102 protein-coding genes and 1 pseudogene (1 of these 103 cut by a window edge) are annotated in these 113,691 nt (G+C 70.0%); 55 read left to right on the top strand and 48 right to left on the bottom strand.

Features of this window, described 5'->3' with window-relative positions; all coding sequences use genetic code 11:
* The first annotated feature begins 15 nt into the window (after window positions 1-15).
* Entirely contained in the window at window positions 16-489 is a 474-nt protein-coding gene (locus tag V2J63_RS05005) for a hypothetical protein (protein ID WP_331229904.1), read from the top strand.
* Here V2J63_RS05005 and V2J63_RS05010 read toward each other — a convergent pair.
* A complete protein-coding gene (locus tag V2J63_RS05010) occupies window positions 473-685 on the bottom strand; it encodes a PspC domain-containing protein (RefSeq protein ID WP_331229905.1) in 213 nt (70 codons plus the stop codon). The genes V2J63_RS05005 and V2J63_RS05010 overlap by 17 nt on opposite strands.
* Window positions 686-966: 281 nt before the next feature.
* Here V2J63_RS05010 and recQ point away from each other — a divergent pair, with 281 nt between their 5' ends.
* Together recQ and V2J63_RS05020 are read left to right on the top strand one after the other, a co-directional pair.
* Entirely contained in the window at window positions 967-2,931 is a 1,965-nt protein-coding gene (recQ, locus tag V2J63_RS05015; protein ID WP_434056281.1) for a DNA helicase RecQ, read from the top strand.
* A gap of 87 nt (window positions 2,932-3,018) precedes the next feature.
* Window positions 3,019-3,813 carry an aminoglycoside phosphotransferase family protein gene (locus tag V2J63_RS05020; protein WP_331229906.1) on the top strand — a complete coding sequence of 265 codons (795 nt, stop codon included), beginning with the start codon at window positions 3,019-3,021 and terminating at the stop codon, window positions 3,811-3,813.
* Window positions 3,814-3,944: 131 nt separating this feature from the next.
* On the opposite strand, the gene V2J63_RS05025 is transcribed toward V2J63_RS05020, so the two are convergent.
* The 3 genes from V2J63_RS05025 to V2J63_RS05035 form a co-directional block, all read right to left on the bottom strand.
* Entirely contained in the window at window positions 3,945-4,706 is a 762-nt protein-coding gene (locus V2J63_RS05025; protein ID WP_331229907.1) for a deoxyribonuclease IV, read from the bottom strand.
* A gap of 191 nt (window positions 4,707-4,897) precedes the next feature.
* Complete coding sequence (locus tag V2J63_RS05030) at window positions 4,898-5,701, bottom strand: MBL fold metallo-hydrolase (RefSeq protein WP_331229908.1); 804 nt, start codon at window positions 5,699-5,701, stop codon at window positions 4,898-4,900.
* Window positions 5,702-5,875: 174 nt separating this feature from the next.
* Window positions 5,876-7,021 (bottom strand): YeiH family protein, encoded by a 1,146-nt coding sequence (locus tag V2J63_RS05035; RefSeq protein WP_331229909.1) that lies wholly within the window; start codon window positions 7,019-7,021, stop codon window positions 5,876-5,878.
* 311 nt (window positions 7,022-7,332) lie between these two features.
* Between V2J63_RS05035 and V2J63_RS05040 the strand changes: the two genes are divergently transcribed.
* The 9 genes from V2J63_RS05040 to V2J63_RS05080 all read left to right on the top strand — a co-directional run bounded on the left by V2J63_RS05040 (window position 7,333) and on the right by V2J63_RS05080 (window position 17,811).
* Window positions 7,333-9,072 (top strand): pyruvate dehydrogenase, encoded by a 1,740-nt coding sequence (locus V2J63_RS05040; protein WP_331229910.1) that lies wholly within the window; start codon window positions 7,333-7,335, stop codon window positions 9,070-9,072.
* A 421-nt stretch (window positions 9,073-9,493) separates the two neighbouring features.
* Window positions 9,494-11,653 (top strand): TRAP transporter permease, encoded by a 2,160-nt coding sequence (locus V2J63_RS05045; RefSeq protein WP_331229911.1) that lies wholly within the window; start codon window positions 9,494-9,496, stop codon window positions 11,651-11,653.
* Window position 11,654: 1 nt separating this feature from the next.
* A complete protein-coding gene (locus V2J63_RS05050; protein ID WP_331229912.1) occupies window positions 11,655-12,842 on the top strand; it encodes an FAD-dependent oxidoreductase in 1,188 nt (395 codons plus the stop codon).
* 44 nt (window positions 12,843-12,886) lie between these two features.
* Complete coding sequence (locus tag V2J63_RS05055; protein ID WP_331229913.1) at window positions 12,887-13,504, top strand: GntR family transcriptional regulator; 618 nt, start codon at window positions 12,887-12,889, stop codon at window positions 13,502-13,504.
* Window positions 13,505-13,541: 37 nt separating this feature from the next.
* Window positions 13,542-14,330, top strand: a complete 789-nt coding sequence (locus tag V2J63_RS05060; RefSeq protein ID WP_331229914.1) for a carbon-nitrogen family hydrolase — start codon at window positions 13,542-13,544, stop codon at window positions 14,328-14,330.
* A 43-nt stretch (window positions 14,331-14,373) separates the two neighbouring features.
* Window positions 14,374-15,057 carry a DUF2848 family protein gene (locus V2J63_RS05065; protein WP_331229915.1) on the top strand — a complete coding sequence of 228 codons (684 nt, stop codon included), beginning with the start codon at window positions 14,374-14,376 and terminating at the stop codon, window positions 15,055-15,057.
* Window positions 15,044-15,436: a cupin domain-containing protein gene (locus V2J63_RS05070; RefSeq protein ID WP_331229916.1), complete on the top strand. Its 393-nt coding sequence runs from the start codon at window positions 15,044-15,046 to the stop codon at window positions 15,434-15,436. The genes V2J63_RS05065 and V2J63_RS05070 overlap by 14 nt, the downstream gene beginning before the upstream one ends.
* A gap of 1 nt (window position 15,437) precedes the next feature.
* Window positions 15,438-16,508, top strand: coding sequence for a TAXI family TRAP transporter solute-binding subunit (locus tag V2J63_RS05075; RefSeq protein ID WP_331229917.1), 1,071 nt, complete (start codon window positions 15,438-15,440; stop codon window positions 16,506-16,508).
* A gap of 157 nt (window positions 16,509-16,665) precedes the next feature.
* A complete protein-coding gene (locus tag V2J63_RS05080) occupies window positions 16,666-17,811 on the top strand; it encodes an MFS transporter (RefSeq protein WP_331229918.1) in 1,146 nt (381 codons plus the stop codon).
* Between the two features lie 187 nt (window positions 17,812-17,998).
* Here the strand turns inward: V2J63_RS05080 and V2J63_RS05085 are convergent, their stop codons facing one another.
* From V2J63_RS05085 to V2J63_RS05095, 3 genes are all read right to left on the bottom strand, one after another.
* Window positions 17,999-20,560 carry a hypothetical protein gene (locus tag V2J63_RS05085; protein WP_331229919.1) on the bottom strand — a complete coding sequence of 854 codons (2,562 nt, stop codon included), beginning with the start codon at window positions 20,558-20,560 and terminating at the stop codon, window positions 17,999-18,001.
* 161 nt (window positions 20,561-20,721) lie between these two features.
* A complete protein-coding gene (ppgK, locus tag V2J63_RS05090) occupies window positions 20,722-21,486 on the bottom strand; it encodes a polyphosphate--glucose phosphotransferase (protein WP_331229920.1) in 765 nt (254 codons plus the stop codon).
* 124 nt (window positions 21,487-21,610) lie between these two features.
* Window positions 21,611-22,093 carry a VOC family protein gene (locus V2J63_RS05095; protein ID WP_331229921.1) on the bottom strand — a complete coding sequence of 161 codons (483 nt, stop codon included), beginning with the start codon at window positions 22,091-22,093 and terminating at the stop codon, window positions 21,611-21,613.
* A 172-nt stretch (window positions 22,094-22,265) separates the two neighbouring features.
* On the opposite strand from V2J63_RS05095, the gene V2J63_RS05100 reads away from it, so the two are divergent.
* The 5 genes from V2J63_RS05100 (at window position 22,266) to V2J63_RS05120 (ending at window position 26,234) form a co-directional block, all read left to right on the top strand.
* Window positions 22,266-23,126: an AraC family transcriptional regulator gene (locus V2J63_RS05100; protein WP_331229922.1), complete on the top strand. Its 861-nt coding sequence runs from the start codon at window positions 22,266-22,268 to the stop codon at window positions 23,124-23,126.
* A 95-nt stretch (window positions 23,127-23,221) separates the two neighbouring features.
* Window positions 23,222-23,629, top strand: coding sequence for a YciI family protein (locus V2J63_RS05105; protein ID WP_331229923.1), 408 nt, complete (start codon window positions 23,222-23,224; stop codon window positions 23,627-23,629).
* A gap of 7 nt (window positions 23,630-23,636) precedes the next feature.
* Entirely contained in the window at window positions 23,637-24,782 is a 1,146-nt protein-coding gene (locus tag V2J63_RS05110) for an RNA polymerase sigma factor (protein WP_331229924.1), read from the top strand.
* A 112-nt stretch (window positions 24,783-24,894) separates the two neighbouring features.
* Entirely contained in the window at window positions 24,895-25,212 is a 318-nt protein-coding gene (locus V2J63_RS05115; protein WP_331229925.1) for an ArsR/SmtB family transcription factor, read from the top strand.
* Window positions 25,213-25,229: 17 nt separating this feature from the next.
* Window positions 25,230-26,234, top strand: a complete 1,005-nt coding sequence (locus tag V2J63_RS05120; protein WP_331229926.1) for an SRPBCC family protein — start codon at window positions 25,230-25,232, stop codon at window positions 26,232-26,234.
* A 16-nt stretch (window positions 26,235-26,250) separates the two neighbouring features.
* Here the strand turns inward: V2J63_RS05120 and map are convergent, their stop codons facing one another.
* A complete protein-coding gene (map, locus tag V2J63_RS05125) occupies window positions 26,251-27,123 on the bottom strand; it encodes a type I methionyl aminopeptidase (RefSeq protein WP_331229927.1) in 873 nt (290 codons plus the stop codon).
* Between the two features lie 39 nt (window positions 27,124-27,162).
* On the opposite strand from map, the gene V2J63_RS05130 reads away from it, so the two are divergent.
* Window positions 27,163-27,348, top strand: a complete 186-nt coding sequence (locus V2J63_RS05130; RefSeq protein ID WP_331229928.1) for an SPOR domain-containing protein — start codon at window positions 27,163-27,165, stop codon at window positions 27,346-27,348.
* A gap of 20 nt (window positions 27,349-27,368) precedes the next feature.
* Here V2J63_RS05130 and V2J63_RS05135 read toward each other — a convergent pair whose 3' ends face one another.
* Window positions 27,369-27,923, bottom strand: a complete 555-nt coding sequence (locus V2J63_RS05135; RefSeq protein ID WP_331229929.1) for an SRPBCC family protein — start codon at window positions 27,921-27,923, stop codon at window positions 27,369-27,371.
* Window positions 27,924-28,028: 105 nt separating this feature from the next.
* Between V2J63_RS05135 and V2J63_RS05140 the strand changes: the two genes are divergently transcribed.
* Window positions 28,029-29,084 carry a phosphotransferase gene (locus V2J63_RS05140; RefSeq protein WP_331229930.1) on the top strand — a complete coding sequence of 352 codons (1,056 nt, stop codon included), beginning with the start codon at window positions 28,029-28,031 and terminating at the stop codon, window positions 29,082-29,084.
* Between the two features lie 386 nt (window positions 29,085-29,470).
* Here the strand turns inward: V2J63_RS05140 and V2J63_RS05145 are convergent, their stop codons facing one another.
* Window positions 29,471-30,268 (bottom strand): 8-oxoguanine DNA glycosylase OGG fold protein, encoded by a 798-nt coding sequence (locus tag V2J63_RS05145; protein WP_331229931.1) that lies wholly within the window; start codon window positions 30,266-30,268, stop codon window positions 29,471-29,473.
* Between the two features lie 400 nt (window positions 30,269-30,668).
* Here V2J63_RS05145 and V2J63_RS05150 point away from each other — a divergent pair, with 400 nt between their 5' ends.
* Both V2J63_RS05150 and V2J63_RS05155 read left to right on the top strand, forming a co-directional pair.
* On the top strand, window positions 30,669-31,763 hold the full coding sequence (locus V2J63_RS05150) for an endonuclease NucS domain-containing protein (protein WP_331229932.1): 1,095 nt from the start codon (window positions 30,669-30,671) through the stop codon (window positions 31,761-31,763).
* A 130-nt stretch (window positions 31,764-31,893) separates the two neighbouring features.
* On the top strand, window positions 31,894-32,262 hold the full coding sequence (locus V2J63_RS05155) for a hypothetical protein (protein WP_331229933.1): 369 nt from the start codon (window positions 31,894-31,896) through the stop codon (window positions 32,260-32,262).
* Window positions 32,263-32,367: 105 nt separating this feature from the next.
* Here the strand turns inward: V2J63_RS05155 and V2J63_RS05160 are convergent, their stop codons facing one another.
* From V2J63_RS05160 to V2J63_RS05185, 6 genes are all read right to left on the bottom strand, one after another.
* Entirely contained in the window at window positions 32,368-32,772 is a 405-nt protein-coding gene (locus V2J63_RS05160; protein ID WP_331229934.1) for an HIT family protein, read from the bottom strand.
* Between the two features lie 32 nt (window positions 32,773-32,804).
* The gene (locus V2J63_RS05165) at window positions 32,805-33,350 is read right to left on the bottom strand and encodes a uracil-DNA glycosylase family protein (protein WP_331229935.1); all 546 of its coding nucleotides are present in this window, start codon (window positions 33,348-33,350) and stop codon (window positions 32,805-32,807) included.
* A 4-nt stretch (window positions 33,351-33,354) separates the two neighbouring features.
* Window positions 33,355-34,305, bottom strand: coding sequence for a 3-methyl-2-oxobutanoate hydroxymethyltransferase (panB, locus tag V2J63_RS05170; RefSeq protein WP_331229936.1), 951 nt, complete (start codon window positions 34,303-34,305; stop codon window positions 33,355-33,357).
* 248 nt (window positions 34,306-34,553) lie between these two features.
* A complete protein-coding gene (locus V2J63_RS05175; RefSeq protein WP_331229937.1) occupies window positions 34,554-37,664 on the bottom strand; it encodes a DEAD/DEAH box helicase in 3,111 nt (1,036 codons plus the stop codon).
* 646 nt (window positions 37,665-38,310) lie between these two features.
* The gene (locus tag V2J63_RS05180; protein WP_331229938.1) at window positions 38,311-40,065 is read right to left on the bottom strand and encodes a DNA/RNA helicase domain-containing protein; all 1,755 of its coding nucleotides are present in this window, start codon (window positions 40,063-40,065) and stop codon (window positions 38,311-38,313) included.
* Window positions 40,034-40,351, bottom strand: a complete 318-nt coding sequence (locus tag V2J63_RS05185; protein ID WP_331229939.1) for a nucleotide pyrophosphohydrolase — start codon at window positions 40,349-40,351, stop codon at window positions 40,034-40,036. The genes V2J63_RS05180 and V2J63_RS05185 overlap by 32 nt, the downstream gene beginning before the upstream one ends.
* 1,178 nt (window positions 40,352-41,529) lie before the next feature.
* On the opposite strand from V2J63_RS05185, the gene V2J63_RS05190 reads away from it, so the two are divergent.
* From V2J63_RS05190 to V2J63_RS05200, 3 genes are read left to right on the top strand one after another with little or no spacing between them, the layout of a single operon-like run.
* Window positions 41,530-42,756 carry a toxic anion resistance protein gene (locus V2J63_RS05190; protein ID WP_331229940.1) on the top strand — a complete coding sequence of 409 codons (1,227 nt, stop codon included), beginning with the start codon at window positions 41,530-41,532 and terminating at the stop codon, window positions 42,754-42,756.
* A gap of 2 nt (window positions 42,757-42,758) precedes the next feature.
* A complete protein-coding gene (locus V2J63_RS05195; RefSeq protein WP_331229941.1) occupies window positions 42,759-43,547 on the top strand; it encodes a hypothetical protein in 789 nt (262 codons plus the stop codon).
* Window positions 43,548-43,600: 53 nt separating this feature from the next.
* A complete protein-coding gene (locus tag V2J63_RS05200; RefSeq protein ID WP_331229942.1) occupies window positions 43,601-44,863 on the top strand; it encodes a serine hydrolase domain-containing protein in 1,263 nt (420 codons plus the stop codon).
* A 16-nt stretch (window positions 44,864-44,879) separates the two neighbouring features.
* On the opposite strand, the gene V2J63_RS05205 is transcribed toward V2J63_RS05200, so the two are convergent.
* The 4 genes from V2J63_RS05205 to V2J63_RS05220 all read right to left on the bottom strand — a co-directional run bounded on the left by V2J63_RS05205 (window position 44,880) and on the right by V2J63_RS05220 (window position 50,607).
* Window positions 44,880-47,375, bottom strand: a complete 2,496-nt coding sequence (locus V2J63_RS05205; RefSeq protein WP_331229943.1) for an AAA family ATPase — start codon at window positions 47,373-47,375, stop codon at window positions 44,880-44,882.
* Window positions 47,376-47,441: 66 nt separating this feature from the next.
* Window positions 47,442-48,293 carry a carbohydrate ABC transporter permease gene (locus V2J63_RS05210; RefSeq protein WP_331229944.1) on the bottom strand — a complete coding sequence of 284 codons (852 nt, stop codon included), beginning with the start codon at window positions 48,291-48,293 and terminating at the stop codon, window positions 47,442-47,444.
* Window positions 48,290-49,123: a carbohydrate ABC transporter permease gene (locus V2J63_RS05215; RefSeq protein WP_331229945.1), complete on the bottom strand. Its 834-nt coding sequence runs from the start codon at window positions 49,121-49,123 to the stop codon at window positions 48,290-48,292. The genes V2J63_RS05210 and V2J63_RS05215 overlap by 4 nt, the downstream gene beginning before the upstream one ends.
* Window positions 49,124-49,293: 170 nt before the next feature.
* Entirely contained in the window at window positions 49,294-50,607 is a 1,314-nt protein-coding gene (locus tag V2J63_RS05220) for an ABC transporter substrate-binding protein (RefSeq protein WP_331229946.1), read from the bottom strand.
* A 461-nt stretch (window positions 50,608-51,068) separates the two neighbouring features.
* Here V2J63_RS05220 and V2J63_RS05225 point away from each other — a divergent pair, with 461 nt between their 5' ends.
* Complete coding sequence (locus tag V2J63_RS05225; RefSeq protein WP_331229947.1) at window positions 51,069-51,440, top strand: DUF1622 domain-containing protein; 372 nt, start codon at window positions 51,069-51,071, stop codon at window positions 51,438-51,440.
* A complete protein-coding gene (locus V2J63_RS05230; protein ID WP_331229948.1) occupies window positions 51,437-51,739 on the top strand; it encodes a hypothetical protein in 303 nt (100 codons plus the stop codon). Before V2J63_RS05225 ends, V2J63_RS05230 begins: the two co-directional genes overlap by 4 nt.
* A 33-nt stretch (window positions 51,740-51,772) precedes the next feature.
* On the opposite strand, the gene V2J63_RS05235 is transcribed toward V2J63_RS05230, so the two are convergent.
* The gene (locus V2J63_RS05235) at window positions 51,773-52,624 is read right to left on the bottom strand and encodes a sulfurtransferase (RefSeq protein ID WP_331229949.1); all 852 of its coding nucleotides are present in this window, start codon (window positions 52,622-52,624) and stop codon (window positions 51,773-51,775) included.
* Window positions 52,625-52,908: 284 nt separating this feature from the next.
* The gene (locus V2J63_RS05240) at window positions 52,909-54,879 is read right to left on the bottom strand and encodes an NHL domain-containing thioredoxin family protein (protein ID WP_331229950.1); all 1,971 of its coding nucleotides are present in this window, start codon (window positions 54,877-54,879) and stop codon (window positions 52,909-52,911) included.
* A gap of 271 nt (window positions 54,880-55,150) precedes the next feature.
* On the opposite strand from V2J63_RS05240, the gene V2J63_RS05245 reads away from it, so the two are divergent.
* Complete coding sequence (locus V2J63_RS05245; RefSeq protein ID WP_331229951.1) at window positions 55,151-56,680, top strand: OLD family protein; 1,530 nt, start codon at window positions 55,151-55,153, stop codon at window positions 56,678-56,680.
* 173 nt (window positions 56,681-56,853) lie between these two features.
* Here V2J63_RS05245 and V2J63_RS05250 read toward each other — a convergent pair whose 3' ends face one another.
* Complete coding sequence (locus V2J63_RS05250; protein ID WP_331229952.1) at window positions 56,854-57,222, bottom strand: hypothetical protein; 369 nt, start codon at window positions 57,220-57,222, stop codon at window positions 56,854-56,856.
* A 712-nt stretch (window positions 57,223-57,934) separates the two neighbouring features.
* Here V2J63_RS05250 and V2J63_RS05255 point away from each other — a divergent pair.
* The 3 genes from V2J63_RS05255 to V2J63_RS05265 all read left to right on the top strand — a co-directional run bounded on the left by V2J63_RS05255 (window position 57,935) and on the right by V2J63_RS05265 (window position 60,181).
* The gene (locus tag V2J63_RS05255; RefSeq protein ID WP_331229953.1) at window positions 57,935-58,642 is read left to right on the top strand and encodes a hypothetical protein; all 708 of its coding nucleotides are present in this window, start codon (window positions 57,935-57,937) and stop codon (window positions 58,640-58,642) included.
* A 360-nt stretch (window positions 58,643-59,002) separates the two neighbouring features.
* On the top strand, window positions 59,003-59,788 hold the full coding sequence (locus V2J63_RS05260; RefSeq protein WP_331229954.1) for a hypothetical protein: 786 nt from the start codon (window positions 59,003-59,005) through the stop codon (window positions 59,786-59,788).
* 180 nt (window positions 59,789-59,968) lie between these two features.
* A complete protein-coding gene (locus V2J63_RS05265) occupies window positions 59,969-60,181 on the top strand; it encodes a hypothetical protein (RefSeq protein WP_331229955.1) in 213 nt (70 codons plus the stop codon).
* A gap of 530 nt (window positions 60,182-60,711) precedes the next feature.
* Here V2J63_RS05265 and V2J63_RS05270 read toward each other — a convergent pair.
* The 6 genes from V2J63_RS05270 to V2J63_RS05295 form a co-directional block, all read right to left on the bottom strand.
* Window positions 60,712-61,446, bottom strand: a complete 735-nt coding sequence (locus V2J63_RS05270; protein ID WP_331229956.1) for a hypothetical protein — start codon at window positions 61,444-61,446, stop codon at window positions 60,712-60,714.
* A gap of 672 nt (window positions 61,447-62,118) precedes the next feature.
* On the bottom strand, window positions 62,119-62,889 hold the full coding sequence (locus tag V2J63_RS05275; RefSeq protein ID WP_331229957.1) for a hypothetical protein: 771 nt from the start codon (window positions 62,887-62,889) through the stop codon (window positions 62,119-62,121).
* Window positions 62,890-63,489: 600 nt separating this feature from the next.
* On the bottom strand, window positions 63,490-63,852 hold the full coding sequence (locus V2J63_RS05280) for a hypothetical protein (RefSeq protein WP_331229958.1): 363 nt from the start codon (window positions 63,850-63,852) through the stop codon (window positions 63,490-63,492).
* Between the two features lie 93 nt (window positions 63,853-63,945).
* On the bottom strand, window positions 63,946-64,689 hold the full coding sequence (locus V2J63_RS05285) for a hypothetical protein (protein ID WP_331229959.1): 744 nt from the start codon (window positions 64,687-64,689) through the stop codon (window positions 63,946-63,948).
* Window positions 64,690-65,395: 706 nt separating this feature from the next.
* Window positions 65,396-66,748: a hypothetical protein gene (locus tag V2J63_RS05290; protein WP_331229960.1), complete on the bottom strand. Its 1,353-nt coding sequence runs from the start codon at window positions 66,746-66,748 to the stop codon at window positions 65,396-65,398.
* A gap of 1,127 nt (window positions 66,749-67,875) precedes the next feature.
* Window positions 67,876-68,229: a 4Fe-4S dicluster domain-containing protein gene (locus V2J63_RS05295; protein WP_331229961.1), complete on the bottom strand. Its 354-nt coding sequence runs from the start codon at window positions 68,227-68,229 to the stop codon at window positions 67,876-67,878.
* A 153-nt stretch (window positions 68,230-68,382) separates the two neighbouring features.
* On the opposite strand from V2J63_RS05295, the gene V2J63_RS05300 reads away from it, so the two are divergent.
* Window positions 68,383-68,661, top strand: a complete 279-nt coding sequence (locus V2J63_RS05300; RefSeq protein ID WP_331229962.1) for a hypothetical protein — start codon at window positions 68,383-68,385, stop codon at window positions 68,659-68,661.
* A gap of 59 nt (window positions 68,662-68,720) precedes the next feature.
* Here the strand turns inward: V2J63_RS05300 and V2J63_RS05305 are convergent, their stop codons facing one another.
* The 5 genes and pseudogenes from V2J63_RS05305 to V2J63_RS05325 all read right to left on the bottom strand — a co-directional run bounded on the left by V2J63_RS05305 (window position 68,721) and on the right by V2J63_RS05325 (window position 71,341).
* Window positions 68,721-69,008 (bottom strand): putative quinol monooxygenase, encoded by a 288-nt coding sequence (locus tag V2J63_RS05305; protein WP_331229963.1) that lies wholly within the window; start codon window positions 69,006-69,008, stop codon window positions 68,721-68,723.
* Window positions 69,009-69,229: 221 nt separating this feature from the next.
* The gene (locus tag V2J63_RS05310) at window positions 69,230-69,466 is read right to left on the bottom strand and encodes a hypothetical protein (protein WP_331229964.1); all 237 of its coding nucleotides are present in this window, start codon (window positions 69,464-69,466) and stop codon (window positions 69,230-69,232) included.
* 71 nt (window positions 69,467-69,537) lie between these two features.
* Complete coding sequence (locus V2J63_RS05315) at window positions 69,538-69,996, bottom strand: SRPBCC family protein (RefSeq protein ID WP_331229965.1); 459 nt, start codon at window positions 69,994-69,996, stop codon at window positions 69,538-69,540.
* Window positions 69,997-70,178: 182 nt separating this feature from the next.
* Window positions 70,179-70,694 (bottom strand): annotated as a pseudogene (locus V2J63_RS05320) (IS30 family transposase).
* Window positions 70,688-71,341, bottom strand: coding sequence for a helix-turn-helix domain-containing protein (locus tag V2J63_RS05325; RefSeq protein WP_331229966.1), 654 nt, complete (start codon window positions 71,339-71,341; stop codon window positions 70,688-70,690). Before V2J63_RS05325 ends, V2J63_RS05320 begins: the two are co-directional and overlap by 7 nt.
* A gap of 350 nt (window positions 71,342-71,691) precedes the next feature.
* On the opposite strand from V2J63_RS05325, the gene V2J63_RS05330 reads away from it, so the two are divergent.
* Together V2J63_RS05330 and V2J63_RS05335 are read left to right on the top strand one after the other, a co-directional pair.
* The gene (locus V2J63_RS05330; RefSeq protein WP_331229967.1) at window positions 71,692-72,312 is read left to right on the top strand and encodes a TetR/AcrR family transcriptional regulator; all 621 of its coding nucleotides are present in this window, start codon (window positions 71,692-71,694) and stop codon (window positions 72,310-72,312) included.
* Window positions 72,309-73,547 carry an FAD-dependent monooxygenase gene (locus V2J63_RS05335; RefSeq protein ID WP_331229968.1) on the top strand — a complete coding sequence of 413 codons (1,239 nt, stop codon included), beginning with the start codon at window positions 72,309-72,311 and terminating at the stop codon, window positions 73,545-73,547. The genes V2J63_RS05330 and V2J63_RS05335 overlap by 4 nt, the downstream gene beginning before the upstream one ends.
* Window positions 73,548-73,691: 144 nt before the next feature.
* Here the strand turns inward: V2J63_RS05335 and V2J63_RS05340 are convergent, their stop codons facing one another.
* Together V2J63_RS05340 and V2J63_RS05345 are read right to left on the bottom strand one after the other, a co-directional pair.
* Complete coding sequence (locus V2J63_RS05340; protein ID WP_331229969.1) at window positions 73,692-74,252, bottom strand: DEAD/DEAH box helicase family protein; 561 nt, start codon at window positions 74,250-74,252, stop codon at window positions 73,692-73,694.
* Window positions 74,253-74,760: 508 nt separating this feature from the next.
* Window positions 74,761-75,138, bottom strand: a complete 378-nt coding sequence (locus V2J63_RS05345) for an HNH endonuclease (RefSeq protein ID WP_491062216.1) — start codon at window positions 75,136-75,138, stop codon at window positions 74,761-74,763.
* 176 nt (window positions 75,139-75,314) lie between these two features.
* Between V2J63_RS05345 and V2J63_RS05350 the strand changes: the two genes are divergently transcribed.
* Window positions 75,315-75,626, top strand: coding sequence for an MTH1187 family thiamine-binding protein (locus V2J63_RS05350; protein WP_331229971.1), 312 nt, complete (start codon window positions 75,315-75,317; stop codon window positions 75,624-75,626).
* 44 nt (window positions 75,627-75,670) lie between these two features.
* The gene (locus V2J63_RS05355) at window positions 75,671-76,282 is read left to right on the top strand and encodes a class I SAM-dependent methyltransferase (RefSeq protein ID WP_331229972.1); all 612 of its coding nucleotides are present in this window, start codon (window positions 75,671-75,673) and stop codon (window positions 76,280-76,282) included.
* Window positions 76,283-76,325: 43 nt separating this feature from the next.
* Here the strand turns inward: V2J63_RS05355 and V2J63_RS05360 are convergent, their stop codons facing one another.
* Both V2J63_RS05360 and V2J63_RS05365 read right to left on the bottom strand, forming a co-directional pair.
* The gene (locus V2J63_RS05360) at window positions 76,326-76,799 is read right to left on the bottom strand and encodes a hypothetical protein (RefSeq protein ID WP_331229973.1); all 474 of its coding nucleotides are present in this window, start codon (window positions 76,797-76,799) and stop codon (window positions 76,326-76,328) included.
* 203 nt (window positions 76,800-77,002) lie between these two features.
* Window positions 77,003-78,520 carry an MDR family MFS transporter gene (locus tag V2J63_RS05365; RefSeq protein ID WP_331229974.1) on the bottom strand — a complete coding sequence of 506 codons (1,518 nt, stop codon included), beginning with the start codon at window positions 78,518-78,520 and terminating at the stop codon, window positions 77,003-77,005.
* 583 nt (window positions 78,521-79,103) lie between these two features.
* Here V2J63_RS05365 and V2J63_RS05370 point away from each other — a divergent pair.
* From V2J63_RS05370 to V2J63_RS05400, 7 genes are all read left to right on the top strand, one after another.
* Window positions 79,104-80,336 (top strand): MFS transporter, encoded by a 1,233-nt coding sequence (locus tag V2J63_RS05370; protein ID WP_331229975.1) that lies wholly within the window; start codon window positions 79,104-79,106, stop codon window positions 80,334-80,336.
* A 225-nt stretch (window positions 80,337-80,561) separates the two neighbouring features.
* Window positions 80,562-83,546 carry a glycoside hydrolase family 9 protein gene (locus V2J63_RS05375; RefSeq protein ID WP_331229976.1) on the top strand — a complete coding sequence of 995 codons (2,985 nt, stop codon included), beginning with the start codon at window positions 80,562-80,564 and terminating at the stop codon, window positions 83,544-83,546.
* Window positions 83,547-83,915: 369 nt separating this feature from the next.
* Complete coding sequence (locus tag V2J63_RS05380) at window positions 83,916-85,043, top strand: hypothetical protein (protein WP_331229977.1); 1,128 nt, start codon at window positions 83,916-83,918, stop codon at window positions 85,041-85,043.
* Between the two features lie 17 nt (window positions 85,044-85,060).
* Window positions 85,061-85,300 (top strand): hypothetical protein, encoded by a 240-nt coding sequence (locus V2J63_RS05385; protein ID WP_331229978.1) that lies wholly within the window; start codon window positions 85,061-85,063, stop codon window positions 85,298-85,300.
* Between the two features lie 251 nt (window positions 85,301-85,551).
* Window positions 85,552-85,833 (top strand): isoamylase early set domain-containing protein, encoded by a 282-nt coding sequence (locus V2J63_RS05390; protein ID WP_331229979.1) that lies wholly within the window; start codon window positions 85,552-85,554, stop codon window positions 85,831-85,833.
* A 190-nt stretch (window positions 85,834-86,023) separates the two neighbouring features.
* Window positions 86,024-86,710, top strand: coding sequence for a dienelactone hydrolase family protein (locus tag V2J63_RS05395; protein ID WP_331229980.1), 687 nt, complete (start codon window positions 86,024-86,026; stop codon window positions 86,708-86,710).
* Between the two features lie 141 nt (window positions 86,711-86,851).
* The gene (locus V2J63_RS05400) at window positions 86,852-87,547 is read left to right on the top strand and encodes a DUF998 domain-containing protein (protein WP_331229981.1); all 696 of its coding nucleotides are present in this window, start codon (window positions 86,852-86,854) and stop codon (window positions 87,545-87,547) included.
* A gap of 103 nt (window positions 87,548-87,650) precedes the next feature.
* On the opposite strand, the gene V2J63_RS05405 is transcribed toward V2J63_RS05400, so the two are convergent.
* Window positions 87,651-88,835, bottom strand: coding sequence for a winged helix DNA-binding domain-containing protein (locus tag V2J63_RS05405; RefSeq protein WP_331229982.1), 1,185 nt, complete (start codon window positions 88,833-88,835; stop codon window positions 87,651-87,653).
* 277 nt (window positions 88,836-89,112) lie between these two features.
* On the opposite strand from V2J63_RS05405, the gene V2J63_RS05410 reads away from it, so the two are divergent.
* The 4 genes from V2J63_RS05410 to V2J63_RS05425 all read left to right on the top strand — a co-directional run bounded on the left by V2J63_RS05410 (window position 89,113) and on the right by V2J63_RS05425 (window position 92,760).
* On the top strand, window positions 89,113-89,601 hold the full coding sequence (locus V2J63_RS05410) for a hypothetical protein (protein ID WP_331229983.1): 489 nt from the start codon (window positions 89,113-89,115) through the stop codon (window positions 89,599-89,601).
* 144 nt (window positions 89,602-89,745) lie between these two features.
* Window positions 89,746-90,450, top strand: coding sequence for an NAD-dependent deacylase (locus V2J63_RS05415; RefSeq protein WP_331229984.1), 705 nt, complete (start codon window positions 89,746-89,748; stop codon window positions 90,448-90,450).
* A 168-nt stretch (window positions 90,451-90,618) separates the two neighbouring features.
* Window positions 90,619-91,653, top strand: a complete 1,035-nt coding sequence (locus tag V2J63_RS05420) for an NAD(P)-dependent alcohol dehydrogenase (RefSeq protein WP_331229985.1) — start codon at window positions 90,619-90,621, stop codon at window positions 91,651-91,653.
* A gap of 156 nt (window positions 91,654-91,809) precedes the next feature.
* Window positions 91,810-92,760 carry a TIGR03557 family F420-dependent LLM class oxidoreductase gene (locus V2J63_RS05425; protein WP_331229986.1) on the top strand — a complete coding sequence of 317 codons (951 nt, stop codon included), beginning with the start codon at window positions 91,810-91,812 and terminating at the stop codon, window positions 92,758-92,760.
* Here V2J63_RS05425 and V2J63_RS05430 read toward each other — a convergent pair.
* The 3 genes from V2J63_RS05430 to V2J63_RS05440 all read right to left on the bottom strand — a co-directional run bounded on the left by V2J63_RS05430 (window position 92,741) and on the right by V2J63_RS05440 (window position 94,180).
* Window positions 92,741-93,370: a hypothetical protein gene (locus V2J63_RS05430; RefSeq protein WP_331229987.1), complete on the bottom strand. Its 630-nt coding sequence runs from the start codon at window positions 93,368-93,370 to the stop codon at window positions 92,741-92,743. The two genes, V2J63_RS05425 and V2J63_RS05430, sit on opposite strands and share 20 nt — an antisense overlap.
* 19 nt (window positions 93,371-93,389) lie before the next feature.
* Complete coding sequence (locus tag V2J63_RS05435) at window positions 93,390-93,845, bottom strand: methylglyoxal synthase (RefSeq protein ID WP_331229988.1); 456 nt, start codon at window positions 93,843-93,845, stop codon at window positions 93,390-93,392.
* A gap of 104 nt (window positions 93,846-93,949) precedes the next feature.
* Window positions 93,950-94,180: a hypothetical protein gene (locus tag V2J63_RS05440; protein ID WP_331229989.1), complete on the bottom strand. Its 231-nt coding sequence runs from the start codon at window positions 94,178-94,180 to the stop codon at window positions 93,950-93,952.
* Between the two features lie 129 nt (window positions 94,181-94,309).
* Here V2J63_RS05440 and V2J63_RS05445 point away from each other — a divergent pair, with 129 nt between their 5' ends.
* Complete coding sequence (locus V2J63_RS05445) at window positions 94,310-95,497, top strand: DUF429 domain-containing protein (RefSeq protein WP_331229990.1); 1,188 nt, start codon at window positions 94,310-94,312, stop codon at window positions 95,495-95,497.
* Between the two features lie 98 nt (window positions 95,498-95,595).
* On the opposite strand, the gene V2J63_RS05450 is transcribed toward V2J63_RS05445, so the two are convergent.
* Genes V2J63_RS05450 through V2J63_RS05470 form a run of 5 tightly spaced genes read right to left on the bottom strand, consistent with a single transcriptional unit; the run spans window position 95,596 to window position 99,296 of the window.
* Window positions 95,596-96,111 (bottom strand): mycothiol transferase, encoded by a 516-nt coding sequence (locus tag V2J63_RS05450; RefSeq protein ID WP_331229991.1) that lies wholly within the window; start codon window positions 96,109-96,111, stop codon window positions 95,596-95,598.
* Between the two features lies 1 nt (window position 96,112).
* Entirely contained in the window at window positions 96,113-97,063 is a 951-nt protein-coding gene (locus V2J63_RS05455) for an ABC transporter substrate-binding protein (RefSeq protein WP_331229992.1), read from the bottom strand.
* Window positions 97,064-97,072: 9 nt separating this feature from the next.
* The gene (locus V2J63_RS05460; RefSeq protein WP_331229993.1) at window positions 97,073-97,768 is read right to left on the bottom strand and encodes an ABC transporter permease; all 696 of its coding nucleotides are present in this window, start codon (window positions 97,766-97,768) and stop codon (window positions 97,073-97,075) included.
* Window positions 97,765-98,448 (bottom strand): ABC transporter permease, encoded by a 684-nt coding sequence (locus tag V2J63_RS05465; RefSeq protein ID WP_331229994.1) that lies wholly within the window; start codon window positions 98,446-98,448, stop codon window positions 97,765-97,767. The genes V2J63_RS05460 and V2J63_RS05465 overlap by 4 nt, the downstream gene beginning before the upstream one ends.
* Complete coding sequence (locus V2J63_RS05470) at window positions 98,448-99,296, bottom strand: ABC transporter ATP-binding protein (RefSeq protein WP_331229995.1); 849 nt, start codon at window positions 99,294-99,296, stop codon at window positions 98,448-98,450. The genes V2J63_RS05465 and V2J63_RS05470 overlap by 1 nt, the downstream gene beginning before the upstream one ends.
* Before the next feature lie 73 nt (window positions 99,297-99,369).
* Between V2J63_RS05470 and V2J63_RS05475 the strand changes: the two genes are divergently transcribed.
* Both V2J63_RS05475 and V2J63_RS05480 read left to right on the top strand, forming a co-directional pair.
* Window positions 99,370-100,827, top strand: a complete 1,458-nt coding sequence (locus V2J63_RS05475) for a dihydrolipoyl dehydrogenase family protein (RefSeq protein ID WP_331229996.1) — start codon at window positions 99,370-99,372, stop codon at window positions 100,825-100,827.
* A gap of 93 nt (window positions 100,828-100,920) precedes the next feature.
* Window positions 100,921-101,412, top strand: a complete 492-nt coding sequence (locus tag V2J63_RS05480; RefSeq protein ID WP_331229997.1) for a beta-class carbonic anhydrase — start codon at window positions 100,921-100,923, stop codon at window positions 101,410-101,412.
* 69 nt (window positions 101,413-101,481) lie between these two features.
* Here the strand turns inward: V2J63_RS05480 and V2J63_RS05485 are convergent, their stop codons facing one another.
* Window positions 101,482-101,655, bottom strand: coding sequence for a hypothetical protein (locus V2J63_RS05485; RefSeq protein ID WP_331229998.1), 174 nt, complete (start codon window positions 101,653-101,655; stop codon window positions 101,482-101,484).
* Between the two features lie 367 nt (window positions 101,656-102,022).
* On the opposite strand from V2J63_RS05485, the gene V2J63_RS05490 reads away from it, so the two are divergent.
* The 6 genes from V2J63_RS05490 to V2J63_RS05515 all read left to right on the top strand — a co-directional run.
* On the top strand, window positions 102,023-102,583 hold the full coding sequence (locus V2J63_RS05490; protein ID WP_331229999.1) for a hypothetical protein: 561 nt from the start codon (window positions 102,023-102,025) through the stop codon (window positions 102,581-102,583).
* A gap of 470 nt (window positions 102,584-103,053) precedes the next feature.
* On the top strand, window positions 103,054-103,692 hold the full coding sequence (locus tag V2J63_RS05495) for a hypothetical protein (RefSeq protein WP_331230000.1): 639 nt from the start codon (window positions 103,054-103,056) through the stop codon (window positions 103,690-103,692).
* A gap of 130 nt (window positions 103,693-103,822) precedes the next feature.
* Entirely contained in the window at window positions 103,823-104,926 is a 1,104-nt protein-coding gene (locus tag V2J63_RS05500) for a COG1470 family protein (protein WP_331230001.1), read from the top strand.
* A complete protein-coding gene (locus V2J63_RS05505) occupies window positions 104,923-105,354 on the top strand; it encodes a hypothetical protein (protein ID WP_331230002.1) in 432 nt (143 codons plus the stop codon). The genes V2J63_RS05500 and V2J63_RS05505 overlap by 4 nt, the downstream gene beginning before the upstream one ends.
* A gap of 587 nt (window positions 105,355-105,941) precedes the next feature.
* Entirely contained in the window at window positions 105,942-110,249 is a 4,308-nt protein-coding gene (locus V2J63_RS05510) for a family 43 glycosylhydrolase (RefSeq protein ID WP_331230003.1), read from the top strand.
* Window positions 110,250-110,420: 171 nt separating this feature from the next.
* Window positions 110,421-113,691, top strand: the 5' portion of a protein-coding gene (locus V2J63_RS05515; RefSeq protein WP_331230004.1) for a LamG-like jellyroll fold domain-containing protein. It continues 239 nt past the right edge of the window; only the first 3,271 of its 3,510 coding nucleotides appear in the window; it begins with the start codon at window positions 110,421-110,423; the stop codon falls past the right edge of the window.

Raw genomic sequence — 113,691 nt, forward strand, 5'->3', positions numbered from 1 at the left:
ACGAGGGAGCAGACCATGACCGACACCCAGCTCCGGCTCCGGATCGACGACGCCGAGGACCTCGACGCCGCCCACGCGGCCGCGGAGGCCGAACCCGGGATCAGCGTCAGCGAGGAGTTCCCGCCGCCGTCGGGGGGCATCGAGGCACAGGTGGAGCCGGTGACGGCGGTGCTCATCGCCGCCGGCGTCGCGGCCCTGGCGAAGTTCGTCCTCGACTGGTGGGAGAAGCGCAAGGGCGGCCTCGTCATCGACCAGCGCGAGGGCGCCGAGGACGAGATCCACCGCGACCGGGACGTCCCGTGGGGCTACGTGATCGTGTTCCCCGAGGACGGCGGCGAGGTGAGGATCGAGACGGTCGACATGCCCAAGGACGCCATCCACCAGCTGCTCGAGACCGTCATCGGCGGCGCGTTCACGACCGTGACCGACCTCGCCGACGCCGCGAAGAAGGCCGTCGGCGCGGACAAGGTGACTACTCAGACGGCATGAGGATCCACAGGATCGGGTAGATGAGGAGCTGGCTGCCCGGCACGACCATGAGGAGCAGGACGAAGAGGATCCTCGTCACCCACGGTCCGAGCCCGAAGCGTCGCGCCAGTCCCGCGCACACCCCACCGAGGACGCGTCCGTGGCGCGGGCGGACGAGCCCGCGGGTGGCGAAGCCGGTGTGGATGCTGCTGGTCATGGTCGTGCTCCTTCGTCGTCGGTAGGACCAGCATCGAACCCACGCGCGCCCCGCACATCGGGGGATCCCCCTGATTCCCACCCTGATCCGTGCACGCCCGAGGTCCCTGCACGACGCCTCCCAAATGGTGCTCCTGGGGTTTCTGAGGCGTCGTCACCGCCACAGGAGTGGACACGAGCACCACGTGGGGGATCTTCTGCGCGAGGCGCCGCCGGGAGCGCCCGAGGCGGGCGGCTGGTGGCACTGTCCCGGGCGTCACCGGATCGACCTAGGCTGGCGAGGTGACTGACACGTGGACCGAGCCGGAGCCCGACTGGGGCGAGCCCCCGCCGGAGGACCTGAGCCCGTGGGACCTCCACGACCCGGAGATCGCCGCGGCCTTCGCCACCGACGGCGGCGCCGCGGCCCCGCTCGCGGCGGTGCAGGCAGCGCGCGCCTCCACGTCGTCGCCGCTCGAGGCCCTCACGAGCATCTGGGGCTACGACGCCTTCCGCGGTGAGCAGGCCGAGATCATCGAGACCGTCGCCCGCGGCGACGACGCGCTCGTCCTCATGCCGACCGGCGGCGGGAAGAGCCTGTGCTACCAGATCCCTGCGCTCGTCCGGGAGGGCACGGGCGTCGTCATCAGCCCCCTCATCGCCCTCATGCACGACCAGGTCGACGCACTCGAGCAGCTCGGCGTGAGGGCCGCGTTCCTCAACTCCACCCAGTCGACGGATGAGCGCCGCGACGTCGAGCGCCGGCTCCTCGCCGGCGAGCTCGACCTGCTCTACCTCGCGCCGGAGCGCCTGCCCGTCGCCGCCGGCCTCCTCGACCGCGCCCGCATCGCGCTCTTCGCCATCGACGAGGCGCACTGCGTGGCCCAGTGGGGCCACGACTTCCGGCCGGACTACCTCGGCCTGACGATCCTCCACGAGCGCTGGCCCGACGTCCCGCGCGTCGCCCTCACCGCGACCGCGACGGCGGAGACCCGCGAGGAGATCGTCCGCAACCTCGACCTCACCGGCGCCCGGGTCTTCGTCTCGAGCTTTGACCGGCCCAACATCCAGTACCGGATCGCCCCCAAGCAGGACGCCAAGGGCCAGCTCCTCCAGATCATCGAGAACGAGCACCCGGGCGAGGCCGGCATCGTCTACTGCCTCAGCCGCGCGTCGGTCGAGAAGACGGCCGAGTGGCTCGCCGGCAAGGGCGTCACCGCGCTCCCGTACCACGCGGGTCTGCCGGCCCAGACGCGCTCACGCAACCAGGCCCGGTTCCTGCGCGAGGACGGCGTCGTCATGGTCGCCACGATCGCGTTCGGCATGGGCATCGACAAGCCGGACGTCCGCTTCGTCGCCCACCTCGACCTGCCGAAGAGCGTCGAGGGCTACTACCAGGAGACCGGTCGCGCCGGCCGCGACGGCCTGCCCTCGACGGCGTGGCTCGCCTACGGCCTGCAGGACGTCGTCCAGCAGCGGCGGATGATCGCCGACGGCGAGGGGGACCGGCACCGCAAGCGCGCCCAGTCCCTCCACCTCGACGCCATGCTCGCGCTGTGCGAGACGGTCCAGTGCCGCCGCCAGCAGCTCCTCGGCTACTTCGGCGAGCCGAGCGGGCGGTGCGGGAACTGCGACACGTGCCTCAACCCGCCTGAGGACTTCGACGGCACGGTCCCGGCGCAGAAGCTCATGTCGACGATCCTGCGGCTCCAGCGCGAGCGTGGTCAGCAGTTCGGCGCCGGTCACCTCGTCGACATCCTCCTCGGCCGTGAGACGGAGCGGACGCTGCGGTCCCGGCACTCCGAGCTCAGCACGTTCGGCATCGGCACCGAGCTCGGTGACCAGGAGTGGCGCGGCGTCGTCCGGCAGCTGCTCGCCCAGGGGTTGCTCGAGGTGCAGGGGGAGTACGGCGTCCTCGCGCTCACCGAGGCCGCCGGCGCGGTGCTGCGCGGCGAGCGGGAGGTCCGGCTGCGCCGCGAGCCCGAGAGGGTGCGCGCCGCCCGCAAGCCCCGCGGCAGCAAGGCCGCGCCGGTCGACCTCGACGAGCCGCAGCAGGACCTCTTCCAGCGGCTGCGTGCCTGGCGCGCCGGCGTCGCCAAGGAGCAGGGCGTGCCCGCCTACGTCGTGTTCAACGACGCCACGCTCGCCGCCATCGCGCAGGCACGGCCCGGGTCGACGGCGGACCTGCGCGGCATCTCCGGGGTCGGCGACGCGAAGCTCGAGCGCTACGGGGCGGCCGTCCTCGAGGTGGTCGACGCTCCGGACTGAGGGGCAGCGTGGGGACGGCGGGCCGGTCTCGCCGGCCCCGCTCGGCGGAGCGGGGCCGACCGCGTCGAGGGGGCGTAACCTCACGGCATGGATGCGCCGTCCGGCGGAGATCGCGGCTGGGAGGGGGTCCCGGACGCCGCCGTCGAGGTCGCGCCGGGCGCGCAGCCGATCGGGCAGGGGCGTACCGCGCTGGTCTATGAGCTCGGGGACGGAACGGTGCTCCGGCGCTACCGCAACGCCGGGGCGGACGCGCGGCTCGAGGCGGCCGTGATGGAGCACGTGCGCCGGCACGGCATCCCCGTGCCCCGAGTCCACCGTGCGTCCGGGCGCGACATCGTCATGGAGCGAGTCGACGGCCCGACGATGCTCGCCGACATCCTCGAGCGCCCCGTACGGATCCGCGAGCACGCCGGCGTCATGGCGCAGCTGCATCGACGTCTGGACGGCGTACCGCCGCACCCGGGGCTCCCGGTGGTTCCCGGGGAGCCGGCGCGGCTGCTCCACTGCGACCTCCACCCGGGGAACATCATCCTCACCCCGTCGGGGCCGGTGCTCATCGACTGGTCGGAGGCGCGGTCGGGCCCGGCGGCCGTCGACGTCGCCGCGACATGGATCGTCGTGGCATGCCTCGAGCACCCGGACCCGACGGTCAACGCGTTGCTCGTGCCCGTCCGGGCGGCTCTGCTGGAGGCGTTTCTCGGCGCCGTCGACGACCGGGACGCCGCGGCGCGCATCCTGCCGGACGTCGCGCGGGCGCGGATGGCCGACCCGGCGACGACGCCGCAGGAGCAGGAACGCCTGGCTGTTCTCGCGGCGGGGACGACCGACGTGGGGAACGTCGCCGGAGGTGCGCCGGGCGGCGGTCCTCGGTTCGAGGCCTGAACCGAGGCACGCTGTCCGATCTGCGCCACACTCGTCACCGGTGTGACTGATGTGGCGCGATTATCGCCACACCAGTCCGATGAGTCACGAGTGTGGCGCGTTCGCGCCGGAGTCGGCCCGGCGCCCGGCCGTCAGCCGGCGAGCGCGGCGCGGAGGAACGCGATGTCCTCCGCCTGCCGCTCGCCCGGCGTCTCGACGAGCGCGTCGCAGCCCGCCTCGCGGACGACGTGCGCGAGGAGCTCCGGCGGGATCGTGCCGGTGGCGAAGTTCGCGTGCCGGTCGCGGTTCGAGCCGGCCTCGTCGCGGGAGCTGTTCGTGTGGACGAGGTCGATGCGTCCGGTGATGGCGCGGACGTCATCGACGACGGTCTCGAGGTCGAGCCCGGCCGCCCATGCGTGGCACGTGTCGAGGCAGAACCCGACGCCGAACTCGCCGACGGCGTCCCACAGCATGGCGAGCCGGTCGAGGGTGCGCGCGCACGCGTTCTCCCCGCCGGCGGTGTTCTCGATGAGGACCGGGACGGGGAAGGTCGCGCGCTCGAACATCTTGCGCCAGTTCGCCATCCCGGCCGCGACGTCCTCACCGGCCCCGACGTGACCGCCGTGGACGATGAGCCCCCGCCCGCCGAGCGCGGCGGCGGCCGCCGCGTGCTCGGTCACCATCTTGCGGCTCGGGATGCGGATCTTGTTGTTCGTCGAGGCGACGTTGACGAGGTACGGCGCGTGGGCGTAGACGCCGAGCCCCGACGCCACGAGCGCGTCTGCGTCCTCGCGCGGCCGCGGCTTCTTCCAGCCCTGCGGGTCGGCGAGGAAGAACTGGACGATCTCCGCGTCCACCGCCTGCCCGGCCGCTACGGGGTCGTCATCACGGACGTGTGCACCGATCTGTCCCATGGGACGAGCCTAAGCGGACCGACCACCGGTGGCGCAGGTCCGGATGCTGCGGCGAGATGCATCCGGCGTCTCCGGCGTCTCCGGTGTCTCCGGTTCCTCCGGCGTCTCCGGTGTGCGCGAGAGCGAGCGTGCCCGGCGGCCGGTCGCGTGGCCGGCAGCCGGACCCACGGAAACGAGAGCGTGCCACCGGTTCAGCAGCCGAAGTGGCGGCGCTGGCGCTCGTGCTCGGCGTGGACCCACTCGTCGGCCAGGCGAGGATCCGCTGAGGGGTGGCCCTCCTGCAGGTCGTCGAGGTAGCGGCGGTCGGCGTCGATCCGCACAAGCGCCTCGGCCCGGGTGGCCACGCGCCCGTGCCCAGGGATGACGAGCTCGACCCCGCCCTCGTCGAGCAGCATCGCGATCGCGTCGAGGGACTCGCCATAGTGGGAGAGCGCGACGGCGTCGTCGAGGTCGAGGAGCGGCACCTCGCGGTCGGAAACCATGTCGCCGACGAGCAGTGCCCGATGGTCCGGGAGGTGGAGCGCCGCGTGGCCCACCGAGTGACCGGGGAGCGCCACGGGGACGGCCGAAGGACCTACCCACGGGAGCGTGACCTCGTCGGCCGGGACCCGCGTCAGGTCTCCGGCGCCGGACAGGTCCTCGCCGGGTAGCGCGTGTGAGAGCTGCTCCGCGAGCTCAGCGGCATGGCTCACCGCCCAGGCCGCGGCCTCCGGCATCGCCCAGTGCGGCACACCGGGGAACGCCACGGTGCCGAGGACGTGGTCCCAGTGCGGGTGCGTGCTGAAACCGGCGACGACCCGCCAGCCGCGCCGCTCGATCTCCGCAGCGAGCGCGCCGCGCTCGGCGGCGGTCAGCGCCGGGTCGACGACGAGGCAGTCGCCGGCGTCACCGACGACGACGGTCGACGTCGTCTCCCACCGCTCGGCGGTCGCGACCCAGACGCCGGGCGTGACTTCTTGCAAGGGACGCCGCATGCGCTGAGCCGGTGCTGTCATGGGCCCATCGTGCCGCGACGTCGGCCGGTTCGCGCCGGGCTCGCACGGGCGACCGGGAAGCACGGCCGGTTCACGCCGCGCGCGAAGAAGCGGCGGGGGAGCGCCGCCGGTTCGCGCCGGGCTCGCACAGGCGGCTGGGAAGCACCGCCCTTGCCCGAGGCAGCGCACCCGGCGTCACGTGAGGAGCAGGATCCCGGCGAGGCTGACGATTGCCGCGACGAGGGTCGAGAGTGCGCCGAGCGCGACCGCCCGGCCGCCGGTGCGTCGCAGCGTCGCGAGGTGGACGCCGGTGCCGAGCCCGAACATCGCCGCGGTGAGGAGGAACCGGGTGACGACCTCGACCGGGTCGAGCACCGCGTCCGGCACGACGCCGAGGCTGCGCACCGCCACCATCGCGAGGAAGCCCACGACGAACAGCGGCACGAGCGGTGGCAGCTTCACGGCGTCGTCGGCCGGCTTTGCTGCGGCGGTGCCGTCCACCGAAAGGGCAGCGCCGTCCGCGCTGGCCGCCGGAGCTGCACCCGCGACCGAGCCCGCGCCACCAGTGCGGGCATCGCCACCGCGCGCACCGCCGTCGCCCGCGCCGGCGGTGCGCGCGTTGTTGACCTCCGCGATTCGCTTGGCGCGCCGGCGCTCCGTCACCCCGACGACGGCGACCATCGGCGCGAGCAGCACCACCCGGCCGAGCTTGACGACGACGGCGACGGTCAGTGCGGCCGCCGAGACCGCCGACGCCGCGGCCACGACCTGCGCGACCTCGTGCACGGACGAGCCGATCCACACGCCCATCTGGTGGTCGTCCAGCCCGACGAGACCCTGCGCGAGCGGCATGAGGAAAAGCGCGAGCGCGCCGAACAGGGTCACCATGGCGATCGCCGTCGCGACGTCGTCCTCGCTCGTCTCGTCCTCGGGGACCACCGCACTCATGGCGGCGACGGCGGAGGCGCCGCAGATGGCGAAGCCGGTGGCGATGAGCAGCGATGTCGTCCGGCTCGTGCCGACCTTCGTGCCGAGCCACCGCGTCGCGAGGAACGTGATGACCACCGTCGCGACGATCGTCACGAGCTCGCCCACCCGGAGCGCGAGCACCTCACCGATGGAGAGCTGCAGCCCGAGCAGGACGACGCCGGCGCGCAGCAAGCGCTTCGTCGACCACTGGGTGCCGGGGCGGACGGGCGGGCGGAGCAGCCCGGCGTTGCGGACGACGACGCCGAGCACGATCGCGACGATGAGTGGCGAGACCACGGGGACCAGCTGCGCGAGGCCGAGGCAGGCGAGCGCCACGGCGGCCACGAGCGCGAGCCCCGGGAGTCGGTCCACCCAGACCTGGCCGTGGCTGCTGGAGGGGGCGCCTGGCCGCGGCGTCGGCCCTGGCTGGTGCGAAGTCACAGCGGAACTCTGCCTTTCGTCCCCCCGCTTCGCCCAACCGATGGGGCAAGGGGTGTGCCCTGCCGTGGCGTGGTCTGCCTTGGATGGGCATTTCTGCGTGATCACGACGGGGGAGAGGAGTGCGTGATCGTGCAGTTCTGCATGATCACGACGGGGTGTGCGGGAGCACCCTCGACCTGCGCCGCCGCGACCCCCGGGAGAGGATCGAAGGAGCCCCACTCGCACCCGCCCAAGGAGCAGCCGTGAGCCTGTCCGTCGCCGAGCACCTCGTCCGCCAGCTCGTCTCCGCCGGCGTCGAACGGATCTACGGCATCGTCGGAGATTCGCTCAACCCGGTCGTCGACGCCGTCCGCCGCATGCCCGGCATCGAGTGGGTGCACGTGCGCCACGAGGAGGCTGCCGCGTTCGCCGCCGCCGGTGAGGCCGCGATGACCGGCAAGCTCACCGCCTGCGCCGGGTCGTGCGGCCCCGGGAACCTCCACCTCATCAACGGCCTCTACGACGCCAACCGCTCCCGCCTGCCCGTCCTCGCCATCGCCTCGCACATCTCCACCGGCGAGATCGGCACGCAGTTCTTCCAGGAGACCCACCCGGACCGGCTCTTCGTCGAGGCGTCGGTCTACTCGGACATGATCTCCAGCCCCGACCAGCTGCCCCGGATGACCCGCACGGCCATCCGGCACGCCATCGCCGGCCCGGGCGTCGCCGTCCTCACCCTGCCGGGCGACGTCGCGGACATGGAGGTGAAGAACGAGGGCCCCGCGCTCGTCACTCCGCCGCGGCCGGGGCGGGTCGTCCCCAACGACCAGGACGTCGCCGCGCTCGCAGACGCGATCAACTCGGCGAAGAAGGTGACGTTCTTCGTCGGAGCCGGTGCGGTGGGCGCGCACGACGACGTCCTCGCCGTCGCCGACCTCGCCGCGGCGCCCGTCGGGCACTCGCTGCGCGGCAAGGAGGTCATCCAGTACGACAACCCGTTCGACGTCGGGATGTCCGGCCTCCTCGGGTACGGCGCGTGCCAGGAGGCGATGGAGTCCGCCGACCTTCTCGTGCTCGTCGGCACCGACTTCCCGTACACGAACTTCCTCCCCGCGGACGTGCCGACGGCGCAGATCGACATCAATCCGAGCAACATGGGCCGTCGCACCCGCCTCGACCTGCCCGTCCACGGCGACGTCGGCGAGACGATGCGGGCACTCCTGCCGCTGGTGACGCGCAAGAAGAACCGTAAGTTCCTCGACAGCATGGTGAAGAAGCACGACGACCTCATGCACAAGGTGGTCGGCGCATACACGCGCAACGTCGAGAAGACCAAGCCCATCCACCCCGAGTACGCCGCCGTCCTGCTCGACGAGGCGGCCGCCGCCGACGCCGTCTTCACCGTCGACACCGGCATGAACAACGTGTGGGCGGCGCGCTACCTCACCCCGAACGGCCGACGGCGGGTCATCGGCTCGTTCCTCCACGGCTCCATGGCCAACGCCCTGCCGCACGCGATCGGTGCCGCGTTCGCCGACCGGAGCCGGCAGGTCATCGCCCTCTCCGGCGACGGCGGGCTCTCGATGCTCCTCGGTGAGCTCATCACGCTGCGTGCCAACGACCTGCCGGTCAAGGTGGTCGTGTTCAACAACGGCTCGCTCGGGATGATCGACCTGGAGATGATCGTCGAGGGCCTTCCGCCGTACGCCACGGACACGGCCGCGGTGGACTACCGCAACGTGGCGCTCGCGCTCGGGATCCCGGCCGTGCGGGTCGAGGACCCGAAGGACCTGCGCAAGGCGTTCACGGATGGGCTCGCCCGCAGCGGCCCGGCGCTCATCGAGGTCATGACCGACCCCAACGCCCTCTCCATCCCGCCGATGATCACGTTCGGCCAGATCCGCGGCTTCACGACGTCGATGACGAAGCAGATCTTCGGCGGCGGCATGGGCGAGGTCATGGCGATGGCTCGCTCGAACCTGCGGAACATCCCGCGGCCGTAGGGGCGCCGCAGCAGCGGCGCACCGGCGGAACGACGATGCGGACCGGCTCCCACGGACTTTTGTGCGCCCGCCACGTGGGACGAGGAGGACGTCGAGAACACCATCGAGGTCGAGGGCACCGTCAAGCCGTCGGTCGGCGTGGCGGCCGCGATCGCGGCGGTGCTGCTCCTCGCCGGGGCGTACGTCGTCACCCGCCGACGGCGCCATCTCGGGTAGCCCTGAGCGTGCCGATGGCCGGTCTCCCGCGGGGGAGGCCGGCCATCGGCGCGTCGTGAGGGTCTGTCGTCCCGTCAACGCTCGGCACGCCACGGGACTTGCGCGCGCACGACCACTTGCCTCGTGACTCTTGACACGCTTGTACACCGCCGAAATACTCGTTGTATACAAGCGGTGTACAGACCGACGTGGGAGCAGTGGAGCGATGACGAGCACGAGTGGCTACCGGCAGTTCCTCAAGCCCATCGCGCTCATCGCGATCGCGTGGTCCTGCTTCCAGCTCTACGCCGCCGCGCAGGGCGCCCCGCACGCGATGCTCTTCCGCCCGCTGCACGTCGTCTTCGGCATCGCCCTCGTCTTCGCCATCCACCCCGCGCGCAAGGCCTACCTCCGGCGGGCGAGCAGCGTCTCGGACGAGGACCTGCCCGACGAGCTCCCGGCCGGCGAGCGAGCACCGCGGTGGCTGACGTGGATGGACGGCGTGCTCGTCGTGCTGGCCATCGGCATCGGCGCCTACTACGTCGCGAACTCGCAGCGCATCTCCGAGCGGGTGACGTTCATCGACGAGGTCACCGCGGCCGACCGCGTCGTCGGTCTCGTCCTCATCGTCCTCGTGCTGGAGGCGTGCCGACGCGTCGTCGGCCTGAGCCTGTCGATCGTCGCCGTCGTCTTCCTCGCCTACCAGCTGTGGGGCGACCAGCTCACCGGGCTCCTGCGCCATCGCGGGCTGACGTTCGAGCGGTTCGTCGACCTCCAGCTCCTCTCGCCGCAGGGCCTCTTCGGGGTACCGGTCGGCGTGTCTGCGGACTACGTCTTCTACTTCATCCTCTTCGCCGCCTTCCTCGAGATCTCCGGCGGCGGCAAGCTCTTCATCGACCTCGCGCTGGCCATCACCGGCCGGGCGCGCGGCGGACCGGCCAAGGCGGCGATGGTGGGCTCGGCGCTCATGGGCTCGATCAACGGCTCCGCGGTGGCCAACGTCGTCGGGACGGGCGTCTTCACCATCCCGCTCATGAAGCGCACGGGCTACAAGCCGCGCTTCGCCGCGGCCGTCGAGGCGATGGCCTCCACCGGCGGCCAGGTGCTGCCACCGGTCATGGGCGCGGGGGCGTTCATCATGGCCCAGATGATCGGTTGGGACTACCGCGCCGTGGCCCTCGCCGCCCTCATCCCGGCCCTGCTGTACTTCGTCGCCGGGTACTTCATGGTGGACAAGGAGGCGCAGCGGGAGAACCTGCGGCCCATCGCGCCGGAGGACCGCACGCGCGTGCGGGACGTGGTCGGGCGCCTGCACCTGCTGCTCCCGCTCGGGTACCTCGTCTACATGATCCTCTCGGGCCGCTCGCTCATGTCCGCGGCGTTCCAGGCGATCGTGCTCGTCGTCCTCATCAGCTTCCTGCGCCGCGTGACCTGGCTGACCCCGGCGACGATCCTCAAGGCCTTGCAGATCGGCGCCCAGCGCGCGGTCAACGTCGCCCTGCCCACGGCGGTGGCGGGCATCATCGTCGGCGTCATCATCCAGACCAACCTCGGCCTGCGCTTCACCGAGCTCGTCCTCGTCCTCTCCGGCGGCCAGCTCCTCCTCGCGCTCATCTTCACGATGATCGGCTCGATCGTGCTGGGCCTGGGCATGCCGACGACGTCGGCCTACATCATGGCCGCGGTCCTCCTCACCCCGCCGCTCATCGAGCTGGGCCTTCCCCCGATCGCCGCGCACCTCTTCGTCTTCTACTTCGCCTGCATGTCGATGCTCACCCCGCCGGTCGCCCTCGCGGCGTTCGCGGCGGCAGGTATCGCCGGCAGCCCCCTGCACCAGACCGGCCTGACGGCGTTCCGCATCAGCATCGCCGCGTACCTCATCCCGTTCGCCTTCGCGCTGTCCCCGGCCCTGCTCCTGGAGGAGGGGGTCGGCCGCGCGGTGTGGTTCGGGGTGACCGCTCTCCTGGGCACCTACGCACTGGCGGCGGCGATCATCGGCTACCAGAGCGGGATCCTCTCGATGTGGCAGCGGGCCCTGTTCTTCGCCGTCTCGGCCGTGCTCATCTACCCGGGCGAGCTCGTGAGCGGCATCGCCGTCGCCCTGCTCGTCGCGCTCCTCCTCGCCTTCCGGGCGACCGCCGGCCGCCGGCCGGCCTCCGCCGCCGAGGCGGACCCGCCCGACGACGGGTCACCCGCGGACGACGACGCCACCGGCCGCCCCTCCGCCGACGAGCCCGCCGCCCGCGCCGCCACCGGTGCGACCTCGCTCGGGCGGGCGCGCCCGCGCGGCCACCGGGGCCGGTCGGGCGCGGCCGACGACGACCCCACCGGCCGACAGACCGACAGCAAACCGCTCGGGCTCGCCTCGAGCAGCAAGGAGAAGTGACGTGGCAGCAGAACCGCGGACGCAGGTCCTCATCGCGGGCGCCGGACCGGTCGGCATGACCGCCGCCCTCATGCTCGCCCGCCGGGGCGTCAGCGTGACCGTCCTCGAGGGCGGCTCGGACCTCAGCTCGGAGTCGCGGGCCTCCACCTTCCACCCGCCCACGCTCGAGATGCTCGACGAGCTCGGCCTCGCGGACGACCTGCGCGCCGTGGGGCTCGACGTCCCCGCCTTCCAGCACCGCGACCGCCAGGAAGGCCTCGTGGCGGAGTTCGACCTCAGCACCCTCGCGGGGGAGACGCGGTTCCCGTTCCGAGTCCAGTGCGAGCAGAGCAAGCTCACCCGGATCATCCTCGAGAAGGTCCGGGACCTCGCGAACGTCGACGTCCTCTTCGACGCCCGCGTCGAGTCGGTGAGCCAGGACGACGACGCCGTGCGCGTCCACCTCGCCGACGGGCGCGTCCTGGCCGGGGACTACCTCATCGGTGCCGACGGTGCGAGCAGCGCGGTGCGCCGCTCGCTCGGCGTCAGCTTCGAGGGGGAGACCTACCCCGAGCGGTACGTCGTCATCTCGACGAAGGAGGACATCAAGGCCTGGATCCCGGACATCTCCTACGTCAACTACATCTCCGACCCCGCCGAGTGGCTGGTGCTCCTGCGCACCCCCGAGCACTGGCGCGCGATGTTCCCCGTGCGGGAGGGCATGAGCGACGCGGAGGCCGTCGCCCCCGAGAACGTCCAGCGGCTCATGAACACCATCGGGAACCGGCCCGAGGGGTGGCCGATCCTCCACACCACGGTCTACCGCGTGCACCAACGGGTGGCCGGGACGTACCGCGTGGGCCGGGCCTTCCTCGCCGGGGACGCCGCCCACATCAACAACCCGCTCGGCGGGCTCGGCATGAACAGCGGCATCCACGACGCCTACCTCCTCGCCGGGCTCCTCGCCGACCGGATCGCCGGTCGCGCGGACGACGCCGCGCTCGACACCTACGACGAGCACCGGCGTGAGGTCAGCCGCACGTACGTCGCCGTCGAGACCGACAAGAACTGGCGCCGGATCCGGGAGCGTGACGAGGAGCAGCGCCAGCGGCACTTCGCCGAGCTCCGTGCGATCGCGGCAGACCCGGAGCTGCACCGCGAGCACGTCCGCAAGACCTGCATGGTGGCGGAAGTGGCCAGGGCCAGATGAACGACTCTCGGCGTCAGGCGAGGTCTGAGGAGGGAGGGCTCCCGGTGGGGGTGCGGACCGAGACCTACGAGTGGATCAAGACCCACATCGCGACGCTGCCGCGCGACAAGGGCGTCTTCCTCACCGAGGCCGAGGTTGCCAAGGCCGCGGGCGCCTCGCGCACCCCGGTCCGGGAGGCGTTCATGCGGCTGCAGTCCGAGGGACTCATCGAGCGGATCCCGCGGCGTGGCGCCTTCGTCCCGCCGCTGCCGGACTCGGAGATCCGGACCGTCATGGAGGCCCGCCGGATGATCGAGCTCTGGAGCGTCGAGCAGATCATCGCCGACGGCTCCCGGATCTCCGTCGACGAGCTCGAGGCCCTCCTGCAGCAGCAGGCCTCGATGTGGTCGGACTCGCTCGCGTTCGTCGAGATCGACCGCGAGTTCCACTCCCGGATCGTGGCCGCCGCCGGCAACAGCGTCGTCGACCACTTCTACGGCGAGCTCCGCGACCGCCAGCTGCGGATGGGGGTCTACGCGGTCAGCTCCACCGAGGACCGCGCCGCCCGGGTGGTCGACGAGCACCGGCAGATCCTCGAGTCGCTCCGCGCCGCGGACCTGCCGGCGGCGCGGACCGCGACGGCGGACCACCTGCTCAACACCCTCGAGGCGATGCTGCGGTGAGCCCCGCGCCGCCCGCCACGACCAAGAAGGAGACATCATGAGAGTCGGACTGGTCCAGGTCGCCAGCCCTGACGGGGAGGACCCGGACGCCCGCCGCCGGCGCGTGGCCGAGATGATCCGCTCGGCGCCGCCGTGCGACCTGTACGTCCTGCCCGAGCTGTGGGCCGCTGGCTACTTCTCCTTCGAGCAGTACACCGAGCGCGCCGAGAGCCTCGACGGCCCCACCGTCAGCCTCCTCGCCGAGGTCGCCCGCGAGCGCCGTGCCCACATCCACGCCGGCAGCGTGCTCGAGGAAGTCCCCGGCGGCCGGCTGCGGAACACGGCCGTCCTGCTCGACCCCGACGGACACGTCGTCAGCACGTACTCCAAGATCCACGTCTTCGGCTACCGCTCGGCCGAGGCCACCTTGCTCGAGCCGGGGGAGTCGCTCACCACCGTCGAGACCCCCCTCGGCCGGCTCGCCTCGACGACGTGCTACGACCTCCGCTTCCCGGGCCTGTGGCAGCGGCTGTCCGACCTCGGGGCCGAGACGACCGTCGTGCCGGCCGCCTGGCCGCGGGAGCGGCTCGAGCACTGGCGGCTCTTCGTCAGCGTGCGCGCCGTCGAGCACCAGATGTTCGTCATCGCGTGCAACGCCGTCGGCGAGCAGCACGGCACCGTCCTCGGCGGGCACAGCCGCGTCGTCGACCCGTGGGGCACGGTCCTGCTCGAGCTCGGCGAGGACGAGGAGGTCGGCGTCTGCGAGATCGATCCCGGCCAGGTCGCCGCCGTCCGGCGCGAGTTCCCCGTCCTGGGCGACCGGCTGCCGTCCTACGACGCCCTATGAGCATCGCCGCCTCCCTATGAGCACCGCCAAGGAGAAAGAACGCATGGAACACGTCGAGCTCGACCGCGCGCGGCTGCAGTCCGCCAGCACACGGGTGGTCGTCGCCGGCTACACCGCCCGCGACGAGGCGCAGGTGCGCCACCACATCGAGGAGCTGGCGCGGATCGGCGTCGCGCCCCCGGCCAACGTCCCCGAGTACTACCCGATGCCCCCGGGGTCGGTCGTCTTCGGCGACGAGGTCGTCGTCGAGGGGGAGCGGACCTCGGGCGAGGTGGAGCCCGTCCTCGTCCGGCTCGACGGCGAGATCTACCTCGCCGTGGGCAGCGACCACACGGACCGCGAGCACGAGGCGGTCTCCGTCGCGGAGTCGAAGGCGCGCTGCCCCAAGCCGCTGAGCACGAGCGCGCTGCGCCTCGCGCCGGGCGAGCTGGACGAGGTCTGGGACGTCGTCGAGCTCGTCGCCACGGTCGACGGCGCCGCGTACCAGGCCGGCTCCGCGCACGCGCTGCGGCCCCTCACCGAGACCCTGCGCCTCCTCGAGGAGCGGACCGGCCTGTCCCCGCACGAGGACCTCGTGCTCTTCGGCGGCACCGTCGCGCTCGTGAGCGGTGAGTTCGTCTACGGCGAGCGGTGGCACCTCGGCCTCCGCACGCCCGACCAGACCCTGACGCTCGACTACCGCACGGTCGTGCGCACTACGGAAGGAGCGACCAGTGCCCAAGGATGAGCTCGAGTTCTTCCCGACGGAGACCGTCGGATGGACGCCGTGCGAGGGCAAGGTGCCCGAGCTGACCGAACGGATCCTCACCCACGGGGACCGGCCCGGCGTCGTCTCGCGGATCCTGCGGTTCGCGCCCGGCACCGACACCTCGGCCAACGGCCCCCTCCGGCACGACTTCTGGGAGGAGGTCTACATCCTCGAGGGCTCGCTCACGGACCTGCGTCTCGGGCAGACCTTCACCGCGGGCAGCTTCGCCTGCCGGCCGCCCGGCATGGAGCACGGGCCGTGGACGAGCGAGGAAGGGTGCCTGACCTTCGAGGTCCGGTACGACGACGCCCCGGCACCGGCCGGCGCGGCGCACACGACGCACGAGGAGAGTGAGTGACATGCGCATGAAGCGGCACACGAGGACCCGGTCCGCAGCCATCGCTGCCGCCGGTGCAACCTGCCTGCTCCTGGCGGCCTGCGGCGGCGGTGAAACCGGCGGCGACGACGCCAGCGCGGGCGCGACGGACGGCGGCGCCGACGCCGGGCCCACGGACCTCACCTTCGCCTCCCTCGACCAGGGGTCGGCCTGGTACAACTACGCCGTCAGCATCGGGCAGATGGTCGAGCCCGAGCTCGGCGAGGGCTCCGTCGTCGAGGTGCTCACCTACGCCGGGTCCATCGGCAACCCCGAGCTCGTCTCCACCGGTGAGGCGGACCTCGCGACGTCCTTCAGCGCCGTGACCGCCTGGGCCGTCAACGGCGAGGAGGGCACCCCGTTCGAGGGAGAGCCGATGGACAACCTGCGGGTGCTCGTCGGCGGCCTCGACCAGTACTACTTCGGCCCCATCACCCCGGCGAGCTCCGGCATCGACTCGATCCGCGACGCCGTCGACGAGGAGATGGCCCTCGACCTCGTCAGCCAGCCGCGCGCGTCCCTGGGCGACGCGGGCACCCAGCTCGTCCTGCGCGCCTACGGCGCCTCCGTCGACGACGTGACCGGCTGGGGCGGCAGCTTCGAGCCCACGAGCACCGACGTGGCCACCAACGCGATCCGCGACGGCAACGCGGACCTGTGGATCCAGGCGATCACCGAGGGGCACCCGAACATCACCGAGCTCGCCGAGACCTCGGACATCAAGATCCTGCCCATCGACGACGAGGCGATCGAAGCGCTCCAGCCCCTCGGGCTCGAGGCGGCGACGCTCCCCGGCGGCACGTTCCGCGGCCAGGACGAGGACGTCCAGCTCATCGGGTTCACCACCACCCTCATCGCCTCGGACGAGATGTCCGAGGAGGTGGCCTACCAGATCACGAAGACGGTCGTGGAGGGCGCCGAGCAGCTCGTGAGTGCCAACGCCAGCATGTCCGCCTTCGACCCGGCGACCGCCTGGACCGAGGAGAGCACCGGTGGCGTGCAGCTCCACCCCGGCGCGGAGCGGTACTACCGCGAGGCCGGCCTCATGGACTGACGCAGCCCGTCGGGGGGGGGGGGGGGGGGGGGGGGGGGGGGGGGGGGGGGGAGGGGGGGAGAGGGGGGGAGGGGGGGAGGGGGGTCGGGGCGCGGGCACCGGGGGCTCCCCGGTGCCCGCGCCCTACCGCGTTGCGCACGAACGGACGAGGGGACGCGTGAAGAAGGACCGCCGGACGCTGGCCGGGGCGTACGCGACGACGTCCCTCGGCGTCTCCAGCGTCTCGCTCCTGGCTCCCGTCCTGCCCGAGCTCGCGGCCCGGTACGGCGTCGAGGCGGAGTCGATGGCCGTGTTCCAGATGGCCGTCATGCTCCCCGGCATCGTCACCGCCCTCCTCATGGGTCGGCTGGGCGCCCGCGGGCATCTCCGGGGAGCTCTCGCAGTGTCCTTGCTCGTCTTCGGCGTGGCCGGGGCGAGCCTCGCGCTCGTGGAGTCCTTCCCCGCGGCGGCGCTCCTGCGCGTCGTCCAGGGTGCCGGTGGGGGAGGGCTCGTCGCGGCCTCGTTCATGCTCATCGGCACCGTCGCCGAGCCGAGGCGGCTGCGCGCCGTCGGCCACAACGCCGCGATCGTCAGCACGATGATGGTGCTGCAGCCGTTGCTCGGTGCGGGGCTCGGCGCCCTCAGCGCCGCCGCGCCCTTCGGCTTCTACGGGCTCGCCATCGTCGCGGCCGTCCTCGTGCCGCGCACCGTGCCTGCTGCGGCACGGGTGGCGTCCCCGGTCAGGGTGGGACGCTCCGGCCCGCCCCGCGAGGTCCGCGCGGCCCTCGTCATGACCGTGGTGCTCAACGTGCTTGTGTTCGGCTGGTTGCTCCTGCTGACTCCGCTCATCCTCGACGACGCGGGCGTGGACCTCGGGTGGCGCGGCTGGGCGCTGGCGGCGCAGTCAGCGATCGCGACGGTGGCGACGTTCGCGACGGCGCGGTGGCGGAACCGACGCCGCTTCGACGCGCTCCTGGTCGGCGGCTGGGCGGCGGCGGCCTCCCTGCTCGCGGTCGCCGCAGCGGGTCCCGCGGCACTGACGGCGGTCGTCCTCGTCCTCGCCGGTGTCTTCTACGGCGTGCTCAACCCGACGCTCGTCGCTCGGATCTCGCCCGTCGACGGCGGCCGCTGGCTCGGGTGGTGGCAGAGCGCGGCGCGGCTGGGGCAGGTGCTCGGCCCGCTCCTGGCCGGCGCGCTCTACGGGGCGCTGACGCCGGGGCCGGTCCTGCTCGTGGGCGCCGTGGCGGCGGGGGCGGCGCTGCTCGCGGTGCGGCGCCCGCGTCCGCCTGATGGCGGCGTCGCGCTCGAGCACCGGACGCTGTAGAGCCGCGTACCACGGGCGGCGGGGGTGCTCCTGAACCCGCCGGCCGTGCCGCCGGACCAGAAGTGCAGAGCGCCCAGGACCTACTCTTCCGGGCCGTCGTCGCTCGTCCCGCCGAGGAGCACGCGCGTCATGGCGTTACGGGTGTCGAGCAGCCCCGGCGGTGCGAGCAGCGGCGCGTGGCTGCCCGTCATCCGCGCCGGATGAGCGAGCGGTCGTCGAAGTGCATGAGGTCCTTGGCGCCCCTGTACATGCCGCCCCAGGTGAGCCCGGCGTCGGTGAGCGCCTTGACCAGCCGTTCGTCGAGGTCCATGACCCCCTGCTTGCGCGGATCGCGCCCGGCGGTGAGATCGCCCTTGCCTTTGAGGGCGCGGTCCTTCTTCTGCTGGCCCACCCACCAGTCCAGCGATCGCATCTTCCGCGGCACGCTGGGGTTCAGCGAGATCATCTCGCCGATCTGGAACTCCAACGTGGGGACGTCCATGTTGAGGTAGGTGATGACGTCCTCGGAGGCGTTGTTCGTCAGGAGCCACTGCTCCATGACGCCCCGGCCCTCAGGCGGTGGCGCGGTGACGGCGAACGCCGTCCCGCGCATGAGCAGCGTCGCGCGTTCGATCATGTCCGGCACGGCGCGGCCGTTGAGTCCCACGAACGGGTTGCCGGAGTAGTTGATGTCCACCGCCAGCCCGTAGCAGTGCAAGCTCGGACGCTCGCCGCCGCTTGCTGCCTTCGGCGGGCGAAGACCCCCGAGGCCGTGCACGCCGATCGCATCGGCGAGCTCGACGCCGGACAGCCCCGAGAGCTCCGGCAGTGCGGCGATGGCAGCCCCGGCGGTGTCGAGCTTGGCGAGCATGGTCGAGTGCACGCCCCCGACGGCGCTGCCGCTGCTGGGACGGATGGGCAGGCCGAGGAACGTGGCTCCAGGATCGTGCCCGGCGAACCACTCCTCGACGCTCTTCTTCGTCTGCGCCCGGATGTCGTCCGCCATGGACTTGCGGGCGGACGTCTCCCCGCCCGCCTTCGCCTGCGACACGGCGCGTCTGACCTTGCGCTCCTTCTCCGCGTCCGTGAGGTCCGCGCCCGGCGTGTACCGCGCGATGAGCGGGACGACGAGCTCCTTCTTCAGCCGCATCCACTCCTTGATGAGCGGCTTGTCGGACTTCTTGGCGGGGTCCAGGAGCCGGCCCGCCTGGTCCGGGTGGCGCAGCGCGTAGACCATCTGGGTGAGCGCGTCGGCGTCCCGAACACCGCCCAGGACGAGGCGCTTGACCATCGCCCGTTCGAGCGGCAGCCCGTAGGTGACGTCCCGCAGCACGCCGAGGCCACCCGTGGCCGTCTTCGCCACTCCCGTCGCGAACGTAGCGGCGCCCTCGACGACGGCGGTGGCCGCGGAGCCGACGTCGTCCCACCAGTCGCGCTGGACCGTCGGCGGCGTCCGGCCGACGGCGCCTGCTTGCCCCGGTGGTCCGAGGGCACCGGCCGCCGTGGTGGTGGCCCGGTTGCCCGCACCGGCGGCGACCGTCGCGAGCACCAGCCGCTGCACACCGGGGGCCGCGGCACCAGCCGGTGCGGGCGCCGGTTTCCGCGGCGGACCGAGGAACACCTCCCGGATGGCCGAGGCGTGGGCCTCGAGCTCGACCTTGCGGTCCGGGTCACGCACAGCGGAGTCGGACCGGTACTGCTCACCCACCTCCATCGTGAGGACCGCGATCCCTTTGGACGGGCCCCACTGCCCGAGCGAGCGTCCCTTCGCGTTCTCGCGGGCGATCTGCGCGGCGGACTTCTTCGGGTCCTGGCCCGGGTAGAGGCTCGACCACGCCGTGCCGTCCTTGTTCCCGGGCACCTTCGCGCCGCCCGCCTCGGCGTGCTTGGCGGTGTCGACGGCGAGCGCGTGTGCCTCGGACGCGAGCGCTGAGGCGCCGGTGGACGGGTGCGGGTCGGCGAAGATCCCCGCTGAGGAGAGCGTCTTGTGCGCGTGGATGGACAGCACCCGAGTCGGCGAGAAGGCGTTGACGAGCGCGAGCAGGGCGATCGTGCCGGGCTCCATGATGCGTCCGCGCGCGTCGACCGGGTTCGCCAGGTCGAGGTCGTCGCCGAGATCCGGCAGCTGCCGGTTGGGGTCGACCTGCCCCGGGGTGACCCGGCCCGGGTCGCGCGCGGCGTTCCTCACCTCCCGGTACTTCTTCAGCGTGACGCTGCCCTGCTCGGCGGCGAGCTTCTTGTCCCAGGCGGCGCGCGAGGCGACGTTGTGGGGGAACAGCCTCGGGACGACGACGACGGTGAAGTAGGGCCGGTGGACGGCGAGCTGGTCGAGGAGCCGCTCGGCCACCTCGACGCCGGACTGCTCCGAGCCGTGGACCCCCGCCACGACCAGCGCCACCTCGTCGATCTCGCCGGGGACGAGATGAGCGCGGATCGGCTGCCCGGCGCTGTCGACGCCGACCGGCATGCCGAAGGGGCCGCTGAGGAGCCCCTTGAGGCCGAGCAGTGCGAGCGCGAGCTGGAACCCGCGCAGCCCCCACGACAGCACCGTGGAGACGCCCGCCTGCTGCTGCGCGCGGTCGAGGTCCTCGCCGCGCTGGACGCTGTGCATCCCGTGCTGGAGCGGCCGTCCAGCGGACCGTGCCGCGGACGCCGGAGCGAGCACACGGGTGACGCCGGCATTGCCGAGCCCCGCTGGCTCGACCGCGCCGACGACCCGTTCTCGGCGCACCGGCGCGGAGGCGTGCTGGTGCGGAAGTCGCACGACCACGTGGCCACGCTACGTCCCCCGACGGTGACCGTTCAGGGCGCCGGGGCTGCTCCGCGGGCAGCGAAACCGGCGCCATCGGGAAGCGAGAGCCGGGACGGTCGCCGTGCTTGGCTGCTTGGGAGGGCCCCCGAGGTCACGCGGAGGGGAGGGGCAGCACCCGCTCAGCGGTGGCCGCGGGCGGCCAGGGCGGCCGCGCCGACGATCCCCGCCTGGTTCCGGAGCGCCGCCGGGATGATGGGCGTGTTGAGCTCGAGCAGCGGCAGGAACTTGTCGTGCTTCTTGCTCACGCCGCCGCCGACGACGATGAGGTCGGGGGAGAAGAGCATCTCGACCGTCTCGAAGTACGTCTGCAGCCGCTTGGCCCACTTCTCCCAGCTGAGGTCCTCACGCTCGCGCGCGGAGTCGGCGGCGCGGCTCTCGGCGTCTTGCCCGTCGATCTCGAGGTGGCCGAGCTCGGTGTTCGGCACCAGCGTGCCGTTGACGATGAGCGCGGAGCCGATCCCCGTCCCGAGCGTCATGACGAGGACCGTGCCCTCGACGTCCTTCGCCGCGCCGTAGAGCGTCTCGGCGTACCCCGCGGCGTCCGCGTCGTTGACGGCGATGACGCTGCGGCCCGTCGTCGTCGACATGAGCTCGGAGACGTCGACACCCTGCCACGACTGGTCGAGGTTGGCGATGAACGGGACGACGCCGTGGCGGATCGGCGCAGGGAACGTCAGCCCGACGGGCACGGACTCGTCGAGCTCGAAGGAGTCGATGATCTCCTTGCAGATGGCGGCGACGGCCTCGGGCGTCGACTTCTCCGGCGTCGGGATCCGCAGCCGCTCGGCAGCGAACTCGCCGGCGTCAAGGTCGACCGGCGCGCCCTTGATCCCCGACCCGCCGATGTCGATGCCGAAGGCGCGGGACGTGGTGGCACTGGGCATCGGATCCTCCGGGCGGACGACGACGGTGGCGGGCTACCGGCCGGACCCGCGGGAGCGGGGTGGCCGGGCTCGAGACTACCGACCGTCCGGCCGCTCCCGCGCCTCAGGACGTGGAGCTCCTACCTCAGGACTCCGCGGCCATCGACTCCTTCCACGCGTCGAGGTTCCGCTGCACCTCCTCGTCGGTGCGCAGCGACGTGCGCGTCATGATCGACCAGCGCACGCCGTACGGGTCCTGGATCGAGGCGAAGCGGTCGCCGGTCACGTCGAAGTCCGAAGCCTCCTCACGCACCCGCGCCCCACGCTCCCGGGCGCGCGCCAGTGTGGCGTCGACGTCGGGCACGTAGATCGCGAGGCTGAAGGTGGCGTCGTCGCTCGCGGGGTCGCTGGCGATCGCGTTGAACGCGGGGTTGGGGTCCATGACCGTCATCCGGCCGGTGCCGACGTCGAGCTCGCAGTGCCAGACCGCGCCGTCGGGGCCGTCCATCCGCGAGACGACGCGGGCGCCGAAGACGGCGGCGTAGAAGTCGAGCGCCTCGCGAGCGGGGAAGACGACGACGAGCGGGGAGAGGGTCGTGTAGCCGGCGGGCATGTAGGGGGTGTCCATGTCGTCCAGCATCCCTAGAGTCGGTGGCGTGGCGCTTGCACATTCGCGACAACGTCCGGGTACGCCGCGGTCGCCCTCCGCGCCCGGACCGTTCGGCGCGCTGACGCCTGGGCGTGCGCCGGAGTCGGCCGGCCCGCGAGAGTCGCCCGCCTCACCGGAACCGCCCGCCCCGATGGAACCGCCCGGCCGAGACGGCGCCGTCCTCTGGCCGGCGGCCGGACGCGAGGTGTACGCGAGCGAGCGCCTCGCCCTGCCCGAGCCGCTCGACCTCGTCGCGGCGCACTACTGGTCGGTGACGTGGCGCCGACCCGCCGCCGCGCCGTTCCGCCAGCAGGTGCTCAGCCACCCCGTCACCCACCTCACGGTCGAGGCCGCCGACGGCGGACGGCTCCACGGCGTGCGCGTGCCAGCCGCGCTCGTCCACGGGGTCGTCACGCGGGTGTTCACGGTCGACCTGCCCGTCGCCGGGCGGGTGGCTGGGCTGGCGTTCCACCCCGGCGGGATGGCCGCGCTCCTCGACGTCGACGTCCGCGAGCTCACCAACCGGGTCGTGCCAGCGGAGGCGGTCTTCGGGGAGGGGGTGGGTGTCCTCGCCACCCGCGTCCTCGCCGAGCCCGACGACGGCGCCCGCCGCGACCTCCTCGCCGCCGACCTCGCCGGGCGCCTCGCGCCCCACCGGGAACGGATCCTCGCCGACGACGGCTACCGCACGGTGCGCGAGGCGATCGCGCTCATGCGCTCGCGCGAGCAGGTGGCGCTGGCGCCGGTCGCCGAGCGCCTCCACGTCTCCGGGCGCACACTGCAGCGGCTGTTCGCCCGGTACGTCGGTGCCTCGCCCCTGTGGGTCCTGCGCCGGTACCGACTACAGGACGCGGTCGCCGCGCTCGACGCCGGCGAGGGAACGGACCTCGCCGGCCTTGCGACGGCGCTTGGGTTCGCCGACCACGCCCACTTCACGCGAGCGTTCACCGCCGTCGTCGGGGTGCCCCCGTCGCAGTACCGGCGGGGGCCGGCCGTCATCGCGGCAAGGTGAGCCTCCCGCCGTCGTCGATGTCGAGAATGGGCGTTCGGCTCCGTCCCTGGAGTGAACGCGGCCACAATGGCCGTCTCGCACCCGAGGAGAGAACGATGGCCAAGTACCTGCTGCTCAAGCACTACCGCGGCGCGCCGGAGCCGGTCAACAACGTCACGATGGACCAGTGGTCGCCGGAGGAGGTCTCGGCGCACATGCAGTACATGTCCGACTTCGCCGACCGGCTCGTGGGTACCGGCGAGTTCGTCGACGGGCAGGCGCTCTCGCCCGAGGGCACCTTCGTCCGCTACGACGGCGAGGGCCGGCCGCCCGTGACCGACGGCCCGTTCGCGGAGACCAAGGACCTCATCGCCGGCTGGATGATCATCGACGTCGAGAGCTACGAGCGGGCGCTCGAGCTCGCGGGGGAGCTCTCCGCGGCTCCGGGCGCTGGCGGGAAGCCGATCCACGAGTGGCTCGAGGTGCGCCCGTTCCTCACGGGGCCGCCGACCGTCACGGAGTGAGCCACCGGTGGACGAGGCCCTGCTCCGCACACTCACCCCAGGGGTGATCGGGGTCCTCGTCCGCCGCGGCGCCGACTTCGCGGCGGCCGAGGATGCGGTGCAAGAGAGCCTGCTCGAGGCCGTGCGCGTGTGGCCGGCCACCCCTCCGCGCGATCCCAAGGGGTGGCTGGTCGCCGTTGCCTGGCGCAAGTTCCTCGACTCGACCCGCGCCGAGGCCTCCCGGCGTCGCCGTGAGGTCCGCGTCGAGCTCGAGCCCCCGCCAGGCCGTGCCGAGGCGGTCGACGACACCCTCCAGCTGTACTTCTTGTGCGCCCATCCGTCGCTCACACCCGCCTCCGCCGTCGCGCTCACGCTCCGCGCGGTCGGCGGGCTCACGACGCGGCAGATCGCCCAGGCCTACCTCGTCCCCGAGGCGACGATGGCCCAGCGCATCAGCCGCGCCAAGCGGACGGTGGCCGACGTGCGCTTCGACCAGCCCGGTGACGTGGCCACCGTGCTGCGCGTCCTCTACCTCGTCTTCAACGAGGGGTACTCCGGGGACGTCGACCTCGCCGCCGAGGCGATCCGGCTGACGCGCCAGCTGGTGGCGCTGGTGGACCACCCGGAGGTGGCGGGCCTGCTCGCCCTCATGCTGCTCCACCACGCGCGGCGGCCCGCGCGGACCCGACCTGACGGCCAGCTCGTGACGCTGGCCGAGCAGGATCGCACCCGCTGGGACACGGCGCTCATCGTCGAAGGGGTCGACGTGCTCCAACGGGCCCTCGCCCGTGACCGGCTCGGGGAGTTCCAGGTGCAGGCCGCGATCGCGGCGCTGCACGCCGACGCACCGACGGCGGAGGAGACCGACTGGGTGCAGATCGTCGAGTGGTACGACGAGCTGGTCCGGCTCACCGACAGCCCGGTGGCCCGCCTCAACCGTGCCGTCGCGGTCGGCGAGGCCGACGGCGCGCGGGCAGGTCTGGCGGCGTTGGCGGGGCTCGACCCGTCGCTGCCCCGCTACGCGGCCGTCGCCGCCTACCTCCACGAGCGAAGCGGTGACCAGGCCACGGCCGCCCGGCTCTACGCCGAGGCTGCCGGCCGGGCGACCAACGTCGCCGAGCGCGACCACCTCACACAGCAGGCCGCGCGTCTCAACGCAGCCTTACGAGGGTGAGCCGGAAAGCCGAGCCGGCCGGCGAAGAATGCCACGGGTGGACCCTTGACGGCCGGGATCTGCGCGCATAACGTACAACCACATGGTTGCACGTAGTGGTCAGGGGCTCGCGATGAGCGACGACGAGATCGACCGGATCTTCCGGGCGCTCGCCGACGCGACTCGGCGTGACATCGTCCGTCGCACTCTCAGCGGGGAGGCGACGGTCTCGCAGCTGGCCGCTTCGTACGACATGTCGTTCGCGGCGGTGCAGAAGCACATCGCCGTGCTGGAAGGGGCCGGCCTCGTGACGAAGCATCCGCAGGGACGTGAGCGCCTCGTGCGCGGGAACCCCGACACGCTCCGCCGGGCTCAGGCCCTGCTCGAGCAGTACGAAGACATTTGGCGCGGCCGCATCGAGCGGCTCGACGCACTCCTCACCGAGGAATGACCAGAAAGGTGCTCGTCATGCCCATCACCTCCGTCGAGAAGGACCTCGACGCCCTGACCATGACCGTCGTCGCCGACTTCCCCGTGCCGGTGCGCCGGCTCTGGGACGCCTACGCCGACCCCCGCCAGCTCGAGAAGTTCTGGGGCCCGGAAGACTGGCCGGCGACCTTCACCCGCCACGACATGGCCCCCGGCGGGCGCTCCAACTACTACATGTCCGGCCCCGACGGGAAGCGCTCCGGCGGCTACTGGGAGTTCCTCGCCGTCGAGCCGGGCCGCTCCTTCGAGGTGCGCGACGGCTTCGCCGGCACCGACGGAACCCCCAACCCGGAGCTGCCGTCGATGCGGATGGTCTACACGTTCGAGGAGACCGACGGCGGTTCCCGCGTCGTCACGACCACCTCCTTCAACTCCCTCGACGAGCTCGAGAAGCTGCTCGGGATGGGGATGGAGGAGGGGCTGAAGTCGGCGATGAGCCAGATCGACGACGTCGTCGCAGACCTCACCTCGTTCGCCGCCGGTCGGGCGGTGGACGCCCAGCTCATCGGCGACACCCAGGTGCGTATCAGCCGGGTGATCCGCGGGTCCGTCCAGCAGGTGTGGGACGCCCACCACGAGCCCGAGATCGTGCGGCGCTGGATGCTCGGGCCCGACGGCTGGACCATGCCCGTGTGCGAGGTCGGGACGGCCGTGGGTCAGACGCACCGCAGCGAGTGGCAGCAGGAGGACGGCGAGGGCCGGTTCGGGTTCACCGGCGAGGTCCTCGAGTTCGAGCCGCCGTACCGCGAGGTCTCGACGGAGCGGATGATCGACACGGACGGCCCGAGCACCGTCAACGAGGTGACCCTGACTCCTGTCGAGGGCGGCACGCTGCTGACCCTGGTCGTCACGTACCCGGACGCGGAGACGCGGGAGACGGTCCTGGCCACCGGCATGACCGACGGCATGGAGGCCAGCTACGCGCGGCTGGAGTCCGAGGTGTTCGGCAAGCAGAGCGCGGTGCCGCAGGGCGCCGGCAGCTGAGCCGAGGTTCGCGACATCACGGCAGGGTGAGGATCTCCGCGCCGTCGTCGGTGACGAGGAGGGTGTGCTCGAACTGGGCCGAGCGGGAGCGGTCCTTCGTCAGGACGGTCCAGTCGTCGTCCCACATCGTCCACTCGGCGGTGCCGAGGGTGAGCATCGGCTCGATCGTGAAGACCATGCCGGCCTCGATGATCTCGTTGTGCTCGGGCGCCGCGTCGTAGTGGGGGACGATGAGGCCGGTGTGGAAGGCCTCACCGACGCCGTGGCCGGTGAACTCGCGGACCACGCCGTAGCCGAAGCGCTTGGCGTAGGACTCGATGACGCGGCCAATGATGTTGAGCTCGCGCCCGGGCTTGACGGCCTTGATGGCCCGCTCGAGCGAGATGCGGGTGCGCTCGACGAGCAGGCGCGAGGCCTCGTCGACGTCGCCGACGAGGAACGTCGCGTTGTTGTCCCCGTGGACGCCGTCGAGGTAGGCGGTCACGTCGACGTTGACGATGTCCCCGTCGGCGAGGACGGTCGAGTCCGGGATGCCGTGGCAGATGACCTCGTTGACCGACGTGCACAGCGACTTCGGGAAGTGCCGGTAGCCCAGCGTCGAGGGGTAGGCGCCGTTGGCGACGATGAAGTCGTGGCCGATGCGGTCCAGCTCGTCGGTGGTGACGCCGGGGCGGACCGCGCGGCCCACGAGCTCGAGGGCCTGGGCGGCGAGCTTCGACGCCCGGCGGATGCGCGCGATCGTGTCGGCGTCCTTGACCTCGCTGCCCGTGAACGGCGCCGGCGCCTCCTTGTCCACGTACTCCGGCCGCGGGATCGACTCCGGGACGGGCAGGCGGGGGGAGATGGTGCCGGGGGTGAGGGTGCCGAGCGGGGCGGTGGCGACGAACATAGGGTCGAGTCTACGGACCACCGAGTGAGGGAGCCCCGCATGACCAACCGGCCCGAGTACTACTTCAACCTCAACACGCGCCAGGTCGAGGAGGGCAAGATCAGCGGCGCCGACGACCGGATGGGCCCCTACCCCACCCGCGAGGCCGCCGAGGCCGCGCTCCTTGGCGCCGAGGCGCGCAACGACCAGTGGGACGAGGAGGACAAGGCCTGGGAGCGCGGGTAGGCCGACGGCGGCGTCCCGCGTCACCCATCCCGTGACGGTCCACGCGCCGCGAGTGCGGCGAGGACCCTGAGCTGTTTGCGCATCATGAGCACGTCACCCCAGGCGAGCAACCAGCGCCGTAGGCTCGGAAGGACCCGGCCGATCGGTGGCGCCCACATCGCGGCGATGAGCCTCGCGCCTGTGCCCGCTGGCACCACCTCGTAGGTGAGGACGATGTCGCCGAAGGCCCGCGTCGGCCACCCCCGCTTCATCCGCAGCGTGACCGACCGGCCGGGGACGAAGGCGGTGAGGTTGAAGATCGTCATGAACGCCTGACCGGCCTCGAGCTCGATCAGCGACGGGTCGGCGACGCGCGGGCTCCGGCGCCCGAAGTTGTCGATGAGGTCGTAGCTGTACGGGGCGCGCCGCAGCTGGCACAGCCACAGGAAGCAGGCGGCCGGTGGTGCCGCGATCGAGACGGCCCGCACGAGGCGGACCGCGCCGTCGTCAGCCAGGCCATCGCAGGCGTAGGCCGCCGCGGCCTCGTCGTCCGTGGCACCCGACACCCACGGGAGACCACGACGTCGCGTGTCCACGAACCGCATCCGAACGCCTTCCCACGAGGCCGACGGCGCCGGCGGCCGTGCACCGGTGCTCATCGCCGACGCTAGCCCGTCACGTCACGAACTACCCTCGTGCCGGTGACGCGACATCAGTGGACGCCCGACCGGGTGGTCGACGCAGAGCTTGCCGCCGCGGTCGTCACTGATCAGTTCCCCGACCTCGCTGGCCTGCCCGTCCGCCGGTTCGGTGAGGGATGGGACAACGTCCTGTACGCAGTCGGTGACGAGTGGCTGTTCCGGTTCATCCACCGCTCCGTCGCATTGCCAGGCGCGCGCCGGGAGCTCGCGGTCCTCACAGAGCTGGCCGACTCGCTTCCGCTTCCCATCCCGCACCCCATCCATATCGGCACGCCGACGGCGGAGGTCCCGTGGCCCTTTTGGGGCACCCGGGCCATTCCGGGCGTCGAGCTCGCTGAGGCAGGGCTCGACGACGACGCGCGGGTCGGCGTCGCGCGGTCGATGGGTAAGTTCCTGCGGGCGTTGCACGCGCCAGAGCTAGCCGTGTCGGTAGCGGCAGCCGCCGAGGCCGCGGGTGCGCCGCTGCCGGTCGATCCGATGAGGCGCGCGGACCCCCGCCACACCGCAGCGCAGGCCCGCGAGACGCTCGCGCGGCTGGCAGCCGCGGGCGTTGGGGTGGGTGTCTCGATCGACGCCGACGCCGACGCCGACGCGGACGCCGACGTACGTGCTGACCGAGCGGCCGCCTCGGGCTCCGGTGGGTTCGTCGACGGCGCGTCCTCCGTCTCGGCGCTGCCCTACGAGGCGCTCGAGAACCTGCTCACGACGGCGGAGGCCGTCGGCGCGCCGACCGGCGGGCCCGTCCTCGTCCACGGCGACCTGCACGTGCGGCACGTCCTCGTGGCGCCAGCGGGGGAGGCCACCGGGGTGGTCGACTGGGGCGATACCGCGCTCGGCGACCCGGCGGTTGACCTCATGCTCGTCTACGCCGCGTTCGCCGGCGATGCTCGAGCGGCGTTCTTCGACGCCTACGGTGAGGTCGCCGCCGCCACAGCGCTTCGCGCCCGTGCTCTCACCGTCCGAGTGAGCACGTTGCTGCTCGAGTACGCCCTCGCCGAGCACTACGCGACGCTGGCTGCCGAGTCGTTGTCAAGCCTGCGTCGCGTAGTCACCTGACGGAGTGAACCCGGGTCAGCCCTTCGCGACGCAGTGCTTGCACCGCGGGTGACCGCCCGTGCCGCTCCGCCTGTTCTCGGCGGGAATTTGCTGCCCGGACAGACAGTCTTCGTGGTCGCGGTAGACGTCCGGATCGGACCGATTTATCCAGTGGTACGCGCCAACCTCTATCTCTGCTCCTAAGGTAAGTCCGGCTCCGAGGGGTCGGAACCGGCACATCGCCAAGGTATGATCGCCCGCCGACATTGACGCCGAAGATCGTCAGACGAGTTCAGGTGGCGACGTGCCAAGTAGAGAGCTGGTGTGAAGGGCTGTAGTCGCTTTGTACAGTGCCGCAGCCGGCTCCCTCGTTCCCCGCTTCGGGACTGCTTACCCCCGCGTGACCTTCAGCCTCGGCGAGTCGCAAGCCGGAAAATCTCGGTCTCGACTTCAACGCGGGAAAGGTCGTATGGCTGGCCCCACGCTCTGAGGAGGTCCAGGTACTGAGAGTAGTCGGGAGTCTTGTTGAGGCGGAGGCTGACCCTCGCATGACGCGCAATCCAGTCCCGAACGCGCATGTCGAACACCGGCGCAGCGTTATGGTCGATAGCGCTGTCCACCGCCGACGCAAAGTAGAGCCACTTGGTAAAGAACGACGGACCAAGGTGCTTGATGCGCGCCTCGTTGTTCATGACCCGGAACCCGGCGAGAGGCCCTTCGGTTCGTGCAGCGGCAGCGCCCTCCTCGAGGTGCTGGGCGACGGAGGCGAGGACGGGGTACTTGCCGGCGCTCCTCGTTCCGTTGCCAGTGAGCACCCACCGGCTACGTAGCGGGCCCCGCCCGGACGTGCCGTAGCCCCACACCATGGCGGGAACGAATGCGGCGAAGGTTCGCCCACCGTCGAGCTCTCTGAGCACTGCCTGCCGTACGACGTCACGATCGATGCGGTCCGGCAGCGACTTCAATGCGGCGATGACCTCCGGTCGGTCCTGCATCTGCCGTATCCAGGCGGATGGCTTCCACATGAATGCGCTCTGCGGCGCCGGACGCTCGAGTGCTTGTCGCAAGTGGTCGGGGACGCGAGTGATTTTCATACTTCGGAGACTAGCGACGGCGGCGCCGTCCCATCCGCAGTTCGTGGCGCTGAGACCGGCCGCTGCCCGCTCTTCCGAGCGTTGCGCGGCGGGTCGCCAAGACGCTGCCATCTCGAGCGAAAGGACGCGAGCACCCCTTCAGCGGCGTGGGCGCCGACCGCAAGGCGGTCCTTGCCCACGAGAACCTGCACGTGCGCCACGGCCGTGTACCGAATTTTCGAGCGGCGACGCCGTCGCTGACACCGAGCACCAGGCTCGAAGCCCGGACCAGCCGTGTGTCCGAGCGCTAGCCTGGCGAGGTGCCCGGCGACGTCACGCCAAAGCAGCTCGCGACCGAACTAGGTCTCAGGGCTCGTACCGTCCGCGAATGGCTGCGGGCTCAAGGGTGGCAGTCCGTCCCTTACAAACGCTTGGAAGCTCACAGCGAGCCAGGCTGAGCTGGTGCGCAGGCACTTCCGCGACGCACGTAGCCGTTGACGACTGATTACCATTTTGGAGGAGGGGTGACTCTGTGCCGGTAGAGATGGGCATGTGGCGGATGGATGGCGCCAGACCGCGGCGGTTGGCCGCCTCTCCTCTCCCTACCGAGGCCGCTCTCGAGGACTTCCTCGAGGCGGACCCGTCGCTGCTCGGAGACAGGCTCTTGGTCATCGGTAGGCAAGTGAGGACCCCGCACGGCCACTACATCGACCTGCTCGCGATGGACGCAGAGGGCAACCTGCGCGTGCTCGAGCTGAAGCGGGAACGGACGCCGAGGGATGTCGTCGCGCAGATCCTTGACTACGGGTCTTGGGTCAGTGACCTCGACAGAGACACCATCATCGAAATCGCCAACGATCGACTGCCTGTCCCCTTCGAGACGGCATTTGCGGACGTCTTCGGTTCACCGCCGCCTGACGAGCTCAACACGGAGCTGCAGCTCACCATCGTCGCAACCGACCTGGACGCCAGTTCGGAACGGATCGTCACGTACCTACGGACATTCGGTGTACCGATCAACGCCGTGTTCTTTTCCCACGTCGAGGACGAGGGGCGCCGCTACCTGGCGCGCTCTTGGCTCGTCGCGGGAGACGTGCCGGTCACGGGTGGTGCGGGCAAGAAGAGGAGCAAGCGAGCGGAGTGGAATGGCCGCGACTGGTTCGTCTCCTTCGGCGATAGCGACGTACGCGCTTGGGAGGACGCTCGCCGGTACAACTTCGTGTCAGCTGGCGGTGACCCGTGGTACTCGCGGACGTTGCGGGCGCTACCCGTCGGCGCGCGAGTGTTTGTGCACATCCCGAAGCGCGGGTACGTCGGGGTCGGCATCACCACTGGCGAGGCGCAGCGGTTCGACGTCGCTGAGGTTGACGCGGACAGCCGCTCCGTCCGTCTCGCTGATCAGCCGCTGAGGGCCACGTATAGACACGTCGGGGCCGACGAAGCTGTCACTGATGACAACGCGGAGTACGTCGTCCCCGTCCGGTGGTCGACGACCGCGCCGAAGGAAGACGCCTTCTGGACGAAGGGCATGTTCGCCAACCAGAACAGCGCGTGCAAGCTCCGGCAGGAGTTCACCCTCGAAGGGTTGGTCAGCCACTTTGGCCTTGCCGAGGACGGCGGTGACTAGCGCGAACTCCCGGTTGCGATCGGAAGAGCAGCGTCGTCATCGCGCTTCTGCTCTGAGCATGGGTTGCTCGGGTCATGGGGGTTCGCGCGTTCTCCGACTTCCTACCGCTGACCTCATGCAGACTGTCGTCATGGACAGCCTTCGCGTCGCCGTCGATGAGGACGTGGTGATCGAATTTCGGCCGGGCGCGACCGTTCGGGTGACGCCACACATGCATCAGGCCCTGAGCCGGATGCGAGCAGTGTTGATCGCCACGGCTCGAGCACGCGCGACGACGTCATACGGATCGCTCATGGAAGCAACAGGGAAGCCGTATCTGCCGCAGGGCCTCGGTCGTGTGCTGGATGTTCTGACGATGGACTGCGCACGTCGTGGTGAGCCGTCGCTCGCCGCGCTCGTCGTCCGGCGTGCTGAGCGTGAGGTGGGCGACGGCTTCACCGGCGACGCCGGTGCTGAGCGAGCGGCCTGCTGGCAGCACTGGAGCACCGAGAGATCGTGAGCGCCAAAGACATCTCGCTTGTTGGGGACGGCGGCGTGACCGTGAGGCTTCCGAGATAGGCCGTCCCATCGATATGCGCGGTGACTTTGCGTGACGACGCTACTTTCATGTCGCCGTAGCGATGCGCTGTGCGTACTCGCCCGCCTCGCCGTCGGTGTACTTGTGCCGCGGCCAGAAAAAGCCGCGCAGGCCGTCGCCCTTGGTGCGGGGGACGACGTGAGCGTGCAGGTGGGGCACGCTCTGGCTGACGACGTTGTTCATCGCGACGAACGTGCCCTGTGCGCCGAGCGCGACGGGCACAGCGGCCGCGACCCTCTGCACCGCCGCGAAGAACGGCTCGACCGCTGCGGCGGGCAGGTCAGGGAGTGTGACCACGTGCAGCCGTGGGATGACCAGGACATGTCCCTTGAATACGGGCCTCGTGTCGAGGAAGGCGACGACGTCGTCAGTCTCGAGCACGACGTGCGCGGCCTCCTCGCCCGCGACGATCTCGCAGAAGATGCAACTCATTCCGACGAGTCTGGTGGACTCAGGCCGGGATCTCAGGCGCTGAGGTACTCGGCGAGCTCACCCATCGCAACGGCGACTCGCTCGCGGGCGTCGTAGGGGCCGGGCATGCGGAACACGACGCTGCCGGATGCGGCTCGCCGTCGTTGGATCCCGGGCTTGTCGGAATCGCCGAGGATGGCCTGCGCCGCCGGCTTGAACATGCAGATGACGAGCGGCACCTGGTGCCGGGACAACTCCATCTCGAGCACCTGCCGACCGTGCGCGAGCTCGGCTGCGCTGAGCTCGGCGGCCCGGCCGGTAGGGCGCCTCACCACGTCAGTGAACGCAATCCCGGCGCTCAACGCCTCGTCGTCGTCATAGCCGCCCTGATGCGCAGGAAGCAGCCCGACGGCGCGGAGTCGTGCCAGGGCGGTGCGCCCGTTCCGTCCCTGGTAGTAGTGCCCGGCCTCGACGCCACACGGTGGCTGGTTGAGACCGACGATCGCGGCGCGCGGTTGAGCCGGCCAGAGGTCGGCCAGCGTGACGATCTCCTCGCCCATCCAATCCACGACCGTCTGATGTCCGGTCAAGGCACTCATGTTCCTACTCCTCGTACGAGTGCTCCGGCCCGGGAAATCCGCGCTCGCGCACCGCGTGCGCGTACGACCGTGCGGCGGTGTACAACGCCGCGCCGACCTCACCGAAGTGCGGCGCGAAACGCGGCGACCATGACGTCATGCCCGCCATGTCCGTCCACACGAGCACCTGTCCATCGCACTGGGCGCCAGCTCCGATGCCGATAGTCGGGATCCGCAGGATCTCCGTGACACGAGCGGCCACGGCCGCGGGCACCATCTCGAGCACTACGGCAACGGCCCCCGCGTCCTGGATAGCGACTGCGTCGGCGACGAGCCGCTCGGCCGCCTCGTTCCCACGTCCCTGGACGCGCTTGCCGCCGAGCATGTTCTCCGACTGCGGGGTGAACCCCAGGTGCCCGACCACGGGGATGCCGGAGCGCGTGAGCAGTGCGATGTGCTCGACGAGGTGCGCCCCGCCCTCGAACTTTACGGCCTGTGCACCCGCCTCCTTGAACATCCGGACGGACGTCGCATGCGCCTGTGCAGGGGAGGCCTCGTAGGAGCCGAAGGGCAGGTCGGCGACGACCATCGCGCGCTTCGTCGCGCGGACGACCGCCCGCACAGCGGGGATCATCTCGTCGACGGTGACGGGGATCGTGTTCGCGTGGCCAAGCATGTTGTCCCCGATGGAGTCCCCGACGAGGAGCATGTCGATGCCGGCCTCGTCGAAGATGCGCGCGCTCACGGCGTCATAGGCGGTGAGCATCGTCAGGGGCTCGCCGCGCTCCTTCTGCTGCTGAAGGTGGTGCACGCGGACTCGGCGGGGAACGGGCACGCCCTGGCGGCCGTCGGCGGGCTGGCCCTGTGCTGAGCCGACGCCGGTGGGGATTCCCGGCTGCCCGGCCCCGACGACATCGCTCGGGTCTGACGGCACGGCGCCGGCCGGTCCTGAGGCCTGGTCGGGGTGCTGGCTCATCGTCGTCGGGCTCCTCGGGGTGGCGCTGGTGCGGGGACTACCGACGACGTTACTCGCGCCGGCGCCCGGCGGCAGGCCACCGGCGGTCGCTCCCCAACGCGGCGTATCGTCGACTACCACCGGGAGGTGACTGGCATGGCGGAGATCGATACGACCCATCCCTGTGGTGGAAGGTCGTTGTTGCTGCGGTCGGTCAAGTGCAGCGAAGCGAGTCGGCGGCGCGCGGTTGCGCTCAAGTCACGCAGCCGTCACGCAGTCGCGACCGCCGCGGCCTGGAAGACGTCCATCGGCAACGGCCGGTGCAGGCGCCAGGTGACGGCGATAGGGCGTTCGCCGGCGTGGCTGACGTAGTCGGCGGCGCCCAGGAACAGGTAGGGCGCGGTGCCCAGGGCGTCCTTCTTGTGTTCCCGAGTGAACAGCAGAACGTGCGTGCCGCGCTCACGGTGGTGGAGATATCGCTGGCTGGTCGGTGACGCGACCCTGGTGCGAGACTGGGACTCCCAGTGGAACAGTTCAGGGCTGATCGCGTAGTCGTTGTACATGGTGGTGGGGGAGTAGTCGCGCTCGGACTTGCGCAGAGTCACGAGGAAGACGTCGGCCTGCCAAGGCGCCGAGAACAGCACGCCCTCCCGGAAGCTGTCCGCTCGCCGCTCCGGCCCGGCGTGGTCCAGCGCGGCCACGATCTCATCGCGGCTGTAGCGCGCGTGGGTCATGAGCCCCAGTTCGGAGAGTGGGCCAGCCATCTCACCGGGCAGGTGTCGGATGCTGGCGCGACCGAGCTCGATGATGTCACTGAGCTCACGTCGCGCCGCCGGTTCGTCGCGAAGTGCTTCTAGGCCGGCGGTGTAGAGGGTGTCCGGTGTCGCGGGGTCGGCCGAGAAGTCGCCGCGGTCGGGCCAGATGCTGAAGAAGAGCATCCGCGCGTACCGTCGGTCGCGCTCACTCAAGACGGTGTACGGGGGCGGGCCATTGCTGAGGAGGCGCACGTAGGTGTCGGCTCGCTCGGGGTCGTCGACGTGGGCAAGGGCGGTGGCGCGGCGCACCACCTCGTCGTGCCGCGGGCCGCGCAGTGGCACGGGCAGGCCGGCGTCCCGGCGCAGCTGGGTCCAGCCCTTGCGTGGCTTGAGGACATCGGCGAGCTCGATGTCACTCTCGTGCAGGAATCTGGCCAGCGAGACGTCGGCACCCGTCCCCGCCAGGGCTTTCAGCTCAGCGACCAGCGTCCGCCAGCGGTGCTGTGTTTGAGACTTGATGTTCTCGAGGATCGTCTGGCGGCTCTGGCGGTCCAGCACGATCTGGCAGCCGGAGGGCAGGAACGGGAATCCGTGCTCGATCTGGTCGCGCAGCCCGCGGCGGGTGGTGCCGGTGAGTGCGCGAAAGCGCCGATCGAAGCGAAACTCCTTGCGCTGATGACCCACGAAATCGAGCGCCGTTAGCACAGCCTTGTCTGGTGCGGCACGCAGCCCGCGGCCCAGCTGCTGCAGGAAGATGGTGGCGCTCTCGGTGGGCCGCAAGAACAGCACGGTGTCCACCTCTGGCAGGTCGATCCCCTCGTTGTAGAGGTCGGCGGTGAACAGGACATTGACCCGACGTGCCTGGAGGTCGCGTAGTGCCTGAGCGCGGTCCTCAGCCGAGCTGCCACCCCAGACGGCGCGCGCCGGGATCCCGGCGGCGGTGAACTTCTCCGCCATGTACCGAGCGTGACGAACCCCCACACAGAAGCCGAGGGCACGCATCGCTGACAGGTCGGTTGCCTTGTCCTTCAGCTCCTTGAGGATGATCAGGGTCCGTGCATCGTTTCCGGTGTAGAGGTTCTCCAGCTCGGTGTAGTCATAGCAGCCGCGCCGCCAGCTGACCGTGCTGAGGTCAACGTTGTCCGCGATCCCGAAGTAGTGGAACGGACTCAGCAGCTCAGCCTCCAGGGCGTCCCACAGTCGGATCTCCGCCGCGGTGCGGCCGTCGAAGAACTCCTCCGCTACGTCGATCCCGTCGGCGCGCTCGGGCGTGGCGGTGAGGCCAAGCAGCTCGCGGGGCGTGAAGTGCGACAGGAGCCGGCGGTACGTGGCGGAGTGGGCGTGATGGAACTCGTCGACGACAACGACGTCGAAGGCCTGTGGTGGCAAGTCGGTAGTGGAGCGGCTGAATGACTGGATAGTGGCGAAGACGTGCTGCCACTGCTCGGGTCGGTAGCTCTGTCCCCACAGCTCACCGAACGACCCGTCCCCGAGGACCTCGCGGTAGGTGCGCAACGCCTGCTGCAGGATCTCGATCCGGTGGGCGACGAACAGCAGCCGGGGGCGGTGACCGTCGGTCACCACGTTGCGGTAGTCCAGGGCCGCCACCACAGTCTTGCCGGTGCCCGTGGCCGCGACGACGAGGTTGCGGTGGCGGTCATGAACGGTGCGTTCTACCTCCAGCTGTTCAAGGATTTCCTGCTGGTGGGGATAGGGGCGCACCTGCAGCCCGGAGAGGTTGAGCGAGGTCCCGTGGGTTGTGCGTCCGGCGGCCGCGGCGAGAGCCGCATCAAGCCGCTCGGAGTCGTGCGCGGGCCGGTAGTCGACGTACGAGGGGTCGTTCCAGTAGGTCTCGAATGTCGCGTCGAACTTGTGCAGCAGCGAGGGCGTGGCGACGGCCGACAAGCGCACGTTCCACTCCACACCGTCGAGCAGCGCCGCCGTCGAGAGGTTCGACGACCCCACGTAGGCGGTGTCGAAACCTGTGGCGCGGCGAAACAGCCACGACTTCGCGTGGAGGCGGGTTCGGTTGAGCTCGTACTGCACCTTGACGTGCGCGCCGATCTCGTCGACCAGCCAGTCCAGTGCTCGCCGTTCGGTGGCGCCGACGTAGGTGGTGGTGATGACCCGCAGCCGGCCGCCGCGCTCGGTGAACGCCCGCAGCGGTTCCTCGAGCACCCGTAGGCCCGTCCACCGGACGAAGGCGCACAGCAGATCGACGTGTTCCGCCGAGTCGAACTCTGAGCGGAGCTCTGCGCCCAAGCTGGGGTCGCCCTTGGCATTGGTGAGCAGCGCGGCATCCGCCAGCGGCGTGCGTGGTCGGTCGATGGTGGCTGCAAAGATCTGCTTGCCGTGGATCGCATACAGCTGTCGAGCCGGAGGAACGACCGTAGCGTCGGCGGCCTCAATCGTGGTGAGGAGGCAGTTGACCAGCGCCAGCCTGCGATCAGTGTCCTTGGTCGCGGACAGCACCCGCTGGAGTTCGCCAGCGAGGTGACGGGAGAGCACCTCCGGTGCGTCGGCGGAGTCGACGTGCTGCTCCAGGGCCTGCAGTTGCGGGGTGAGCGCCGTCAGCTGCTCGGCGAGCGCCTGAGTGACCAGCGTTTCGTACAGACCTTTGTGCACCGTGATCCTGCGTCTGTGGAGGCGGGCGGGTAGTCGCGCCCTCGGATCAGCTTACGGATGGAGGAGCTCGACGAGGGCGCTTTCGCCTGCCGGCGCTGCACGCGCGCGGATTGGGAGCGCAGCGCCCCTCGACCCTGAAATCCTCAGAACGGCTCTCATGGTCGAGCAGCTCGTGCCGCCACGTTCGTCGACCGTCTGGCGACGTCCAAGATCGCGCCGAGCTCGCGCGCCGTGAGGCGGGGCGGTAGGGCGTTCAGATACTGCCTGATGCGTTGACGTAGGTCGATAACCACACGCCCATCCTCGGGCTGCTTCTTGACCTTCATATTTCGCTGCCCGCCCATGACAGATATGATCCCCGTGCCCTCGACGGGAAAGCCGGCCTGTTCGGTGAGCAACCTCGCCGGGCGGCGCGCCTCGTGACGGCCGTTGCGGATGTATGGCATACCCGTCGCCCGCTGCCCATGAAGGTGTCGCCTCCGACCCAGGTCGAGCCGTTCGGATGCTCCGCGTTCGCATTGAAGACGCCGGCAGGGCCGATGACGACGTGATCGATGTCCGAGCCTCGATGACCGACGGGCACGGCGCGAAGGACGCGCCGCTGCCCATCGACCTTGGTGAGCTGCTCGGCAACGGCCTATCACCGTCAACTGGCGACTCGTGGATCAAAGTATCCCTTGAGATACTCTCTAAGGGCGGCGTCGCAAACATATACGTATGTTCCTAGTATTCCACGCGAGAGGAGCACTGTGTAGATATTCGTGACGTACCGCAGGAGGTCGTCATCAGAGTAGGTAATCCCGAGCTTGGGGTTATTCTCACGACCCTTCTTGTCATGATAATGCCCGCGATCAAAAACAATCTTGCGTTCGTCCTTTGCGTATTGAAGGTCTCTGCCGATGATGACACCCGTATAGTTGAGGTCGTACCCCTGGACGGTATGGATCGACCCCACCTCGTCGATCGAACCGGGAGAGTTGATCCAATCACGGCCGGTTGAGTTCCAGCGTAAGCGTTCGCCGTCCAGCTCTATGTCGATCGCGCCCTTGTCGGTCTTGCTGGCCCAAGGCCAAGCGAATCCCGCCACGAGACGCGACAGCCCATGCTCCTCGTTGCGGTCAACAATCGCACGCTTCATGTCTGTCAAGTTCGTGAAGAACTGGAGGTCGTAACCGTCGAAGCGTTCCGGAGCAGATGGGGGTGTGTTGCTGAGTACTGCGCGGATGTACCCAACGTAGTCTTGCTCCGCTGCAATCCGCATCTGCGAGCGTAACGGGTAGAGGCGGCCATCTGACGAGGCTTCGGCAAGGATCTTAAAAGTTATGCTCGGGGGAAGATCTGCCGGACGCACAGTCTGCCCCGTATCTATCATGAGGATTGCGTGACGGCTCTGCGTCTTTACCCAGTCGAGTTGAGTAAGCCCAGGGTCGTCCGCACCGAAGAGTTTCCGGTTGATATCAGCAAACTTCTTGTTCAGTGGGCCTGACGCTTGGTTAGCGCGCTGGTTCAGACGGTGCGCCTCGTCAACTACGAGCAGGTCGAACGGCTCATCGCTCTCGCCGACGGCGAACGGACTCAAAACGGACTCCTTTTTCAGGCCAGGGGTTCGAGCAAATACACGTGAGATGGACTCGCGTAACGATTGCTGAGGAACCACGATCCCGACCCTGAGCGAGGAAATTCGGTCGGCGTGTCCAGGAGTGAAGAAATCGCTGAAGATGGACTCGCTGTCCAGCGGCTCTTCGGGGTCATGTTGCCGTATGTCCTCGAGAAGTTTGAGCAGGTAGATGGCTACTACTGTCTTACCGGTACCGGGATTACCCTGAATGACGGTAGTGCCGGATCTGTCAATCACAAGGTCTGCGAAGAGGCCCTCGAGAATGTCCACAACTGCGATCGCTTGGTCGTGGTTAAGGGCTTTGAATGGGGATAGTTTGAAGAGGTCGCTATTGACGATCTCGGGAAGTGTGCGCTGAAATAGGCGTTCTTGCGTGCGGAGTGTCTCAAAGATCTCACTGAAGGCCTGTTTGTACGATCTTCGATCGTAGTAGTCTGCGTCAGTGATGCCAGCATTGTGATTGAGAACCTGCAGCTTTCCATCTCCGGAGAAGGCGCGAATGAGGAATGACTCGAGGTCGAGGCAGGCGGACTTGTTGAAGGTCTCATCCAGAACGACGCGCACCCAGCGCAAATTTCGCTTGGCGTAAGAATCAAGGTGTTGTCGTATGCGCGCCTCGGCGTTCAGCGATTCACCAACATACACCTCGGTGTCACTCGTCATCACGTAAACGACCGGCCAGTTCCGATGCTTCGCGTCGGCTTCCCCCCAGGCGCGGATCTCCGCGGGGGCAAATGGGATCCGCTCGAGGTTAAAGTGTGTCATATTTTTCGCTTCGGCCACGAGACTTCTCCACTGGGTATTTTTCGCGGGTCTTCGATAGCTTCTCCATCACGATCGTGTCCGGGTCGAGCCCGAGGCGGCCCGCCATGAGAAGGCAGTAGGTCAGCACGTCGGCGAGCTCGTCTCGTGCCGAGGTGAGATCGGCCTCTCCCCATTGGAAGCACTCCAAGAGTTCGCCAGCTTCGATGCAAATGCTCTTCGCAAGGTTCTCTGGGGTATGGAACTGCTGCCAGTCACGTTCGGCGACGAACTCGGTTAGAGCGGCGCGGACAGACTCATCATGCATGTCCGCAAACTATCAGCGACTGAGCAGGCATCGCTGGGAGTTCACCCCGCTTGTGATGTGACGGACGTTGGTCGTGTTGCCGAACGCCGCGGATGGGGCAATCGGCATCGGCAGCACGTAGTGAGAGTGCCGCAAGCAAGCCGAGTGCGGAACCGGCTGAGGGGCCGCAGATCCTGTGGCACCCGCCCGGACCGTAAACATCGGGCGGAACAGCCGAACGCCGACGCAGGTGACGACCACGGACACTTCCAATGGCGAACAGTGTGGCCCCGGCAACGAGGCGCGATCGACTTCGGGCTCAGGTGCCTCGGTCGGGATGGGACGCGTGGATCTCTTGGGCTGGATCGCCCAACGGTTGCCTGTGGCGGCTCGGGGGTGCCGTCGATCATGGGAGATCGAGACCGGCCCCCTTGGGCCGCCGTCGACCACTGGTTCGAGTTGCGCGAGTCCCGAAGCGCCGGCGGGTGCGGGGTTCTAGGGACGTGCTGAGAAGCCGCGTTCCCGCTAACAACAGGGCGGCCTGCGCCCTGTTGTTAGCGGAGCAGTACTGGTGGAGCAGTGTGCGGCGTCCGGATGCGCGTCCATTCTTTGGCGCTCGCCTCGGCGCCTGTCGCGCAAGTTGCCCCGAGTCGGGCCGTGAGGACTGTCGACTGCGAGTTGCGCAGCCGGTCTGAGTCGGTCGTCGAGATCCTCGCCGGAAGTCGGCGTAGCACGACCCGACGCGACGTCACCTCGCCGGCCGCGGCGACAGTGCGAGCCGTCCACTGCGCGGTGGCGTGGTGTCGGGTCCCCGTGACTCCCTTCGCGGCGTCGAGCACCCTCCCCCCGGTCGCCCGTCGCGATGCCCGAGGTCGACGAGCCCTGCCCCCTGCGGTATGGACCGGCTCAGAGAGAAGTGGACGTATCGCAGCGCGGAGATCTCGGACGGCTCGTGCCTCTACCGACCATGGCGCCCCGGATGGGGTTCCGGCGGGAGCCGGGCCGTAGGGCACCCCGATTGGGTTCCGGCGCGATTCTGGACCGCCGTAGCCGAAAGACGACACGACCTACGAGGGGCCGTGGAACCGAGCCACCCTCACTACCGTTCACCGGGAGAGAGACATGGGTGATTTACGGCGTCGCCCGCAGCCGACCCTGAGAGACTGTCAGTAGCCCCGAAGCGTTGAGGAGTGCACCGCATGTCGAACCCGCTCGACCTTGGCCAGAACCAGCCCGCCGCGGTGAAGAACCCGCTGCAGCTGGAGCCGCCCGCGCCCGCGGCCGAGGTGGAGGTTCACCAGCCAGAGAAGGTCGCCGGCGTCATCCTCGTGGACGCCGAGACCCAGCGGAAGCATGCGGAGACGGCCCGCGCGTTCATCGACGACCTGCTCGCCACGCCGCTTCACAGCCCGGAGTTCCAGACGAAGATGGCGCAGCTGACGCGCATGGGTGCGGACACGGTTCGGCAGGCCGGCGACTCGGCCAACCGCATGCTCCAGCGGCCCGCGGCGGCTCTCGGAGCCAAGGGAGCCGACCCTGCCTCGCGCACCGGCAACAGCCTGGCCGAGCTGCGGCAGATCGTCACGGAGCTCGACCCGAAGCGGCATGACCTCACCGGCGGCAAGCGGCTGCTAAAGTTTCTCCCCAGCGGCAGCCCTGTCGAGCGGTACTTCCGCAAGTACGAGTCCGCGCAGGACCAGCTCGACGCCATCACCAAGGCCCTCAAGGGCGGGCAGGACGAGCTGCGCCTCGACAACGCGGCGATCCAGACCGAGCGTGACGCCCTGTGGGCGACGCTCGGGCAGCTGGCGAACTACGCCGTCCTCTCCCGGCACCTGGGCGACGGCCTCGAGGAGCGGATCGCGGCGCTGCGCTCCGAGGGCAAGGCCGACGAGGCGGCGACCCTCGAGGGGGATGCCCTCTTCTACGTCCGGCAGCGCCACCAGGACCTCATGACCCAGATGGCAGTCTCCGTCCAGGGCTACCTGGCGCTGGACGTGGTGAAGAAGAACAACACCGAGCTCATCAAGGGCGTCGACCGCGCGCTCGACACGACCCTCGCGGCCCTGCGGGTGGCCGTCATCGTGTCCCAGGCGCTGGCGCAGCAGGAGATCGTTCTGTCGCAGGTCGACGCCCTCAACTCGACCACGTCGGACATGATCCTTTCGACGTCGGAGCTCCTCCGCACCCAGGGCGCCGCGATCCAGGAGAGTGCCGCCCGCGCCACGGTGGACCCGGCCAAGCTCCAGCAGGCCTTCGACAACGTGTTCCAGGCCATCGACGAGATCGACCGGTACAAGGCGGAGGCCGCGCGGTCGATGAAGCAGACCGTGGAGGTGCTCGAGGGGCAGGTGGGCCGGGCCCGCCTCCAGCTCGAACGCAGCCACTCCTCCGACGCCTCCACCCCGGACTCCCCGAGGAGCTGACGATGTCACGACTGACCCTGGGCAATGCCGTCAAGGTGGGCCTTGTTGTCCTCTTCCTGCCGCTGCTCGCCTACCTCGTGCTCCTCATCGGGTCGGTCAAGAAGAACTTGCGGGTGGGTCTCGAGGGCGCGCTCTACGCGGTCGGCTTCTCGGCGAGCCTCATCGCGTTCGACGTCATCGGCTTTGGCGGACTGCTCGCCTTGGCGTCGATGGGCGCCTCGGGCGTGCGCGCCTACCACCTGCGGGACCTCTGGCTTCCGGCGCGGCGTCGCTGGTGGCACCGGTTCGTCCCGGCCGAGTCGGGGGAGCCGGCTGCGGCGCTCGGGTCGTCGTCGACGCCGATGCTCGAGCCGGCGAACCAGCTGTCCTCGGCCCTGGCAGCGGTCGTCTCTCACGCCCGGGCGAACAGCCACCGGCTTCCTCCCGCGTCGGTCCCCGCGCTCCTCGAGACGTGCCGCACCCTGGACGCCGTCGTCGAGGCGGAGCGCCGAGAGCCTTCCGGCGACCCGATCCTCCAGTACGAGCTCGACGCCATCGTCAGGGAGTACCTGCCCGCCGTCGTCCGCGGCTACCTGGCGATCCCGCCGAACATGGTCGACAGCCGCCAGCCCAACGGGCGCACGCCGAAGGAGGAGCTCACCGAGCAGCTCCGGATCCTCTCCGGCCAAGCCCAGGCCCTCCAGAGGAACCGGCACAGTCGTACGACGGCGCAGCTCACCACGACGGGCAACTTCCTCCGCGAGAAGTTCGGGCACAGCCAGCAGGAAGCGTTCGACTTCGGGATCAAGTGAGCCCAGCGGCGGGGGCTAAGTCGTAGCCACCGGATGGGTGAGATCCTCCGTCCGTGCGGGTAACGGAGATGTGGACCGCCATCGCGATCGTGGTCGCTGGCCTGGCCGTCGGCGCGGTGGTGGGGTGGCTCCTGGCTCGAGCGCTTCAGCGAGCTCGCCCGCTGGCACGGCGTCTCGTCGCCGCACTCGCCATCGCGGCGATCGGCGGGGCGGCGGTCTTCGGCTGCGCGTACCTGCTTCGCGACCGCTCAGCCGCCGCCCGCGCGATGCTCTGGTTCGAGGCCGACACCGGCGACTGGCAGACGTTCCCCGCTCGGGCCGTCCCCGCGGGCGACGACCGCCTGCAGCTGCGCCCTGCACCGCTGCCCGACGGCGAGCTGGAGGATGTCGCGGGGGAGCGGGGACTGGCGAACCTCCTCGAGGAGACTGGGACGACCGCGTTCGTCGTCCTTCGCGGAGATGAGGTGCTCGTCGAGCGGTACCTCAATGGTGCCGACGCCACGTCGACCCAGACCTCCTTCTCGGTGGCGAAGTCGTGGCTGTCCACCCTCGTGGGGATCGCCGTCGACCGCGGCGAGATCCGGAGCCTCGACGATCCCGTCACCGACTACGTCCCGGAGCTGCTCGGCCGGGACCCCCGCTTCGAGGAGGTCACCCTGCGACACCTCCTCACGATGTCCTCCGGCCTGCGTTATGAGGAGGCGGGCCTGCCCTGGAGCGACGACACGATCACGTACTACGCCCCGGACCTGCGCGCCGTCGCCCTCTCGGCTGACGTCGTCGAGCCACCCGGCCGGCGGTGGCAGTACAACAACTACAACCCGCTGCTCATGGGTCTGGTGCTCGAGCGCGCCACCGGCATGCCGGTCGCCGAGTACCTCAGCGAGGTGCTGTGGGGGCCCATGGGCGCCGAGGCCGACGGCTCGTGGAGTCTCGACAGCGACGCCAGCGGGTTCGAGAAGATGGAGAGCGGGCTCAATGCCCGCGCTATGGACTTCGCCCGGCTCGGCTACCTCTTGGCGCACGACGGCGCGGTCGCCGGCCGCCAGGTGGTGCCCGCGACGTGGGTGCACGAGGCGACCGCGAACAGCACGTCGACCGACCCGGCCGCCCACTACCAGTACTGGTGGTGGGTGGACACCGAGCGGCCAGGCCGCTTCTACGCCCGCGGCAACCACGGCCAGTTCATCTACGTCGATCCGGCCACCGACGTCGTCGTCGTCCGCATGGGCGAGCGGTCTGGTCTCGAAGGCGCCGGCTGGCCTGAGGTACTGCGGGCCATGGCGGACGACGTCGGAGCTCGCCCCACACCCTGACCGGCACGCGGCGACGTCAGCCGTGGGCCAGGTGCGCAGCCAGGTAGCGGCCGGTGAGGCTGCGCTCGTCCGCCGCGATCCGCCCGGGGGTACCGACGGCGATGATGCGCCCACCGGCCTCGCCGCCGCCGGGGCCCATGTCGATGACGTGGTCTGCGTTGGCGATGAGGTCGAGGTCGTGCTCGATGACGATCACCGTGGCGCCGCGGTCGGCGAGCCGCTGGAGCACCGTAAGCAGGGTGCGCACGTCGAGGGGGTGCAGGCCGACGCTCGGTTCGTCGAGCACGAAGACCGCATCGGACTGGTCGCGGTGCAGCTGGGTCGCGAGCTTGAGCCGCTGGGCCTCACCCCCCGACAGCGCGGGGGTGTCCTCACCGAGCGTGAGGTAGCCCAGGCCCAGGTCCGCCAGCGCGCCCAGCCGCCGCCGCACCCGCGGGATGTCGCCGACCGCACCGAGGGCCTCGTCTACGGTGAGACCGAGGAGGTCGGGCAGCGAGAGCCCGTCGCGCCGGACCTCGCCCGCCTCGGGCGCGTAGCGCGAGCCGCCGCAGTCCGGGCAGGCGATGTCGACGTCGGGCAGGAACTGCACGTCGAGGGAGACCTGCCCGGTGCCCTGGCAGCGCGGGCAGGCGAGTGAGCCGGTGTTGTAGGAGAAGTCGGAGGCGCTCAGGCCGCGCTGCCGCGCCTCGTCGGTCTCCGCGAACGCCTTCCGCAGGTCGTCGTAGACGCCGGAGTAGGTGGCGACCGTCGACCGGACGTTGATGCCGATCGGGGTGGCGTCAACCGTGTGGACGCGCCGGATGCCCGGGGCGTCCACCGAACGCACGTGCCCGGGAAGCCGCCGTCCGCCGTCGGGATCGGCATGGGCGATCAGGGCTGGGACGAGCGACTCGAGCACGAGGGTGGTCTTGCCGGACCCGGACACGCCCGTGACGGCGACCAGCCGGCCGCGGGGGACCGCGACCTCCAGTGGGTGCACGGTGTGGACGGCGTCGGTGGCCAGGGCGATCCGGCCGGCGTCGAACATCGCCGCCTCGGCCGCACGCTCCCGCACGACGGCGGGTTCGGTCCCGGTGAGGAACCCGCGTAGCAGCGAGTGCGGGCTGCGCGCGAGGTCGGCGACGGTGCCCTGGGCGATCACTCGGCCACCGCCGGTGCCCGACCCCGGCCCGATCTCGACGAGCCAGGTCGCCTCGCGCAGGATCTGTACGTCGTGGTCGACGAAGACCACCGAGTTCCCGTCCGCGAGCAGGTCGCGCATGACGCCGAGCAGGCCGTCGACGTTGGAGGGGTGCAGGCCGATCGAGGGCTCGTCGAGCACGTAGAGCACGCCGGTGGTGCGGTTGCGCACGGCGCGGGCCAGCTGGGCACGCTGCCGCTCGCCCGTGGACAGGGTGGCTCCCGCACGATCGAGGGTGAGGTAGCCGAGCCCGAGCTCGCCGAGGCGCCGCGCCATGCCCTGGAGCGCCTCCACCAGACCGTCGGCCATCTCGCGCATGTTCGGCGGCAGGGTCGCGGTGACGGTGGGTGCCCAGGCGACGACGTCGCCAAGGGGCATTGCCGTGACCTCGGCCAGGTTCAGCTCGCCGATGCGCGGAGCGCGGGCGCGCTCGCTGAGGCGGGTGCCGTCGCAGGTGCGGCACACCGCCTCGGTGAGGAACCGGGACACGCGCGAGAGGCGCTTCTCGTCGGTGGCGCGCTTGAGCTCCTCGGTGACCGTGAGCCGGGCGTTGCGGAAGGTGAAGTCAAGGTCGTGCACCCCCTTCTTCGTCGCGAAGGTGATGTGCTTCTTCTCCTCCGGGCCGCCCAGCACGATCTCCCGCTCGGCGTCGGTGAGGTCGCGGTACGGCACGTCGGTGCGGACCCCGAACTCGCGGGCGATGGCCGGCTGGACGCGGAAGCCGAACATCTGCCAGGGGGCCACCGCGCCCTCGTCGAGGGTCTTGGACTCGTCCGGGACGAGAGCGGCGTCGTCGACGTCGCGCACGACGCCCGTGCCGGCGCACGTCGGGCAGGCGCCCTCGGAGTTGAAGGCGAGCTGCTCGGCCCCGGGCGCCTCGACGTTCGCGCCGCACTCGGGACACGCGAAGGGCACCTCGGCGGCGACGTCGATGGTGGGCGGGACGCGGTGGCCGTTGGGGCACACGTGGGAGGCGAGGCGCGAGAACATGAGCCGCAGGACGTTGAGCAGCTCGGTGGAGGTGCCGAAGGTCGAGCGCACCCCGGGCACGCCGGGCCGCTGGCGCAGGGCCAGTGCGGCGGGGACGTGCTCGACCGAGTCGACGGCGGCTCGCGGGGCGTGCGCCATCCGGCGCCGCGTGTAGGTCGACAGCGCCTCGAGGTAGCGGCGGGACCCCTCGGCGTACAGCACGCCGAGCGCCAGGGAGGACTTCCCGGAGCCGGACACCCCGGCGACGGCGACGAGCTCCCGCAGCGGGATGTCGACGTCGACGTTCTTGAGGTTGTGCACGCGGGCGCCGCGCACCGAGATGTGGTCGGGGGACGAGGTCATCACGTCAGCTCCCGCGGCTTCCCGAGGATGTTGCCCACCGCACGCCCCAGCGACGCCACTCTCACCTCAGCCCTTGACCGCCCCGGACAGGAAACCCTGCGTCACCTGCTTCTGCATGGCGACGAACAGCACGATAACGGGGAGGATCGTGATGAGGGTTCCGGCGGCAAGGGGTCCGATGTCGATCGAGCGACCGCCCAGGAAGAGGTAGAGGCCGGTCGTCAGAGGCCGGTACTGACCGCCCGGCAGGTAGAGCAGCGGGACGAGGAAGTTGTTCCAGTTCTGCAGGAACGTGAACACTGCCAGCGCGCCGGCGCCTGAGCTGACCAGGGGCACCATGATCTTGCGGAAGATCTGCCACTCCGAGGCGCCGTCGATCCGTGCCGCCTGTTCAAGCTCGGTCGGCAGGTCCGTGAAGAACGCGCGCATGAAGAATGTCCCGAAGGCGAGCCCCGTCGTCGCGAGCACGAGATTCACCCCGAGGAGCGTGTTGAGCAGCCCGATGCCTCGGAGCTGGAAGTACAAGGGGATCATGTAGGTGAAGAACGGCACCAGCAGGCCGAGCATCACGAGGTAGAAGGCGACCGTGCGCCCGGGGAAGGGCAGGCGGGCGAAGGCGTACCCGGCCATCGTCGACAGGACCACGACGAGGATCGTGCTCGGGACGCTCAGCAAGAAGCTGTTGAGCAGGTAGTCGCTGAAGTTGCCGACCGTCCACGCGGTGACGACGTTCTCCGCGGAGAAGGACGAGAAGAAGCCGAACGGGTTGACCTGCGCGTCCTGTGAGGTCTTGAGCGCCGTCGAGACCGTCAGGATGACCGGGAACACTGCCAGGAGCGACAGCACGATCAGGAGCACGTGCTTGTTGACCAGCGCGACCCGCCGTCGTGGAGAAAGGGTGTTGTCCTGGGTCGTCATGCGCCCGTTCCTTGCATCGAGAGGCGTCGTTGAAGTCGGTTGAGCGCGATCGTGAACGGGATTGCGAGCACGGTGATCAGCAGCGCGAGGGTCGTGCCATAGCTGATAAGGCTCAGCTGGAAGGCGTTGCTGTAGGCGTAGGTCCCCAGGACGTCGGTGGCACCGGCCGGACCGCCACCGGTCATGACGAAGATGATGTCGAAGACGCTGAAGCCTCCGATGAGCGTGATGGTGGTGACCATCAAGAAAACGGGCATGATCTGCGGCAGGATGATGTACCACAGTCTTTGCAGCGTGTTTGCACCGTCGAGCCGAGCGGCATCGACCAGCTCGACGTCGACGTTGCGCAGAGCCGAGAGAAAAATGACGAAGACGAATCCGGAAGTCGCCCAGATTGCGGTCGCCAGCACCGCGTACAGGGCTGTGTCGGGGTTCCCTAGCCAACCCGTCTGCCACTGCTCCAGCCCGAGCAGCTCAAGGACTCGGTTCAGCCAACCTCGGATGGGGTCGTAGATCCAGCTCCAGACAACACCGATGGCGACCTGCGGCAGCACGTACGGCAGGAAGAATGCCACCCGGTACAGGGCGCCCCCACGCCGCACGGTCCACATGAGCAGGGCAAGGGTCAGCCCGACGACCAACGGTGCGACGGTGCCGATCAGAATCCAGATGCCGTTGTTCTGCAGAGCGGCCCACACACGTGGGTCGGTGAACATCTCAGTGAAGTTGCCCAGGCCGACGAAAGGGGGCGTCGGGTTCAGGCCGTCGAAGTCGACGAACGCGTAGTACACCGCGTTGCCGAGAGGAAACAGGAAGAAGACGGTCACCATGAGCATCACCGGCGCCACCAGGAGCAGACCGAGACGGGTCTGCGCCTTGCGAGTGACCGCAGGTGGCTCGTATCCCCCCAGGCGGGGGCGCCGAGCGACCGCACGTTGTGTGGCCGCCGGCACCCCAGTTCGCTCAGCCGCGGGAGCGGGCTGCGGGATGCTGGCGCCCGTCACTGCTGGGACGCCTCCTCCAGGCTCTGCGCGACCTCTTCGGGGGTCGCTTGGTCGGAGTAGATGGCCTGCATTCCGTCAAACATCGCCTGGTTGAATGCTTCCTCCATGAGGACGTCGATGTTGACGCCGAAGTCTCCAGCCCCCGCACCGAACTCCGCGACGTCAGCGAGGACCTCGGCGAAGAGCGGGGAGACGTCGACACCGTCCATGTCGGTCGGGAAGGGCGGGATCACATCGATGTTCTCGATCATCCAGCGGCCGTGCTCGGGGCTCGCGAGGAAGTCGACGAGCTGGAGTGCCTCCTCCGGGTGCCGGGTCTCCGCGGTGATCATCGGACCGGAACCGAGCCCGGCGGCAAAGATGCCGCGGCCGTCAGGGGCTGGGAAGGGGAAGAACCCGGCCTCGAAGTCGGCGTTCGCCACGATCCCGTCGACCAGCCAGCTGCCCATCGGAAGCATCGCTGCGTCTCCGGAGAAGAACAGTGCGTTGCCAGAGTCGTACCCGACTGACGTCGGGAAGGGCGTGAGGTAGCCGGCCTCGTACCACCGGTCCCACACGGCGATGGCCTCGACGACCTCCGGTGAGGTCCACGGCTTCTCGCCTTCGATGTGCTGCTCCATCCCGTCGGACCCCACCGCGCTGGACAGCGCCATGCTCAGCTGGTGACCGCCCTGCCAGCCTTCCTGGTCGCTGATCGCGAACGGTATATAGCCAGCGTCCGCCGCGATCTGGGCGATCTGCTCGAGGTCGGCCAGGTCTGTCGGCTCCTCCAGGCCCAGCTCCTCGAACAGGGCACGGTTGTAGAAGATGCCCAGGGTCTCCATCTCTCCGGGAACGCCGTAGACCATCCCGTCGTCGGTCGTCACACGCTCCTGGGCGAAGTCGTAGACCTCCCAGCCGAATTCCTCGTAGGCGTCGGCGAGGTCGTACAGGAGCCCGGCTTCTGCCAGCGCACCGCCGAAGCTGGGACCGGATCCCCAGTTGAACACGTCCGGAGCGTCCCCGGACCGGAGCTGGGTCTGCAGGACCGTCTGCATCGTGTCGAAGGGCAGTGACGACAGCTCGACGGTGATACCGGGGTTCTGGCTCTCGAACTCGTCGAGCCGCGAGCGCAGCCGCGCCTCGGCCTCGGCGTCCTCGAGCGACTCGACGAGATACCGGAGGGTGACCGTCTCACCATCGCCGGCGGTGGCGTCCCCAGCGGTGTTGGGCTCGTCGCCGGTGGTTCCGCCAGTGCCGGTGCACGCTCCGAGCCCCAGTGCGAGGGCAAGAGTCGCGGCGGCGGGGACCGTGCGGTGGGAAAGTTTCATGGTTACGAGCTCCTCGCGTCGATGTCACTCGGTCAGGCACGTACCGTCGTACCGTCGTCGCGTCGTCTCACATGCGTGAGGTGCGAGGCCACGTCGTTGTGTCTTGCAAACATCTTCGTGTCTTGCAGACAATCGCTGCAGGACGAAATGGTAACTGTCAACGGGGCCGGAGCGAAGGAACGTGAGAAAAGCGCCGGGTTGAAGCTCGACGATCGGCACGGACCGGCGTCGGTCGGGCAACTCGGCCTGGATGGCGACGACGGCAGCGTCTCGCGCCCGCTCGACGAAGTCCATCTCGATTCCACGGCGTCGCCATCCGCCCCGTCATCCCCCTCACGCGCTCAATAGACCTCACTTGCTGGCGACGAACGACACTTGCTGGCGACGAACGACGTCCGAGTGGGATGCCCGGTTGCGGCCCCGACCCCGCGGGACGACGGTTGGCTGCCTGGAGGTGAGCGATGCCGGAGGATGTGCTTCGGGAGGCTGTGCACTGGCTCGTGCTCGTCGTCGAGACCGCCGGTGCGGTCGTCATCGGCGTCGGTGCCGTCCTGGCGTTCGGAATGTTCGTCGTCGCGCTGATCCGGCGTGACCTCCGCGGCTTCGTCCGGGTGCGGCTGCGGCTGGGGCGGTTCCTCGCGCTCGGGCTCGAGTTCCTGCTCGCTGCCGACATCCTCGAGACGGCCGTGGCGCCGACCTTCGAGGAGATCGGCAAGCTCGCCGCCGTTGCGGCGATCCGGACGGCGCTCAACTACTTCCTCGCCAAGGAGATCGCCGCGGAGCGTCAAGAGCTCGGGGCGGACGGCGAGACGCCCGAGCACCTCCCGCCATGACCGGCATTGCCGGCGAGATCCTCGCCGGAGCGGCGCTAGCCGTCTTGGCGGCGGGCCTCCTCATCGGGCTGGGCGTCGCCGTCGTCGCCGGCGTGCGTGCCGGTGTCCCGGTGCTGCTCGACTTCCTCATTGCCGCCGGACTGCTCCGCCTGGCGGGGGAGCCGTCATGGGGTGAGACGGCGACAACGGCGCTCGTCGTCGTCGTGCGGCACCTCCTCACCGCTGGCCTGGCCGCTGGGCCAACCTGGCCTGGCCTGACGGCGACCTCCCGTTCCGGACACCGTGAGGCGGAGGCTTGAGTCGGTGGTGGCGGTAGCCGCCGGCCCGAGAACTCAGGCGGGACCGGTCGCCACCGGGCGGCTCGGGTCGGTGATCCAGTGCGACCACGAACCGGGGTAGAGCGCGGCGTCGATGCCGGCCTCGGAGGCGGCGAGCACGAGCTGAGCGGCGGTCACTCCGGATCCGCAGTACGCGACCACCGGCCGACCGTCGGCCACGACCGCTGAGGCGAGAAGCTCGCGCAGCTCGGACGCGGGTAGGTAGCGGCCGTCCCCGCCGAGCAGCCGCGTCGCTGGCAGCGAGCGCGCACCGGGGATGTGCCCGGCGACCGGGTCGACCGGCTCCACCTCGCCTCGGAACCGCTCCGCAGCGCGTGCGTCGAGCAGCACGCCAGACCGGCCGGCGGCGATCCCGTCCGCGTCAACCGTCGGCATGCCGTCGGCGATGGTCGCAGGCGCGGCGTCGTCGTCCTCCGGAACCGGCGGAGGCGCGGCGGCGGGGGAGACCTCGCCGGTCTCGATCGGCCCACCTGCGGCGAGCCACGCCGGCAGCCCGCCGTCGAGGACACGTACGTCGCGATGGCCGATCCACCGCAGGCACCACCACGCGCGCGCCGCGGCCGCTGCCACGCCGCCGTCGTACACGACGACGCTCGTGCCGGGCCCCACGCCGAGGCGACGGAACGACGCGGCCAGCCGATCCGGGCTGGGGAGCGGGTGCCGGCCACCGGCGCCGCGCGGGTCGGCGAGGTCGGCGTCGAGGTCGCAGAAGACGGCGCCCGGCACGTGCCCGGCCCGGTAACCCTCGTAGTCCGACCCGGCGAGCGTCCAGCGAACGTCGAGGAGGAGCGGGGCGGCGCGCTCGAGCTCCGCGTGCAGCTCCTCCGGCCCGACGAGTGCACTCATCGTGCCACTGTCCCACGCCGGGAGACGCTCACGCAGCGTGACGCCGAGGGCCCGGGCGCTCGTCAGCATGGCGCGATTCCGCCCCCGTCCGAGGACCGATCCGGGGTGAAGGCCTCCGCCCGCTGCGCGGTCCCGCCGTCCGGCGGGGGCGCTGAGGCCGACCTCAGTCCGCCATGCCCAGGAAGACGAGAAGGGCTCGCTCGACGTCGACGAGCTGGGCGGCGGGAAGGTGTCATGACGAAACTGTCCTGGCGGTTGCCGGACAAGCTGGCGACCTGCCTCGCTCAGCCGTGCAGGGTGAGGACGAGCTCGCTCGGCCCGCCCTCGACGACGCGCACCGGGATGCCCCAGTCCTGGGTGGCGAGGTGGCAGGCGGGGAACTCCACGGACGGGTCGCCGTCACAGGAGGCGGCCTTCGCCGTCACCGACAGCACCGCCTGGACGGTAGGGGCAGGCGCTGCCCCGTTGCCGCCGTCGGCGTCCCCGTCGGTGCCCGCACCGTCGTCGACCGCGCTCGGCGGCGCGAGAGTCAGCGTCAGGCGTCGCTCGAGCTCGGTGCCGGTCCCGCCGCCGGCGACGAGCACCTCTGCCGGTGACGCGCCGACCTCGAGCTGGGTCGAGGGCCCGAAGCGGTCGTCGAGTTTCTGGCCAGGCGGCGGGGAGAACACGACGCGCAGCGTCACATCGGGCGCGACGTCCGTGACCGGCCGCGCGGTCCGGTGCGCGGCGCCGTCGTGCCGGCTCCCCGCGCCGCCCGCGGGTACCGGTACGCGGGTGAGTCGGTGCGCGGCCGACTCGACGACGAGGAGGTGCGCACCGGCGTCGACCACGAGGAGCCCGGACGGCTCGGCGAGGTCGCTCGCCAGAGTGGTGACCTCGTTGCTCGCCGGGTCGTAGAGGCGGACGGCGCCGTTGTAGGTGTCGGCGACGGCGACGCGGCCGTCGGGCAGCGCGGCCACGCCGAGCGGGTGCTGGAGGAGCGCCTGATCGGCGGCGCCGTCGCGGTGGCCGAAGTCGAAGAGCCCCTGCCCGACGGAGGTGCGGACCTGCTCGGCGGCGAGGTCGACGTAGCGCAGGGCGGAGGTCTCGGCGTCGGCGAGCCAGATGCGCCCGTCGTCGCCCTCGGACAGCCCGGACGGCTGGGCGAACCACGCCTGCATGAGGTCGCCGTCGACGAGGCCCTCGTTCCGCGTCCCGCCCGTCCGGCGCAGGTGCCCGCCGACTGGGTCGAACGTCCACAGCGTGTGGTCGCCCGCCATGCCGACGACGACGGCGCCCGCCTGGGTCGACCAGGTGACATCCCACGGGGAGCACAGGCGAATACGGCGCGCGGGCCCGTAGTCCTCGGTGGCGGGCTCGTCGCCGGGGAGGACGTTGTCCGGGGCGCCGACCATGAACTGCTCGCCCGTCCCGGCGAGGGTGGTGACGTGCCCGTCGGAGAGGCGCACACCACGGAGGAGGTGGTTGACGGTGTCGGCGACGACGAGGTCGTAGCCCACCTGGGCGGCGACGTCGGGCGCCAGCAGCGCGAGGCCGTTTGGCTCGCTAAACGCGGCGGCATCGGGCGAGCCGTCGGCGCGGCCGCGCGAACCGGAGCCGATCGCACGGACGAGGGTCTCGCCGTCGGGCGCGAGCTCGACGAGGCGGTGGTGGCCGGCGTCGGCGACGAGGAGGTTCCCGCCCGGGAGGTCGATCGCCTTGGCGGGGAAGCGGAGGAGTCCGGGCGTCGGCTCGGGCGGGACGTAGGGCCCCTCGCCGCGGTGGAGGGTGCCCTTGGCCTCGTGCTCGGCGATGAGCTGCTCGAGGAGGACGGCGAGGTTGGGCGTGTGCCCCTCGCCGGCCATGTGGGCGACGATGTAGCCCTCGGGGTCGATGAGGACGAGCGTGGGCCAGGCCCGCGCGGTGTAGGCGGACCACGTGACGAGCTCGGGGTCGTCGAGGACGGGGTGGGCGACGTCGTAGCGCTGGACGGCGGCGGCGAGGGCGTCGGGGTCGGCCTCGTGGACGAACTTGGGGGAGTGGACCCCGATCGTCACGAGGACGTCGTGGTAGCGCTCCTCGAGGGGGCGGAGCTCGTCGAGGACGTGCAGGCAGTTGATGCAGCAGAACGTCCAGAAGTCGAGCAGGACGATCTTCCCGCGCAGGTCGGCCAGCGAGAGCGATCGGCCGCCGGTGTTGAGCCAGCCGCGGCCGAGGAGCTCGGAGGCGCGGACGCGAGGTGGGCGGGTAGCGCGAGACGGAGGTGCCGACGTCATGGAGGACAGCCTCGCACGGCCCACGGGTGCGCGGCGGAGCCCGCCATGGTCGGCGATTCTGGCGCGCGGAGGCGCGCGGTCATGCCGATGAGCGCGCGGTGGGTCGGCGACTTCGCGAGCTTGCCGGGTGGCGGCGACGTCGAGGTGGCTCTTGGACTGATTCGATCTGAACGAGCTTCGGAGTTGTGGACGCGCTGACACGAGAAGCCGTTGGCAACCAGTTCACTCGAGTTTTCAACGGTTTCCCAAGATGCGCAGGTACGATGCCTAGATGCACGAGCGAGATGTAAGCGTCGACCGCCGGGTAAGGGTCTGGAACCGACTTCACTCGGAGTCAGCTTCCCACCAAGTGCTGCGCGTCGCGATCCAGTCGTCGAACGTGTTCGCCGCGCAAGTGCTGGACATTCCTCGAGGCCTTGCCTTAGTGGGTCGGCACGGAACCGGCAAGTCGACGTTCTTGCGCTTGCTAGAGATGGCCTTTGGTCAAGAATCGTACGCCAACCGATATCCTGACCGCGAAGGAACTTGGACACGAGAGGCGCTCTGGGAAGCACCCGACCTCACTGGAGTCATCGACGTCACTACTCTCAGTCCGCACGGTATTCTGGAACGACGCGTTGATCTGTCGATGTCGCAGGAGGAACGCTCGGAATTGTGGGGCGACCTGAAGGAACCACCGGAGCCGTGGCACATAAGTGCCTTGAGCGTTTTCAGCGATCTTCAGTTCTTGTTTCAGGAATACCCGGGCGTACGCGGAGCCAATCTCGGTGAACTCCAGCACCAGTATACCGCTCCCGAATTGCAGGTTCTTTCCACGATCCTCGGACGAAACTACGATGAACTACGATCGTACGCATACGTCGTCGACCATCTCGAAGGCCGCGACTTCATCGAACCATTTGTCCGAGGGTGCGTCAATGGCCGACCGGTCGAAACAGGCTCGATGGGCTCGGGTGAAGTTTGGGTGCATTACGTTTTAGCCCACGCACTGCGCCTCGACTGGCCGGGACCCCTGCTACTCGACGAACCCGAGTCGTTCTTGTCCCCGCGGGGACACAGGCCCTTTGTGGACGAGATCGCACGCCTCTCGTTGGCCCGCCAGCAGCAGGTGATCGTTGCGACACATTCGGAGCAAGTAATGTCACGCTTCTCCCTAACGGCGATGCGGCTGGCGGTCGAAACCGAAGACGGCACAATGCTGGTTGCACCAAGCTCGCAGTCCCAGGTGCGTGACGCACTAGGTTACGACTCTCCGCTGTCATTGATACTCGTCGTTGAGGACAGGTTCGCGGCAACAGTGCTCACCACATCAATCTCGCAACTCGCCCCAGGGTTGCTTAGGAGCATCGAAGTTGTGCCTGCAGAGGGATCGGACGATGCGAGACGCGCTGCGCGTGTCCTTTCCGCGCTGCGTCGCCTACGGTGCATAGCAGTACTGGATGGCGACGAACGATCAACTCGTGGCAAAGGCGCAGGAGTGCGGTTTCTCCCTGGAAGTCGCAACCCAGAGGAGGAGCTACTTACTGCTGCGGGCAAGCATACTGATGTGCTCGCGAGCGAACTGGGGCGATCAGTGGCTGACGTGATGGCCGCGATAGACAGATGTAGCGCGATAGAACATCAGTACATACCGCAAACGTTCGCCCGATCCCTTGGGCACCAGGAAGCCGTCGTTATCCGGGCGATGGTGAAGTGCTGGCTAGCGGCGGACGAAGCGCTTCGTCAAGCGACTGAACTAGTTAGCGAATTCGAGTCGATCGTCTTTCCTTTGCAAGAGACGTCTCACGTCGTTGATTCATGACGTGCGGACCCGGCGGTCGTTGACGCCTCGCGAGTGGCCCCACGCGCTTCGCCAGCGCCCGCTCATGTCGCGTGCGGTGCGCGCTCATGCCGCGGTTCGTGCAAGGTCGAACCACGTGCAGCGCTGCCGCTTCCGGTCGCTCGTGATCCCGGACGATCTCCTGTCCAGCGTCATCAGCCGAAGACGGTGAGGAGCCGGCTCCTGATAGCCATGGACCCCTTGACCAGCAACGCGACGCCGAGCACGACAACGACCATCCCCAAGACCATGCCGGCGGCGAGAGCTCGCGTCCCGACATGTACCCCTACGCCGCCCAATGCCAGTACCAGCGCGGGGAGTCCTGCTCGCAGCTCCTCGATCCCGCCCCCCGAACGCGCGAGCCACCAGTTCAGCGCCGAATAGGCTGCCGCCGGCATGGCGCTGATGCAGGCGATCACGAGTGCGAGGACTAGCACCTTGTCAGCGAAGTGCACAGCACCGGCCAGGAACGCCCCGAGGCTCGTCCGGGCATCAGTTGGCGTTGGGTTGGCCTGTTGAACCACGGGCTGAGCAGAGCCACGACAAGGCCAATGACGATCCCAGATACGACCTTCATAATTCTCCTCCAAGCGATGGCGCCTCACCGTACGGCTGGGCGACAGTGTGATGGGACCCTCTGACACGCACGCTCGCGTTGAGCCGAGGGAGGAGCGACGACCCGCGGACTCGTGCCGCCGCCCGCGTGCTCAGCAGGCGTCCGCATATGCCGCCGATCGCGCGCGGCGTCACCCTCGAGCTGCTGGCCCGCGGTCGTGCCGATGAGCGCAGGCCAACCCAACAACCGCCGAGCCGCCTGGGGCGACCGACCGACTGTCTCGCTCTCTCCCTCGGGTGACCTGGCACCTCGCCAGGTCGACCCCACGTTGCACTGCGACATCTGCCACGCCCGCGCCCGGTTCGTGAAACAGGCGACTCCACTGCGCCACGAGCCGCGGAGATCTCTGCTGCGTAAGCGCGGGCAATGCCGGCCTGCTGCCGCCATCCCGCTTGAATCGGGCTCGTCGCAATCGCCGAGTGGCAGACCTACGTCGACTACCGTCTGAGGCATGGAGCCGACCGAGGCGTTGTCGTCGATCGAGACAGTGTTACGCAACGCGATCCGATACGCGTTCCCCAACGGTGAGTGGCAAGGACGCCCCGGCTCCCCGACCCATACCGAACTCGTGGAGCGTCGAAAGCGCTGAGCGAAGCAGGCGCAAGAGCGGCGTAGTTCCGGTGGACCTGCTGGAATACGCGATGACGCATGACCTTACCGATCTCATAGAAAAAAACTGGGAACGATTCAAACCGATATTCGACGACATGCCGCGGACTAGGGAGTATTTCCGACTAGTGAAAGACATCCGAAATACAATTGCTCACAATCGTGCCTTACTCCCATTCGAACGTGACCTCGTCTCGGGCATAGCCGGACATCTCGCCAATCAAGTGGCATTATACCTAGGGAGCGCTTCGGTGTCAGGCTACTACTACCCTGTTATAGAGAGCGCTACGGACAGTTTCGGCCAAGAGGGCAACACCCTGTTGTTGGTCACGTCGAGCTCACCAACGTCAGGCCTCATCAGAGTGGACGTCGGTGAAACGGTGAGACTTTCCGCACGGGCAATCAGTGCGCGAGGGAGGCCGCTTCATTGGCGACTGCACTCACCCTCGACGGCCCATCGCACCCACGAACGAGATCCCGATACGGCTTATGCTTACGACTTCGATAGGTGGACGGTCGATGTTGGACGCGGGGAGGTGCTGGAGTACGACTACACGTTCGCGCCCGGTGACGTCAGCGAGTATTGCGAACTCCGACTCTACCTGGCGTCCGAATCGAAGTACCATCGCAACCCATCGGGAGACTACGGGCAGAGCGACGGGCCGTTCGACGATCATCGTCGTTTCTATTACGCCGTCAATCCGCCAGAAGAGGAGTAGTGTCTGCCTCAGCTCATGGCGTAGGCCCGGTTTCACGAGTGAAGTACTCCATCGGACTGTGTGAGCGCCGGTCGGCTGTCAGGTCAGGCGTAAGGCCCGTCCGGTTCAGTGTGCGGCGTCGTAGGCCTCGTGCCATCGACCCCGTTGTTGTCGCTGCCTCGGCTCCACCGAAGCACATCGCACCGTCCCCCGGGCGGCTGCCGCTTCGGTGCGCGCTCATGCCGCGAGCAGCACGGGCGGCATAGCGTTCCGTCATGCCGCTGTCGCCTCCGCCGTGCCGATCACGGGATGAACGCATTGCGGCACGAGTGAGCGTCTCTTAGCCGTGTCGGTGGGCCCTCGTAGCCTCAGATCCGACGGATGGCAGGCGCGACCGAGGAGATGCAGATGGGTCTGGAGACGGCTGTCGCCACGGTGACGGGACTCATCGCTCTCGGCGGTGTGCTGGCCGGGATGGTCGTGCTGTGGCACCAGCATCTGACGCACCGCGCTCACCTGCAGCAGGCGGTCCAGGATCATCGACGCATGCATCGGCTGACCACTCGTCTCGCTGGGTGCGTGGTGGAGTTGGAGCAGATGCTGAGCGCCGGCTTGCCGTCCGCAGGCTCGGGTCATCTTCCGGAGCCCGTCGCCGGCCACATGACCTACTTGTTCGGACTGCGCGACGAGCTTGACGTGATCGGTAGCCACGCGGCCAGCCACAACGCCCGCATCGGCTGGGCGCAAACGTTCCTGGAGCGCGCCTCCGCTACCGCGCGACGATGCACAGCTTCCCAGTCCGCCCTGGACGAGGCGGCGGACGCCCTCTCGGGTGCGGCCCGCGCCTACGAGGAGGGGTTCGTCGCCGCCTACAGCAAGCGACGCATTGGCGCGGCGGTTCGGGCGCCAGCCGATCCACTGCTCATGCTGTCCGAAAAGCGCGCCAAAGACATCAGCCGCAAGCGCGTGACCTTCGATGAGCAGATGCGCCTGCTCGCCACCCACATCAACGTGCGGCATCCGGCCCTGCGGCACTACAAGACCACCTGGCCCATCTGGACCTCAGAACTCGGCGCGTTCGACGGCGACCCGTACCGCGGAGAGATCCGACCGATCGGTCACGACGGGTTCGGGCCCGTGCCCGTCCTGCATCCAGACGCCCGGTAGCAAGGCCGGGATGACGCGTTGCGCCCAGTCATGCCGCGGATAGTGGAGCTCAGTCCTCTCGACGTGCGGACGCGCGACGATGGCGTTCGCTCGGATACACGAGCATCTGCCGTGGGGTCTGCACGACCTCCTTCTGCGCTTGTCTTAGTGTTGCGGAACCACTCGACAAAGGGGCGTTCAATGTTCAAGGTCGTGACGATCGGCTCGGACGGCACTCGAGAAGAGGATGACGAGGTTTTCGAGACAGAGGCCGAGGCTGAGCAGTACGGCCAGCAGATGTGCAGCGACTACAGCCAGGGGGCGACGGTCCTGCACATGCACAACCCAGGTGATTACCCCGATCCAGACGATGAGATCGACTACGAGGTCATCCAAGTTGATGACAGGGACTGATCCGAGCCAGTAGAAGACGTACGGCGAGATCGATCTCGAGACCTCTGAAGCGGCGTCTCACTGGGCAGAGCGGTAATCAGCACATCACGAACCGCAGCGCAGGTGCCGGACTCGAGGCCCGCTCGCGGCGCATAGCGTTCGCTGCGGCCATCCGGTCATGCCGCGGTGCGCGCGCGAGGAGTCGCAATTGGTTCACCGGTGGGGAGGCTACGACGCCCCCTTGCTCCGATGTTCGGGGTCTGATGGAGACATCGAAGACCCGGAATGATCCCAGCATGGTTGCACCCGTGAGTACCCGACGAGTTCGTAAGCGCGCGAAGAGGATGGTGATCGACCCTCGCACGGACCCCGAGCCTCGCACCGGTGCACTCAGCCGGATCGCCGAGCAGCTCGGCGTCCATTCCGAGGCGCCCACGTAACTGGGTCAAGCGCGCCGAGAGCGACGAGGGTGGGTGTGTCGCACCCGCCTGCGGTTCGCGAACGCGATCCTCCAGTACCTCGTCGTGGGTCGAGGCTGAAGGTGGCCCGTCCTACCACTCGCTGTGCTGCGGGTAGGCCGTGCACTCGTCCACGCTGTCCGCCGTAATACCCGAGCCATTCGCCATCGACTCGGTATTGGCAGGCACGAGATCCGGGTAGGCGTGGCCGCCGCCGACGATTGCGCCGTCGGCGTTGCGGCAGATGATGCCGATGCGCACGTTCTCCCATGGCTCGCTGGTGTCGTTGGTGAGGCGGACCTGCATGTTGCCGTACTCCTCCAAAGTGACCGGTGCCGGCTCTATTTCCGGCAGCGGCTCTGTGGGCATTGCGTGGTCCGACACGGCGTACGTGGCGTCGATGCGCGCGGCGCGGGCCTCGCCCACCGAAATCTGAGTGCCGATAGCCAGGGTGCTCTGCTCGCCGGTGATGTGCTCGACTTGCTCGCCGGAGGCGATCAGCTCGTCAGCCTCATCGAATACGTTGAAGTGAACGGTGATGAACTCGCCCAGATGACCGCTGGTGTTCACGAGTGCCGCTGCCCAGGCGTACTCTCCGTCCTGGCCGATGCCGACTTCCTCGATCGTCACCTCGTCCGCGGGCTCGGGCTCCGGTTCCTCCGTCTCCTCCACCTGCGCGGAAGTGACCGGCGGGGCGTTGACCTCCTCCTGGTCGTCGGCGGCGACGGTGGACGAAACCGTCTCGGGCGCTGAGGGCTCATCTTCGGCGGCGCATGCAGACAGGGCCAGGAGAGCGGCGGCGGCGAGGGCAAGGGCGGTGGAACGCACGTGGCGAGTGCCTTTCTCGAAGCTCGTGAAGGGGACAGCGAAGTCTCGTTGGTGGCGCTCCACCTTACGGTAGTGCCCTTCCCCGTCGGCCACTGCGGATCCGGCTCTACTTCGCCTGAGATTGAGGGGTACCAAGGATCTCGCGCAGATCGCCTCTCAAGGAGAGGACTTGCTCATTGTCTCGGGACACCTCAGTTCGCCGTCGCCAAATACATCGAACTCATCCACAACCGCCAGTGCCTGCACAGCACGCTCGGCTACCATTCCGGCCGGACCCCTGGCCACCACTTGTCCGCCCGAAGACATCACACTTTCCCTTGACAATCCAGGGCGCTGTGCGGGCCTCTGATCGAGACGTGCAGTCGAATGAGGGCGTGGCACCGCGCGTGTCCGTTCCGTGGTCCCGGTAGGCACAGTCACGACTTATGGACACGCGGACATGCCGCGGTCCGGGCGACTACGCGCGCCGACGTGCTCCCGGCGATGACGGCGCATCGGTCGACTCCCCGCAGGAGGTTCCGCGACGGCACTCAGATTCCCATGCCGGATGACCAGCCCGACTGCGGGTCGTTACACGCGTGTCGGCAGCCATGTGATGGTCATCCATGGATGACGTTGGCGCTCGGTCGCCCGCTATCCCGAGCGGTCATGGAAGCGGTTCACAGCCCTTGGTCACTGAGGCCGGAACCCGCTACGAGCAGCGACCCGGCGCTGGGCGAGGTCGTTCGCGAGTTCGGCCGCAATCTCTACCAAGTTGCCGACGCGTACAAGTGCAGGACCGAGATCGCTCGGCGTGTGAGCAGCCTGGTTTCGCACCCTTGTTAACTGTTCGATCATGTCGACATGCCACGACGACACCCAGTTGCTCCGATGGAGGTCTCGTGCCAGTTTACGCACGGGAATGAACGGAGTCCGACCAGCTGCCGGAGGCGCTTCTGCGACGTCCTCGGCGAGGCCACGGAGTTGTTCCTCCATCTCTCCGTACACAGACAACAGCGCGCTCTTAGGTGAGATTGCCATCAATTGACTGCGACGCGCAGCGTCGACAAATAGCGGGATTGTGATGTCGTCTGCTGGGATCACCGGTTGTGCACTCGGTGGTTGGGCCATGCCGGGCTGCTCATCAGGCTTGCGATCTGCGACCGCCTGTGCTTCGTCGGTGGCCGCGTCCAATTCCCCGAAGTCGTAATCGTAGTCCTTGAACTTGCCCCGAACCGGAACCGCGCCCACTGCCGCGAGTATGACCATGATCGAACCGGCTGTCACAAGTGACACCTGGCCGGCTCCGTCCAGACCCTTGCCGAGATGGCCGATGCTCATGACTGCGAGCATCAAGAGTCCGCCGAGGGCGAGGCCAATCCGAACCTTCGCGGCAAACTGCAAGGATCCCGCACCCGGCTTTGTCACCCTCGCACCCTCAGAATCATCGAGACCGTCGGCCACCCGCAGACCGTAGCAGGACTCGTGGTGTGCGGTTCGAATGCGACTCTAGCGCGCTCAAGTGTTTGAGGGGAGGAAAGTTGTCGGCAAGCTTGTGGGTGTGCACGTTACCGCGCTACTTCGGCGGCGGACCGGTGATGCTACTGGGGGTGCGCGCTCATGCCGCCGTCCGAGCGCTCGCCCGATGTGCCGCTTCGTTGTAGCGAGGTCGCGTGGGAGCATGCCGTCATACCGCACCGGTTCGCGTTTGTGCCTGGTAGGGCACCCCAGTGGGGCGCGTTTTTCTGGGAGCCGTCCATCGACGGGCGGTTGCTACGTCACCACCTGAACCTCATCCGGAGGAGCTGCACCTCCACCGGGGAGTGCTCGGCGCGGTCGGCGAGGACGTTCCTGTCATGGTTCACAGCTGGCCGGTCGGGACGACGCCCGACGGCCTATGAGACGTTGACTCGGGGCGATACCTCGCCAGCACACCACCCATCCGCCGCCCCCGCGCGCGCCGGCGTCCGTTACTGCCGCTGTCCCGCTGATTTCGCCGGCGTACGTCACGAGGAGGATCGCGGGGCTTCAACTCGACTCGGCGGCCAGTACGGCGCGGTGCAGTCACGAAGCCCGAACAACGATATTCACCGTTACCACGGCGCCGACGACGGCGATCAGTTGCCCTGTCACGTACGTGACGTCGAAGACGAATTCCAACGCGAGAAGCATTCCGCTAACGGCTCCGAAGAACGCAGCCGCGAGGGGAGCTTCCAGCGCTGCCACTAGTAGACGCCGATTAATGAGGCCCGGTCGCGCAGCCAGACCTAAAATCCGCAGTCGGATGGCCTCGACCTGCTTGGCGCGTTCTTCGGCTCGCTCGCTACTACAGCGAGCCATCGCGTCCTGAACGCTTGGCGTCCATACATTGCCGAGGATCGACAAGGACACAGGCCGCAAGATCCCTATCCAGAAGCCTGCATCCACGAGCCCTCCAACTCGACCAGCGCCGGACCAGCACCGGCGACACCGAGGAGATGAATCGCAGCTTCGGCGTCAGCAACGAACGGATAAAGATGGCTAGGAGTGTGCAACCAGATGCCGGAGGCCGAGGTACTCGATCGCGTACGCCCGCAACTGAGACGGGTAGAGGGAGCGATCAGGGTCCAAAACTAGCGGTGACGTCGCCAGCGCCTCGACGGGCGTTGCATGTAGGAGCTGATTGAGAACTGGGACGCCATCGGCGAGCATGAGGCCCAAAGCAGACTCGGGACGCAGGAATAGGTGGTCACCGACCAACTTCACTCCTACGGACTTCGTCCACCCCACGTCCCGGAACGCGTCTAAGATCTCCGAATGGCTGCGGCGCTCCAGGTGCAGACTCATCTCCCGCAATTGGGGATCACCCCCCGCCCTACCTGTCGTCGCAGGGTCGGGCATTCGCTTGTGGATGGTGTTGCGTAAGCTCAGCACTGCCCTAAGAAGCTTACCACCGGCTACCTCAGGCTCCATCAGTTCAACGGCATCGGGAGCGTAAGGACGAAGTTTCCTACGATACGGCGACTTCTGCCAACCCATCTCGCGGTAATTCGACATGCCAGCTAGCAGCCCATTGACAATAGCGAGTGCATCGAAAACACCAGCCATGTGCACGTAGGCCAACGTGACCGCATCCAGCACCTCATCGCTAACCTCGATGGTCGGCGGCCCAGTTCCAGTGCCAGGCAGGATGAGCTCGATATGAATGCGTTGGACCAAAATGCGGCTGACTCGTCTGAGAGCAGAGGAAGTCAGGTCACGCACCTCTCCGTCAAGTTCGCTCACCGAACTCGCTTGGTGTGCGACGGTGAGGCGCGCCCACAGATCCTCGAACCCCGGAAGGATCGCACGAGCCGCTCCTTCCGCCAGGTGAACGTCAGGGATAGTCCGCAGATCACGCCCATGCAGAGGATGGTTCTCTGGCACAGAATCCAAAATCTGTGGTTCGAACGAATGAAGCAGCACCGGTCACATCTCCCATGCGCAGCGAGTCACGACTTAGTTCCCGAAGGGTGAGTACGAGGGCGTGTACGTCACTGGCCCGTTCGACATTTACGAGGACAAGCTCTTCACATCGTGGCCGGGCCCTCGCTCAACCTACATCTCCCCCTAGGCCCCGGTGACGCGAGGTCTCGCCGTTCTCGGGTCGGGTTGACGTTGGCGTGCGCCGGCTGAACAGCCATCGGCGGCCGGGCACCCGGTCTGGCCGCTGGTCGGTACGGGCGGCAAAGCATTCCACTCTAGCCCTGACACCGTCCGAGCTTCACCGGGAGCAGTGCGATTGCGGCTCGCAAGCGGCCGGCGGCCGCTGTTCGGACGCCGTGGCGTCCTTATGCGCCTCCGCCGCCACAATGGACCTCCAGCGTGGCATCATCGCGGTTCGCCCCGACCGAGTCGCTGTGAGCGGAGCGTGCGATGAGGCTTACGTTCTCACAGGTCATGGGGCGCCATGCCGATACTCGGCCCTCAGGTGCCCCCACGGCGGCGGATGTCACTTGGCAATGAAGTTCCGTAAAGTGTCAACAGCGTTACCCAGGATATTTACATCGAGGTGCTGCACACAACGCCATACTGCGAGTTCGTCGAGTCGGTGCTCTAGGATCAGGAAGTCGATCCGCTTACCGGTGTGCGCGATAGCCCATTCGATATGCTCGGCTTCTATCGCAGTGACAGTCCGACCGTCGCTTCCACCGGCTCTAGCGAATAGCGCATCACCTTGCCGGCCGAACCGGTCGGGGGTTGCGGAGCGCCGCACATATCGCGCGATATTCTTCTGCAGGTCGTCGTACGCCTCGTCCAATAGCGAGTTGAAGTCCAGCAGCCTGAAAAAGCTTGTGACTTTTGCGCGTGGATCCTGCGGACGGAAGTGGACATGGAGCCGGCTCAACTGGTCCCGCACAGGAAGGCACGCCCAGGCACAGGTGGTGCCTAGGCCATTCTTCTGCACGCGGTTTACCACACGCTGTGCTCCACGCACGGCCTTCAGTGACCGCTCTCGATTTTCCGCGTCCAACGTGTCTTGCAGCCGTGGCTCATGGGGGGTAAACAGAGCTTCACTGGCATATGCCCGCGGGGCCTCGCCTTCCAGCCACAATACCGTGCCGGAAGAGCCGCGATCGATGCTCGAGATAGCACGAGATTCGCGCGACTCCACTGCGTGGCTTCGATTACTATATGCAGCGTCCGCTAGGAGTATCATGGCCGTCTGGAAATTCGCCAGCTCCCGTGTTGATTCGCTGACCAGGGCTGAATTGTCTCGCGACCGCGCGACAAGACCAGTCCGGCTGAACAGCAAGAATACGAGAACCGCGAGCGGAATAAGCGCCACAACAAGCGTCCCAATGGAAGCCATCGTCGCCGCCTGTGGGCTGTCGATCGGCGGAACGAAATCCGTCGCAGCCCGCAAGCCATCGGCCATGGCTTGCGGCCAGTACGAGAACGATACGATAACGATCGAAAGGAGCAGCGAGAGAATAGAACGTCGCCGGGCGAACGGCGATAGAACCGCTGTGACAGCACCGCCGATGCGAGCAGTGATCGAGTGGAATGCAACAATTACGCCGAAGCCCCACGCGGGCGCAAACACTGCATGGCGCCGACTCTGTCGGTCTTCTGCGGTATTCCTGACCGGGAAACGCCTCGACAACGGGAGCACGAGCGCGGCTGACCCCGCGTTCGCGGCCTGCAGGAGCAAGTTGATCAGCAACCCTGCAGCGAGCGCGGACAATGACAACGCTATGTAGGTGATTGCGACCTGGATTGTTATTGCCACGAAGTCGCTTGAGCTGTGATCGTGAATCCAGCCGTAGAACGCGGCTGTCGACGACTTTAGTTGCTCAATCATCACGTTGACCCTTCGCGCCGGTTTCCAGTGACATCACCACTTCGTACCTGCGTCCACGAGTCCAGCCCCCGCCCGTTCGCGGATCAGTGACGGCCGTCGGCACGCCGGTTCCGCCGCCGCCTCTCGAGGTGCTCCACGTCCGAGGTGTGCACGCCAGCGCCCAGTGTGTGCAAAGAACGGCTGACGCGAGTCAGGCGTACGATCCGTCCACACGCGACGCATCCGCCTTCCTACTATCTTGTCCCTGCGTGACGCCGGCGGGGATAAAACGCGCCCATGTTCGAACCGCATCCGCCGTGCCGTTCGATGATGGTGAATCTCGTCGGACTTCAGGAGGAATGCGTATATGCACAACCAGCGGGCAATAGCAGCGCATCACGGCACCTCACCCTCGGATACTGCCACAACGGTGGACACGCGTACGCGATTCTGGCACCCGCCGTCGGGCGCCGGAGTAGCGCGAGCGTCCGCTCATGCCGCCGGTCGCGCGTGGAAGTCGGCAGTGCGCCGCATGTGGCCAGGATGCGGCCGGCTCCCGGTTCCTCGGCGACGTGTGCTCACCGCGGGCGATGGCGGCGAACGCTGAGGGCGCACCGGTATGACGGCACGACAAGTTCCCGCAGCGAACGGCGGGAGCCGCGATGTCAGTGGCTACCTACACGATGGATGCCACAGCTCATCCCAGAGGAGGCGTCGGACATGAACAACGAGACCCACCGTGTGCGCACTGTCTTTGAGTGTCGTAGCGGTCACCGCCACGAACTCTGCGTCACCGTCTCGAGGGGCGTTCCACCGGATCTGCGATGCGAGCCCGACAATGGCACTGGTTATGGTCCGGGCGGGGGCACTGGGTGCGCCGTTCCTAGAGACCTCAATCAGCGCGTCGAGCGGGTGCTGCGCAACGACCTCGTGGAGGCACGAAGGCGCGGCTTCGTCCTAATCGTGGGGTAGCTCCGACTGCGTGCCCAGTCCCCGTGGCGTGGGTTGCCGGCATCCCGACCCGCCCGCGATCCCGGCGCGGCTCACGCCCGCGCATGAGGTACCGCTGGCATCCGGACATGCCGCGATTCGAGCGCTCACCTACGCTGCCGCGGCGGCCACGGGGACTGTTCCGGCACTACTGATACCTACTCCACCAGGGCCACAGCGCCCTCGTCGTCGACGACGTAGACGTCTATCCGAAGTAGTGCGCGAACGGCCTCAGGTACCCGCAGCGCAGCCGTCCTCGCACTAGTCGGCACGACGACGGCGAAGCGGGCACTCGTGTCCTCGGCTATCGGCATCCGCCGCAGTAGCTGGCCGAACAGGGTGTCGACGTCCAGACCCAGTGCGGATGTTCTGCCCTTTGCCTCGGCATACAGAAGCTCGCTTCCCCGCCGCGCGACAACGTCACAGAAGTCCACTTCTCGACGCACGTGCCAGCCGCGATCGACCAGGTGCTGGCAGAACGCATCGACTACTCGGCGCTCGTCTCCTCGCATGCGGCCAACGATGCGCCCTATGGTCCGGCCTGGCCATAGGGCGATCGCGGACTCACTCTGGTGGCTACGCCGCTCGCCAACATCCGCACATGCCGCTGTCGGCGCGCCTTCGACAACTGCTCCCTCGCTGTCGGCCGGCGCTATCATCCTCCGATGAGCGTTACCGCCGTCATGGTGGCAGAGATCCCGAGCGGAGCCGCGGCTGGCTTCCAGGCGTACGAGTCAGCCGTTCTTCCCCTGCTCCCGCGTCACGGCGGCCACCTCGAGCGACGCTTCCGAACTGACGACGCGCTCACCGAGATCCACATCGTGTCCTTCCTGTCACAGGACGGCTTCGAGTCCTATCTCGCGGACGAGGAGCGCCAGTCGCACAAGCACCTGTTGGACGGCCTCGACATCACCCAGCGCGTCCTCCTGGTCAACGACGTGTAGAGCCCTCAGCCGTCTCGCCTGCGAAACGAGGACGTGGCCGAGGCAGCCCGCCGCGCCCATCACGTCAAGGAGCGCACCGCTGACACGTCGTACTCCGCCACCGACGCGAACCGGATCGCGCTGCCCTGGTCCTCGTTCGGTCCACTGCCGCGGAAGGCCTCCGCTGCTGCCTGCGAGACCCACTGCTCGAAGATGTTGATTCGGCTCACGTCGACGTGGTCCGCAGCGAGGTGGAAGTCCAGGCAGCCGTCGCTACCTCGCGCTTGCCGCGCCACGTCGACGCAACCAGCCAAGTAGGCCTCGCGACCCTCGGGGTCGACGGTGAGGTGTCCGGCGACGATGACCATTCGGTGCTCCTCGAGCGATGAGGTAGGGCGAGCCACTGGCAACCTACGGACCCATGGAAGTCGTGGCCGCATCGCCTCCCCGACTTTCGGCCATGTGCCGACCGGTGCGTACGGGTCGGGCGTGCTCCTTGTCGTGCTGGCGGTTGTACCGCGGTCTCTCAAGCGCCGTTCGGGGCATCGTCCGTGGCATCCGGACATGCCGCGCACTGGGTCTGGGTGACTCATCTACCGCCGGAGACTGTCCTCACGGACTGGGCCTTCATCCAGCCGTAGGACGTCTCTCCCTTGATCGTCGCCTCCACCGACTCGAGGACCATTTCGACCCTCGTGCCGTCCTGCCAGCCAGCGGCATTCGCCTCGTCGACGAACACCAGCAGGTCGTCGGCTCCACCCTTCGCCCCCAAGTAGACGGTGAACTCGCCGGCCGCTCCCACCTCCGGCGACCGAACATCGATCAACGGAATCAACATCCCGACCTGCCGCGGATGGCGTCTGCTCTATCGCGCAGTGCGCCCAGGAACGTGCACGGTCACCGGCCCTCGGCCAGGGCCGCGAGTCGGTCCAGGGAGTTCTGGAGCTTCTCCGCCGTAGTTGCCCGAGCTCGTGAAATCCGGCTGCCATCGGTCAACTGCGTCCAGTCGTAGGTATGGGTCACCCGCGTACTCGACGAGTCGATCGGCTCGAGTTCCCATCGCCACAGGTGGCCTGGCGGTTCCTGACCCGGCTCGGCAGGTCGCCAGGCGATGCGGAAGCCCTCGTCGAACTCGACCACGTGGTTCTCGCGGGCCTTCCCTCCGGTGAGGTTCATGACGAAGACATCGCCGACAGCGCGGACTCGCTGACCGGTAGGCGCCCCAGACAAATTGTCATTGCCATCCCAGCGAGGCTGCTGAGACGGGTCAGCGATGAGCTCGAAGATCTGGCCGGCACCGGCCGAGATGTCGCGGCTGGCGCTGGCGACGCGCAACTCCTGGTCCGGACTGGTCATCGCCCCATCGAAGCACAGGAATCACACCCCTGGCGCTGACCGCGGGTCGCCTCGATCGCACTTGCCGAAGACCGTGTGCCGTATCGGTCTGTACGATCGGCTGGCTTCGAAAGGGTCTCAAGCGAAATCTGTAGGCCCACGGATGAGGAAGACTTGTGTCCCTGACGGTGGCTCTGGTGGTCTCAACCGGTCATCGCAACGAGGGCGGATTGGTAGACCTCATGAGCAGTCTTCCATCCCAGTCGTTCCCGGGGGCGGGCGTTGATCTGGGCGACGGCCTCGAGGAGCGGGATCGGGGCTTCCGCTCTGAGGGCGGTCTTCTTGGGAAAGTACTGGCGTAGGAGCCCGTTGCTGTTCTCGTTGGTGCCGCGCTGCCAAGGGCTGTACGGGTTGTAGAAGTAGACCGGGACGCCGGTAGCTGCGGTGAACTCCTGGTGCAGTGTCATTTCGATCCCGCGGTCTCATGTCAGTGACTGGCGGATCGTGGGCGCCAGCGCAGTGAAGGTCCTGGCTAGCGCAGCGACCACGACGCGACTCGTCGCGTCGGGGATCGGCAGCGCGATCAGGTACCGGCTGTGCCGCTCGACGAGCGTAATGAGGTGTGAGCGGCCGCGGCGACCCACGATGAGCTCACCCTCCCAGTGCCCTGCTTCATGGCGAGTGCCGATGTCGTCGGGCCTGTCGTTGATGCTCACCATTGCCGGTATGCGCCCGCGCTCGGGGCCGGCGGACTTGACCCGCCGGTGTGGGGGCGTCGAACCCTGCCCGTGCGCAGCTGCGCTGTCAGCTCACCTGGCAGGGCCGCCTTGGCCTGCACGAACAGCGACGTGTAGATCGTCTCGTGCGAGACCCGCATGCTCGGGTCGTCGGGGAAGTCGAGAACGAGGCGGTGCGCGATCTGCTGGGGTGACCAGCGCAGGGCCAGCTTGTCCTCGACGTAGCGGCGTAGCTCCCCGATCTCCGCGAGTTTGCCCGTGCGGGGCCTGGCCTGACGCGCCTGCGCCAGGCGGTCCGCGCGGGCCGCGCGGTACCCGCCAGGCCCACCATTTCGGGCGATCTCCCGCGACACAGTCGAGACCGAGCGGCCAAGCTCGACCGCGATCGACGTCATCGTCCGGCGCGCGGCCAACCCGCGGGAGATCGCCTCCCGCTCCTCGGCGGACAACCGCAATGCCGACCGCGACGCAGTCCGCCGCGGGCGCACCCCGCCGGACTGCTGCAGCCAGTAGTGGCCCGTCGTCTTTGACACTCCGGCGGCGGCGACCGCCTGTTTCAACGTCGCCCCGCTGGCCCGCGCGGTGAAGAACCTCATCCGCACCTCGGCAGACTTCGGCTTCCTAACCACCGTGGTCCTCCTGTCCCTCAGGAGGTCAGCATGGACCGCCGATCTTGCGTTGATGCCCTGAGACCACCAGCAACAGGGGGTCAGTTCTCACCCGGCGTTGACACGGTCATGCCGCTGGCCGGCACGGCGGCATCGGCGAGAGTGCGCTGCACATGTGCTCCGCGACAGCGACTTCTGGGCAGCCAGAGGCCCGTCGTTCCGACGGCACCTCCAGGGGCGACGGCTTCGCTAGGCCTGCCTGGAGGCTGGCGCGGCCGAGCAACGCACTTCGCGACCGATTTGTGCGTACACGTCGCCTGCTCCACAGCGGACCTCGCGCTTGATCGGTACGGTGGGCTACGCTTTTGGGCATGCGCCCTAGACAGTCGCCCAAGGCTGGGCCGGGGCGCGCCGTGTCGACCGGCCCTTCTGCAGCCGTTCGGGGAGCGGAGGTCCGCCGACGGCTCCTCGCGGCTGCGGTGGTCTGCGTGCCGGAGCTCGGATGGACAGGGGTCAGCACGAGAGTGCTCGCGGCCCGCGCCGGTGTTGCCCCGGGTCTCGTGCACTACCACTTCCCTTCCGTGCAAGTGCTGTTGCGCACGGCCGCGGTCGACGCCCTCGCGGAGGCGCTCGCCGAGGCGGAGCAGGTCCTGGCGTCTGCGGGCGGTGCGGACGGGGTTGCGGCGCTGCTTGAGCAACTAGAGCGGCACGCCGGTGCGGATGCACGGTCGTTGCTCTTCGTCGAGATGTACCTTGCCTCGGCCCGGGACGAGGCGTTGCACGGGGACCTCCGGCGGCTCCTGCTCGCCTTCCGGCGAGCCCTGGAGGGTCACCTGCACCGGGGCGGGGTCGCGGACCCGGGCGGCACAGCAGCAGTCCTGGCCGCGGCTGTCGACGGTGTGCTCCTTCACCGGGTCATCGACCCCTCGCTCACCGCTTCGATGGCAGTCCCCGTCCTGAGCCGGTTGCTTGGCACGCGGGAGCACCGGTGAGCCGCCCGCAACGGGCGCTCGTCGTCGGCGCGGGCATCGCCGGGCTGGCGCTGTCCGACCGGCTCGCCGCTCGGGGTTGGACGGTCACCGTGGTGGAACGAGCCGGGAGCCCGCGTACAGAGGGATACGTCGTCGACTTCTTTGGGCTCGGCTACGACGCGGCAGAGCGCTCGGGCCTGTTGCCGCGACTTCACGAGCTCGCCATCACCGTCGACGAGCTGGCCTACGTCGGCCCGAGCGGACGACCGCGGGCTCGGTTGCGCGTTGAGCGACTCGCTCGAGCAGTCGACGGCCGGTTCCTGAGCATCCTCAGGCAGGACCTCGAGCGTGCCCTGCGCGAGCGAGTCGAGGGCCGTGCCGAGCTGCGGTACGGCTGTCGTCCAGCCACCGTCGAGAACGGGCCGGACGGCGTGGTCGTCACCCTGAGCGACGCCACCACCCTCGAGGTGGATCTCCTCGTCGGTGCTGACGGCATCCATTCGTGGGTTCGACGCACGGTCATCGACCCGGTAGTCGATCCGGCGTACCGATCGACGTCCCCGGTCGATGATCCGCACCTTCGCTCCCTCGGCATGCACACCGCGACGTTCACGGTCGACGACCCGCGATTGCGGGAGGCGATCGGTCGCAGGGTCTGCTTGACCGACACGCTCAACGCCATGCTGGGCTTCTACCCACTCCCCGACCAGCGGGTCGCCGTGTTCGCCGCGCACCGCACCGATGAGGCGTTGCCGGTCGACCCACGGGCGGAGCTGCAGGAGCGGTATGGGTCCTGGCCGTGGATCGGCGGCGCAGCGGTAGCCGCGTGCCCGCCGGGCGACGAGATCTACTACGACATCGTCGCCCAGGTCGAGGCCCTGCGGTGGCACAACGGCCGGGTCGTGCTGATCGGGGACGCCTGCCAAGCGGTGTCCCTCGTCGCTGGCCAAGGCGCCTCCCTCGCAGTGGCGGGGGCCGCCGTCCTCGACGCTGCCCTCGCTACCGACATGCCGATCGAGCAGGCGCTCGCTCGCTACGAGGCCCGGTGGCGGCCGGTGGTGCAAGCCCGGCAGGAGAGCGGACGCACCGGTGCAGGCTGGTTCCTGCCCGCCACGAGACGCGCCCGCTGGCTACGCCGAGGTGGGCTCCTCCTCGCCACCCTGCCGGGGCTCGAGGGCTCCCTACGGGGGGCTGTGGTCGGTCGGAGCAGGGTGCGCCTCGACGACATCGATCTCGACATCGAAGGGGTGCCCTGACCCGAGAGCCACCGGGCAGGGCCGACGTCGCCGCCTGCTGTGTCGACCCGCTCGGCGCGCGGCTGCCGGCCGCACATGCCGCCGGTCGCGCGCGCGGTCATCCAGTAGTCGGCTCGCCGTTGCGTCGAAGAGCGCCCGTCAGGGTTACAAGCTTTCGCCTGGCGCGTCGTCGGGTGGGCCGCCCGATCTGTTGACGGCGTCGGCGATCTGGAGGGCGGCCTGGGCGGGCGTGAGGTCTGTCGTGTCGATGACCTCAGCTTCCTTGTGCAGCCAGGTGTGGGCGGCCTCGGCATAGGGCTTGAGGTGGTTGCGACGGAAGTCGGAGGGACCAAGAAGCGTGTCCCCTTCGATGCGCCCGCGGAGGGTGTCCTGGTCAGCGTGGAGGACGAAGTGCCGTACCGGGATGGCATGGTGGTCGAAGCCCATGCTGATCTCGCGCCAGTACTGCTCGACGAGGACGGTCATCGGCATGATCAGGGTGCCGCCCGTGTACTCGAGGATGCGGCGGGCGGTCTCGACCACGAGCGGCCGCCACGGCGGCCAGTGCTGGAAGTTGTCCGTCGGCGGCAGCCCCGGCGTGAGGTCCATGAGCATCTCGCCGACCTTCTCGGCATCGAACACCCGAGAGTTCGGGACCAGGTTCTGCACCAGCCCGCTGGTCGTTGTCTTGCCGACGCCGTGGGTCCCGTTCAGCCAGACGATCACACCACCGGACGTTACCGGGGCACGCGGCCGATACCCGCTCATGCCGCGGCATGGACGGCTACGTCCGCCCTGGGCCTGCCCCCAGCCGCGATGGAGCGGCTCTGCCCTGGTGGGTAGATGCTCTGCCATGACACCTACACCGGAGTTCCCCGTTGTACCCATGATCGACGACGAGTGGCGCGCCGATCCGCTCCGCTCGGCGGTCGCCGGCTACCTGGCCCGATACAAGGGCGAGACGCGCCGGCATACCGAATCGGACCTGCGTGCCTACCTCACCTGTGCCAAGAACGCGGGCTCAACCCGCTCGCCGCGAAGCGTCCGCACGTGGAGCTGTACATCCGTTGGATGCAGGAGACTCGCCGCTATGCGGCGTCGACAGTCTCGCGAGGCGGGTCCGCAGGGCCGCAGCAGCGATCCTCGAGGTGGTCCGCGAAGGCCGGTGGCGGGTGGTGACCGGCGAGGATGCCCAGGCGGTCGACGAACGCGTTCGGGCCGCCCCGTGGACGGCCTACGGCTGAGGCCACATCGACACGTCGCGCTTCGGGAGCGCCAGCTCCAAGCCCGCGCAGATCTCCGCGTGCCGCAGCAGGAATGCGCGCTCGTCGAGTCGCTTGCGCCGTAACCACGAGACCACCTCGGCGTTGCACTTGCTGGCGTTGCACGAGGCGCACGCCGGCACCACGTTGTCGGCGGTGTACCGGCCGCCGCGGGAGATCGGGAGGACGCAGTCTCGTTGAAGCGGGCGGTCAGTTCCGCCGCAGTAGGCGCACCCTCCCCACGCCGCCTGCAGGGCACACCACTCCAGCTCGGTGAGGTCGTTCATGACTCGAGCGAGGCGGCGTCTCCGGCGGCGCGCGTCGCGGATGCGGCGGGTCGAGCTGGCCATCCCGGAAGCGTACGAGCCGCAGACCGCGGGAGCGTCCAGGGCGCTCCGATTGACTCATCCAGGCACCGTCCGGCTCCCGCACGGTCGGGCCGCCTACCCGTGCGGGAGCGCCCCGTTGCGCCCGCCCACCCCAGGCGCCGAGCCGGCATCAGACCTAGCGACCTAGCATGGTCACCATGCTCTTCGCCTTCTCCGTCGCCCCGTCCGTGACCGACGCCGCCGACGGCTCCGTGTCCGAGGCCGTCGCCGCGGCCGTCCGCGTCGTCCGCGAGTCCGGCCTGCCGAACGAGACCACGTCGATGTTCACGACCATCGAGGGGGAGTGGGACGAGGTCATGGACGTCATCAAGCGCGCATGCGAAGCCGTAGCCCAGTTCAGCCCGCGCGTGAGCCTCGTCCTCAAGGCCGACCTCCGGCCCGGGCACGACGGCCAGCTCACGGCGAAGGTCGAGCGCGTCGAGGAGCACCTCGGCACCGACCCCGCCTGAGCCTGCCGCTACGCACTCCGTACGCGGGGTGCGAGGCTGTGCGCATGGCTAGCTCGCACTTCGACTCCATCGCCGCCGACTGGGACTCCGACCCGGACAAGGTCGCCCGCGCCCAGGAGGTCGCACGCGCCGTCGCGGACGCCGTCCCGCTGACCCCGCAGCTGCGGCTCCTCGAGTACGGCGCCGGCACCGGCCTCGTGTCCCAGGCCCTGGCTGACCGCGTCGGACCCGTCACTCTGGCGGACAACTCCTCGGGGATGCGCGCCGTCCTCAAGGAGAAGGTCGACGCCGGCGTCCTGCCCGGCGCGCGGGTGTGGGACCTCGACCTCGAGTCGCAGCCAGCGCCGGACGAGACGTTCGACCTCATCGTCACCTCGCTCGTGCTCCACCACGTACGCGACCTCGGGCGGGTCCTGCGGAGCTTCGCGGAGCTCCTCGCGCCCGGCGGGCACCTGTGCGTCGTCGACCTCGACCGGGAGGCCGGGACCTTCCACGCCCACGACTTCGACGGCCACCATGGCTTCGACCGCACCGAGCTCACCGCGCAGCTCGTGGACGTCGGCCTCGGCGACGTGTCGATGCACGACTGCACCGACCTCCTCAAGGAGGGCGTGACCTACTCGGTCTTCCTCGCCGTCGCCCGCCGGAGCGGATGACGGCGTAGCGGTTCGGTCGACCCACCCCGTCCTCGGCAGAGACTCAGGGCGATACCTCGTCGGCGTCCGGCACGCCCGCACGCGCGAGCAGCCGCTCGCCCAGCGCGGTCTCGAGGCTCTCGAACAGCAGGTACACGAGTGTCCCGAGGAACGGTGCCACCGCCCACACAGCGGCGTGAGAGAACAGCGTGCCGATGAGCCACGTAATTCCGAGCCCCCCGAGCACCGAGAGGAGGTTGAGGCTCGTGCCGGCGGCCTGGACTCGGGTGTCGTGCTGCGGCATCGGCTTGCGGAACCCGCGCGACAGAACCGCCTCGAGGAGCGTGAAGGACAGCACGGCGCCGGTGGCGAAGAGGAAGACGCGCGCGATGTCCGGCGTCCCGTGCATCACCTGCAGCACCCCGAAGTTGGCGGTCGCGAGGATGGAGAAGCCGAAGGTGGTGCTCTCCCGGCCCACGGTGCTCCTCAGTCCCCGCACCACGGTCTGGTCGCTGCGGCCGTCGTCGCTGCCGTCCATCACGTCGAGCTCCTCCTGGTCGGTCCGGTTGGCGGGTCACCCGCCGCCGGAGGCGACACATGCTGACGTGCAGGACTTCTCCCCGACGGCCGGTGGTCAAGGTCAGGCTGGCACCGATGGTTGGGCGCCGCTCGCCGAAGAGCAGGAGGCCCTCGCGCGAAGCGGCCCGCTACCTGACGGTGTAGCGGGCCGCTCCTGGCGGGTCAGTGCGCGCCGGCAGTCTCCGGCCGCTTGGCGGCGTCCGTCGTCGTCGGCTTGCGCACGAGGAACGAGAACGCGACCGCGACGATCGCGAGGCCCGCCCCGCACAAGAACGCGTCGTGGATGCCGCCGGCCTGCGCCTCGACGTCGCCGAGGCCGTTCGCGATGCCCGCGGCGGTCCGGGTGGTCATGACGGTGATGAACAGCGCCGTCCCCGCCCCGCCGGCGAGCTGCTGCAGCGTGGTCATGATCGCGCTGCCGTGGGAGTAGAGCGACGGCTCGACCGACCCGAGCGCGGACGTCATGAGCGGGGTCATGAGCAGGCCCAGGCCCACGCTGAGCGTCACGTGGGCGGCCACGGCGTGCCACGTCGGGCTGGCGGCCGAGAGCAGCGTCATTGTCCCGAGCGCGCCGGCGACGACGAGCGAGCCGGGGATGACGAGCGGGCGGGGGCCGACGCGGTCGAAGGCGCGGCCCACGAACGGGGCGATGAGGCCCATGGTCAGCCCGCCCGGCAGGAGGACGAGGCCGGTCTCAAGGGTGGTCAGGCCCATGATGTTCTGCAGGAACATCGGCAGGAGGATGAGCGTGCCGAAGAGGGCGCCCATCGAGATGAGCATCATGCCGATGCCCACGGAGAACGTCCGCGAGCGGAAGGGCCGCAGGTCGAGCAGCGCGGCGTCGTCCCGCTGGAGACGGATCTGGCGCCACACGAAGACGGTCAGCGCCAGAGCGCCGATGACGAGCGGCACGGCCGGCGAGACGGCGGCGTTGCCCTCGGTGGACTCGCCGATGCTGCTCAGGCCGTAGATGAGGCCGCCGAACGCCGTCGCGGACAGCAGGATCGAGAGCACGTCGACCGGGACGGCCCGCGGCGTCGTGATGTTCTTGACGAGCTTCGCGCCGACGACGAGCGCCACGAGCGCGATCGGCAGGACGGCGAGGAACATCCAGCGCCAGCCGAGGTTTGCGAGGATGAAGCCGGAGAACGTCGGACCCGTCGCCGGCGCCACCGCGATGACGATCGAGATGAGCCCCATCGTGCGGCCGCGACGTGCGATCGGCACGAAGGTCAGCACCGTGGTGAAGAGCAGGGGAAGCATGACGGCGGTGCCGCTGGCCTGGACCACGCGGGCGGCGACGAGAAGGGGGAACACCGGCGCGGCCGCGGCCATCGCGGTGCCGGCCGTGAACGTGCTCATCGCGGCGATGAAGACGGCCCGGGTGGAGAAGCGCGTGAGGATGAGCCCCGTCGTCGGGATGACGACCGCCATGGTCAGCATGAACGCCGTGGTGAGCCACTGCGCGGTCGCGGCCGTCACCGAGAACTCGGCCATGAGGCGGGGGATCGCCACGCTCATGACGGTCTCGTTGAGGATCATGACGAACGAGGCCACGAGGAGCACGCCGATGACGAGCTTGACCTGGGCCGGGATCGCGTCGTCCGCGGGGGCAGCCGCGGAGGCGCCCGTGTCGGTGGGGCCCGAGGGGGCAGGGTTCGGGCGCTGGTCGACGCTCATGAGGAAAGCTCCTGGGAAAGTGGTCCGGACGTGCCGCGCTGCGCCCCGACGACGGCGCTCCCGCCCGCAGGGGCAGCCTCGCACCAGGGATGGAGTCTACGGTTGACCTGCCCGGCGTCCGCCAGGCTTTTTCTGCAACTCGTGTCGGTCTGTGTTTATGCCGGACGACGGCGGGGCTGCTTCCGGGAGTGACGGCGAGGCCGAGTCCGGGACGACGGCACGGCTGGTTTTCGGGGCGATGGCGGGCTGCTGCGCTCACGACGGCGGTCCGCAGGCGGCGACAACGGCGGGACGGCGCGCCGCGGAGCCGCAGGCGGACGTGACGAAACGCTCACGCCAGCGGCCGAGATCGGCGCGGCGCGCAACGGCACGGGCTCGTACCGTTGATAGCGGGAGCCGTGCCGTCATGGCACGCGCCTCGCGCGGCACGCATGTCGCCTCGCGCGGCGAGCACGACGCGCCTCGCGCGGCACGCATGACGCGCCTCACGCGCCACGCACCGCACCGGCGACGCACCGGCTCCCTCCGCGGCCCGCGCCAGAGGGAGACCCGCGTCCACGGCAGTCCCCGGAGGAGTCCACCTGTGCCCATCGCCATCCTGGCCCTCGCCCTCGGCGCCTTCGGCATCGGCACGACCGAGTTCGTAATCATGGGGATGCTGCCCAACGTCGCCGGTGACCTCGGCGTCGACGTCCCCACCGCGGGGCAGTACGTCTCGGGCTACGCCCTCGGCGTCGTCGTCGGGGCACCGCTCCTGACGGCGCTGACGGTGCGGCTCGCGCGGCGGTGGACGCTCGTCGGCCTCCTCGTGCTCTTCACCCTCGGCAACCTCCTGTCCGCCCTCGCGCCGACGCACGAGACGCTCCTCGCCGCCCGCTTCCTCACCGGCATGCCGCACGGCGCGTTCTTCGGCGTCGCCATGCTCGTCGCCGCGTCCCTCGTCCACCCGCAGCGCCGCGGCCGGGCGATGGGGACCGTCATGCTCGGGCTGACGCTCGCCAACGTCATCGGCGTCCCTGTGGGCACCTTCATCGCCCAGCAGTTCGGGTGGCGCTGGACGTTCGCGACCGTCGCGCTCATCGGCCTCGCCGCGATGGCCGCCGTCCTCGTCGTCGCGCCCCGCGGGGACCGCAGCACCGCGGCGCCCCGCTCGCTGCGCGCCGAGCTCGCGTCCTTCGCGAAGCCGCAGGTGCTGCTCACGCTCGCCGTCGTCGTCTTCGGGCTCGGCGGGCTCTTCGCCAGCTACAGCTACGTCGCGCCGATGCTCACGGACGTCTCCGGGCTGGGGGAGTCGGCGGTGCCGTGGGTGCTCGTCGTCGTGGGCGTCGGGATGACGGCGGGATCCTTCCTCGGCGGGCGCCTCTCCGACCGCAGCACGCTCGGGACGCTCGCCGGTGGGCTGGGGCTCGTCGTCGTCGTCCTCGTGGCGCTCGCGGCGTTCCTCGACAGCGCGCCGGTCGCCATCGCGCTGCTCTTCCTCCTCGGCTTCGCCAGCCTCGGCATCGGCCCGGCGATCCAGATGCGCATCATCGAGCAGGCCGGCGGCGCGCCGACGATGGTCTCCGCCGGCGTCCAGTCAGCGTTCAACCTCGCCAACACGATCGGCGCGTGGCTCGGCGGGATGGTCATCGCCGCCGGCGCCGGGCTGCGCGCGCCGAACGTCGTCGGCGCCGGGCTCGCCGTCGTCGGCCTCCTGCTGCTCGGGTGCTCGGCGGTGCTCGAGGTGCGGCAGCGCCGGGCGGCGGCGCTCGAGCCCGGTGCGGCCGGCGGGGCCGGAAGTGCCGGCGACGAGCCGCGCGTGGCCGTCCCGGCCTAACGAGACTCGGGTGGCCGTGCCGGCCTAGCGAGACCCGGACGCACGGTACGCGCCGGTCCCTGCGTGCCGTGCCGTGGCGCGGGCGGCGTGACGAACGTCGATGATCGGCTCTTCTGTCTAGCGAATCGTCGCCGGCAGGTTCATTCTTGCCGTATCCGAGGTTCTGCCGCTCAGGTTGGAGACGCCGTGGTTTCCCGACGTATGCGCGCCCGTCGAACGACGGCCGTGGCCGCTTCCGCCGTCATCCTCGGCGCGTCACTGAGCGCGTCTGCCTCAGCCGACGTGCAGCCGGTGCCCGACGACGGCGACGACGTCCTCACGGAATGGGTGCCGGGCGGCGACTTCGCGGGCGAGGACCTGGGCCCGTGGTTCGTCACCGGGAACCTCGCGGACGCCTGGACCGTCGAGGACGGCGCCCTCTGCCTCGCCGTCCCGGGCGGCACGGTGAACCCGTGGGACGCGATCGTCGGTGTCAACGGCATCCCCGTCTCTTCGGGCGAGACCTACACCTTCAGCTTCACGGCGTCGGCAGCGCCCGCCGGCGCCGTCCGCGCGCTCGTGCAGCAGAACCGCGACCCGTGGCCGACGCTCTTCGACCAGACCGTCACGCCCGGCGAGGAGCCGACGACGTTCACGTGGTCGGCCGTCAACGAGGCCCATGACTGGCCGGCGACGCAGGAGAGCGAGGCCGGTCAGGTCGCCTTCCAGATCGGCGGCTCGCCGGAGCCGTGGACGCTCTGCCTCGACGACGTCTCGCTCACCTCGGGTGGGGAGGCGCCCGTGTACGAGCCCGACACCGGGCCACGCGTGCGGGTCAACCAGCACGGCTACCTGCCCGACGGGCCCAAGCGCGCCACCCTCGTCACCGAGGCGACCGACCCCACGGGGTGGGAGCTCCTCGACGACGCGGGCGCCGTCGTCGCCTCGGGCACGAGCGAGCCCCGCGGGACCGACTGGAGCTCCGGCCTCGACGTCCACGTCCTCGACTTCAGCGGGACGACGGCGGAGGGCACCTACTCCCTGCGCGCGGACGGGGACGTCAGTCACCCGTTCACCATCGACGCCGACCTCTACCAGCAGCTGCGCTACGACGCCCTCAACTACTTCTACCTCGCCCGCAGCGGGATCGACATCGAGGAGTCGATCGCGGGGACTGACTTCGCCGGGACGAGCTTCGCCCGGGACGCCGGACACCTCAACGACCCGGCGCGCACCCGCAACGACACTCCCAACCGCGGCGACTACGACGTCCCGTGCCTCACCGCGGAGGAGGACGGCGCGAGCTGGTCCTACGGCGACTGGGCCTGCGGCGACGGCTACGCGCTCGACGTCGTCGGAGGCTGGTACGACGCCGGCGACCACGGCAAGTACGTCGTCAACGGCGGCATCTCGGTCGCACAGGTCATGAGCACGTACGAGCGCTCGCTCTACACGCCGACCGGTACGCCCCGGGCGCTCGGTGACGGCGCGCTCAACGTGCCCGAGGCCGCCAACGGGGTCTCGGACGTCCTCGACGAGGCGCGATGGCAGCTCGCGTTCCTCCTGTCCATGCAGGTGCCGGACGGGACCGAGATGACCCTCGGGGGCGACGTCGTCGACGTCGGTGGACTCGTCCACCACAAGATCCACGACGTCGGATGGACCGGGATCCCGCTGATGCCGGCCGCCGACGCCCAGGAGCGTCGCCTCCACCGGCCGTCGACCGCGGCCACGCTCAACCTCGCCGCGGTCGCGGCGCAGGGCGCGCGCCTGTTCGCCGACGTCGACGCCGACTTCGCCGGCGAGCTCCTCACTGCGGCGCGGCGGGCGTGGGACGCCGCGCAGGAGTTCCCAGACCTGTACGCCCCCGCGGAGGCAGGCAACAACGGCGGCGGGCCCTACGACGACACCCGGGTGAGCGACGAGCGCTACTGGGCGGCGGCCGAGCTGTACCTCACCACCGGGGAGCCCGAGTTCGAGCGCGCGATCCTCGAGAACCCGGACCACACGGCCGACGTGTTCGGCGCCAAGGCGTTCGACTGGCGCGACGTGGCCGCCTTCGCCCGCATCCAGCTCGCCCTGGTCCCCAACGGGCTGCCCGGGCGGGACGCGGTGCAGAGCTCCGTCGTCGCCGGAGCCGACACGTACCTCGCGTGGCAGGCGCAGGAGGCCTTCGGCACGACCTACCCCGGGCAGGACGCCCAGCGCGAGAGCTACGAGTGGGGCTCGAACTCCATGGTGGTGAACAACGCGATCGTCCTCACCGCGGCGTTCGACCTGACGAACGACGACGTCTACCGGGACGCGGCGATCGAGGCGCTCGACTACCTCCTCGGACGCAACGCGCTCAACATCTCCTACGTCACCGAGTACGGCACGGTGTTCGCACAGAACCAGCACAGCCGCTGGTTCGCCGCCCAGGCCAACCCGGCGTTCCCGCACCCGCCGGCCGGGTCGCTCGCGGGCGGGCCGAACTCGACCGTCAGCACGTGGGACCCGACGATGGTGTCGCTCTTCGGCGGGGACAACATGTGCACACCGCAGATGTGCTACGTCGACTACTACAACTCGTGGGCATCGAACGAAATCACGATCAACTGGAACTCGGCGCTGTCCTACCTCGCCTCGTTCTTGGCGGACCAGGGCGCGGGCGCCGTGGAGCCGGGCGATGCGGTGGTCCGGATCCTCCAGCACCCCGCGGACGTCTCAGCCGAGGCGGGGGAGACGGTGACGTTCACGGCGTCGGCCACGGGCGATCCTGTGCCGGCGGTCCGCTGGCAGGCGTGGGTGGACGGCGAATGGGTCGACCTCGACGGGGAGACGGCGGGGACGCTGTCCTTCGCGGCGGGCCTGGACGACGACGGGCTCCTAGTTCGCGCGGTGTTCACCAACGAGCTCGGCTGGATCGCGACGGACCCGGCGGTCCTTGCGGTCAGCCCGTCCGACGGGGCGACGCCCGACCCGACCGACGGGCCGACGCCCGACCCGACGACGCCGGCACCGGACCCGACCACAACCCCTCCCGACCCGACCCAGCCGCCGACGACGCCTTTGCCGGGCGGAGCGGGCCCCGGCGGCAATCTCCCCACCACCGGCGCGGCACCGTCGGGGGCGGTGGTGTCAGCCCTCGCGCTCGTCCTCCTCGGGGCGTCGCTCGCGCTTGTGCGGAGGTGGATCCCGTCGGCGTCGGCGTCGGCCGGCCGTCGCGCCAAGGAGGCCCTGCCACGGTGAGCGTCGGAGGGACGGTCTCGGACTGAACCCCGACGACGGCCGGCGGCGGGTGCCCGAAAGGGCAACGTCGTCGGCGCCTGTGGGACCCCTATCGGTGAGGGCGTTCCCGCCCGAGGGCACGGAGCATGGGGGAAACGTGTCTCGGAGGCCTCGATGACCCACCGGCAGGAGCAGACTCCCCGAGCGAGACGTCACGACGACGACGTCGTGCGTGGGAAGCCATCCGTGCGGAACAACACCGGCAAAGGTGGACCGCTCACCAGCGCAGCGCTCCTCGGCGTCCAGCGGACCGCGGGCAACCGGGCGGCGACGGGGATTGTCGTGCAGCGCGACGGGAACGGTCCGCCGGCCCGAGCCGCCACGATCACCATGAGCCTGCCGACGCGCTTCGAGGTCACGCTCGAGGTCACCACCATTACCGACCTCGTGGAGGCCTACGACGACCTCGGCTCCGAGATGTGGTTCGCCGACGACGACCTCATGCCGGACGAGGACGACAACCCGCACTGGGCGGCCTACAAGCAGCACGAGGACGCGGTCCGGGAGCTCGCGCGTGCGTACGCGCGCCACCTGCCCGAGCACGCGGACGCCACGCCCGACCCGGGCGAGATCGCCGATCTCCGCCGCAACGTGTCGACGGCCGAACGGCTCGGTCGCCGCGGGTACGACGACTACCGCCGCCGGGTTCAGGCCGCGCTGGCTCGCGCCCAGCGATCGGCGGAGGCAGCGCAGGTGCGTGCGCAGAACGCCCTGCGCGCCGCGTTCCTCAGCGGCAGCTCGGACAGCCATCCTCACTTGAAGTTCCTCTGGGGTGTCGCCGACAAGACACAGGGAGTGGTCACCGGCCTCGCCGGCGCGCTCAGCGAGGAGGGGACGGCGATCAAGGGGATGAGCAACATCGTGTCGAGGTCCTTCTCCCTCGTGAACCTCGTCAGTGACTGGCAGTCCGCGAACCCGGGGACCTTCGGGACGGCGACCGAGGGGATCAGCGCGATCCGCAACGCTTGGGCGGTCGCGAGCACCGGCGCGAGCTTCGCCGGGGTGCCGCTCGACCTCGTCACCGGCCACATCGGCCCGGCGCTGGAGCAGATCGACGCGATGCTCGGCAGGTTGTCGCACCAGCTGCGTGAGCAGAACGACGACTGGGTCCGGTTCGACGGTCGACCGGCGAGACCGGGCGTCGAGCCCGGCGGTAGAGCGATGTGGAACTACATGGTGCTCGTCATGCACGCCGGCTCGTCGGCGGAGGTGCCACCTCCCAGCGGGGACGTCTACGACTACTTCGACACCTTCCGCGAACGGTTCGACCGGACCACCGGCGAGCGGGCGCGAGGGAACGACCAGGCCCGACCGGCTGACATGCCCACCGAGTCCAGCTGGATCGTCTTCGACCAGGCCGATCGCTCTCGCCTGCCAGGCTGGATCTTCCGGAACCGCGAGACCATCTGGGTCTCGCTGTACGGGAGCCGCCCCCACGAGAACGCCCGGCCGCTCTGACCGCTGGAGGGCACTGCATGTTCCCCGCCTGCACCGCCCCACCCGGGCAGGGCGAGATCCACCACTCCCTGTGGTGGTACGCCCAGCACGGCACGACCGACACCGCCAACGGGATCCTGCTGTGCCGCTACCACCACGGCTTCGTCCACCAGCGCGAGCTCAGCATCGAGAGATACCCCGACTCCTGGCGCTTCGTCAGACCCAACGGCCAGACCTTCGCCACCACCCAGACCCACAACCAACCCATGCTCGTGTGAGCCGTGGGCGCGGCGAGTTACGGGTACTGAGGTAGACCCGCGCCCAGGGCGCGATCGGCGCTCGAGACGTGACTGGCGCCCCGGGCGTCGTCGGCGCGGCTGGGGAGCAGCCGTGCGTAGCGGCGCGGCCGTAGTCATCCGTCTGCTCGGTAGGTCACGTCGCCTGGCCGCATGGTCCGGCGTGTCAGCGGTGCTGGAGGCGCGCTGTCCGGCACACTGCCTCCGGTATATCGACTGAGCGAAGGACGGCCATGATCAAGAAGTCTCGCGACGCCAAGACCGGCGCCGCCAAGGTCACGTTCGCCCTTCCTGTGCAGCAGGTACAAGGCACGGTGAGCGTCGTCGGAACGTTCAACGACTGGACCCCTGGGATCAACGTCCTTCGGCGCCGCAGCAACGGCACCGCCAGCACCACGGTGCTCGTGGAGCCCGGTCGGCCGCTGCAGTTCCGCTATCTCGCCACCGGCGGTGTGTGGTTCGACGACGACGCCGCGGACGCCGTCACTGCTGCGGGTTCCGTCGTTCACGTCTGAGGCGCCGAGGCCGCGTTGATCTCGCGAGTCCGACCGCGGCGGGCAGGCGGCCTCGCACGTCCGCACGTCCGCACGCCCGCACGCGCCACTGGGTAGGGTGACGGCCAGCTCGCCGCATTACGGGCTTCGGTGCCGACACGAGGGAGTGGCCGTCATGAGCGTGGGTAGAACCGGAAACGCGGCTGCGCGGGTGATCAGCGTTCCCCGGCCCGACGGCGAGATGCCGGCCCTTCTCTGGCTCCCGTCCGGTGGGACGGGTCCCGGCCTCCTGCTCCTCCAGGAGATCTTCGGTGTCAGCGACTACATCCGCGCCCGCGCGCAGGACCTGGCCGACCTCGGCTACGTCGTCCTGGCGCCGGAGCTCTACTGGCGCACCGGCGAGACGGTGGACGAGTCGCGCCCGGACGTCCTCGAGCAGGGCATGGCGTTGCAGGGGCAGCTCGACTGGGACGAGACGGTGGCCGACGCCGTCGCCGCCCTCGATGCGCTGCGGGCGCGGCCCGAGGTGAGCGGTGGTGCCGGGGTCCTCGGGTTCTGCTTCGGCGGGGGACTGGCGTTCAATGTCGCGGCCGTCGCGGACCCGGACGTCCTCGTCTCCTACTACGGCTCTGCCCTGCCGCAGCTGCTCCACCTCGCCGACCGGGTCAACGCGCCGAGCCTCCATCACTTCGGGACGGCCGACGCGTACATCCGCACCGAGCAGGTCGAGTCGATCCGCGCCGCCGTGGCCGGTCCCGAGGTCGAGTTCCATCTCCACGACGGCGCGGGGCACGCCTTCGACAACCCCAACCCGATGTTCCTCCACGAGGCCGCCCGCGCAGACGCCTGGCGGCTCACGGCTGAGTTCCTGGCCCGCCGCCTGCCCGCACAGCGCTAGGTCCTCACCAGGGGCGACAGCGCCCACCATCGGGCGTCATCGGCGGGTCCGTGCTTCCACCGGCTGCCCGGACGATGAGTTCCGCCGTCGGCTGTGGTCAGAACGGTAGGAGAGCACCTCCGCCCGACGAAAGGACCCGTGATGGACGCCGCGACGACAGACGACACGTTCGACATGAGGGCGGCGGTGACGCGCTCGATGCTGGGCTGGGGGGTCGTCGCCGGCCCCTTCTACCTCGTTTTCGGCCTCCTTCTTGCGTTCACGCGCGAGGGCTTCGACCTCACCCGCGACGCCCTCAGCCTGCTCCTCCTCGGTGACCTCGGGTGGCTCCAGTGGCTCAACCTCGCACTGGCTGGGCTCATGAGCGTCGTCGCAGCGGTCGGGCTGGCCCGGACGCCCGGCTGGCCGCGCGCCGCCGCGGCGCTCGTCGGTCTCTACGGCGTCTGCCTCGTGCTCAGCGCGGTCTTCCCGCCGGACGCGACCGGCAGCTTCCCGCCCGGTGCCGGCGGGGGCGAGATGACGACGGCGGGGCTCCTCCACCTTGCCTTCGGCGCGATCGGCTTCGTCAGCATGGCGGTCGCGGCGCTCGTCGCGGCCCCCTGGCTCGCCCGTCGCCGACCCGGCGCGGCTCTCTGGTCCCGCCTCGCGGCGGTCGTCATCGTCGTGGCCTTCGCCGCCGGGGCAGCGCTCTCGGCGGGGCCCGCCGGCGTCGCGCTCATCTGGCTCGCGGTGCTGACCGTCTGGGCCTGGCTCGCCGCGGCCTCGATCGCTGCCTACCGCGCCATCCCGCACCCGGACATCGCCCGGCGCAGCGCCGACCTCTCGGCGGCGACGTAAGAAGAAGGCACCGAGCGCCGCGGGCCCGTTCGGAACGGCCGCCTGGATGCCCAGCGGATGCGCGTGACGTCAGTGAGGCAGGGGAGCGGCGCCTGCTTCTCGCTCAGGGCAGCGGCGCCTGCTTCATGAGCTCCGAGGCGTAGACGTTCGTGATCCGCACGCCGTCGAGCCACGCGGTGAGGCGCGCCGCCTCGGCGTCGAGCGCCGCGCGGCCGTCGGCGCTGACGTCCGCCCGCAGGACCACGCGGGCCACGCCGTCGTCGTCCTGCACCCACGCACCGACGATGCGTCCGTCCCACCACGCGGTGTTGCCGCCGTTGCCGTTGCTGTCGAAGAGGTAGGGCACGTCGGCGGGGTCGAGGTAGAAGCCGCGAGCCTTCCAGCCCATCGTCGTCGGGTCGAGCGTGGGCAGGAGCGCCGCCCACGGCCCGGGCGGGGGGACCGGGTCGACGTCGTCGGGCAGCACCCAACCGGCCTGCCCGCCGTCGAGCCCGACCTCGAGCGCCCCGACGGCGGCGAGGGCGGCCCGCGCCGCGCCCTTCGTCGACCCCAGCCACCACTGGACGTCTTCGACGGTTCCCGGTCCGAACGTGACGAGCCAGCGGCGGACGAGCTCCGCGTAACCCTCCTCCGCCGGAAGCGGCTCGGGCCGCTCGCCGAGCCACGACTCCGTCAGCGTCCACGTGGGCCGACCGGTGCGCCAGTGGCCGGCGTTGGGCCCGCGCACGATGCGCCCCTCGGCGCCGAGGAGGGTGAGGACGCGCGGTGCGAGCTGGAAGGTGCCGCCGTACTTCTTGTCGGTGTTGACGGTGACCGTCCCCGCGAGCTCGGGGACCTGCGCCCGCAGCTCCCGCGCGGAGAGCGGCTCCGACTCCGCGAGGCGGGCGACGACGGCGCGCGAAGCCGCAGCGAGCCACGTCTCGCCGTCGTCGGCCACGCCGTGCTTCTCGACGTCCCGGGCGATGAGGCGGCGCTCTGTCGCGGTCACCCGGGCGGAGGCGCTGCCGAGGGCCGCGGGGAGCAGGTCGCGGGGGAGGACGAAGAGCGTGCGGCGCATGGCGAGCTGCTTGACGAGGGTGCGGTCCTCGTAGAGCGCGCGGTCGACGTCCGACGGCGTGACGCCCTCGGTCCGTGCGTGGACGGCGAGGTGGACGGTCGCCGGCTCGGTCGCGTGCAGGACGGTCATCGCGCGCGTCGCCGTGACGGCGTCGGGCAGGCGGTGGTCCGGGTGCAGCGCGTGGCGCACAGCCAGGCGGCTGCGGCGTTCGGCGTCGTCGATGTGGCGCATCGGGACCCACTATGCCGCGGCCGTGAGCCACGAGCGAAGAATGCACCGTTCCCGACGACGCACCCGGGAGCCTCAGGAACGTCATCGGGTGCCCTTGACGGCTCCTCTCGATGAGCGGGAGCATGGAAATGGAACTTGCCTTCACGGACGAAGGGAGGTGTTCTCGCGGAATGGGCCCCCGACGGTGGGCTGCCAGCTTCGCGCTCCGGGGGTCGGTCCTCAATCGCGGCGGCCTCGATGACCTGGTCGGTCGCCGCTTCTTCTCCTGGAGGTTGTCATGCGACGTTTCACGCTCGTCGGGGCTTCGGTCCTGCTGTCCCTCGTCCTGTGGCCCGGGCTGGCCGCGGCAGATCCGCCGACGCGCGAGACGTTCGTCGACGACGCGCCCTTCGTGACGGACGAGATGTGCCCCTTCGAGGTTTCGATCACGGGGAGCAACACCGGGCGCGCAACGCTCTTCTACGCCAAGTCCGGCGTGCTCAGGCGCGTGATCATCCACGGCACCGAGGAGTTCACGTACAGCGCGAACGGCAAGGAGCTGGTGGCGGAACCCTTCCCGTACAACATCCACCTCGGTTTCGGCCCTGACGGCCAGCTGCAGCACTCGTACGTCACCGGACTCGTGCTTCGTGTCCCCTTGCCGGACGGGTCGACCTTCCTGTCAGCGGGCCGGCTGGACTTCGTGGTCACTGGTGAGGGCTTCGCCATAACCCCGCAGGTCGGTCGCTCGGGTGATGTGGAGGCGTTATGCGCTGCGTTGTCGTGAGGGGGTGCGCGGGGGCTGTGAGCGTCGAAGCTGTCGGCGTGGCGCACCGGGGCCCTCCGCACCCCGCCGCCTCGCTGGAGCTGTCGCGCGGGTGAGCCGCGACCTTGGCGAGCGCCCCGCGGCCGTCCGGAGAATCATGGCGCCATGCGAACGGTGGTGCTGACCGGGGCGGGGATCTCCGCGGAGTCCGGGGTCCCGACGTTCCGGGACGCCGGGGGGCTGTGGGAGGGGTACGACGTCGCCGCCGTCGCCACGCCCGGGGGCTACGCGGCCGACCCCGTCCTCGTGCACCGCTTCTACGACGCCCGCCGCCGCGCGCTGCCCGCCGTCGAGCCCAACGCGGCGCACCGGGCGCTCGCCCGGCTGGAGGCCGAGCTGGGCGACGACCTGCTCGTCGTCACCCAGAACGTCGACGACCTCCACGAGCGCGCCGGGTCCACGCGTGTGCTGCACATGCACGGCGAGCTGCGGAGCGCGCTGTGCGCCCGGTGCGGCCTGCGGGTGCCGTGGGAGGCGGACCTCGGCTCCCGGCCTCCGTGCCCGCGGTGCGGTGCCCCGTCGCTGCGGCCCGACGTCGTGTGGTTCGGCGAGGTGCCGTACCACCTCGACGAGATCATCGCGGCGCTGCGGGTGTGCGACGTGTTCGTCGCGGTCGGGACCTCGGGGGAGGTCTACCCGGCAGCCGGGTTCGTCGCGCTCGCCCGCTCCTCCGGTGCCCGCACGGTCGAGCTCAATCTCGAGCGCAGCGCGTCGTCAATGTTCGACGACGTCCGGACGGGCCTCGCCACCCGGCTCGTCCCCGAGTGGGTGGCGGAGGTGCTGTCCGAGGGGTCCGAGCAGCGGGCGTAGTGCCGGCCGCCGACCGCGCGAGGACCACCCGCCCTCGCGCGGCCTGACGAGGCCCCGTACCCGGGGGTGCGGTGCCACCCGGGACCTCCTACCCATGCGCTGCGATGGCCCGGCTGGGATCCTGGGGTGGAGGCCGGCGGTCCCGGTCGGCCACGAAGGAGGACGGTCATGAAGGCCCTTCAGTACCGGACGATCGGCGCCCCGCCGGAGGTCGTCGAGATCGAGACCCCCGAGCCCGGACCCGGGCAGGTCCGCCTGCGCGTCACCGCCGCGGGCGTGTGCCACTCCGACTCGTTCATCATGAGCCTGCCGGAGGAGCAGTACATCTACGGGCTCCCGCTCACGCTCGGGCACGAGGGCGCCGGCATCGTCGACAAGCTCGGCGAGGGCGTCACCGGCCTCGAGCTCGGCACACCCGTCGCCGTCTACGGCCCTCAGGGCTGCGGGCGCTGCTACACGTGCGCGCAGGGCAAGGAGAACTACTGCCAGCGGGCGGCGGAGCTCGGCATCACCCCGCCTGGGCTCGGCTCGCCCGGCGCGATGGCCGAGTACATGCTCGTCGACGACGCGCGCCACCTCGTGCCGCTGGGCGACCTCGACCCCGTCACCAACGTCTCCCTCACGGACGCGGGCCTCACGCCGTACCACGCGATCAAGGGCTCCCTCGAGAAGCTCGTACCAGGATCCGTGGCCGTGGTCATCGGGGCCGGTGGTCTCGGGCACGTCGGCATCCAGATCCTCCGGGCGGTCAGCTCCGCGACCGTCGTCGCCCTCGACCTCAACGAGGACAAGCTCGCCCTCGCCCGGGACGTGGGCGCCCACCACGCGTTCCTCTCCGACGACGCCGCGATCGAGGAGGTCCGCCGGCTCTCCGGTGGCCTGGGCGCCGTGGCCGTCTTCGACTTCGTCGGTGCCCAGCCCACGATGGACCTCGGCAGCAAGATGGTCGCCGTCGGCGGTGACCAGGTGATGGTCGGCGTCGGGAGCGGCACGCTGCCGGTCGGCTTCCTCGACCGGCCGTACGAGTCCGCCGTCCGCGCCCCGTACTGGGGCTACCGCCACGAGCTCTTCGAGGTGCTCGAGCTCGCGCGCACCGGGGCGGTCCACGTCGAGACCGAGGTGTTCTCGCTCGACGACGCGCCTCAGGCGTACGAGAAGCTGCACGACGGCACCCTGCGCGGGCGCGCCGTCATCGTTCCCTAGGGGCACCGCCCACCGGGGGACGTGGGCGCGTACTCCGGGGCAGGGACGGGCGGGCGCCGGTGCGGACCAGCGCCCGCCCACGCGCTCCGGTGGCCAATCTCTCACACCTGTCAAAACGTGGACCGTGGTGGTCCCCGCACCCTCAGGAGGTCACCCATGAAGCTCGGCTACAAGCTCGCGACCGAGGCGTTCGGCCCGGCCGAGATCATCCGGCAGGCGGTCCGCGCCGAGGAGGTCGGTTACGACTTCGTCGAGATCAGCGACCACTACCACCCGTGGCTCGAGAGCCAGGGGCACAGCGGCTTCACGTGGTCGATCCTCGGTGCCATCGCCGCCCGCACCGAGCGGATCGAGCTCATGACCGGCGTGACGTGCCCGACGGTCCGGTACCACCCCGCCGTCATCGCCCAGGCGGCGGCGACGATCGCCCTCATCTCCGACGGCCGCTTCTCCCTGGGCGTCGGCTCCGGCGAGCGGCTCAACGAGCACGTCGTCGGCCGGGACTGGCCAGGGGCGGGCAAGCGCCAGGCCATGCTCGTCGAGGCGCTCGAGATCATCCGGAAGCTGTGGGAGGGCGGCTACCAGGACTACGACGGGCGGTACCTGCAGATCGAGGACGCGAAGGTCTTCGACCTTCCCGAGACGCTGCCCCCGATCATCGTCGCCGGCGGTGGACCGGTCGCCGCCCGACTGGCCGCGGAGCTCGGTGACGGGCTCATCGCCACGGACCCGGACGCCTCCCTCATCGAGGCGTACACCTCCCACGGCGGATCGGGTCCGCGGTACGCCGAGGCGCCCCTCGCCTACGCCGCGAGCGAGGCGGAGGGGGCCGCGGAGGTGCTGGAGAAGAGCCGGTGGGCGCTGACCGGGTGGAAGGTCATGGCCGAGCTCCCGAACCCCGTCAACTTCGACGCCGCGACGACGACGGTCCGCGAGGAGGACGTCGTCGGGCAGTTCGCGTGCGGGCCCGACGTCGAGCGCCACCTCGAGGTCATCCAGCAGTTCACGGACGCGGGCTTCGACCACATCGTCACCATGAACGCCGGCCCCGACCCCGACGCCTTCTTCGACTTCTTCGCCGCCGAGCTCAGGCCGCGCCTGACCTGAGCCCGGTTCGTGGCGCGGGGCGGCCGGCCGCTGCATCCATCCGCCTCAGTGGGACGACGTCGGACGCGGCCGGGAGGTCCGTGGACCGCTGGAAGTCCGCGCCGAAGCCGGGGCAGCGGTCGTCCCAGTACCGGACGCCGTCGAGGACGAGACTGAGGTAGGCCTCCGGGACCACGCCGCGCGCGACGTCGTCCTCGCGGGTGAAGCGAGGCTTGCCGACGAACACGACGACGCGTTCCAGCGCCCCGGCGGCGGGCTGCGGATAGGGCGAGACCAGGCCGGTGACGTCGGCGAGGTCGTACCTCAGCTCGCGCGCCGCAAGGACCTCGAGCTGGGCTTCGGTGACGGGCACGCACACGCCGTTGACGCCTCCGCCGCCGTCGTCGGCGTCGGCGTCGCGGAGGTCGGCGAACCGGAGGACGGGCGGGCGCGCGCCGGCCGCGTCGTAGTAGGCCTTGTCCGGCTGTGAGCCGTCGTTGGGGAACGCGACGCCGAAGTGGCGCCGGAGCCCCGAGCACGACGCCGGTGCGCAGCCCTGCGTCGCCACGTCACCGAGCGAGGCGCTCAGCGACACCGGGTTGAGCAGCGATCCATAGGCGAAGAGGTGCATCGAGAGGCTGCCTCGTCGCTCAGTGTCCGTCCGCGACGCCGTCCCACGTCCGCGGGCTGAGGTCCGGCCGGACCTGCTCGTAGTCGGTGGCGAGCAACGGTGAGGAGATCATGAGGTCCGCCGACGCGACGTTGCACGCCATCGGCACGTTCCATACGGTCCCGATGCGCAGGAGCGCCTTGACGTCGGGATCGTGCGGCTGCGGCTCGAGCGGGTCCCAGAAGAAGACGAGCATCGTGATGCCGCCCTCGGCGATCCGCGCACCGATCTGCTGGTCACCGCCGACGGGACCGGACAGGAACCGATGGACGGGCAGACCGAGCTCGAACTCGAGCATGGTCCCGGTCGTCCCGGTGGCGTAGAGCACGTGCTGAGCGAGGGTGCCGCGGTTGTACTCGGCCCAGCGCAGGAGCTCGACCTTCTTGTTGTCGTGCGCGACGAGCGCGATGTGACGGGGCTTGATCGCGAGCTGCATGGTTCACCTCGGCCTCTCGGAGGAAGGGCCGCACAGGAAGCCCGCTGGGAGCATAGCGAGCCCGTCCGCGCCGAGGTGGGTGCTTCGTCCGCCCCCGGGTACCGCTACGCGTCGCGCGTGGTGACCTTGGGCTCGGAGATCGCCACGCCCGGGACCGCGAGGTCCTTGAGCGCCTTGGAGACGCCGGCGACGAGCGAGGACGAGGCCCGGTCCTCCTCGCGGATGTCGTCGGGGGAGAGCGAGCCCTCCGGCGTGCTCTCGCGGACGGACTCGACCAGTGCGGCCTCGTCCGTGATCTCGGCGTCGATCTCGATGGTCAGCGTGTGCTTGGTCATGGGAAGAGCGTCACCCACCGGGCGCGAGTCGGCCATCCGAAACGTCATGGGGGTAGCTGGACTGCGCGCCGCTCCTCGGCGCCACCGTTCCTGGGTCGTGACCTCGGCAAAGGTGGCACATTTGGGGTGATGGACGTGTACCTCGGGGTAGACCTGGCGTGGAGCACCCGCGCTCGTACCGGACTCGCTGCCGTCGACGCACATGGACGGCTGGTCACCTCTGCTTCCGTGCAGACGGACGAGGAGATCGTCGAGTGGGCGCGCCGCCCTGGATGGACCGTCCGCACAGCCGCCGCGGACGCTCCACTCATCGTCACGAATGCCACCGGGCAAAGGGACTGCGAGCGCGAGGTCTCACGCGTGTTCGGGAGGTACGGAGCGTCGTGCCACGCGAGCAACCTCACCCGGCCCTACTTCAACCCGCCTCGCGGCGCGTCGCTCGCCGAACGTCTCGGCTGGTCGCTGGACCCTGATCAGGCGCCCGCCGGTCGCCCAGTCTGCCTCGAGGTCTACCCCCATCCAGCGATGGTCGGACTGTTCGAGCTGGGGACCGTCCTCCCCTACAAGGCGAAGGGAGGGAGGCCGTTTGTTCGTCGGCATGCGGCTTTCCTTGAGCTCATGCGGCACATGGAGTCGCTGCGCGTGCTCGAGCTGACGGTCAACGATCGGTGGCTCACAATCAGAGGGACCGCGGAGAAGGCGACGCGGCCCTTCGAGCTGGAAAGGCTCGAGGACGAGGTCGACGCGGTCTTCTGCGCGCACCTCGCCTGGCGCTGGAACCATCGGCCGGAGTCGCTCCGGATGTACGGCACCTTCGCCGACGGCTACATCGTCGCCACTCCGCCACCGACGCACCCGGTCGCGGCCCGCGAGGAGAGGGTGGCAAAGCCAGCGGAGTTGGTAGCCACCGAGCCCGCCGGTGCGGCGGTCACGACCAACGCACCGCGCAGGCCCACGATGGTCGCGTTCGAGGTGAGCGGCGTCCCCGCAACGTTCGCGACATCGGGTGAGCACCGTTGGCGAGCGGCGGTGAGCACCGCGGCCTCCGCGGCCGTCGAGGGGATGGACCCGTTACCGGGGCGGCTCGAGGTCACGGTCCACTTCCGGCTCCCCGTCGCGAGCCGAAAGGACCTGGGGTGGGACCTCGACAACCTTGTCAAGCCAACTCTCGACGCGCTCACTCCAGTCCTCGGTCAGCGAGCCATCGCTAGGCCCGAGCAGGTCGACGACGAGCGCGTCGACCGCCTTGTCGCGTCCAAGCGGACCGTGCGTGAGGGTGAGAATCCAGGCGCGTCGATCCTCATAACGACTCTCTAGTGGGGCTCGTCTGACGGACTGGTCCGGGAGCCGCTGAGCAGCGGCTCCCCGCCGCTCGTAGCCGCGTCCCGCCGTCGGCGTCGCCGTCGTCCGGCCCCTCAGTGCCGCCGCTCGAGCACCCCGGCCACGAACGCGGCCTGCCCCGCGTGCTGGAGGCAGTCGGAGATGACGCTGACGAGCCGCACGCCGACCGTCACCGGCGGGTCGTAGTTCTCGTCGACCACCCGGTCGAGCTCGTCGTCGTCGAGCCCGCGCAGGAAGGCCACCGTCTGCTGGTGCACGGCGTCGTAGTAGGCGAGGGCGAGCGCGGCGTCGAACCCGCTCACGAGCCCCACCTGCTCCGACGTGTGCCCGTAACCGATCCCGTCCACGCCGTCGGGCAGCGCGAACGTCTCCGCCCAGCCACCGGCGACCCACACCTCCTCGCGCCCGGCGACGCCGGCGATGTGGTCGTCCTGCACCCGGGTGAGGTGCCAGAGGAGCCAGCCGATCGAGTTGGCGTCCGGGTCGAGCCGGACGGCGAGGTCGTCGGCGTTGAGCCCCTCGGCCGCACCGTGCACCTCCTCCCGCACGCGGGAGAAGGCGTCGAGGAGGAGGTCCGTCGCGGAAGTCATGTCACGCTCCCAGGTCGTTCTCGGCCAGCCAGTCGCCGGCGATCGTCGCGGAGTCGAGCTGCTCCGCCTGGCTGCGGGCGTTGAGCGCGATGAGCTCCTCCGTTGTCAGCAGCTCGCTGACCGGGTCGAGCACCTCGGCGAGCTCCTCCGCGAGGTCCGCGGCCACGAGCGGCACGACGTTCTGCGCGAGGATCATGCTCTCCGGGTCCTCGAGCGTGACGAAGTCGCCCGAGGCGAGGTCCGGGTCGGCGGTGTAGATGTCGCCCATCGTGATCGTGCCGTCGCGGATGGCGTCCTTGGTCAGCGGACCGCCGCTGTCGCCGATGGCGAGGAAGCCGACCTCGACGCCGTAGAACTCCGCGAGCCCGGCGGGGCCGTAGGGCCGCTCCTCGAGCTCGGCGTTGCCGCCGATCGTGATCTCGCCGTCGTAGCCCGCGAGGTCCGCGAGGCTCGTGATGCCGTTCTCCTCGGAGAACGCGGCGGTGACGTTGTACGAGTCCGCGTCCTGCGCCTCGGCGTAGTCGAGCACGGCCAGCCCCTCGGGCAGGGTGTCCGGCAGCGCGGCCGCGACGTCCTCGGAGCTGCGGACCTCGGTCTCGGCGTCGTAGAACTGCAGGAGGTTGCCCGTGTACTCGGGCAGGAGGTCCACCTCGCCGCCCTCCATCGCCTGGAGGTAGACGTCGCGCTGGCCGATCTGGAACTGCCGCTCCACCTCGTACCCGGCGTCCTCGAGCACCTGCGCGTAGATCTCCGCGATGATCTCGTTCGAGTAGTACGCCTGGGAGCCGACGACGACGGTGCCCGCCGCGTCGTCCGTGGCACCGCCGGTCGAGCCCGGGGTGGTGACGGCGTTGTCGTCGTTGATGAGCGGGTCGCCGGAGCCGCACGCTGCGAGCGCGAGGAGCGCGGTGCCGGCCGCGGCGGTGAGCAGGGGACGCCGGAGCGCGGTCATCGAGAGTCCTTACGTCGTGGTGGTCGTGACGAGCCTGCCGCGCCCGCCGCTCATGCGCACGGCGACGCGCGCTAGCAGCGCGAAGATGACGTCGACGGCGAGGGCGAGGACGACGATCGCGATCGCCCCGCCGAGCATCTCCTCGTACCGCCGCAGCGCGATTCCGCGCTGGATGTAGATGCCGAGCCCACCGAGGCCGACGTAGGCGGCGAGCACCGCCGTCGCGATGACCTGCAGCGTCGCGCTGCGCAACCCGCCGACGAGGAGCGGCAGCCCGAGCGGCGCCTCGACGCGGGCGAGGACCTGCCACGGGGTCATCCCCATCGCCCGCGCGGACTCGGTGACGGCACCGTCGACGTTCTCCACCCCGGCGTACGCGCCGGCGAGCACGGGCGGGACGGCGAGGACGACGAGGACGGCGGTCGCGGCCAGCCCCGCGTCGCCGACCCCCACGACGAGCGTGAGGACGGTGAGCAGCCCGAGCGAGGGCAGGGCCCGCGCGGCCCCCGAGAGCGCGACGGCGACCTGCCGGCCACGCCCCGTGTGCCCGACCGCGTACCCGAGGGGGACGGCGACGAGCGTGGCGATCGCGAGCGCGACGAGCGTGTAGAGGAGGTGCTCGCCGAGCCGCGCGGGCAGGGAGCCGCCACCGGCCCACTGCTCCGGGGCGCTCAGCCAGGCCCACGCCTCGGCGAAGAGCGTCATGCCGGAGCCCCCGTCGTCAGCCGCACCCGCCGCGCGGTGCGGCCGCCGCCCGCGCGCGCCCACGGCAGGAGGAGGCGCCCGAGCGCGACGAGGACGGCGTCGAAGAGGAGCGCGACGACGACCGTCGCGACGATCCCGGCGACGATCTCCGCGACGATCCCGCGCTGGAGCCCGTCCATGAACAGGGTGCCGAGGCTGCGGATCCCGACGAGGACGCCGACGGTGACGAGACTGACCGTGCTCACCGCGACGACGCGCAGGCCCGCGAGGAGGACCGGCCCGGCGAGGGGCAGCTCAACGGCCCAGAACCGGCCCCACGCGGAGTACCCCATGGCCGTCGCCGAGGCCCGCACGGCGGGGTCGACGGCGGCGAGGGCGTCGGCGACGAACCGCGTCATGAGCGCGACGGCGTAGAGCGTCATGGCGATGACGACGTTCGCGTCGCTGAGGAAGCTGATCCCGAGCACGGGCGGGAGGAGGACGAAGAGGGCGAGCGAGGGGATCGTGTAGATCAGGCCGACGGCGGCGAGCAGCGGTCCCCGTACGCGCCGGTAGCGCCACGCGAGCACCCCGGGCGGCAGCGCGAGGACGAGCCCGAGGAGGACGGGCAGGGCGCTGAGCCGGGCGTGGGCGAGCGCGAGCTCGCCGATGAGCCCGGTGTTGGCGAGGACCCAGTCCATCAGCGCAGGGGCCGCGCGGCGGGGACGCTCCCGGGCCGCGGCTCGAGGACGCCCGCCGGGCGGCCCGCCGAGTCGACGACGAGGCTCCGCCCACCGGTCTCGACGACGTGGAGGGTGCGGCGGCCGCGGTCGGCGCCGATGAAGCTCGCGACGAAGTCGCTCGCGGGGGCAGCGAGGATCTCCGCGGGGGTCCCCTGCTGGGCGATGCGCCCACCGGCCTCGAGGATGACGACGTGGTCCCCGAGCCGGAACGCCTCGTCGATGTCGTGGGTGACGAAGACGATCGTCTTGGCGAGCCGCTCCTGCACGCGCAGCAGCTCGTCCTGGAGCTCGGTGCGCACGATGGGGTCCACGGCGCCGAACGGCTCGTCCATGAGGAGGATGTTCGGGTCGGTCGCCAGGGCCCGCGCCACGCCGACGCGCTGCTGCTGGCCGCCGGAGAGCTGGCTCGGGTAGCGCCCGGCGAGGGAACGGTCGAGGCCGACGACGTCCATGAGCGCGAGCCCGCGCTCGCGGGCTGCGGTGCGCGGGACCTTTGTCAGGCGCAGCACCGTGATGATGTTGTCGAGCACGCGCCGGTGGGGGAGCAGGCCGGCGCTTTGCATGACGTACCCGATCCCGCGGCGCAGGGCGACCGGCGCGCGCTCGCGGAGGTCGACGCCGTCGATCTCGATCGTCCCGGCGGTGGGGTCGACCATCCGGTTGATCATCCGCAGGATCGTCGTCTTGCCCGAGCCGGAGGAACCGACGAGGACCGTCGTGCGGTGGGCGGGCAGGATCAGGTCGAGGTCGACGACGGCCTCCGTGCCGTCGTCGAACCGCTTGCTAACCGAGCGGAACTCGATCATGGGCCACCGCCTGGTGCGCGTGTCATGACCCGAGCGTAAAGTCCGGAACTCCTTCCACGGAACGGGGTAACGCATGCCTGCCGAGAACCAGACCTACGACGTCGTCGTCATCGGGGCCGGCCCGGTGGGTGAGAACGTCGCCGACCGCGCCGTCGCCGGTGGGCTCACCGCCGCCATCGTCGAGAGCGAGCTCGTGGGCGGTGAGTGCTCCTACTGGGCGTGCATCCCGTCCAAGGCGCTCCTGCGCAGCGGCGACGCGCGCCGCGGCGCGCTACGGGTCGACGGCGCGCGGCAGTCGGTCACGGGCGACCTCGACGTGGCCGCGGTCCTTGCCCGGCGCGACTCGTTCGTCAGCGACTGGGACGATGCCGGGCAGGTCGAGTGGCTCGAGTCCGCGGGCATCGACCTCGTCCGCGGGCGCGGGCGCCTCGCCGGTGCCCGCGAGGTCGCCGTCGCCACGCCCGACGGTGAGGAGCGCCGGCTCACGGCGCGCCACGCCGTCGTCATCTCCACCGGGACGCGCGCGCGCATCCCGGACGTGCCCGGCCTGCGCGAGGCGAAGCCGTGGACCAACCGCGAGGCTGTCGAGGCGAAGGCGGCCCCGGCGAGCCTCGCCGTCATCGGCGGCGGCGCCGTCGCGTGCGAGCTGGCCGGTGCGTGGGCGGACCTCGGCAGCGACGTGACGATGCTCGTGCGCAGCGACCTCCTCTCCGGCTACGAGCCGTTCGCCGCCGAGCTCGTCGGCGAGGGGCTGTCCGAGCGCGGGGTGACGATCCGCCGCGGCGTCTCCGCGAGCCGGGTCACGCGTGGCGAGGACGGCGGGGTGGATCTCGCGCTCGACGACGGCACCTCCCTCCAGGTCGCCGAGCTGCTCGTCGCGGCCGGCCGGGAGCCCCGCACGGACGACCTCGGCCTACCCGGCGTCGGCATCGAGCGCGACGGCGACTGGCTGCCCGTCGACGAGACCCTGCGCGTGCTCGGCCCCGACGGCGAGCCGGTCGAGTGGCTCTACGCCGTCGGGGACGTCAACCACCGCAGCCTGCTCACCCACCAGGGCAAGTACCAGGCGCGGGCCGCGGGCGACGTCATCGCCGCCCGGGCCCAGGGCGGGCCCGTCGACGACGCCCCGTGGGGCGTCCACGCGGCGACGGCGGACCACGTGGCCGTCACGCAGGTGGTCTTCACCGACCCGCAGGTGGCGAGCGTCGGGATGACGGCGGCGGCAGCGGAGGAGGCCGGCTACTCGACGCGCGTGGTCGACGCCGACCTCGGCGGCGTGTCCGGGGCAGCCCTCCACGCCGACGGGTACACCGGCACGGCGCGGATGGTCGTCGACGAGGAGCGGGGTGTGGCGCTCGGGGTGACGTTCGTGGGCCAGGAGGTCGCCGAGCTCGCGCAGTCCGCCGCGATCGCCGTCGCCGGTGAGGTTCCGCTCGCGCGCCTGTGGCACGCGGTGCCGCCGTTCCCCACGGCGAGCGAGGTGTGGCTCCGGCTCCTCGAGGCGTACGGGCGCCCGACGGCGGGCGCCTGAGCTCCACTGGTGGCTCGGTGGGCCGCTAGGACCATCGGCCCGCTCCTGGCTCACCCCGGACCGAGAAGATCAGGCTCAGAAGAGAGGACCACGATGAGCGTCACCGATGACCTGCTTCGCAACGCCCAGACCTACGCCGCCTCGTTCGACAAGGGAGACCTGCCGATGCCGCCAGCGCGGCGCGTGGCCGTCGTCGCCTGCATGGACGCCCGCCTCAACCCCTACGGTTTGCTCGGCCTGGCCGAGGGTGACGCGCACGTCATCCGCAACGCGGGCGGTGTCGTCACCGACGACGTCATCCGGTCCCTCGCCATCAGCCAGCGCCTGCTCGGCACCCGTGAGGTGCTCCTCCTCCACCACACCGACTGCGGGATGCTCACCTTCACCGACGACGCCTTCAAGGCGGGTGTCGAGGAGGACACCGGCATCCGCCCGACGTGGGCGGCCGAGGCCTTCGGCGACCCGGCCGACGACGTGCGGCAGTCGTTGAAGCGGATCGCGGCCAACCCGTTCCTCCCGCACAAGGACCAGGTGCGCGGCTTCGTCTACTCCGTCACCGAGGGCACGCTCACCGAGGTCACGTAGCTCCAGCGCGCGGTGCCGCGGCGGTCGCAGCCCGAACCGTTGTCCGGGCTGCGACCGTGCGGGCAGCCCTCAGCGGAGGTTCTCGAGCTGCTGCCGGCGGACCGCGTTGTACCGGGGCGCGAGCATGGCGAGCCGGACCCCGAGGACGAGGACGGTGAGCGCCTGCGGGAGCGCCCCGCGCCAGTGGTCGCCGCGCGGGTTCACGGTAACCGCCGGGGGCGCGCACCAGACCACCTCCGTCATGCCTCCCGGCACCGGCACCGGCACCGTTACAGGGACCGGCACCGGCACCCGCGCGGCACCGAGACCGGCACCGGCATCGGAGTGGGCGCCTTCGCGCTGAGGCAGGTGTGCATGCGCTTCCACGGGGCGTGTAAAGAACTTTCGCCGGTTTTCGACGGCGCGTTCACGAGCGGCCGGGCGGCGAGCGCCGTCCCGTGTGGGCAATGGCGGCGAGCGCCCGCCGCCCTCCCGCGCGACGGTGGAGACGCCGGCGCCGCCGACCGCCTGCTGAGATGCGGCCTGTCGAAAGCCGCGCACTCTCCGTTAAGCCTTGACCCGGCGGCGGTGCTCTGCCAGCCTCGGACTGACAGCGGGCAAGGAGGCCACCATGGAGATCGTCGAGCACGACCTCGCCACGGTTACGACGGCGCAGGCGTACCAGTTCGATGACGTGCTGCTCGTCCGCCTGGCGGGGACGAAGCCGACCCCGTGCCACATCGTGTCCATCGAGCAGGCCCTCACCGACGTCGAGCCGCCCGCCTTCGTCGCGCGTATGCGGATCGACCCGCGCATGCGGTGCGCCGCCGTGGTCACCGACTACGAAGTTGTCCAGGCCTTCCGTATCGGGAGCCCTCGCGAGGAGGTCGTCGTCCACCACGCCGGTGAGGCGATCCGCGTCGACGTGACCACGCTCGGCGGACAGGCGCGGTCCTTCGGCGGGCTTGGCGGTGCCGGCGACGACTTCTACCCGCCCGAGGTCGAGCTGACCGGCATCTCCCGCAACCACGACCCGGGCGAGGCGATCCGTGACGCGCTCGCCAACATCGGGGAGCGCGACACCGGCGGCATCAGCGACTGGCTGAGCACGTACACGGTCACGGACATGCGCGTGGAGCTCGGCGGCATCGCCGGCTTCAACCAGCTTCGAGTCACGCTTCGTGGCCGCTGACGTGGCACTCCGACCAAGCGATGGGGCGTCCGCGCGGCACTGGGCTGGCACACCCGCGTCGGCGAGCGCTTTCCGCCACCTCAGAGACCTGCGCGGCGATAGCCTTGTTCGCGCTAACACGCCCCGCTAGTCTCATCCTCGAGCCCGTCGATCCAACGCAGGATTCAAGCAAAGGTGCTGGTGCAATGCTCAGGCAGACTCTTCGCCGCGCGGCGTCATGCTTTGGCGTGGCAACGGCGACGCAGGGGTCGGCCGGAGCGGCGTACGACGGCGCACGTGCGGACATAGGCTCGCCGCGACACCCGGTCACCATGGCCGGGGACAGATGGGGAGAGCGGGGCCGTCCTGTGGCTCCGCTCAGCCCGGAGCAGCCCGTTGCGGCTGACGCTCCGGCGCACCCGGACGATCGGAAGTCCCGGTCGTTCGTAGGTTCGGTTCGGCCACGCGCCGACCGGGAACTGGAGAACCGAATGAACAAGAACAGCCTGTTCGCTCGCGTTGGCATCGGCGCCGCGGGAGCCATGCTGCTGACCGGGGTCGCCGGCGCGGCGATCGCGGACGAGGTCGACGTCGACCGCGACGACGTTGCGGTCAATGTCGAGATCGCGGCGATCCCGCCGGTCGGTGCGCTCACGATGAGCGTGGACGGGGACTCGACGACGCTGACCGAGGTCGAGTCTGGCGAGGACGACGTCCGGCAGTTCGACGGCACCCTTCCGACCGTCACGGTTGCCGATGACCGCGAAGAGGTCCCCGAGGGTTCGTTCTGGTACGTCACCGGACAGTCCTCCGCCTTCACGTCGGACGACGCTACGGAAGACCTCGGCCCGGACCAGCTCGGCTGGCGTCCCGAGATCGTGGATGAGGAGGGCACCGGCGATGTCGCGGCGGGCGACGAGGTCCTCACGTCCCTCGACGAGGGGCCCGACGCCGTCGGTCTCGTTGCCGAGGAGCTGCTCGCCATGGCGCCGGACGCGCAGGCCGCCCACGCGCAGGGCGAGTGGGAGGCGAGCGCCGACCTCTTCCTCAAGACGGACGTCAACGTCGAGCCCGGCAGCTACGAGGCGACGCTGACGCTCACCCTGTGGGAGGACTCCTACCTGGACTGACCGGGTCGTTGACCCAGACGTAACCTCACGGGTCGGGGCCGCGCACCGCGCGGCCCCGACCCGGGGCCGCTGACGGCCCGCCCTTGGGTCCGCCCCCAGACCCTGTGTACCTGCGATCACCAGGACTGCTGTGCCATCCACCATGTCGCGCCTCGGCGCGCTCGCGAGGACGCTGCTCGTCGCGGCGGCGTTCGCCATCGCGCTGTGTGCCGCCCTCGCTGTCGCGCTGCCCGCGAGCGGGACCACCTCCTCACCCACTGCTGAAGCGGTACCCACCGACGAGCCAGCCGAGCCTCGGTGGTCGGTCGCGCCCGCGGACGAGTCCGGCCCGGACGGCCGGAGGGTCGTCGAGCACGAGCTCGACCCGGGGGAGACCGTCGAGGACCGCTTCGCCGTCCACAACGTCGGTGACGAGGAAGTGACGTTCCAGCTCACCGCTGCCGACGGCTTCTACACGCGCACGGGCCGCTTCGACATCCTCGCGGGCGACCAGGAGTCGGTCGCGGCGGGCACGTGGATCAGCCTCCCGGAGAGCGTCACCATCGGGCCCGGTGAGACGGAGGTCATCGACTTCAGCGTCACCGTGCCCGAGCGCGCCGAGCCGGGCGACCACGCCGCCGGCATCACCGCGTCGGTCCTCTCGGTGCAGTCGGCCGAGGACGGCACGAGCGTCGGCGTCGAGAGTCGCATCGGCTTCCGGGTGCTCACCCGGGTGACCGGGGAAATCACGCCCGCGGCCTCCGTGCAGAACGTCAACGGTGAGTACGACCTCTCGTGGAACCCCTTGCGCCCAGGCGAGACGACCGTCACCTTCGAGGTCGTCAACGAGGGCAACACGCGTCTCCTCGCCGAGGGCACCGTCAGTGCGGGCGGGCAGAACGTTGAGTTCCCCCTCGAGGGCGAGAACCGCCAGGAGCTGCTGCCGGGGGACACCCGCGAGATGAGCTTCCGCGTCGACGGCGTGTGGCCACTCTTCGCCGTCCCGGTCGCGGTCAGCTTCGCCCCCGAGGTCGTCACGGCCGACGGTGCCACCTCGACCCTGGAGCCTGTTGTTGCCGAGACCACCGTTTGGGCCATACCGTGGCCACACCTCGGTATAGTTGCCGGGATTGCACTTATCGTTATCGCCATCATGTCGGGGCGCACACGCTCCCGCCGCAAGCTCGACGCCCTCCTCGCCGAAGCGCGCGAACAAGGCCGGAAGTCGGCCCAAGAGAAAGTGGAGACCTCATGACCCGTCGTCGCACCACCGGCGCGAGCGCTCTGCTCGCGACCGCCGCCCTGCTCGTCGCCGCGCTGGCGCCCACGGCGGCCGCCGCGGCCCCGGAGGACTCGGACGGCGTCGGGGTGCGGGTGGACATCACGCCGCTCGAGGAGCCCACGACCGAGGAGCCCACGACGGAGGGGCCCACGTCCGAGGAGCCGACCACGGACGAGCCGACGGACGGCGGCGAGCAGCCGACGGACGCGGAGCCCACCGGGACGGGATCGCCGTCGCCCGGCACACCGGCCCCCACGGACACCTCCACCCCGGGCGGGGACCTTCCGGACACCGGCGTCGACCTCACGGCCGCGCTGTGGGTGACGGGTCCGCTCCTGGCCGCGGGTGCCGCGCTCGCGCTGCTCGCAGCACGCCGGCGTGGGATGACCACCGGCCGCTGAGCACGGATCACTGACTGCGGCGGAGCCGCCCAGCGCCACGGCGCCGGGCGGCTCCGTCGTATTCGAAGCCAGGTGCCCAGCGCCACGGTGCCGGGCCGCTTCGTCGTACGCGGTGCCAGGTGCTCCGCCTCCGGCGCGCCCGGGCGCTGTCCAGCTCCTCTTCCCCGCTCCGCTCTTGACAGGCTGCCCGCGACCTCTTACGTTCGAGGCAAGCCATCACTGTTTGCGCTAACACTGGCTGATAACGCGAGTAGCGGCCCTCACGGGCGCTCCACCGACGGGGCGCCCGACGGATGACTGCAACGCCGCACGTACCGCCCACGCACCCAGATCTGGTCGGTCGTTGCCCGCAGTCGCGGAAGATCGGGAGTTCCCCTCGTCCATGTCCCGCGCCACCCCCTCCACCATCGCCTGGAGAGCCCTACCGGTGACGTCATCACGACAGTCACCGGCAGCGGCGTGAGCGCGCCTTCCGTCCGCGCACCAGCCGGACGGGCCCGCGAACAGACAGCTAGACGGAAAGACCCGTTCCACCCCGGAGCACCGGAGAAGGAAGTGCAATGACGCCGAGAACCATCCGACGTGCCGTGTCTGGCGCGACAGCCGCCCTGCTGGGCCTGACGGGAGCGCTGCTCGCGGTGCAGCCAGCGGCGGCCGACGCCGCGCTCGTGGCCCACTACCCGCTCGACGAGGCGTCCGGCGCCGTGGCCGTCGACGTCTCCGGTGCGGGACGCGACGCGACGTACGTCGGCTCGCCGTCGCTCACCGGCGAAGGGGGCGTGCGCCTCGACGGCGTGGACGACCACGTCCGCCTGCCGAACGACATCCTCGCCGGGCTCGACTCGGTGACGATCAAGGCCGAGGTGCTCGTGCGCGCCTCGCAGGGCGGGAACTACTTCATCTACGGCTTCGGCAACACCGACGCCGCCGGTGTCGGGAACGGCTACCTCTTCTCCTCGGGCAACGCCTACCGCGCCTCGATCGCCACCGGCAACTGGTCGACGGAGCAGACCGTCTCGAGCGGGACCAACCTTCCGCGCGACGTGTGGAAGACCCTCACGTACACCCTCGACGACGCCACCGACACGGCCCGCCTCTACCTCGACGGCGTCCAGGTCGGCGTCAACACCGGCGTCACCATCAAGCCGGGCGAGATCGGCGGCGGCACGACGGCGGCGAACTACCTCGGCCGCTCGGTCTACACCGCCGACCGCTACCTCGCCGGGAGCCTGCGCGACGTCCGCATCTACGACGCGGCCCTCTCCGCGTCCGAGGTCGCGGCGCTGCACCCCGCCGACGACGTCCGCCTCGAGCGCGACGCCGCGGCGCTCACGCTCGGTGACCTCTCCGCCGTCACCGGCAACCTCACCCTGCCGACGACCGCCCCGAACGGGTCGTCCGTCGCGTGGACGACGAGCGACACGGACGTCATCTCCGCCACCGGCGCCGTCACGCGCCCCGCCGCGGGCGACGAGCCGGCGGAGGTCACCCTCACCGCCCAGCTCAGCCTCGGCTCGGCGTCCCGCTCGCGCGAGCTCGTCGCCACCGTGGTGCCGATGCCGGGCAGCGACGTCCTCGCGCAGGAGGACCTCGACGCGCTCGTCATCCCGAACGACGGCGACGTCCGCGGCAACATCACGCTCCCGGCCACCGGGACCGTCAACGGCAACGCCATCGTCTGGAGCGCCTCGCCCGCCGGCGTCATCACGACGACAGCGACCGACGGCAAGCCCGCCGGCGTCGTCACCCGCGGCGCCACCGACACCACCGTGACGCTCACCGCGACCGTGCCCGGCACGGACGCCGAGCGCGAGATCACCGTCACCGTCACCGCGGCGCCCGCCGACCTCGACACCGACTACACCGCCGGCTACCTGTGGACCCACTTCGCGGCCCAGGGCGGCTACGAGAAGATCTTCCTCGGCCACAGCGAGGACGGGCTCCATTGGTCCAAGCTCAACGACAACGCGCCCGTCCTCGCCAACCTCGGCGGCGACCTCGGCGTGCGCGACCCGCACCTCGTCCGCGCCCCCGAGGGGGACAAGTACTGGATCATCGGCACCGACCTCCACGCCGAGGGCGGCGGACCCGGCGGGTCCGGCTGGGACCAGCTCAACGCGAGCCAGAACCTCGTCGTGTGGGAGTCGACGGACCTCGTCACCTGGAGCGACCAGCGCATTGTCTTCGCCGGCTTCCCGCACGCGGGCAACGTCTGGGCGCCCGAGGCCATTTGGAACGAGGCCACCGGTGAGTACTACGTCTACTGGTCCGCGCGCGACCGCCGGGACAACGAGACCCCGGACTGGGCGCTGCGCGTCTACGTCACAAAGACTCGCGACTTCGTCACCTTCACCGAGCCCGAGATCTGGGCGTCCCTCAACACCCACGGCGACGGCGCGACGGGCCCGAACATCATCGACTCGAGCATCGCCGTCGAGGACGGCGTCTACTACCGCTTCTCCACCTCCGACTGGCACACGATCGTCGACACCGCGCCGAGCCTCGACGGTCCGTGGACGACCGTCATCGGCCGCGGCGAGGCGGCCGCGCACGGCCTGCGTGCCTCGATGGAGGGCCTGACCGTCTACCAGCTGCCCGACGGCCGCTGGGCCGTCATGGGAGACCAGAGCGGCTACTACGGTCACGTCACGGACTCGCTCGCGAGCCTGCAGTTCCGCCAGCTCACGGTCGGTTCCGGGCCCGACCAGTACTCCTTCGACCAGCGCTTCCGCCACGGCTCGGTGCTGCGGCTCTCGGCGGCGGAGGAGCGGCGCCTGCTCGTCGCCTACGGCGACCTCGAGCCGGAGGAGCCCGAGGAGCCGGAGGGGCTCGTCGCCGAGTACACCTTCGACGACGGCACCCTCGCGGACTCGGTCGGGGACGCGGACCTCACCGCACTCGGCACGGCCAGGGTCGTCACCGACGCCGAGCGCGGCCAGGTGCTGCGCCTCGACGGCTCGGCGAACGGCTACGCGTCCTTCCCGACCGGGTTCTTCGACGGTCGCGACACGATGACGGTCTCGATGGACGTCAGGTCCGAGCTGAGCAGCGGCAACTTCTTCACCTTCGCCTTCGGGACCGACCAGACGCGGTACTACTTCCTGCGCCTGCGCGGCGGTGACGTCCGCAGCGCCATCACGCAGACGTCGTGGGAGTCGGAGTCGGCCGTGACCGGTTCGGTCGCCGCCGGCCAGTGGCACCGCCTCGACGTCGTCCTCGACGGCGCGACGATGGTCGTCTACGCCGACGGCGTGAAGCTCGGCGAGAACACCACGCTCGGCACGACGGTCGACGACCTCGGGACGAACCTCGCCGGCTACCTCGGCCGGTCGTTCTACTCCGGCGACCGCGCCTTCCAGGGCTCGTTCGACAACGTCCGGGTCTACGACCGTGCGCTCACCCAGGAGGAGCTCCTCGGCGAGGACCAGCTCATCGACATCTCCCTCGCCGAGCCGGCGGTTCTCAAGGTCGACCCGATCGTCTCGGGTGCCGACCGGAGCGTCATCTTCCCGGTGACCCCGGGTACGGACCTCACCACGCTCGCCCCGACGTTCACGGCCGCGGCAGGCGTCACGGTGTCGCCCGCCTCGGGCACCGTCGTCGACCTCAGCGAGCCGGTGACCTACACGCTCACCGCGTCGGACGGGTCCACCGCGACCTGGACGTTCGAGGCCGTCGAGATGGGCAGCCCGGTCCTGCCGGGCCTGTACGCCGACCCGAACATCGCCGCGTTCGGCGACACGTACTACATCTACGCGACGTCCGACGGCTACCCCGGCTGGGGCGGCAAGGAGTTCTACGTGTGGAGCTCGAAGGACCTCGTCGACTGGGAGCGCTCGGACGAGCCGTTCCTCACCCTCGACGGCGAGAACGGCAACGTCCCCTGGGCGAGCGGCAACGCGTGGGCGCCGACCGTCATCGAGCGCGACGGGAAGTACTACTTCTACTTCAGCGGCCACAACCCCACGTACGACCGCAAGACGATCGGGGTGGCCGTCGCCGACAGCCCGGAGGGACCGTTCACGGCCCAGCCGACGGCGATGATCCTCAACAACGAGGCCGTCACGTCCGGCCAGGCGATCGACCCGGCCGCCTTCCACGACCCGGTGACCGGCAAGTACTACCTCGGGTGGGGCAACGGCGGGCCGACGAACGGTCCGGTCCTCGCCGAGCTGGCCGACGACATGGTCTCGATCAAGCCGGGCACGTTCCAGCGCATCGAGGGGCTGACGGACTTCCGCGAGGGCGTCTTCTTCAACTACCGGGACGGGATCTACCACCTCACCTACTCCATCGACGACACCGGCTCGGAGAACTACCGGGTCGGCTACGCGACGGCGACGAGCATGGACGGGCCGTGGACGTACCGCGGCGTCATCCTCGAGAAGGACCTGTCCCTCGGCATCAAGGGCCCGGGCCACAGCTCGATCCTCAACGTGCCGGGCACGGACGACTGGTACATCGTCTACCACCGCTTCGCCATCCCCGGTGGCAACGGCAACAACCGGGAGACGACGATCGACCGGCTCGAGTTCGGGCCCGACGGCCTCATGCAGCCCGTCACCCCGACGCTCGAGAGCGTGCCGCCGCAGACGATCGAGCTGCCCCCGGCCGGCCCGGACGTCACGGCGACGGCCGACACCCGCTGCGTCGCGGGCAAGGTCGTCGAGACCGTGCGGGTGGCCAACGGGTCCCCGGTGCCCGTCACCGCCGTCGTCTCGACCCCGTACGGGAACCGGACGCTCACCGTGGCCGCGGACCGGGCCGCCTCCCTCACGTTCAGCACGCGCGCGGCGTCCGTCCCGGCCGGCGCGGCCGGCGTGACGGCGAGCGCCGACGGGCTGCCCGGAAGTACGAGCGTCAGCGCGTCCTACGCGGCGCGGTCCTGCGGCTAGCCCATCCCGGTGGGGCACGGGTCATCCCGTGCCCCACCGCACCAGGGGCGCTGCGCGCGACCCCACCCGGGGCGCCCTGTGCGCCCCGACGCGACGGGGAGCACCACGCACCTCCTCGCACCGCACCACCACCGTGACCCTCACGGCTCGACACACCCGATGGAGAGTGGAATGAGACTGCTGTCCCGAACACCGAGAGCGGCCATCGCTGTCGCCGCCCTCAGCGCCGTCATCCTCACGGGGACGACGAGCGCCCTCGCCGACGTCCCCGACGACGGGCTCGTCGCCGAGTACCTCTTCGACGAGACCGCGGGCGCGACCGTGCCCAACACCGCCCCTGGCGCCGAGCTCGGCGCCGCGACGGTCCGCAACGTCCAGCCCACCGACTGGACGGGCACGGCCCTGACCATGCGCGGTGGGGCGAAGACCTCGACCGGCAACTGGGTCGAGCTGCCCGACAACATCCTCACCGGCGCCGAGTCGGCTACCGTCACCGCCGAGGTCAAGGCGTCCGCCGCCATGCTCAACGGCTTCCACTTCCTCTGGAACGTCGGCAACGAGTCCTCGGCCACCGAGTACTTCTTCGCCTCCCTCAACTGCGGCTCGGGTCGCTCACCGCTCGTCGGGATCAAGTCCGGTGGCGCGGAGCACCTCGTCCAGTCCGGCTCGTGCGGGCTCGTCGCGAACCAGTGGGTCAACGTCACGACCGTCGTCGACGGCGCGGCGGGCACCGCCTCGCTCTACCTCGACGGCGTGCGCGTGGCCAGCGGGGCGGTCCCCTTCACCCCGGCGGACATCACCGACCAGTCGCTCAACACGATCGGGCGCGCCCCCTGGCCCGACCCGCTGTTCCAGGGCGCGATCTCCGCGTTCCGTGTCTACGACCGCGCGCTGAGTGCGGCCGAGGTCGCCGAGGTCGCCGCCACCGACGTCGAGGCGCACGCCGCCGAGCTCCGTGCCCAGGCGCAGGCCGTCCTCGACGGTCTCGACCTCGCCGACATCGAGACGAGCGGCGACATCGACCTGCCCACGGCCGCCGGCCGCGTCACGTGGACGTCGAGCAACCCGGCTGTCGTCGGGGCCGACGGCTCCGTCGTCGCGCCGCTCTCCGGCCAGCCCGCCGTCGAGGTCGAGCTCACCGCCACCGCCTCGGTCCGCGGGATCAGCGCGAGCGAGACGATCACCGTGACGGTCCTGCCGTCGACGGAGAGCGCCGAGGAGCGCGCCGCGCGCCTCGCCCAGCGCGTCATCGTCCCGCCCGTCGTCGCCTCCGGCACGCCGCTGCCCGCGGCGCCCGAGGGGACGAGCGTCGTCGTCGAGTCCGTGACCGGCGCCGACGTCGCCGACGGCGCGATCGTCGCCACGTCGAGCTCCGCCGCGGACGCCCAGATCGCGTTGCGCGTCACCGACGAGGCCACGGGTGCCAGCGTCCTGCGCACCTTCGCGGTCCGCGTCCTGCCGACCGACGCCGCCACGCAGCTCCTCGCCTACAACCGCACGCCCACGAGCGCCTCCGAGGCGAACAACGCCGACATCGCCCTGAGCATGCACCTTGCCCTCGAGCAGGAGACCGGGTGGGACCCGCTCAACGGCAACTACGGCATCTTCTTCCCGCGCACGTCCGTCACGCCTCCGGTGGGCGGCACGAGCTCGGGCATCATCCGCAGCCTTCGCGACCCGCACATCTTCTACCTCGCCGACGGCGACTTCGGCATCGTCGCCACGCGCACCGCGCGCAACGGTGGCTCGGACGGGACGCAGAGCTCGAGCATGCTCCTCGCGCGCAGCAGCGACCTGCTCGCCTACGAGGAGGTCGGGCTCATCGACCTCGGCGTCACGAGCGGCGTCAACGACCCGGCCGTCGTCTTCGACAGCGCCGCGCAGCTGTACGTCGTCACGTGGACCTCGGACGCCGGCGCGGCGATGTACACGACCTTCACGGACCTCACCGACGCCTCCACCCGCACCGCCCCCCAGCGCGGCACCGTCGGCGCCACCGCCGGCGTCACCGGCACCGGCGTGGCCAACTACGCCACCGGCAACACGATCCCCGTCACCGCCGAGATCGCCGAGGCGCTCGAGGTGCGGTTCGGACGGATCGTCAACACGGGCGTGAGCCCCCTCGACGGGGTGAGCGTCGAGGCCGGCGCCGAGCTCGACGCCGCCGCGCTGCCCGCCCGGGCCGAGCTGCTCTACAACGATGGGTCCACCGCCACCCGGGCGATCGAGTGGGATGCCGAGTCCCTCGCGGGGGTCGACACGACGACGCCCGGTGAGTACGAGGTGACGGGCACGATCCGCACGCCGGAGTACCCGATGCCGTTCGCGGACGAGCGGGCCGACCCGACGATCTTCCGCTACGACTGGAACGGGGAGCGGAAGTTCCTCATGATCGCCACCGAGGACCTCAACCTCAACCCGATCAACCCCGCGAACGGCCCGCACATGCCGTTCCGCGTCGCCGACACCATCGACGACCTCTCGGACGACGCGATCCGCGCCGGCCGCAACGTCGAGGTCGACCTCATCGTGGCGGGGGACACCGACGCCTACGGCAACGTCATGACCGGGTGCTTCTGGGCACCCGAGATCCACGTCATCGACGACACCCTCTCGATCCTCTTCATGCCCTGCTACGACGGCTCCAACGGGCAGCCGGACATGTGGACGGGCCGGGCGAGCATCATCCAGCTCAAGAAGGACGCCGCGGGCAACGACCTCGACCCGGCGGTGCCGGAGAACTGGACGAAGGCGGAGCAGGTCCTGCGCGAGGACGGGTCGATCCTCAACCCCATCCAGGACATCTCCCTCGACATGACGTACTTCGAGGACTCCGGTCAGTCGTACTACGCCTGGCAGATGCTCGGAGCGGTCTTCATCGCGACGATGGACCCGTCCGACCCGACGCGCCTCACCTCGGAGCCGGTGCGGATCATCGCCCCGGAGTACGCGTGGGACAACACCATCGCCGAGGGCCAGAACGTCCACGTGCGCGACGGCGTCATCTACATGATCTACTCCGGCTCCCTCGTCGGTGACACGTACGCGACGGGCCTCGTCACGGCCACGGCCGGCGAGGGCGTGGACCTCACGGACCCCGCCGCGTGGACGAAGCTCAACTACCCCGTCCAGAAGTCCGAGATCATCAACGGCGAGTGGCAGCTCGGCCCGGGCCACGGCATGTGGTCCTACGACGAGGACGACAACCTCATCTACGTGTTCCACGCCCGCACGAGCAACCGCGGGCTCACCGGCCGCGACACCTTCGTCCGCCGCGTGCACTGGGCCGCCGACGGCATGCCCGTCTTCAGCATGTCGATCGACGACGAGGTGGCGCCCCAGAACCGGACCGTGCGGGTCACCGTCACCGTCACGGGCACCCCGGACGAGGGGCTCGACGTCACGGCGAGCGTCGCGACGCGCTGCGTCGTCGGCAAGACCG

It is taken from the genome of Georgenia wangjunii, assembly GCF_036421975.1.
Classification (GTDB): Bacteria; Actinomycetota; Actinomycetes; order Actinomycetales; family Actinomycetaceae; genus Georgenia_A; species Georgenia_A wangjunii.

What these genes read in the sequence shown, in the direction of transcription:
- V2J63_RS05005 (WP_331229904.1), top strand. Translation starts at nt 16, where the DNA reads ATGACCGACACCCAGCTCCGGCTCCGGATCGACGACGCCGAGGACCTC.
- V2J63_RS05010 (WP_331229905.1), bottom strand. Translation starts at nt 685, where the DNA reads ATGACCAGCAGCATCCACACCGGCTTCGCCACCCGCGGGCTCGTCCGC.
- V2J63_RS05020 (WP_331229906.1), top strand. Translation starts at nt 3,019, where the DNA reads ATGGATGCGCCGTCCGGCGGAGATCGCGGCTGGGAGGGGGTCCCGGAC.
- V2J63_RS05025 (WP_331229907.1), bottom strand. Translation starts at nt 4,706, where the DNA reads ATGGGACAGATCGGTGCACACGTCCGTGATGACGACCCCGTAGCGGCC.
- V2J63_RS05030 (WP_331229908.1), bottom strand. Translation starts at nt 5,701, where the DNA reads ATGACAGCACCGGCTCAGCGCATGCGGCGTCCCTTGCAAGAAGTCACG.
- V2J63_RS05045 (WP_331229911.1), top strand. Translation starts at nt 9,494, where the DNA reads ATGACGAGCACGAGTGGCTACCGGCAGTTCCTCAAGCCCATCGCGCTC.
- V2J63_RS05060 (WP_331229914.1), top strand. Translation starts at nt 13,542, where the DNA reads ATGAGAGTCGGACTGGTCCAGGTCGCCAGCCCTGACGGGGAGGACCCG.
- V2J63_RS05065 (WP_331229915.1), top strand. Translation starts at nt 14,374, where the DNA reads ATGGAACACGTCGAGCTCGACCGCGCGCGGCTGCAGTCCGCCAGCACA.
- V2J63_RS05075 (WP_331229917.1), top strand. Translation starts at nt 15,438, where the DNA reads ATGCGCATGAAGCGGCACACGAGGACCCGGTCCGCAGCCATCGCTGCC.
- ppgK (WP_331229920.1), bottom strand. Translation starts at nt 21,486, where the DNA reads ATGCCCAGTGCCACCACGTCCCGCGCCTTCGGCATCGACATCGGCGGG.
- V2J63_RS05095 (WP_331229921.1), bottom strand. Translation starts at nt 22,093, where the DNA reads ATGGACACCCCCTACATGCCCGCCGGCTACACGACCCTCTCCCCGCTC.
- V2J63_RS05100 (WP_331229922.1), top strand. Translation starts at nt 22,266, where the DNA reads ATGGAACCGCCCGGCCGAGACGGCGCCGTCCTCTGGCCGGCGGCCGGA.
- V2J63_RS05105 (WP_331229923.1), top strand. Translation starts at nt 23,222, where the DNA reads ATGGCCAAGTACCTGCTGCTCAAGCACTACCGCGGCGCGCCGGAGCCG.
- V2J63_RS05115 (WP_331229925.1), top strand. Translation starts at nt 24,895, where the DNA reads ATGAGCGACGACGAGATCGACCGGATCTTCCGGGCGCTCGCCGACGCG.
- V2J63_RS05120 (WP_331229926.1), top strand. Translation starts at nt 25,230, where the DNA reads ATGCCCATCACCTCCGTCGAGAAGGACCTCGACGCCCTGACCATGACC.
- map (WP_331229927.1), bottom strand. Translation starts at nt 27,123, where the DNA reads ATGTTCGTCGCCACCGCCCCGCTCGGCACCCTCACCCCCGGCACCATC.
- V2J63_RS05130 (WP_331229928.1), top strand. Translation starts at nt 27,163, where the DNA reads ATGACCAACCGGCCCGAGTACTACTTCAACCTCAACACGCGCCAGGTC.
- V2J63_RS05145 (WP_331229931.1), bottom strand. Translation starts at nt 30,268, where the DNA reads ATGGCAGCGTCTTGGCGACCCGCCGCGCAACGCTCGGAAGAGCGGGCA.
- V2J63_RS05155 (WP_331229933.1), top strand. Translation starts at nt 31,894, where the DNA reads ATGGACAGCCTTCGCGTCGCCGTCGATGAGGACGTGGTGATCGAATTT.
- V2J63_RS05160 (WP_331229934.1), bottom strand. Translation starts at nt 32,772, where the DNA reads ATGAGTTGCATCTTCTGCGAGATCGTCGCGGGCGAGGAGGCCGCGCAC.
- V2J63_RS05165 (WP_331229935.1), bottom strand. Translation starts at nt 33,350, where the DNA reads ATGAGTGCCTTGACCGGACATCAGACGGTCGTGGATTGGATGGGCGAG.
- panB (WP_331229936.1), bottom strand. Translation starts at nt 34,305, where the DNA reads ATGAGCCAGCACCCCGACCAGGCCTCAGGACCGGCCGGCGCCGTGCCG.
- V2J63_RS05185 (WP_331229939.1), bottom strand. Translation starts at nt 40,351, where the DNA reads ATGCATGATGAGTCTGTCCGCGCCGCTCTAACCGAGTTCGTCGCCGAA.
- V2J63_RS05190 (WP_331229940.1), top strand. Translation starts at nt 41,530, where the DNA reads ATGTCGAACCCGCTCGACCTTGGCCAGAACCAGCCCGCCGCGGTGAAG.
- V2J63_RS05195 (WP_331229941.1), top strand. Translation starts at nt 42,759, where the DNA reads ATGTCACGACTGACCCTGGGCAATGCCGTCAAGGTGGGCCTTGTTGTC.
- V2J63_RS05205 (WP_331229943.1), bottom strand. Translation starts at nt 47,375, where the DNA reads ATGACCTCGTCCCCCGACCACATCTCGGTGCGCGGCGCCCGCGTGCAC.
- V2J63_RS05210 (WP_331229944.1), bottom strand. Translation starts at nt 48,293, where the DNA reads ATGACGACCCAGGACAACACCCTTTCTCCACGACGGCGGGTCGCGCTG.
- V2J63_RS05215 (WP_331229945.1), bottom strand. Translation starts at nt 49,123, where the DNA reads ATGGTGACCGTCTTCTTCCTGTTTCCTCTCGGCAACGCGGTGTACTAC.
- V2J63_RS05220 (WP_331229946.1), bottom strand. Translation starts at nt 50,607, where the DNA reads ATGAAACTTTCCCACCGCACGGTCCCCGCCGCCGCGACTCTTGCCCTC.
- V2J63_RS05225 (WP_331229947.1), top strand. Translation starts at nt 51,069, where the DNA reads ATGCCGGAGGATGTGCTTCGGGAGGCTGTGCACTGGCTCGTGCTCGTC.
- V2J63_RS05230 (WP_331229948.1), top strand. Translation starts at nt 51,437, where the DNA reads ATGACCGGCATTGCCGGCGAGATCCTCGCCGGAGCGGCGCTAGCCGTC.
- V2J63_RS05235 (WP_331229949.1), bottom strand. Translation starts at nt 52,624, where the DNA reads ATGAGTGCACTCGTCGGGCCGGAGGAGCTGCACGCGGAGCTCGAGCGC.
- V2J63_RS05240 (WP_331229950.1), bottom strand. Translation starts at nt 54,879, where the DNA reads ATGACGTCGGCACCTCCGTCTCGCGCTACCCGCCCACCTCGCGTCCGC.
- V2J63_RS05245 (WP_331229951.1), top strand. Translation starts at nt 55,151, where the DNA reads ATGCACGAGCGAGATGTAAGCGTCGACCGCCGGGTAAGGGTCTGGAAC.
- V2J63_RS05260 (WP_331229954.1), top strand. Translation starts at nt 59,003, where the DNA reads ATGGCAGGCGCGACCGAGGAGATGCAGATGGGTCTGGAGACGGCTGTC.
- V2J63_RS05265 (WP_331229955.1), top strand. Translation starts at nt 59,969, where the DNA reads ATGTTCAAGGTCGTGACGATCGGCTCGGACGGCACTCGAGAAGAGGAT.
- V2J63_RS05290 (WP_331229960.1), bottom strand. Translation starts at nt 66,748, where the DNA reads ATGATTGAGCAACTAAAGTCGTCGACAGCCGCGTTCTACGGCTGGATT.
- V2J63_RS05295 (WP_331229961.1), bottom strand. Translation starts at nt 68,229, where the DNA reads ATGCGAGGAGACGAGCGCCGAGTAGTCGATGCGTTCTGCCAGCACCTG.
- V2J63_RS05300 (WP_331229962.1), top strand. Translation starts at nt 68,383, where the DNA reads ATGAGCGTTACCGCCGTCATGGTGGCAGAGATCCCGAGCGGAGCCGCG.
- V2J63_RS05305 (WP_331229963.1), bottom strand. Translation starts at nt 69,008, where the DNA reads ATGGTCATCGTCGCCGGACACCTCACCGTCGACCCCGAGGGTCGCGAG.
- V2J63_RS05315 (WP_331229965.1), bottom strand. Translation starts at nt 69,996, where the DNA reads ATGACCAGTCCGGACCAGGAGTTGCGCGTCGCCAGCGCCAGCCGCGAC.
- V2J63_RS05330 (WP_331229967.1), top strand. Translation starts at nt 71,692, where the DNA reads ATGCGCCCTAGACAGTCGCCCAAGGCTGGGCCGGGGCGCGCCGTGTCG.
- V2J63_RS05345 (WP_491062216.1), bottom strand. Translation starts at nt 75,138, where the DNA reads ATGGCCAGCTCGACCCGCCGCATCCGCGACGCGCGCCGCCGGAGACGC.
- V2J63_RS05350 (WP_331229971.1), top strand. Translation starts at nt 75,315, where the DNA reads ATGCTCTTCGCCTTCTCCGTCGCCCCGTCCGTGACCGACGCCGCCGAC.
- V2J63_RS05355 (WP_331229972.1), top strand. Translation starts at nt 75,671, where the DNA reads ATGGCTAGCTCGCACTTCGACTCCATCGCCGCCGACTGGGACTCCGAC.
- V2J63_RS05360 (WP_331229973.1), bottom strand. Translation starts at nt 76,799, where the DNA reads ATGGACGGCAGCGACGACGGCCGCAGCGACCAGACCGTGGTGCGGGGA.
- V2J63_RS05365 (WP_331229974.1), bottom strand. Translation starts at nt 78,520, where the DNA reads ATGAGCGTCGACCAGCGCCCGAACCCTGCCCCCTCGGGCCCCACCGAC.
- V2J63_RS05380 (WP_331229977.1), top strand. Translation starts at nt 83,916, where the DNA reads ATGAGCCTGCCGACGCGCTTCGAGGTCACGCTCGAGGTCACCACCATT.
- V2J63_RS05385 (WP_331229978.1), top strand. Translation starts at nt 85,061, where the DNA reads ATGTTCCCCGCCTGCACCGCCCCACCCGGGCAGGGCGAGATCCACCAC.
- V2J63_RS05390 (WP_331229979.1), top strand. Translation starts at nt 85,552, where the DNA reads ATGATCAAGAAGTCTCGCGACGCCAAGACCGGCGCCGCCAAGGTCACG.
- V2J63_RS05400 (WP_331229981.1), top strand. Translation starts at nt 86,852, where the DNA reads ATGGACGCCGCGACGACAGACGACACGTTCGACATGAGGGCGGCGGTG.
- V2J63_RS05405 (WP_331229982.1), bottom strand. Translation starts at nt 88,835, where the DNA reads ATGCGCCACATCGACGACGCCGAACGCCGCAGCCGCCTGGCTGTGCGC.
- V2J63_RS05410 (WP_331229983.1), top strand. Translation starts at nt 89,113, where the DNA reads ATGCGACGTTTCACGCTCGTCGGGGCTTCGGTCCTGCTGTCCCTCGTC.
- V2J63_RS05415 (WP_331229984.1), top strand. Translation starts at nt 89,746, where the DNA reads ATGCGAACGGTGGTGCTGACCGGGGCGGGGATCTCCGCGGAGTCCGGG.
- V2J63_RS05420 (WP_331229985.1), top strand. Translation starts at nt 90,619, where the DNA reads ATGAAGGCCCTTCAGTACCGGACGATCGGCGCCCCGCCGGAGGTCGTC.
- V2J63_RS05425 (WP_331229986.1), top strand. Translation starts at nt 91,810, where the DNA reads ATGAAGCTCGGCTACAAGCTCGCGACCGAGGCGTTCGGCCCGGCCGAG.
- V2J63_RS05430 (WP_331229987.1), bottom strand. Translation starts at nt 93,370, where the DNA reads ATGCACCTCTTCGCCTATGGATCGCTGCTCAACCCGGTGTCGCTGAGC.
- V2J63_RS05435 (WP_331229988.1), bottom strand. Translation starts at nt 93,845, where the DNA reads ATGCAGCTCGCGATCAAGCCCCGTCACATCGCGCTCGTCGCGCACGAC.
- V2J63_RS05440 (WP_331229989.1), bottom strand. Translation starts at nt 94,180, where the DNA reads ATGACCAAGCACACGCTGACCATCGAGATCGACGCCGAGATCACGGAC.
- V2J63_RS05445 (WP_331229990.1), top strand. Translation starts at nt 94,310, where the DNA reads ATGGACGTGTACCTCGGGGTAGACCTGGCGTGGAGCACCCGCGCTCGT.
- V2J63_RS05450 (WP_331229991.1), bottom strand. Translation starts at nt 96,111, where the DNA reads ATGACTTCCGCGACGGACCTCCTCCTCGACGCCTTCTCCCGCGTGCGG.
- V2J63_RS05455 (WP_331229992.1), bottom strand. Translation starts at nt 97,063, where the DNA reads ATGACCGCGCTCCGGCGTCCCCTGCTCACCGCCGCGGCCGGCACCGCG.
- V2J63_RS05460 (WP_331229993.1), bottom strand. Translation starts at nt 97,768, where the DNA reads ATGACGCTCTTCGCCGAGGCGTGGGCCTGGCTGAGCGCCCCGGAGCAG.
- V2J63_RS05465 (WP_331229994.1), bottom strand. Translation starts at nt 98,448, where the DNA reads ATGGACTGGGTCCTCGCCAACACCGGGCTCATCGGCGAGCTCGCGCTC.
- V2J63_RS05470 (WP_331229995.1), bottom strand. Translation starts at nt 99,296, where the DNA reads ATGATCGAGTTCCGCTCGGTTAGCAAGCGGTTCGACGACGGCACGGAG.
- V2J63_RS05475 (WP_331229996.1), top strand. Translation starts at nt 99,370, where the DNA reads ATGCCTGCCGAGAACCAGACCTACGACGTCGTCGTCATCGGGGCCGGC.
- V2J63_RS05480 (WP_331229997.1), top strand. Translation starts at nt 100,921, where the DNA reads ATGAGCGTCACCGATGACCTGCTTCGCAACGCCCAGACCTACGCCGCC.
- V2J63_RS05485 (WP_331229998.1), bottom strand. Translation starts at nt 101,655, where the DNA reads ATGACGGAGGTGGTCTGGTGCGCGCCCCCGGCGGTTACCGTGAACCCG.
- V2J63_RS05490 (WP_331229999.1), top strand. Translation starts at nt 102,023, where the DNA reads ATGGAGATCGTCGAGCACGACCTCGCCACGGTTACGACGGCGCAGGCG.
- V2J63_RS05495 (WP_331230000.1), top strand. Translation starts at nt 103,054, where the DNA reads ATGAACAAGAACAGCCTGTTCGCTCGCGTTGGCATCGGCGCCGCGGGA.
- V2J63_RS05505 (WP_331230002.1), top strand. Translation starts at nt 104,923, where the DNA reads ATGACCCGTCGTCGCACCACCGGCGCGAGCGCTCTGCTCGCGACCGCC.